This is a genomic window from Mesorhizobium sp. M0077 (assembly GCF_040322955.1).
In the GTDB taxonomy this organism is placed as follows: Bacteria; Pseudomonadota; Alphaproteobacteria; order Rhizobiales; family Rhizobiaceae; genus Mesorhizobium.
Genome location: NZ_JAMYUL010000021.1, coordinates 1 through 88,972 on the forward strand (window position 1 = coordinate 1; position 88,972 = coordinate 88,972).

Below are 88,972 nucleotides of genomic sequence, written 5' to 3' on the forward strand. Positions count from 1 at the left end.
CCTCTCCCTCTTGGTGGGCGGGGGCCGCGTTTTTCCACCCCCCCCCCCCCCGCGGGGGGGGGGGCCGCCCGCCCCCGGCCCCGCGGGGGGGGGGTGGCAGCGCCGGCGCCAGTCACCCCTCCCCGCCGCTTCGCGGCGACCCTCCCCATCCAGGGGAGGGTAAAGCGCGATCGGCCGAAGGCCGCAAGCCCGACCGGGCGTCCGAGCCGTTGCGAGGCGACTCCCGCGACGCCGAAGGCGCGCAAAAAAGAGGGGGCGGAGGGCCCGCGCCGGCAGGCGCGGAACGGCCCGTGAGCGAAAACAAAGTCAACATCTGCTGCGTCGGCGACGACGACCAGTCGATCTATGGCTGGCGCGGCGCCGAGGTCGACAACATCCTGCGCTTCGACAAGGATTTCCCGGGCGCCACCATCATCCGGCTGGAGCGCAACTATCGCTCGACCGCGCACATCCTCGGCACCGCCTCGCACCTCATCGCCCACAATGAGGGCCGCTTCGGCAAGACGCTGTTCACCGAGAAGGTCGCCGAGGACGACGAGAAGGTGCATGTCCACGCCGCTTGGGATTCCGAGGAGGAAGCGCGCGCCGTCGGCGAGACCATCGAGACCTACCAGCGTGCCAAGCACAAGCTCAACGACATGGCCATCCTGGTCCGCGCCTCCTTCCAGATGCGCGAATTCGAAGACCGCTTCGTCACGCTCGGCCTCAATTACCGCGTCATCGGCGGCCCGCGCTTCTACGAGCGCATGGAAATCCGCGATGCGCTGGCCTTCTTCCGCGTCGTCGCGCAGGGCGCCGACGACCTCGCCTTCGAGCGCATCGTCAATGTCCCCAAGCGCGGCCTGGGTGAAGCCACCATCCGCCAGATCCACGACACGGCGCGGAGCTTGCGCATCCCGATGCTGGAGGCAGCCGCCAAGCTCGCAGAAAGCGACGAGCTGAAGCCCAAGCCCCGCGCGGCCTTGCGCGAAGTGGCGGCCAATTTCGAGCGCTGGCAGAAGGCGCTGGAAACCACGCCGCACACCGAACTCGCCGAGACCATTCTGGAGGAGAGCGGCTACACCGACATGTGGAAGAACGACCGCTCGGTCGAGGCGCCGGGCCGGCTGGAAAACCTGAAAGAGCTTATCCGCTCCATGGAGGAGTATGAATCGCTGCGCTCCTTCCTCGAACATGTCGCCCTGGTCATGGACGCCGAGCAGAACGCCGAGCTTGACGCCGTCAACATCATGACGCTGCATTCGGCCAAGGGCCTCGAATTCGAGACCGTGTTCCTCCCCGGCTGGGAGGAAGGCCTGTTCCCGCACCAACGCGCGCTGGACGAAGGCGGCCGCTCCGGCCTGGAGGAAGAGCGCCGTCTCGCCTATGTCGGCCTGACCCGGGCCAAGAAGAACCTGCATCTGTGGTTCGTCTCCAACCGCCGCATCCACGGCCTGTGGCAGTCGACCATCCCGTCGCGCTTTCTGGACGAACTGCCGGAAGCCCATGTCGAGGTCGCCGAAAGCGGCAACTCCTATGGCGGCTACGGCAATTCCTATGGCGGCGGTTCGTTCGCGTCGGGCCGTGGCGGCCAGGGCGCAGGGCGGCAGAACCCCTACGGCGCCTCGCGCTTCGACAATGTCGGCGCGGAAAAATCCGGCGCCTTCTCCAACACCTATGCGACGCCCGGCTGGCAGCGCGCGCAGGCCAACCGCACCGAGGCGACCGACCGCAACTGGGGCTCGCGCTCCGGCCACCAGGTCGAGCGCATCGGCTATGGCGAGACCGACTCCGGCTACGGCGCCGGCCGAACCAGCGTCAAAGGCCGCACCATTGACGGCGAACTGGTCGCCAAATCCGTCGCCGACACGCCGTCGCCCTTCAGCGTCGGCGACCGCGTCTTCCACCAGAAATTCGGCAACGGCAACATCTCCAACATCGAAGGCAACAAGCTGACCATCGACTTCGACAAGGCCGGCCAGAAACGCGTGCTGGACGGGTTTGTGGCGGCGGTGTGAGCGCCCGCTTGTCCTGTTGTCCTACAAGCGACCACATTGTTGTAGTCTGGCGGAGCCCTCCCCGCCTCGTCATCCACGGGCGGAGCAAGGAGCGTAGCGACGCAGCGTAGACCCGAGGATCCATCCCGCGTCTTCAACGCGTTGCCACGGTGCGGAATCCTGCGCAGCTGCACTCCAAGGTCGCGGAATGGATTCCAGGGTCTACGCGACGGAGCTTCGCTCCTGCTCCGCCCTAGAATGACGAAGCGACGGGCGTCTGCCCAGTCGTCGGGGCATGCGGTCCGCAACATGAGCGTCCCCGTCAATTTAGCCCCCCTCACCTGTACCGCGCCTGGTTCCACTTGTGCCCCAGCAGCGACAGGATGATGATCAGCCCGTTGAAGAACTGGACGTAGAAGCCGCTCAGGCCCGCCGCCACGACGCCGGTCTGGATGAACGACACGGTGACCGCGCCGATCGCTCCACCGGCAACCGTACCGATGCCGCCCCAGGTCGGCGTGCCGCCGACGAACACCGAAGCCAGCACCGGCAAGAGATAGCCGTCGCCCGCGGTCGGCCACCAGGTGAAGTTGATCATCACCGAAAACGTGCCGGCGATCGCAGCCCCGATGCCGGTGAAGATGAACACTTTCACCCGCACACGCTTGACGTCGATGCCCATCTGCTGGGCGCTGTCGGGGTTGTCGCCGACCACCCTCACCTGCGCGCCGAAGCGGTGCCGGTTGTAGAGCATTGCCGACAAAATGACGAAGGCGAGTGCCCAGAAGACCTGTACCGGAAAACCCCACACCTGACTGGAGAAGATGGTGTACGCCCAGCTGTCGCTGAGACCGGTCAATGCCGTCGACCTGCCCTCGTTGATGATCTGGATCAGCCCACGCAGCAGGAAATTCATGCCGAGCGTGGCGATCAGCGACGACAGCCCGCCATAAACGACCAGGGATCCGACGAGAAAGCCGAGCAGCGTGCCGGTGAGAATCGCCGCTGCGATGCCGAGAAACGGATCGTAGCCGGCCTGCACCACCAGCGCGAACACCCAGGAGGCAAAGCCCATGGTTGCGGGAAACGACAGGTCGATCTCGCCACAGGTGACGACGAAGACCAGCGGCACCACCACGAACAGCGCAACGGGCAGCGTGGTCAGCACGGATCTGTAGAGATACCAGGTGGTGAACACGGTCGGGTTGGCGATCAGGAACGCCGCCATCATGATGATGAACACGGCGAGCGTGCCGAGCGCTGCGCGGTTGTCGATGACGAAACCGCGCAGCCAATGGTCGGACGGGTGCTTCCACTCAGGTCGGGCCGCCTTGCCGCCAAGAGGGCTCTGCAGATCGGGTTCCATGGTCTTGCTCATCGTGCTGCCCTCTCCGTGTCGCCGGCCTCGTGCAGCCCCGGCAATCCTCCGGGATGCGCAACGTCTTCCATGAAATTGATCAGCTCTTCGGCCGACTTGACCTCGGTGCGATCGGCGGTCAGCGCCACCTTGCCGCGGTCAATCACCACGAAGCGGTCGGCGATGTCGAAGACATGGTGGATGTTGTGGCCGATGAACAGGATCGAACGGCCGCTCGCCCGCACCTGGCGCACGAAATGGAAGACCTTGGCGGTCTCGGTCAGCGACAGCGCCGTCGTCGGCTCGTCAAGGATGATCAGCTCGGCCTGCTTGTAGATGGCGCGCGCGATCGCCACGCCCTGGCGCTCGCCGCCCGAGAGCTGGCCGACGATCGAGTGCGGCGTGAACACCTTCGAGGTGAAGCCGATCTCGCGCATCAGCCGGCTCGCCTCCTCTATCTCTTTATTGACCTTCAGAAAGCCCATGAAGCCGGTGAGTTCGCGGCCCATGAAGATGTTGCGCACAATGGTCTGCTGCACGGCCAGCGCCCGATCCTGGAAGACCGTCTCGATGCCGGCGTCGCGCGAGCGTGCCGCACTCCAGCCGGTCACCGGCTTGCCGCGCACCAGGATCTCGCCGCTGGTCGGCTTGACGACGCCGGACAGGATCTTGATCAGCGTCGATTTGCCGGCGCCATTGTCGCCGATCAGGCCAACCACCTCGCCGCGGTCGACCGAGAGATTGACCCCGCCCAGCGCATAGACCTGGCCATAGGATTTGCTGATGTCGCGCAGTTCGATGATGCGTTCGGCCATGGCGATCCTCGCTCCTGTGGTATCATCCCGGCCTGGTGCCGGCGGTCCTGCCGGCCGGGCTTGCGCCCAGCCGGCAGTTTGGGAGGTCAGCGCAGCGCCTGCTTGGCGAGCTCGGCGACGATCTCGTAATTCTGCGGCGTGACGAAGCCCGCCCCGGTGTCGACATTCATCGGCGCCAGGCCCAGCACCACCTGCTGGCAAAGGCTGAGGATCGGCAGATAGCCTTGCAGAAACGGCTGCTGATCAGCCGTCAGCTGCACCCAGCCGCCCTTGAACGCCTCGACGATCTGCGGGCTGGTATCGAAGCCGAAGTTGAAGATGTCGCCGGGCTTGCGTCCTGCCGCCTGCATGTAGGTGGCGACGTTGCCCAGCATCTGGCCGCCGGGATAGCCGACCGCCTTGACGTCGGGATTGTTGAGCAGGGCCGCGGTGATCACCGGTATCGCCAGATTGGGGTCGGACGCCCATTCGCCGCTCGGCGGCGACGACAGCTGGATGACCTCGACGCCGGCTTCCTTGAGTGCTGCCACCGTGCCGCGCTCGCGCGCGCCGCGGGCCTCGTTCTCGAACGGACCGATCATGATTGCCTTGTCGCCGGACTTGAGCTTCCCGAGCTTGAACGCCTCAGTGCCGAGCGCGCGGCCCTGCTGCTCCTGCTGGGCGCCGACATAGCCGCCGCCGAACGCGTCCACCACCTTCGGCACCGGCACGTTCTGGTACATCATCTTGATGCCGTCCTTATGCGCCTGTTCGGCCAGCGGCATGATCGCGGCGTCGCCCGGATGGCCCATCATGGCAATGCCGTTTGGCTTCACGGCGACGGCCTCACGCAATTGCTGCACCATCTTCTCGACGTCCCACTGCGAGAAGATGTAGTCGACCTTCGGCCCGAGATCGGACGCCGCCTGCTTGGCGCCATTGTAGACGATGGTGCCGAAAGCGTCGCCCTCGGCGCCGCCGACGAAAAAGCGGATGTGGACATCCTTGCACCACTGGGCGTCGAGCGCCTGCGCCGGCAGAGTGGAGATGGCAGCGCACAGCGCCGTGGCGGCGGCCACGACGGTCGAGCGCAGAAGTGTCGTTCTCATTGCGATGCTCATGCACGTTCCTCCCTTTTGTCCTCGGTGAGCCGAGGGGTTTCGTCGTTCGCCTGTCGGCAGTGCTTGTCGGCAGTGCTTGGCAATCTGTCAGGCCGGCTCCTCCCACCGGCCCTCGGTCACGCCGGGTTCGGCAGGTAGGTCGCTCCTCCCCGGCATTGCTTGAGGTATTCCAGCCCGCGCACCTGGCCTGTGATTTCGAGGTCGCCGCGATAGACCGGGTCGTGCCAGCCCTCGATGTCGATGGCGCCCTTGTAACCGGCCAGCCGCAATTCGCTGATCACCCGCGTCCAGTCGCTGTCGCCAAACCCGGGCGTGCGCATCTGCACGAAGGGCAGCTTGCCGAACACGCCGTGCTCGCGGATCACATCCCAGCGCACCGTCGCGTCCTTGCCGTGGACATGGAAAATGCGCGGCGCCCATTTGCGGATCTGCGGCATCGGGTCGATGAGGTAGACAAGCTGGTGGCAGGGCTCCCATTCGAGGCCGAGATTGTCGTCGGGCAATTCGTTGAACATCAACTCCCAGGCATCGGGATTGTGGGCGATGTTCCAGTCGCCGGCCGCCCAGTTGCCATCCATGGCGCAATTTTCGAAGGCAATGCGCACGCCCTTGTCGGCGGCGCGCTTGGCCAGTGGTCCCCAGACCTCACGGAAGCGCGGCAGGCTGTCGGTCAGCTTCTTGCCGCGAAGGCGGCCGGTGAAGCCGCTGACCGTCGAGGCGCCGAACAGATGCGCGTTGTCGATGACGGTTTCCCAGGCCGCGAGCACGCCGCGATCGACCTCGCCATCCTCCAGCGGATTGCCGAACACGCCGATCGACGACACGGCGACATCGGCATCGCCGATCGCCTCGCCAATCTCACCGGCGAGCCGCGCCAAATCCTTGCCGCCCAGCGTCTGCCAGAAGAAGGGCTGGATGCTCTCGAAGCCGAGCGGCAGAATCTCTTTGATGTAGGCGGCCGGGTCTTCGAGATTGGCCCGCACCATGGTGCCGATGCGGATGTCGAGAAGCGGGTTTGGCATCATGATGCTTCCTGTGTGATTGCGACGCGCCGTCCGGTCTCGGCGCTTTCGATGGCGCCGAAAACCATGGCCAGGCTTTTGATGTTGTCGCTGCCACGGGTTTCCGGCTCGCTGCCGGTCTCGATGGCGTGGATGAAATCCTTGATGATGCCGAGATGACCGCCGACGCGGTCGGCGGAATCGAGCGGCGGTACTGTGATGGGCTGGGTCAGGTCGAACAGGCCGTCGCGGACCGACAACACAACCTCGGCCTTCAGCCCGTCCTCGCCGTCCCAGACCAGGCTGCCGTGCTCGGCGACGATGCGCCATGTGCTCTCCCAACTGGTGCGGAAGCCCGCCGCGCACCAAGAGCCTGCATAGGTGAACCGCTTGCCGCCACCGAGATCGAAGATAGCGCTGGCCGACGATCCCTGCCGGTACCAGGAATTGGCCGGCTCCCATTCCTGGCAAAAGACACCGGCGGGATCGCCTGCGACCATGTAGCGGGCGGCGTCGAATGTGTGGATCGCCATGTCGAGCAAGAGCACATGGGCCATCTCCTCGCGAAAGCCGCCGAAATGCGGCGCGACGAAGAAGTCGGCATGGATGCTGGTCGGCTTGCCGATGGCGCCGGAGTCGAGAAAGCGCCTGATGCGCCGGACATTGGCGACGTAGCGGCGGTTCTGCACGACCGCATGGACGCGCCCCGCGTTACGCGCCGCATCGACGATGGCGCGCGCATTTTCCGGAGTATCGGCCAGCGGCTTTTCCGTCAGCAGATGGCAATTATGGGCAAAGGCGGCAAAGGCGACATCACGCCGGGCGGCTGGAACCACGACATCGAACACCGCGTCGGGCCTGGTCTGGTCGAGCACCGCGTCGAGGCTGGTGCCGATGACCGCGCCGTCGAGCCCGTATTCGTGCGCCCTCGCCTTCGCCCGTTCGGCGTCGAGATCGACAAGGCCGACAATGGCCAGCCCGTCGATCTGCCTCGCGGCATCGAGCCAGGCCTTGCTCATCGCACCACAGCCGACGAGGACGGCATTCATCATCCGGCATTCCTCCCGTCCGGTCCCTCCAGACCGAATGTCACGGCATTTCCGGCATCACCGTAAACGTTTCTCCGTAAACGTTTACGAGAACACACCCGATGGCGTAGAATGTCAATCGGCTGCCAGCGAAAATCATCCCGAAGCCTTGGCCTGGGCGGCAGCCGGTGCTAGCCAAGACAGGGGGAGAACTGTCCTTGGCGTCCAGCATCCATGACCTTGCGCGTCACCTGAACATTTCGATCGGCACCGTGTCGCGGGCGCTGAACGGCCGCGCCGACGTCAATGCCGACACCCGCCAGCGCGTGCTCGCCGCCGCCAAGCAATTGAACTATTCGCCCAACCAGTCCGGCCGCAGTCTGCGGCAAGGCACCACCCATTCGATCGCCTTCATGCTGCAGCCGCATCCGGGCGACCAGCAATATGGCGAACCCTTCTTCATCCCGTTCCTGATCGGTCTGCAGGGCCGACTGGCCGAGTATGACCTGGATCTGATGGTCGTCATGGGCGAGCCCGGCCAATATCAGCAGGAGAGGCTGCGCCGCGTGGTTGAGACGCGCCGAGCCGACGCGGTCGTGTTGGCCAATACACGGCGGGAAGACGATCGGATCGACTATCTCAGCAAGGCTGGCTTTCCCTTCGCCACGCTTGGCCGAAGTCAATCCGGCGACGACACCTATCCTTCGCTCGATATCGATTTCGAGAGGGCGGGTGATGAAGCCGTCGACCGGCTGGTCGCGCGCGGCCACCGCCGCATTGCCGCCATCCGCCCTTCGCTGGATCTCAACTTCGGCTACCTGTTCCTCGACGGCTACCGCAAGGCGCTGGGGCGGCATGGCATCGAAGTCGACCCCGGCCTGATCGCCGACGGCTTCATCAACGAGGCCGGAGGCTACCAGGTGACGCCGCGCGTGATGCTCTCCAAGGACCGGCCCACAGCCATCATCTTCAACAATGACGCAATGGCGCTCGGCGGCTGCAAGGCACTGGCCGAGATGGGCATCAGGCCCGGCCACGACATCGCGGTGATCGTCATCGTCGACACGCCGCTCTGCCGTTATTTCTCGCCGGCGCTGACCGCCTTCCGTCCGTCGCTGGAGCCGATGGGCCGGCGGCTGGCCGAAATGCTGCTGGCCTCGCTTCCCGCCTTTGCCGGCCCGGAAGGTCCGCGCATCATCCGCGAAGTCTGGCCGCTGGAGCTGATCGCCCGCGACAGCGATTGATCATTGCGCTCTTCCCTCTCCTACAAGGGAGAAGGAAGAGGCCCTCTCTGTCACGCAAGTATCATGTTCGCGTCCTAGACCGCTTTGCGAGAGGGCGACATCGTCGATGCGATGCGGTGGCCCCTTTGCGCCGCTCAAGGCTTGTCACAAAGAGGATCTCCATGAAAATCTCGCACCGAACCGTGTCGCTCGGCGCCGCGCTGGCGCTGTTTACCGCCCTGACCCCTGCCCTTGCCGACAGCACCGCCACCGTTGGCGGCTTCGTCAACAAGGGGCCTGGTCGGCGTCGGCCGCATCCCGGCCGATCAGAAGGACAAGTTCGGCGAGACCTTCGGCTCCGGCTCCGGCATGTCCATCGACGCCGCAAGCTGGACCCGTGGCGCGGACGGCTACAAGGGCTCGCTCTGGTTGCTGCCGGACCGTGGCTACAATGTCGTCGGCACCACCGATTACCGGCCGCGCCTCAACACTATTCATATCGAATTCACGCCGGTAGCACTAGGCGCCACGCCCACCTCCGGCCAGGAACAGACAGGCGTCAAGGCGACGCTTGCCGATTCCCTGCTCCTCACCGACGACAAGGGCGCTGACGCCACCGGCCTCGATCCGCTCAACGGCGTGCGCGCGGCCAATGGCGACCTGCCGATCCTGCCCGAGGCCAATGGCAAGCTGGCGCTCGACAATGAGGCGATCGCGCGGCTGCCCGACGGCACCATGTTCATCTCTGACGAATACGGCCCCAACATCTACCGCTTCTCGGCCGACGGCCATCTGTTGTCGGCAACGCAGCCGCCCGCCGCTTTGGTGCCGATGCGCAAGGGCGCGCCGAACTTCGCCTCCGACAATCCGGGCCCCGGTGCAGCCGAACCCGATCCGAAGGATCCCGAAACCGGCCGCCAGAACAATCAAGGCCTCGAAGGCATGGCGCTGACGCCGGACGGCAAGTCGCTGATCGCTGTGCTGCAGTCGGCGCCCCGCCAGGATGGCGGCGATTCGCCCGCGACGCGCCAGAACACCCGCGCGCTGGTCTACGACGCCTCCGACCCGGCCCATCTCAAGCTGGTGCATGAATATGCCGTGCCGCTGCCGGTGTTCAAGGACGCCAAGGACAAGACCAAGGTCGCCGCGCAGAGCGAAATCGTGGCGCTGTCCGACAAGACCTTCCTGATGCTGGCGCGCGACAGCGGAAACGGCCAGGGGGTGAAGGGCGATACTTCGCTGCTGCGCCAGATTTTCGTCGTCGACGTCTCTGGCGCCACCGACATTGCCGGCGGCGCCTTCGATGCCGCCGACAAGCCGCTGGCGCCCAAGGGCGTGCTCGACCCCTCGGTGACGCCGGCCAAGCTGACGCCGTTCATCGACATCAACGACAACAAGGAACTCGGCCGTTTCGGCCTGCATGACGGCAAGCCCAACGACAAGAACAATCTGTCGGAGAAGTGGGAAGCGATGTCGGTGGTCAGCGTGCTCGATCCGGCGCTGCCCGACGACTATTTCCTGTTCGTCGGCAACGATAACGACTTTCTCACCCAGGACGGTTTTCAGGTCGGCGCGCCCTACAAGGCCGAAGACGGCGCCGATGTCGATACCATGTTCCTGGTCTATCAGGTCATGCTTCCGGGCCTCGCCAAGAAGTAGCCGTATACGGAAAGGCGGACGCGCCCGGCGCGTCCGCCTCTAGCCGTTTGTCGGCGATCAACGATGCCGTGAAGGCACCTATTTCAAAATCTCCGCATCCCTTGGCACGCCGGCATCGATCGGCTCGGCGGTCCGGCTCGACACAGCCATGATCTTGCCCGCGGCCGACAGGTTCGGGCGCACATAGACCTGGGCTACGCCGTTGACCCGGCTGTAGAGGTCGATGATGTCCTGGTTCATGAAGCGCACGCAGCCCGACGACGCGTTCTTGCCGATGGAATCCCATTCCGGCGTGCCGTGCAGCCGGTACATCGTGTCCTTGCCGTCGCGGAACAGATAGAGCGCACGCGCGCCGAGCGGGCTCTGCGGTCCCGGCGGCATGCCGTCCTTGTATTTCGCCAGTTCCGGCCGGCGCTGGATCATTTCCGGCGGCGGCGTCCACACCGGCCATTTCTTGCGCGCCTGGATCACGGCGCTGCCGGTCCAGCCAAACCCGGCCTTGCCGAGGCTGACGCCATAGCGCATTGCCTTGCCGCCGTCGCGCACCAGATAGAGAAAATGCTCGGATGTATCGACGACGATCGTGCCGGGTTTTTCGCCGGTCGGATCGTCCACGATCTGGCGCACGAACTTCGGATCGAGCTTGGCCACGGGGATTGCCGGCAATGAAAAGCCCTCATCGACGCGCGCCGAATACATGGTGGCGGCATCGCCCAGAGCCGGTTCGGGCGCCGGGGCGGGCGTTGGCGGCACCACGACATCGGTCGTGGTGCAGGCTGAAAGCGCCATGGAAGCGGCACCCAAAGCGGATATTCCAAGAAACGCGCGCCGGTTCAGGCGCTCGGAAAAAAGCGGATTGTCGGACATGATCCCCCCAGCCTATTCATCATATCCAACAGGATATGCGACCCCACGCGGCGACGACCCATATCCCATTCCGGATGTTTTGAGAACTGATTAGCGTGAAGCCGCCAGGTGGCATGTTCCAATGCCGCATCGACCTTGTCCGTCAAATCGGCGATCATTGCCGGGCGGACTTTGAGATGAACCTTCGCCGAACAGCCCATGGACGAAAAAATACCACCGCGCCGGCGCACCGGCGACCTGACCAGCGGCCCGATTCCGCGCACGCTGCTTTTGTTCGCTCTGCCGGTGCTCGGCTCCAACGTGCTGCAATCGCTCAACGGTTCGATCAACGCCGTCTGGGTCGGCCGCTTCCTCGGTGAATCGGCGCTGACCGCCACCTCCAACGCCAATCTGGTGCTGTTCCTGATTCTCGGCACCGTGTTCGGGATCGGCATGGCCGCGACCATCCTGGTGGCGCAATCGGTCGGCGCCCGCGACCTGCCCGAGGCGCGGCGCATCGTCGGCACCAGCGCCAGCTTCTTCTTCCTCGTCTCGGCTATCTTCGCCGTCTGCGGCTGGATCTGGGTCGACGCCATCCTCAACACACTGGGCACCCCGCCCGATGCGCTGCCGCTGGCGCGCTCCTATCTGCGTATCATCTTCGTCGCCGTGCCGATGATGAATCTTCTGTCCTTCGTCATGACGGTGCTGCGCGGTGCGGGTGATTCGCGCACGCCATTCTTCTTCATGGCGCTCGCCGTCGTGCTCGACATCATCCTCAATCCGCTGCTCATTCGCGGCATCGGCCCCTTCCCAGAGCTCGGCATCGCCGGCTCCGCCACCTCGACGCTGATCGGCCAGACGGTGAGCGTGATCGCCATCCTCGTCGTGCTTTATGCCAGAAAGCATCCGCTGCGGCTCGCCGGCGCCAACCTCGCTCTGCTGCGGCCGGATCCGGCGCTGCTCAGGATCGTCGTCTTCAAGGGCGTGCCGATGGGCCTGCAGATGATCGTCATTTCGGCGGCGGCGCTGACCGTCATGGGCATCGTCAACTCCTACGGCTCGCAGGTCGCCGCCGCCTACGGCATCGCGGCGCAGCTGTGGACCTATATCCAGATGCCTGCACTGGCGATCGGAGCCGCAGTCTCGTCGATGGCGGCCCAGAATGTCGGCGCCGGGCGCTGGGACCGCATCGGTCGCATCGCGGCGTCCGGCGTCGGCTTCAACCTGGTGCTCACCGGCGCCCTGGTGGCGCTGCTGTTCCTCTTCGACAGGCCGGTGCTCGGCCTGTTCCTTAGCCGCGACAGCATCGCAATCGACATTGCAGCCCACATCAACAAGGTGGCGTCCTGGTCGTTCATCCTGTTCGGCGTCACCATCGTGCTGTTCGCCACCGTGCGCGCCACCGGTGCCGTGATGCCGCCGCTGATCATTCTGGTGATTTCCGTGCTGGTCGTGCGTACCGGCTTTGCCTACTTCTTCAGGAGCTACATCGGCGAGGAAGCGCTGTGGTGGAGTTTTCCGGCGGGATCGATCACCTCGCTGGTGCTGGCCGCCGCCTATTATCGCTTCGGCCGCTGGCGCACCATGCACATGATCGAGGACCGGCCGGCCGCCGGCGAGCCGCCCGACACCGGCCTCGGCATCCCGCGCGGACGGGCAAACATGGCGCCCGAGACGCCAAACGGGTGAGGCTCAGCGCACGTATTTGACGCCGAACCCCAGCGCTACGACAGAGAACAGCGTGATCATGCCGGCGAAGGCCAGGCTTGCCGTCGTCGGAGTGGCCCAACTCGACAGCAGCCCAATGCCGATCACCGGCAGCGCATTGCCGCAGAAGCAGCAGATGAAGAACGCCGACACCAATTCGGCGCGACGCTCGGCAGGTGCGATCTGGTTCACCACCTGCAGGCCGCCGCGATAGCCGAGCGCCGCCGCCACGCCGCACACAGCGGTGGCGGCAACCATCAGGGACATCGACGCGAAAAACTGAGCCGCAACCATCAGCCCTACGGCCGGGATCATCAGCGCCAGCGCGGCCAGCATGCCGGCGCGGCTGGACAGTCGGGTCGTGGCCAGAATGGTCGCGGCCGCAACGATCGACAGTTCAAAGAACAGCGCGCCGGCCTCGGCATGGTTGGCCACATGCAGTTGCTGCGCCAGGATGCTCGGCGCCAGGGCTGCATAGAAGCCGACCAGCGCCATGGCGCCGAAACCGGTGACCGCCGGCGCCACGAAGGCAGCGCGGATATCGCTCGGCACCGATAGCCGTGGCCGCAACGAAACGTCGGTCAGCCTGCCCGGCCGGGACACGGTTTCGCGGGTACGCCAGATCAGCAGCGTCACCACCACCAGCAAGGCAAGATAGACCGCAAACGTTAGTCTCAACGGCCAGGGCGCATATTCGGCGAGCAGGCCCGATGCCAGCGCGCCCAGGCCAAGGCCAACGAAGTTGGTGCTGGTGGCGATGATTGCCGCGCGCGATTTGTCCTTACCTTCGATCAATTCGGCAAGCCAGGCCGTGCCGGTTCCCGCGCCGACGCCGATGCCAAGGCCGCTCAATATGCGGGCGACATCGAGCCATGCGACATTCTCGGCCAGCAGGAACACCACCGCGCTGACCACCGCTATGGCCATCGACGCCAGCGCCGCAGGACGGCGGCCAATGCCGTCGGACAAGCGCCCGAACATCAGCAATGCGCCGAGATTGCCGACGACATAGACGGCGTAGACCAGCGTCAGCGTGATCTGCGAGAAACCGAAGGCCTGCTTGTAGATGACGTAAAGCGGCGTCAGCACCGTGCTGCCGGCGAACAGCGCGGCGATCATGGCGGCAACCGCGGCCATCGCGGGCCGGCCATCGAGTCCGTTGTCGCGCGTCGTGGTCTCGGCATAGCTGGTCATGGCAACCTCCGGCCAATCGCCCAACGCCCAATTGCGCCCCAACGTCCATGTAAGGATGGCCGTTCCACGCGCCGAACTTCATCCTGACAACCTTGTCAGGATGGTCTTGCCCGAAGTCCTCGCTTAACGTCTTTCCATCGAGAGGGAGAATCCATGGGAAAAGGTAGAGTCGAGGCATTCACCGATGGGGTGGTCGCCATCATCATCACCATCATGGTGCTGGAGCTGAAAGTGCCGCATGGCGAGGATTTTTCAGCGCTTCTGCCGCTGTGGCCGATCTTTTTCAGCTATGTCTTGTCGTTCATCAATGTCGGCATCTACTGGAACAATCTGCACAACATGTTCCACACCGTCCAAAGGGTCGACGGCCGCGTGCTGTGGGCCAACCTCAACCTTCTGTTCTGGTTGTCGCTGATGCCGGCAACGACGGCCTTCATGGGCGAGAACCATTTCGCGCCGGTCCCCGTCGCCGTCTATGGCATCGACCTGGTGCTGTGCGCGGTCGCCTACACCTTTCTCGCCACCAAGCTGCACCATTTGCACGGCAACGACACCGCCTTCGCCAAGGCGCTGGGCAATGACCGCAAGGGCAAGATCTCGGTGGCCCTCTACGCCGCAGCCGTCCCGCTTGCCTTCGTCAACCAATGGATCGGCGTTGCGATCTTCGTGCTGGTGGCCGCCGTCTGGTTCGTGCCGGACACGCGTTTTTCGCGGGTGCTGGAAAAGTAGCGTAGGACGTCTCTACTTGCGCATCGCCTTCAGCTTTTCGGCAACCGACGCCGCAAGGTCGGCATAGCGCTCCTCCAGCCGCTCGGCCGCCTTGATGATCGAAAAATCATGGCCGAATTTTTCCAGCGCCATGCGCAATTTCTCGACGAACTCGGCCTGTTTTTCGAGTGCCGAAAACAAGGTCTTCACCTGCGCTTCGCTTATGTCCGGATTGGCAAGCATCTGTGGCACCTCGCGGCCCATCTGGTCGCCGGTGGCGGTCTGCTCCTTCAGGATCGCAACCCAGTCGGTCAATCGGCAGTCTCCTGTTCAGCCGCAGCATGCACGGCCGCCGTTGATGCGGTCAACCCGAACACGCGGGACGGCCTTGCACGATGCGCGTCCCGCGCTAAGTTCGGCGCCACCCGAACCCTAGGAAAAAGATCATGACCTCCGACGCCGAAATCCAATCCGCTTTGCCCGCCCTCAACCGAGGCAACGTCGCCGTCGTCACCGGGGGCGCCAGCGGCATCGGGCTTGCCGCCGCCAAAAGGCTGGCGGCTATGGGCATGAGACTGGTGCTGGCCGACATTGGCGGCGCGCGCCTCGATGCGGCCCGCCAGGCAGTCGCCGCGATCACCGGCGAGAATGCCGTGCTTGCCGTCGCCACCGACGTGTCGAAGGCCGACGAACTCGGCCGGCTGGCGGAAAAGACGCATGCCGCTTTCGGCGCCGTATCGCTGCTGATGAACAATGCCGGCGTCGGCAACAATCCGGGAAAACCGTGGGAGAACGGCGACGCCTGGAAGCGGCTGATCGACATCAATTTCTGGGGCGTCGTACATGGCGTCGAGGCCTTTGCGCCGGCCATGCTGGCCTCCGGAGAGCCGGGCCTGATCATCAACACCGGCTCCAAGCAAGGCATCACCACGCCACCCGGCAATCTCGCCTACAACGTCTCCAAATCGGCATTGAAGACGTTCACCGAAGGCCTGGCGCACGCATTGCGCAACGAGCCGGGCGCGAAGGTCGCGGCGCATCTTCTCATTCCCGGCTTCACCTTCACCGGCCTCACCGAAGGAGCGGTCGAAAAACCCGCTGGCGCCTGGACCGGCGAGCAGGTGGTCGACTTCATGCTGGCTTCGCTGGCGCGCGGGGACTTCTACATCCTGTGCCCCGACAATGAGGTGATGCGGCCGACCGATGAAAAGCGCATGGCCTGGGCGATCGGCGACATCATCGAGAACCGGCCTGCTCTCTCGCGCTGGCACCCCGACCATAAGGACGCTTTCGCGGCCTTTATGGGAAACTGACCGTCGAACTCAGCCAAAGCCGAGACTCAGGCGGGGGCGCGTTTTTTCGCGGTGCGCTTTTGCGCGACGGCCTTCTTGCCCGCCAGTTCGGCGAGCTCGTGGTCATGGCGTTTTGCCGCCCGCTCGCATTTGTCTCTGATCTCCTCGACCTCGGATTCGGTCAGGTGCTCGATGCCGATGAAATGATTGTGGCCCTCGCTGACGCGGATCAGTTCGTCGAGCTTGGCCTGAACCGCGGCGCCGTCGCGGTTCTGGGTGTTCTGGATCAGGAACACCATCAGGAAGGTGATGATCGTCGTTCCCGTGTTGATGACGAGCTGCCACGTATCGGAAAAGCCGAAGAATGGCCCGCTTACCGCCCAGACGATAACGATGGCGCAGCAGGCGATGAAAGTCGGCGGCAGGCCCGCCAAGTGCGAAACGGTGTTGGCGATTCTGGTAAACAGCTTTTCGATCATTCACATCCTCGACCGTTCAAAGCGCGACGAGCTGACCAAGGCCGCATTCATCGCTCCAACAATAAACAACCGGCAGCCGCTTCCGGTTCCCTGTCGCAGAGGGCATCGCTGATGCAATTGTATGCACGCCAAAGGCGCAGCGCCGTGAAAAGCCGCCTTATCGGTTTGTTGCCATTAGTCACCATGCAGGCAAAAAACCTGTTCCTTCCGCTTCACGCGGATTTGTCTCCAAGCCCCTTCCGCTGGGCCACCCCCGCATGGCGGAAGGGGTTCGTTGCGTTGCCGCAGACCGGCGGAACTCTTCCCGACACGTGCCGTTCAGAATTTTGGCGCCAGGATTTCGGCCAGCCAGTCGATGAAACCGCGCACGCGCGGCGAGCTCTCAGGAATGCTCTTGCTCCCAGCGATGGAGGAAATCCTCAATCGGCAAGGCCTGCATGTCGGGAACCGCTTTGGCGAGTTTCTCCGGCGGCCAGTCCCACCAGGCGAGGCTTTCGATCCGCGCCGCGATCTCGGAGGGAAAGCGCATGCGCAACGGCTTCGCCGGTACGCCGGCGAGGATTGTGTAGGCCGGTACATTCCGCGTCACCACCGCATTGGCGCCGACGATGGCGCCATTGCCGATGCTGATGCCGGGCATGATGACGGCGCCATGGCCGATCCAGACATCGTTGCCGATGCTGACCGCCTTGGCCTGCCGCCGCGCGCGGAACGCCGCGTCGACGCCCAGCCAGCGGAAATACTCGTTCGGCCGGTAGCTGAGCTTGTGCTGCGTGATCCGCTCGATCGGATGCTCTAGCGCATTGATGCGGCTGTTGGCGGCGATCGAGCAGAATTTTCCGATCGTCGTGTAGATCGCCTCGGCGTGGCGCTCGAAATAGGAGAAATCGCCGACATGGACCTCGCGCAGCACCACCCGTTCGCCGATCGAGGCATAGCGGCCAAGCTTGCACGCTTTCAGCTCCGCGGTCGGATGGATGCGCGGCTCCGGATCTTTCAGGACGAGGTTTTCAGTACGGTCCATGCGGCGGATTTACCCCCGCGCAATTGCAGAAGCAATTGTCGCGTCGCGATCGGACCCGCAGGCGGGTGGATCGTGCGTCGGCTCCGACCGGCTATTTCGGCTTGCCGCCGGTCCACACCACGTTCTGGCCGAACAGCGGCACGGTCGTCACCGACATTTTCGCCGAGCCGTCCTGCACCTGGCGCGAATGCGAGAGATAGATCAGCGTCTCGTTCTTCTTGTCGTAGATGCGGTTCACCACCTGCTTCTTCCAGATCAGGCTGATGCCTTGCTTGAACACCTCTTCGCCGCCCTCGCTCATGTCGATGTCGCCGATGGTGATCGGCCCGGTCTGGCGGCAGGAGATCGAGGAATCAGACGGATCCTCGAACCAGTTGCCCTTGTGCAGCCGGTCGATGACGCTGCGGTCGAAATAGGAAACATGCAGGTCACGCCGTCGATCTTGGGGTCCTTGATCGCCTCGACGATGATGTCGTTGCCGACCCAATCGACGCCGACCTTGCCGACCTCCTCTCCCGCGGCGGCACCGGCGCCAAGGGCAATGCATGCGGCCAGCGCGCCGCCGATCAGTTTCTGCCCAATCCGTCTCTGCCCAGTCCGTCTTTGCAAGGGAGCCTCCTCAGGTTCGGTTTGCCGGTCTCAGGTGGGATAAGGGCCAGCTGTTTGCAAGGTAGCGTCCAGCCCGGTTGCGGCAACGCGGCATCTTTGCCTTGCCCCCTGCGACCGGCTAAGACTGCCGGCAGAGAGGCGCCGATCCGGCGCTCGATGATTTCTGCTACGGACAATTACTGATGATGCGTTCAATTCTGGTCGGCATTCTCGTTCTGATGGCGGCGGGCATCGGCTGGCTCACCTTTGACTTCTATCGCGGCCACTATGGTGGCGAACCGTATGGCGCGCCATTCACGCTGGTCGACCAGAAAGGCGCGCCAATCACCGAAGCCGCCTTCCGGGGAAAACCCAGCATCGTCTTCTTCGGCTTCACCCATTGCCCGGAAGTCTGCCCGACCACTTTGTTCGAAATGGCCGGCTGGCTGAAGACGCTGGGCAACGACGGCAAGAACCTCAACGCCTACTTCGTTACAGTCGATCCAGAGCGCGACACGCCGCCGGTGATGAACACTTACGTCAGCAATTTCTCCGACCGCATCGTCGGCATATCGGGCGATCCCGACAAGGTGCACGCCATGGCGAAGTCCTTCAACATCTATTGGAAGAAGGTCGACACCGGCGACGGCGATTACACGATGGACCACACCGCCTCCGCGCTGCTGCTCAACGCCAAGGGCGAGTTTTCGGGCACCATAGCCTATGGCGAAAGCGCCGATACCGCGATCGCCAAGCTGAAGCGGCTGGCGGCAGGCTAGGCATGATCCCGAAACGTGGATTCCGGTTTTCTCGGACAGAAAAGTGTTGTCCAGAGATCATGCTCAAGCAAGAGAACAGCTGATGGGTCAGACCAGGCTCCACTTCATCGCTGGGAAGATCGAGGCCGACCGCATCTTTGCCGCGCTCGAGCCAGCTTTCGAGGATGAAGGCCTGCCGATCGCCGTGCTCGAAGTCGATGAAGACCGCGACATCTACGAGGTTTCGCTCTACACCGACGGCAATGTCGACGCAGTTGAGGCGCGGCTAAGGGACAGCCTTGCCGGACTGTCCCTGTCGAAGCCGATCGAGCGCGAGGTTCTGCCCGACATCGACTGGGTGGCGCGCTCGCTGGAGGGACTGAAACCGGTGCGCGCCGGACGTTTCTTCGTCCATGGCGCGCATGACCGCCGGAAGCGCCACAGCGGCGAACTCGCCATCGAGATCGAGGCCGGCCTTGCCTTCGGCACCGGCCATCACGGGACCACTGCCGGCTGCCTCGAAATGCTGGAACGGGTCGTGCGCCGCGAACGTCCCAGGAATGCCCTCGACCTCGGCACCGGCAGCGCGGTGCTGGCGATCGCCGTCGCCAAACTGGCGCATATTCCGGTGCTGGCGACCGACATCGATCCGATCGCCGTCAGGGTCGCCGCCGCCAATGCCCGCCTCAACCACGTCAAGGCGCTGGTTGAAACGGTGACGGCGCCCGGCTTCCACCACCCGATCTTCGGCAAGCGCGCGCCTTTCGACCTCATCGTCGCCAACATATTGGCGCGGCCGCTGATGCGGCTGGCGCCTGAGATGGCCAGGCACATCAGCCTCGGCGGCTCGATCGTGCTGTCCGGCATCCTCGAGCGCCAATGCAATGCGGTGATCTCGGCCTATGTCGGCCAGAATTTCCGGCATGTCAGGACCTTGCATCGCGAAGGCTGGGTGACGATCCACCTGAAGCACTGAGACGCAAAGCGCTTTGGACCAATCCGAGCCTGTTGCGATTGGCGAAAATCGATTCCGGTTTTCCGGGTCATGCGCTACGGTCGCGCCCGATACAGGAGGCATACCTTGTTCCAGACCTTCGATTCCGCAGGCGACCCCAGCGTCGGCAAGCCGCGCGTGACGTTGCTGCGGCGATGGCTGGCGGATAATGGCCTCGACGGTTTCCTGGTGCCGCGCGCCGACGAGCACCAGGGCGAATATGTCGCCGATCGCTCGGCGCGGCTGAAATGGTTGACTGGCTTCAGCGGCTCGGCCGGCGTAGCACTTGTGCAGCGTGACCGCGCCTTCATGTTCGTCGATGGCCGCTATACCTTGCAAGTGCGCCACGAGGTCGATCTCGACATTTTTGCGATCGAGAGTCTCGTCGACAACCCGCCGGCCTCCTGGATCAAGGACAATCTCGGCAAGGGCGCCAGGCTTGGCTTCGACCCGTGGCTGCACACAATCGCTGAGGTCAAGGCGCTGAAAACCTCGGCCGAGCAATCCGGCGCGACGCTGGTGCCGCTCGACAGGAACCCGATCGACATCATCTGGAAGGATCAGCCGGCGCCGCCCGTGGCGCCGGTCGAAATCCACCCGATCGGCTTTGCCGGGGAACTGGCGAAGGACAAGCTGGCGCGGCTGGTGGCGGCAATCGGCAAGGAGGGCGCGACGCACGCCGTGCTCACCGACCCCTCCTCGATCGCCTGGGCCTTCAACATCCGTGGCGGTGACGTGCCGCACACGCCGCTGGCGCTCGGCTTCGCGATCCCTGCCGCCGACGGCAAGCACCAGCTGTTCATGGACCAGCGCAAGTTTTCGCGCACGGTCGCCGCCTATCTCACCCAACTCGCCGATCTGCACGAGCCCGGCGAATTCGAGGCGGCGGTCGTTACCCTTGCCAAGGGCGGCGCCAAGATCGCGCTCGACCCGGTGCTGGCGGCGGAGAAGCTGAGAATGCTGGTCGAGGACAATGGCGGCGCATTTGTTTCAGCGGCCGATCCCGCCCGCATTCCGCGCGCCACCAAGAACCAGGCGGAAATCGCCGGCAGCCGCGCCGCGCACCGCCGAGACGGGGCGGCGGTGGCGAAACTGCTGTGCTGGCTGGAACGGCAGAAGCCGGGCACGCTCGACGAAATAACCGTTGTCACCAAGCTGGAGGAGGTGCGCCGGCAGACCGGCGAGGAAACGCAGATGCCGCTGCGCGATGTCTCCTTCGACACCATTTCCGGCAGCGGTCCGAACGGCGCCATCATGCACTACCGCGTCTCGCGCGCCACCAACCGCGAGCTGGCAAACGGCGAGCTGTTCCTGCTCGATTCCGGCGCCCAGTATCAGGACGGCACCACCGACATCACCCGCACGGTGCCGATCGGCCAGCCGACCGAGGAGATGCGCGAGCGCTTTACGCTGGTGCTGAAGGGCATGATCGGCATTTCGACGCTGCGCTTTCCCGCCGGCACGCGCGGCTCGGAAATCGACGCGGTGGCGCGCATGGCGCTGTGGAAGCATGGCTGCGACTTTGCCCATGGCACCGGCCATGGTGTCGGCTCGTATCTGGCCGTGCATGAAGGGCCGCAGCGCATCGCCCGCACCGGCACCGAAAAGCTGCTGGCCGGCATGATGCTCTCCAACGAGCCCGGCTATTACAAGGAAGGCTCCTACGGCATCCGCATCGAGAACCTGATCCTGGTGACACCGGCTGAACAGGTGGAGGGCGGCGACATCGCCATGCACGGTTTCGAGACGCTGACACTGGCGCCGATCGATATCAGGCTGATCCGCACCGACCTGCTGACGCGCGAGGAGTTGCACTGGCTGGATACTTACCATGCCTGGGTGCTGGCCGAGATCGGCCCGATGCTCGACGGCGAGACGCTGGCTTGGCTGGAGAAAGCGACAGCGCCGCTGCCGCACGACGCCAAGATCTGAAATGAGCTTCTTTCTCCCCGTCACTATACGGGGAGGTGAGGAGCGGTCCGCGAAGCGGACGAAAAGCCAATGCTTGGCTTTTCGAGTGACGAACGCCCGCCAGGGCAATGAGCGGCGGCGCCGACAGTTCGAAACTGTTCCGCGCGCAGGCGCCCTATGCCACAAACTGCCGCGCTAGGATCAGCACCACCGCCCCGGCCAGAAACATCGCCATCAGGCCGCCGCGCAGCGAGACCACAGCGGCGACGACCAGCGCCGCCCATTCCGCCGGTCCGGCGCTAAGTGCGGCGGGCGCCACCAGCGTCGTCAACACTGCGGCCGGCACGGCATTCAAACCCGCCTCGACGCGTGGATGGATGTGGTCGAAGCGCGAGATCACCAGATGGCCGCCGACGCGGGTGAGATAGGTGGCGATCGCGCCGGCAATGATGATCCACAAGTTCGCGCTCATCGTTTTGCCTCCACACCGCTATGGTGCGGCGGCAGGATGACGGCCAGAAGCACGCCTGCAACGGCGCCGATGGAGACGTGCCATGGCGATCCCACAGTTTTGTAGGCAATGATCGACGCCGCGGCGCTGGCGATCACCACCGGCAGCCACAGTGGCCGGTTGCGAAAGCCCATGACCAGCCCGAGGAAATAGATCGGCAGCAGGAAGTCGATGCCGAGCGCATGCGTGTCCGGGATCAGCTTGCCGAACACCGCGCCCAGCGCGCTCTCGATCCCCCAGAACACATAGACCGGCAGGCCAAGCCCCATGTACCAGGCAAAGCCAACGGTCTCGCCGGCTTCGGCCTTACGCTCGGCCACCGCGAATTGCGGATCGGTGAGCACGAAATAGCCCAGCGCTTGGCTGATAACCGGCCAGTGCGCGATTCGCCGGCCGATGCTGGCGGAGTAAAGCACGTGACGGAAGTTTACGGCGAAGATCGACAGCACGATCAGCCATGGCGCGACATGCTGGCCGAACAATTCGATGCCGACCATCTGGCTGGCGCCGCCGAAGATCAGCGCGCTCATCAAGAAAGCTTCGAGAACGGAAAAGCCGTTGTCGACGGCGATGGCGCCGAACAGCAGCCCAAATGGCGCCGCGGCGACAACCACCGGCATCGACAGCCGCACGCCGTCCCAGAAGTCGCTGGCCACGGAATTTTCGCTTAAGGTCTCTGCCGACATGTCACATTCCCATCTCGCGCTGCTATGTAGGAGCCGGCGTTTGAAAAGTCAGACGAATTCGCTTGAGCCAACAAATCAGCGAAACTGATGTTGTAAAAACAAATGAGGGGGTTCGGATGATCGCTTATGACTTCACCGGCAGGCACGCGGTCGTCACCGGCGCTGGTGGCGGTATGGGCGAGGCGATCTCGCTGGCGCTGCTCGATGCCGGCGCCTCGGTCACCGCCATCGACGTCAAGCCGCGTCCGGCGTCGCTTGCCGCCTATGACGACCGGCTCACCTTTGCCCAGGGCGACCTCACCGACGCCGCCTTCGTCGAGCAGACCATCAATGCCGCGGGCCGCAAACGCGGCGGCATCGATTATCTCGCCAATGTCGCAGGCGTGCTCTGGTTCGGTCGCGACAAATCGGCCCTCGAGATGGACCTCGATGTCTGGGATCAGGTCTTCAACATCAATCTGAAATCCTTCGTCCACACCGCGCGGGCGGTGGTTCCGCATATGCGGGCCGGCGGACGCGGCGGCGCCATGGTGCACTTCTCCACCATCCAGTGGTATCGCGGCGATCCGACCCCGCAGGATGCCTACCAGGCATCGAAGGCCGGCGTCTGTGCGCTGTCGAAGTCGCTCGCCATGCAGTTGGCGGGCGATGGCATCCGCTCCAATTCGATCTGCCCGGGAATGGCGTTGACGCCGCTGCAGGCGCGCTGGGACACCGAAGAGAAACGCGCGGCCGTTGCCAATTATGCGCCGCTCGGCCGCATCGGCACGCCGCAGGACATGGCCAATGCCGCGCTATTCCTGCTTTCCGATGCGGCAAGCTACATCACCGGCATCGAACTGGCAGTCGACGGCGGTCTTTTGATGCGGATGTAGCCGTGCAGTGCGCCGGGCTGATTTAGCTCCGCGGTGCCGTGCCCTGGATCGCCCTGCCCCAGTCAAGCAGCGGCTTGGCGCGCAAGGCGAAATCGACAAGCTCGTCGACCAGCGTCGGCGCGTGAATTCCAGCCAGATCGATCATGTGCTGGACATAGAAGTGCCGGTTGCGGATGGCGTCGACAAGATCGGGTTCGTTGACCTGCTCGAAGCCGCGCGGCGTGCGCTTCATGCGGCCCTCGGTTTCAAGTTCGAAGCCGTTTTTCTTCAGCGTTGAGAGCAGTTTTCGGAACTCGGCCGGCCGGGCGACGATCGCCTTGCGCATCGCCAGCAGCAGGGACGGCTCCGGATTCCACCAGGCGACATCGGCAAAGCAGCGGTCGATCCCGACATAGACGAAGAACACGCCCTGCTCCATCTTGGTGCCATCCGGCGACAGCATGGCCGACAAATGCTGGTTGTAGGGCCGCTTGTCCTTGGCGAAGCGCACGTCGCGGTTGATGCGAAACAGTGACTTCTTGCGGTCTCCGCGCAAGCCCAGACCCGCCGCCGCGAAGCGCTCGGTCAGCGTCTCGACCAGATCGCAGAACGGCTCATGCAACTCGCTGTCGTAAAGCGCGCGGTTTTCCTGGAACCATTCGCGGCTCTGGTGGAAGTCGAGCGCCTTGAGGAACGGTATGGCCTTTTGCCCGAACCCTTTGAACGAACCGGCGGTCATGCCTTGCCGACCCGTTGCAGCCATGTGTCCTCGTCGATGACTTCGACGCCGAGTTCGCTGGCCTGCTTCAGTTTGGAGCCAGCGCCCGGCCCGGCCACCAGCAGATCGGTCTTCGCCGACACCGAACCCGCCACCTTGGCGCCGAGCCGTTCGGCCATCGCCTTGGCTTCGGAGCGTGTCATCTTTTCCAGCGTGCCGGTGAAGACGATGGTCTTGCCGGCAACCTCGCTGTCGGTCGACACGGTGACGACATACGGCTTCGGCTTGACCTGTTCGAGCAGTCTGTCGAGCACGTCGTCATTGCGTTCATTGCCGAAGAAATCGCGCAACGCGTCGATCACCGTGTCGCCAATGCCGTTGATGGAGGGGAAGACGCTGTGCGGATCCTCAGCCGCCGCCGTTTCCTTGCCGACGCGGATCAGCTCCTCGATGGTCGAAAACGTCCGGGCAAGCACGGCCGCCGTCGTTTCGCCGATATGGCGGATGCCGAGTGCGAAGATGAAGCGGTCGAGCTCCGGCTCGCGGCGCGAATCGATGGCCGCGAACAGCTTGTCGAGGCCTTCATAATTGCGGTTCTCGACACCGCGCACATTCTTGCGCGCCTTGCCCGATGCCGCCTCGCGCTGCCTAGCCTGCTCCTCGCGCCGCTCGGCCAGCGCCCTGGTGACGGCCGGGCGGCGATCCCTGAGGGTGAAGATATCGGCGGCGGTCTTGACCAGTCCCGAATTGAAGAACAGGTCGATATTCTCGGCGCCCAGCCCCTCGATGTCGAGCGCGCCGCGCGACACGAAATGACGCAGCCGCTCCACGGCCTGCGCGGCGCAGATCAGCTCGCCGGTGCAGCGCCGGCGCGAATCCTCCTTGCCGGTCTTCTCGTTGATTTCGCGCGTCGCCGGCGAGCCGCAGACCGGACAAATGTGCGGGAATTCGTAAGGCACCGCATCAGCCGGCCGCTTGTCGACGACGACGCTGACGATCTGCGGAATGACATCGCCCGCCCGTTGTATGACAACCGTGTCACCGATGCGGACATCGATGCCGTCGCGAATCGGCAAGCCGTTGCTGTCAAAACCCTTGATGTAGTCCTCATTGTGCAGCGTGACGTTTTCGACCACCACGCCGCCGACCGTGACCGGCGCTAGCCGCGCCACCGGCGCCAGCGTACCGGTACGGCCGACCTGGATGTCGATCTTCTGCACCGTCGTCATCGCCTGTTCGGCCGGGAATTTATGCGCAACCGCCCAGCGCGGCTCGCCGGTGACAAAGCCCCAGCGACGCTGCAATTCCAGCTGGTCGACCTTGTAGACGACACCGTCGATGTCGTAGCCGAGCGACGAACGCAGCTCCTCGATCTTGTGGTAGTGCGCGATCAGCTCCTCGACAGACTTCGCCCGCACCATCAATGGGCTGACCTTGAACCCCCATTCGGCGAATTTCTGCACCGAATCATATTGGGTCGGCGCCGGATCCGCTGTCGTATAGCCCCAGGCATAGGCAAAAAATTTAAGATTGCGGCTGGCGGTGACGGACGCATCCTTCTGTCGCAAGGAGCCCGCTGCCGTATTGCGCGGATTGACATAGTCCTGGCCGCCCACCGCCGCCGAGCGGGCCTTCAGTGCCTCGAATTCCGCATAGGTCATGTAGACCTCGCCGCGGATCTCGATGGTCTCGGGCCAGCCCGATCCTTTCAGCTTGGCGGGCATGTCGGCGATGGTCCTGAGATTGGCGGTGATGTCCTCGCCTACAGTGCCGTCGCCGCGCGTAGCACCCTGCACGAACACACCGCGTTCATAGCGCAGCGACGCCGACAGGCCGTCGATCTTCGGCTCGGCCGTAAACGCGATGTCGAGGTCCTTGTCGCGGTCGAAGAAGCGCCGGCCACGCTCGATGAAATCGGTGACGTCCTCGTCTGTGTAGGCCTTGGCGAGGCTGAGCATCGGCACCGCATGGCGCACCTTGGCAAAGCCTTCCGCCGGCGCGGCGCCGACCCGCAGCGAGGGCGAATCCTCGCGCACCAGACCGGGAAACCGCTCCTCGATGGCAAGGTTGCGCCGCCGCAGCGCGTCATATTCCGCGTCCGTAATCGTCGGCGCGTCCTCGGCATGATAGCGCCTGTCATGACCGGCGATCTCCTCGGCCAGCCGCTGGAGCTCATCCGCGGCTTCGCTTTCGCTCAACGATTCGACTGGCTTTTCAGACATGCAGCGGTCCCTGGACAGTGGCGCGACACCATAAATCAGGATTTCGGAAAAAGCATTCCTGAACAGCGGGATGGAGCCATATCCTGACTCAGTCCGAAAGCCTTGCGACGACTACGCTGCAGCAATATTCTCGCGCAGCAGCCGTTCCGCGGCTGCGCGCGCCTCGTCGGTGATGGTAGCGCCGGCCAACATGCGCGCGATCTCTTCCTGGCGCGCCGCCCGGTCCATTTCGGCGATGCCGGTGGCGACCTTGTCCGAGCCGCCGGATTTGGAGATCAGGAAATGCGTCGCAGCACGTGCCGCCACTTGCGGAGCATGCGTGACCGACAGCACCTGCACGCGTTTCGACAGCCTGGCCAGCCTTTGGCCGATCGCATCGGCCACGGCGCCGCCGACGCCGGTGTCGATCTCGTCGAAGACCAATGTCGGCGCCGAGCCACGGTCGGCCAGCGCCACCTTGAGCGCCAGCAGGAAGCGCGACAGCTCGCCGCCGGAGGCGACCTTCATCATCGGCCCAGGCCTGGTGCCGGGATTGGTGCGCACCCAGAACTCGACCTGGTCGATGCCTTCTTCCATGCGGTTCTCGCCATCGCTGGCCAGTTCGACGATGAACTCAGCCCGTTCCAGCTTCAGCGCCGGCAATTCGGCCATCACAGCCTTGGTCAGGCCGACCGCGGCCGCATGGCGAAGCGCGCAGAGCTGGGTTGCGGAAACATCGTAGGCTTCGCGCGCCGCTGAGGCCTGCTTTTCCAAGAGATGCAGGCGCCCCTCGCCGGCATCGAGATCGGCGAGATCGGCGGACATGGTGTCGCGCAGTTGCGCCAGATCGTCGACGGCCACACTGTGCTTGCGTGAGGCTGCACGCAGCGAAAACAGCCGCTCCTCCGCCTTCTCCAGCCGCTGCGGGTCGTATTCGGTGGCGCGCAGTGCCGCCTCGACGCCCGATTGCGCGGCATCCAGCGACAGCATCGCCTCATCCAGCGACTTCACCACATCCTCGAGCAGGCCCGGCGCTTCGCTGGCCTTGCGCTGCAGGCGCCTGAGCAAACTGGCCAGTTGCGGCAGTGGCGAGGACGGGCCTGACAGCACATCCTGCGCATCGTGTATTTCCGAGGCGATCTTTTCGGCCCGCATCATCGTGGCGCGCAATTCGGCCAGTTGCGTCTCTTCGCCGGGCTGCGGATCGAGCTTTGCCAGTTCCGCCACCGAGGCCCTGAGATAATCGGCCTCGCGCGACGCTGCCTCGACCTTGGCGCGGTGCCTGGCGAACTCCTGCTCGCAGCCGCGCCAGTAGCGCCACGCCTCGCCTGTCGCGCGGGCAGCGCCGAGATGACCGCCAAAACTGTCCAGCAATTCGCGATGCGCGCCCGGGTCGACCAGAGCCCGCTCGTCATGCTGGCCGTGGATCTCGACCAGCGCGTGGCCGATGTCCCGCATCAGGGTGACGCTGGACGGCTGGTCGTTGACGAAGACACGGGTGCGGCCATCCGCGGTCTGCAGCCGGCGCAGGATGATGTCGCCGTCATCCTCGATGGCGTTTTCGGCCAGCAGCGCGCGCACCGGGTGGTTGCGCGGCACATCGAAGACGGCAATGACCTGGCCCTGGGCCGCGCCGTGGCGCACCAGCGAGGCGTCGCCGCGCGCGCCAAGCGCCAGCGACAGCGCGTCGAGCAGGATGGATTTGCCGGCGCCGGTTTCACCGGTCAGCACGGAAAGGCCGGGCTGGAAGTCGATATCCAGCTTCTCGATCAGGACGATATCGCGGATCGACAGTCTGGAAAGCATCAGAACCCGGACCTCAAGCAATTCCAGGAAAAGTGCGTAGCGGTTTTCCGTCCGGAATTGCGTACAACAAAAAGTTAGGACGGTTCAGAGCCTCAATCAAACCACTGAACCGCTGTGTGAAGCGGCATGCGACCGATGGAGTCGCAGCGCCGCACTATCTTTTTGTTTGAGCGTCGGATCAATCCGAAAAGCGCGTTCCGCCTCAGTCGATGCTCGGGCGTCAGGCGCCGGTGATCAGCTTGCCGGCCTTGGATATCCACGATCCGGCATTCTCGCGCGGCTCAAGCCCGTTGCTCTGCAACAGCTTGTAGGTATCCTTGTACCATTGGCTGTCGGGATAATTGGTGCCGAGCACCGCAGCGGCGGTTTGCGCTTCCGAGGTCAAGCCCATCGCGTAGTAGCTTTCGGCCAGACGCGCCAGCGCCTCTTCGACATGGCGGGTGTTGGAATAGTTCTCGACCACGTTGCGGAAGCGCTTGACGGCAGCAATGTATTCGCGCCGCTCGAGATAATAGCGGCCGATCTGCATCTCTTTGCCGGCCAGCTGGTCGTTGGCGAAACGGATCTTTTCCTTGGCGTCGTCGACATATTCCGACGTCGGCCAGCGCGTCACCAGATCCTGCATCGTCTGCACGGTCTGGCGTGCTTCCTTCTGATCCTGGGTGACGTCCTTGATCTGCTTGTAGTAGCTCAGCCCGATAATATACTGGGCGTAAGCCGCGTCGTCGGTCGACGGATAGAGCGTGAGATAGCGCTTGGCCGAGCCGATCGCTTCGTCATAACGGCCGGCGCGATAGTCGGCGAAGGCGCCCATCACCATCGATTTGCGGGCGAATTCCGAATAGGGGTGCTGGCGGTCGACGGCGTCGAACTTCTTGCTCGCCTCATCCAGGCGGCCGGCATTGAGATTGGCAAGGCCTTGATTGTAAAGGACGTCGGCCGGTTCGGTCTGGTCGACATAGGTCGACAGGTCGACGTCTTTCTCGGACGACATGCAGGCCGAGAGGAAGAGCGATGGCACAACCACCGAAAGCGCCAGGAAAACAGCCCGATACGGCGCTTTCGATTGACCAACTCGCTTGAAGAACATGATTGGATTGCGCCCTTTCGGCGTTAGTTCAATGCCTTTCGCATGGCGTTCCCTCAAAACTGATCCCCACTTTTGAGCGACATGCGCCTAACAGACGGCAGCAGCCATAAACCATAACTGCCTTGCCCAGCAACGCTATGTCTAGCCAATCGCACATTTTTGTGGCGGCTTGGTGTTGCCCCGAATGCTACGCACTTTCACTGGCCGGTGATGCTTTCGTGCAACACCGGCCAGCGTTCAGAAAGCCAGAAAATCGTTAAGAATCACATCACCCAGGGCGCAAAGACAGGGCCGGTGACGGCGCTCATCTCGGCGGTGCGGCCGCGCTCGCGGCGCGTGGTCTCGACGACCTCGAAGGCCGAACGGTCGGACAGAAGCCGCCGCAAAGCAGCCGCATTCATCCGGTGACCGCCGCGATAGGAGCGGAAGCAACCGATGAAACGGGCGCCGGCCAGCGCCAGATCGCCCATCGCGTCCATCGTCTTGTGGCGAGCGAACTCATTGGGGTAGCGCAGGCCGCCCATGTTGATCACCCGGTTGTCGTCGCCGATCACCAGCGAGTTCTCCAGCGAGGAGCCCAGCGCATAGCCGGCCGCCCACAGCCGCTCGACATCCTTCATGAAGCCGAAGGTGCGGGCGCGCGCGATATCCTGGCGAAAGATGTCGGGGTTGATGTCGGAGGCGAATAGCTGGCGGCCGATCGCCGGGCTTTCGAAATCGATCTCGACCTCGAAGCGCGTGCCGCTATAGGGCCTGAACTCGGCCCAGGACGCGCCATTCTCGATGCGGACGGGCTTGACCACCCTGATGTAGCGGCGCTTGACCGCCAGCGTCTCGATGCCGGCTTGGTCGATGGCTTCCACGAACGCCACCGCACTGCCATCGAGGATCGGAACCTCATGACCGTCGATCTCGATGACGATGTTGTCGATGCCGAGCCCGAAAAGCGTCGCCATCAGATGTTCGACCGTGGCGATATGCTCGCCTGCCGGATCGCCGAGCATGGTGCAGAGATCGGTCGCGCCGACTTCAGCAACCAGCGCGCGGAACTCGCGGCTCTCGCTTCCGTTCGAAAGGTGGAAGAGCACGCCGGTGTCGGCGTCCGCAGGGAGGAAATTGACGGTGACCGGTTTGCCGCTGTGAACGCCGGTACCGGTCAGCGTTGCACGCGATTTCAGTGTCGTCTGATAGTCTTGCAAGACAAACCCCATAGCCCAAACGCCTAAGTCCGCTTTAACCCAAAAGGCGCGGCTCTTTTTTATCGGCAGGCAGGGCCACTTCCCCGAATCCCAGCACACCGAAAGTGCTGCGGCAAAGATAATGGTCTGTCAGGGAGACTCCAAATCACGGTTTCTTACTCTGTGTAACCGCGACAGACCTTGAGCGTCACATCGTAACGCCTTGTTATTTAAACCACTTTAAACGTTAACAGGCAGACAATCTCTCGTCTGCCTGTTAACAAGTGTTACATACCGTTAACGGCTCAGTTGGCCTGGCGGCGCAGGAAAGCCGGTATCTCCAGCTGGTCGTCTTCCTGGGTCGACCTGGTCTGCGGCGTCAACCGGCCCTGATCGTCGAGCTGGCCGCGGCGCGGCGCGTAAAGCTGCGGATCCTGGCTGGCAAGGCGGCGCATTTCCGGCGCCGCCTGGCGTAGTTTCGGTTCGCGCGGCTGTGCCGGCTGCAACCGGGCCGGCTCTTCTTCGCGGCGCGTCAGCCCGTTGGTCAGCCGCTTGAGCAGCCCCATCGGCCCGCTGTTTTCATGGTCGGCCGGACGGCCCTTGGCTTCCACCTCGGCCCGCACCACCGGCGGAAAATCCTCCACCCGCGGCATGCGCTGCGGTGCGGCAGCCACCGGCTGCGGCATTTCCCGCATCGGCGCCGGTTGCATCACCTGCTGCACGACAGGCTGCGGCTGGGCAGGCGGGGCCTGGAAGATCTTGCTCTGCGGGCGGAAATCTTCCGCCTGGGCCATCGGCGCCGGACGAGCCATTGCCGCCGCATTGGCCTCGGCAAGCTGGATCGCCTCGGCCACCGGATCGGCCGCGCGCTGCTCATAGGTCTGCTGCTGGACCGGTGCCGGACGGCCTTCCGCCCCCGGAGCCGCTGGGCGGCTGACCGGCTTCTGCTGCGGCGGCACGGCCCGGATCGAGATCGGCGCCGCGGCAATTTCAGCTGCCGATTTGTCGATGCCGGTGGCGACCACCGAGACACGGATGACGCCTTCGAGTTCCTCGTCGAAGGTGGCGCCGAGGATGATGTTGGCGTCCTGGTCGACTTCCTCGCGGATGCGGGTCGCGGCCTCGTCGACTTCGAACAGGGTCAGGTCGCGGCCGCCGGTGATCGAGATCAGCAGGCCCTTGGCGCCCCTCATCGAGGTCTCGTCGAGCAACGGATTGGCGATCGCCGCCTCGGCGGCGGCCATCGCGCGGCCCTCGCCCGAAGCTTCGCCGGTGCCCATCATCGCCTTGCCCATTTCGCGCATCACCGAACGCACGTCTGCGAAGTCGAGATTGATCAGACCTTCCTTGACCATCAGGTCGGTGATGCAGGCAACACCGGAGTAGAGCACCTGGTCGGCCATGGCGAAGGCGTCGGCAAAGGTGGTCTTGTCATTGGCCAGCCGGAACAGGTTCTGGTTGGGGATGACGATCAGGGTATCGACACATTTCTGCAGCTCCTCGATGCCGAGATCCGCCGTCTTCATGCGGCGCTGGCCTTCGAAATGGAACGGCTTGGTGACGACGCCGACGGTGAGGATACCCCGTTCGCGCGCCGCGCGGGCAACCACGGGAGCCGCACCGGTTCCGGTGCCGCCACCCATACCGGCGGTGACGAAGCACATATGGGTGTTGGAGAGATGATCGATGATCTCATCGATGCACTCTTCCGCCGCCGCACGGCCCACTTCAGGCTGCGAGCCGGCGCCGAGCCCCTCGGTGACATGCGCGCCGAGCTGGATCAGCCGCTCGGCCTTCGACATGGTCAGCGCCTGTGCATCGGTGTTGGCCACGACGAACTCGACACCGCGCAAGCCCGCGGTGATCATGTTGTTGACGGCATTGCCGCCGCCGCCGCCGACACCGAATACGGTGATCCGCGGCTTGAGCTCGGTGATGTCCGGCTTTTGCAGATTGATCGTCATTGTCTCCGTCCTTTGCCTTTCCCGCCGCTTCGCCGCCGCGGCCGCCTATGGGGCTGTCCCCGTCAATTAGAAACTGTCTCTCAACCACTGACTCATGCGATGCAGTTTTCCGCCCGTCCCGGTCATCCTGAGACCGGAAATTCCTTTCGCCGGATGGCTCTCGAAGCTCGCCATCTGCGGGTAGATCAGCAGCCCGACCGCCGTCGAGAAAGCCGGCCCCTTGGCAGCTTCCGGCAGGCCCGCCACGCCGAGCGGGCGTCCGATGCGCACATTGCGTCCCAGAATGCGGCGCGCCGCCTCGGGGAGACCCGCAAGCTGGCTGGCGCCGCCGGTCAGCACGACGCGTTTTCCCACGGCATTGCCGTAGCCCGACTTGTTCAGCCGGTCGCGCAACAGTTCCAGCGTCTCGTCGATGCGGGCGCGGATGACGCGCGTCATCACCGAGCGCGGGATCTGCAGCGGCATCTCGCCGTCTTCGCCGATCGGCTGGATCGAGACCAGGTCGCGATCGTCGGCACTGCCAGGCAGCGCCGAACCATGCATCACCTTCAGCCGCTCCGCGGCGTCGAGCGAGGTCGACAGGCCCTTGGCCATATCGAGCGTCACATGATTGCCGCCGATGGCAATGGCATCGGCGTGGACGAATTTGCCTTCCGAAAACACCGAGATGGTCGTCGTGCCGCCGCCCATGTCGATGCAGGCCGCACCCATTTCCAGTTCGTCGTCGACCAGGGCCGCAAGCCCGCTGGCATAGGGCGTCGCCACCATGCGCTCGACCGAAAGATGCGAGCGGTTGATGCAGAGCTCCAGATTGCGCAGCGGCGCGGCATCGCCCGTCAGCACATGCATATCGACGCCGAGTTGGTCGCCGACCATGCCGCGCGGATCGCGCACGCCGCGCTCGGCGTCCAGCGAAAAGCCGACGGGCAGCGAATGGATCACGTCGCGTTCGGCCTTGAGCGCCTGCTTGGCGCCGGCGGCAAGCACGCGCTTGATGTCGGCTTCGTCGGCCTGATGGCCACCGAGATTGATGGTGGCCGAATAGGTTTCGCTCTTCAGCCGGCCGGCCGTCATGTTGACGATCAGCGAATCCACGGTCAGTCCCGCCATGCGTTCGGCTGCGTCGACGGACAGGCGAATGGCGTGCTCCGCGCGGTCGAGATCGACGACCACGCCCGACTTCACGCCTTGCGATTTCTGGTGGCCGATGCCGATCACCTGGATGCGGTGCGAGCGGCCGCGCAACAGCTTGCCGTCCTCGCGCGGCTTCAGTTTCGCCACCACGCAGCAAACCTTGCTTGAGCCGACATCCAGCACGGTGAGCGTGCCGGAACGCCGCGAAGAGGCATCGCTGTTGCCGCCAAGCCAGCTCATATCTTCGTCCCCGACTTGCGCTTCAGATTTTGCGGCTTTTCATTGAGCGCGGCCTGGCGCTGCGTCGCCGCTTCCGGCGTCAGCTGCACCACCAGGCGATCGGAGATGCGCATGTCGACGGCGGCGATGTCCCGCGTCAGAAGCCCGTTGTCGTGGTCCATCCGAACCAGATCGGCGATCGCCTGATCCTCGCCATCCTCGGGCAGCTTGATCGTGATGCCGTTTTCCAGCTTAAGGTCCCAGCGCCGTTCGCCGATGCGGATATAGCCTTTGACCCGAGCCGCGAGCTCGGGAAATTTGTTGATCTTGGCCACGAAGTCGGGGGCCTTGGCCGGCGCGCCGGTGCCGATGATCAGCGGCAGCAGCGCCTGCTTGCCGCCGGAGAACGGCGCGATCACCGCGCCGGAGCGTTCGATGACCGAAAGCTCCGCGCCCTGCTGCCAGAGCGCGAAGGGCTCGCGCTCCTCGACACGCACTTCCAGCGTATGTGGATAGACCTTGCGCACCGCCGCCACCTCGACCCAGGGCAAGGTATCAATACGTTCACGCGCGGCCTCGGCATCGAAGCCGATCAGTGACGTCCAGCCGTCGAGCTCGAGCCGGTCCAGTATGTCGATCTCCGAAGTCTGGCGGTTGCCGACCACCTTGATCTGGTCGACGGCAAAGCCGGTCCGGGCGGTGATGCTCTGGACGATGTCGTCGGCATGACCGCCGAGAATGGCGCCGTAGAGGCTGCTCGATGCAATGAGCGAAGCCGAAAGGATGGCCGCGGAAAAGCGCGGCGCGACGAAGTCGCCGCCGCCCAGGCGCGCCAGCACGCGCACCGGCCGGCGCAGCACGCGCGGCAGCACGAAATGGTCAAACGACAACGGCATGCCGAACAGCGCCGGCCCGGCGCCGCCCCTGCCCTTGTCCTGTCCCCATTTCAACGCAGACACGAAGCGTCCTCCACCATCCAACTCAACAATTCGCCAAACGAGTGCCCGGCCTGGGCGGCGATTTCAGGCACCAAAGACGTCGGCGTCATGCCCGGCTGAGTGTTGATCTCGAGCCAAACAATCTCGCCGTTTTCGGAGTGACGGTCGTCATAGCGGAAGTCCGATCGGGAGACGCCCCGGCAGCCGATAGCCAGATGTGCCTTGAGTGCCAGTGTCTGTATTTTTTGGTAAATATTTGATGAAATTTTAGCAGGGATTTCGTGTTTTGATCCGCCGGCGACGTATTTTGAATCATAGTCGTAGAAGGAATGGCCGGTCGGAATGATCTCGCAGACGCCGAGCGCCACGTCGCCCATGACGGCGCAGGTCAGCTCGCGCCCATGGATGTAGCGCTCGACCATGACGGTCTCGCCATATTTCCATTCGGACGAGCCGATGACCTGCGGCGGATGCGACTGGCCTTCATGCACGATGACGACGCCGAAGCTTGAGCCTTCATTGACCGGCTTGACCACGTAGGGCGGCTTCATCGGATGCTTGTTCTGGATGGCAAAGCGGCTGGCAACCTTCGATTCAGCCACCGCGATGCCGGCAGCCTTGGCGACCTTCTTGGCTTGCTCCTTGTTCATGGCGAGCGCCGAGGCGAGCACGCCCGAATGGGTGTAGGGAATGGCCAGATATTCGAGGATGCCCTGGATCGTGCCGTCTTCACCGAACGGGCCGTGCAATGCGTTGAAGACGACATCGGGCTTGAGTTCGGTGAGCACGGCGCCGACATCGCGCGCAACATCGACGCGAGTAACCTGGTAGCCTTCATTCTCAAGCGCATCCGCACACGCCTTTCCCGAAGACAGAGACACGGGCCGCTCGGACGAGAATCCGCCCAGGAGGACAGCCACATGCTTGTTCTTCATATCCCGTCATCCCTCTCACGGCGGGCCCGCAACCACGCATTCAGCGACCAGATTGAGTCCGAGTCTCCCGGCAGGTTGCCCCCCAGACGGAAAACGCGGTCGACGCGTCGAACGACTCAAATCAGGAAACGCTTTAAGGCAGAGAATCAGAGAGTTGATTCGCTGGCAAGTGCTTATGATTCCGACAGATTCACTTTCCGCGAAAACGGCCGGAAAAAGCGTGTTGTGAGTCTTTGGAGCAACGGTGGCGCTGTTGTTTCAGACCGTTTGAAGTTCAAGCATCACATGAACTTCAGCTTGCGCTAAAGAAGCTGTCCGAGGAATTCCTGCACGGCATGGCCGGGGCGGAAATTGCCGAGCCGCTTGATTTCCCACTGCAGGCGGATGCCTGAATTTTCAAGCACGCGGGCGCGCACCGTCTCGCCGAGATATTCGAGATCGTATCCGGTCGCTGTTCCGGTGTTGATCATGAAGTTGCAGTGCATCGGCGACATCTGCGCGCCGCCGATCATCAGCCCGCGGCAGCCGGCCTTGTCGATTTCCTTCCAGGCCGAGGTGCCTTCCGGATTCTTGAAGGTCGAGCCGCCGGTCTTCTCGCGGATCGGCTGCACCGTCTCGCGATGCGTCTGGACGGCATCCATAGCCGCCTTGATCGCCGCCTGGTCTTCCAGAACACCTTCGAAAACGGCGGATGTGAAGATCAGCCCGGCAGGTGCGGCCGAGTGACGATAGGCATAGCCCATGTCTTCATTGCTGAGCGTGTGGTGATTGCCCTTGCGGTCGAGCGCCCGCACCTCGACGACACGTTCCCGCGTCTCGACGCCATTGGCGCCGGCATTCATCCTCAGCGCCCCGCCGATGGCGCCGGGAATGCCGTGATAGAAATGAAAGCCGCCAATGCCGGCCTCATAAGCGACGGCCGCGACGCGCTTGTCGGGCGTCGCCGCACCGGCCTTGATGACGGTCGGCGAAACCACCTCGGCCTCGCCAAAACCCTTGGCCGAAAGCCGGATGACGAAACCCGGAATACCGCCGTCGCGCACCAGGAGGTTGGAGCCGACACCGACGATGGTGAGCGGGATGTCCTCCGGCACGGCGCGCAGGAAGGCAGCCAGATCCTCCTCGTCGGCCGGCTGGAACAGGGCGTCCGCCAGACCGCCGGCGCGGAACCAGGTGATCTTGTCCATCTCGGCATTGGGCGTGATGCGGCCGCGCAGGCCGGCAAGCCGGTCGCCAAGTTTGTCGAGCAGGTCTTGGCCGCGCATCATGAGACGGTACCGCCGAGTTCCCCAGGCAGCGCATAGGCCCATTGGGTGATGTTGCCGGCGCCCAGGAAGATGACGAAGTCGCCCGGTTTCGCCAACGCGCGGATGACGGGCGAAATCGCGGCAGGGCTTTCGACGTAGCGCGCATCGCGATGCCCCCCGGAGCGGATGCGCGACACCAGCGCCTCCGAGGTCACGCCGTCGATCGGCTCCTCGCCCGCCGCATAGACCGGCGCCACCATCACCGTGTCGGCATCGTTGAAACAGACCGAAAATTCGTCGAACAGATCGTGCAGCCGGGTGAAGCGATGCGGCTGCGCAATGGCGATGACGCGGCCCTTGGTGGCACTGCGCGCCGCTTTCAACACCGCCGTGATCTCGACCGGGTGGTGGCCGTAATCGTCGAAGATGTCGACGCCGTTCCACGAGCCGGTGTGGGTGAAGCGCCGCTTGACGCCGGCAAAGGACGACAGCCCTTTCTTGATCGCTTCGGCCGACAGGCCGAGTTCATGCGCGACCGCGATTGCGGCGGTGGCGTTGGAGACGTTGTGGCGGCCGGGCATCGGCAGCCGCAGATCAGATATCGTCGTCTGGCCGCCGGTCTTGCGGTCGCGGATCACCACGTCGAATGCCGAGACGGCACCGGCCATGCGGTGGTTGGTGAAACGCACATCGGCCTGTGCGTTCTCGCCATAGGTGATGACGCGGCGGTCCTCGATGCGGCTGACCAGCGCCTGTACTTCCGGATGGTCGGTGCACATCACGCCAAAACCGTAGAACGGCACGTTCTCGACGAATTGCCGGAACGCCTCGCGCACCTTGTCGAAACTGCCATAATGGTCCAGATGCTCGGGATCGATGTTGGTGACGACGGCGATCTCGGCCGGCAGCTTGAGGAAGGTGCCGTCGCTTTCGTCGGCTTCGACCACCATCCACTCGCCATCGCCCATACGGGCATTGGTGCCATAGGCATTGATGATGCCGCCATTGATCACCGTCGGGTCGAGCCCGCCGGCATCGAGCAGCGTCGCCACCATCGACGTGGTTGTGGTCTTGCCATGGGTGCCGCCGATCGCAACCGCCTGGCGGAAGCGCATCAGTTCCGCCAGCATCTCGGCGCGGCGCACGATCGGCAGCAGCTTTTCGCGCGCGGCCTTCAGCTCGGGATTGGATTTCTTGATCGCGGTGGAGACGACCACCACTTCGGCGGCGCCGATATTCTCGGCCTTGTGGCCGACAAAGCATTCGATGCCCTTGTCGCGCAGCCGCTGCACATTGGCGCTGTCGGACTGGTCGGAGCCCTGCACCTTGTAGCCGAGATTGTGCAGAACCTCGGCGATGCCGCTCATGCCGATGCCGCCAATGCCGATGAAATGCACAAGGCCGATGGTCTGCGGCATCTTCATCAATGCGTCCCTTTCCTGAAATCCGAAACGGTTTTTCTGGACGCAATAGCCTCTGTGAGATCAGCGAGCAACCGTGCCGCGTTCGGCCGGCCAGCCGACTTCGCTCCGGCAGCCATGGCCGTCAGCCGCTCGGGATTGTCCATCAGCCCGCCAATGAGAGCCGCGATGCGGTCCGGCGACAGTGACGATTGCGGATGCACCTCGCCGCCGCCCGCCGCGGCAAGGGCGGCTGCGTTCGCCGCCTGGTCGTGATCCAGAGCATAGGGATAAGGCACCAGCAGCGCCGGCCGGCCGATGACGGCGATCTCCGAAACCGTCGAGGCGCCGGAGCGCGAGATCACCAGATGCGCCGCGCCCATGCGCTGTGCCATGTCGGTGAAGAAGGGCGAGACCTCGACATGGACGCCGAGTGCCGCATAGCCAGCCTTCACCCGCGCCACGTCGTCGGCGCGGGCCTGCTGGGTGATCACCAGCCGCTTGCGCTGCGCCTCCGGCAGAAGTGCGATCGCCGCCGGCATGGCGTCGGAAAAAAACTGTGCGCCCTGGCTGCCGCCGAACACCAGGAGCCTGAACGGATCCGCCCCTTGGGATGCCTTATAGGGCGTCTTTGCCGCCTCCAGGATTGGCGGCCTGACCGGATTGCCTGTCGTCACCGTCTTGGCGCCTGTGGCACTTTCATCTTGCGGCAGGAAGCCGCCGGCAATGGCATCGACGCGCCCGGACAGCGCCCGGTTGGCGCGGCCCATCACTGCGTTCTGCTCATGGATCAGCGTCGGCAGCTTGCGCCGCGTCGCGGCATAGAGCGGTGGCAAGGTCGGATAACCGCCAAAGCCGACGACCGCATCAGGCTTGATCCTGGCGATGACGGCGGAGGCCTGGCGCACGCCGCGCCAGATCTTCCAGAACGCGCCAAGCAGCGCGACAGGGTTTTTCGAGCCCATCGTCGCCGACTGGATCGGATGGATGGCGGCGGCCGGGAAATGGCCGGCAAAGCGCTCGGCGCGGTCGTCCGTCGCCAGATGCACGCCCCAGCCGCGCTCGATCAGCTCATGCGCCAGCGCCTCGGCCGGAAACAGATGTCCACCGGTTCCGCCAGCCGCGAGAAGGATCACACCCCGCGCCATATCACTCCGCCGGCAGGGCGCGCTGCGACAGGGCAAAGCCCATCTGCTTGCGCTTTTCCGGTCGCTTGCGCGTCAGCGCCAGCACCATGCCCATCGAGATGGCAATGGCGATCTGCGAGGAGCCGCCATAGGAGATGAAAGGCAGCGTCATGCCCTTGGCCGGCATCAGTTGCAGGTTGACGCACATGTTGATGACCGACTGCAGGCCGAACACGGTGACGAGACCGCCGACGGCGTAGCGGGTGAAATCATCATGTTCCTTCAATGCCGTGCTCAAGCCGCGCAGCACGATGAAGGCGAAGATCGACATGATGAAGAAGCACATGATCAGCCCGAACTCTTCGCCGGCGACCGAAAACACGAAATCGGCATGCGCGTCGGGAATGACCCGCTTGACGGTGCCCTCGCCCGGGCCGACGCCGAACCAGTGGCCGTTGATCAGCGCCTCGCGGCCCATGTCGACCTGGAACGTGTCGCCTTCGCCGGTTAGGAATTTGTCGATGCGCGCGGCGACGTGCGGGAACACCGTATAGGCGGCAAACAGGCCGCCGGCGCCGGTGGCGCCAAGCGCGATGATCCATAGCCAGGGCAGGCCGGCCATGAAGAACATGACGCCCCAGGTGCCGGTCACCAGCATGGTCTGGCCGAGATCGGGCTGCGCCACCAGAAGCGAGATGACCAGGATCAGCAGCAGCATGGCAAACAAATTGCCCGGAATGTCGGGCTGGCGCTTGTGTTCTGCGAACAGCCAGGCGCAGACGATGACGAAGGCGGGTTTCAGGAATTCCGACGGCTGGATCGACATGCCGACAAACGACACCCAGCGCCGTGCGCCCTTCACCTCGACGCCGATGTAGAGCACGGCCACCATCAGCACCAGCATGATGCCCAGGATGATCAGCGCCATGCGCCGGATCTGCCGCGATTCCAGGAAGGACACCGCCAGCATCACGCCGAGGGCCGGCACGGTGAAGATGATCTGCCTGGTGGCAAAGTGGAAACTGTCGAGGCCGATGCGTTCGGCCACCGCCGGGCTTGCCGCAAAGGACAAGACTATGCCAAGCCCCATCAGCGACAGGAACGCCGCCAGGAACCAGCGATCGATCGTCCACCACCAGGTTGCAACCGGGCTTTTGTCGAGACGGCTTTGCATTATCGTGCCCCTCCGATGGGTTTGACACCCTCGATAGCATTCGCAGCTTGCCTGAAGGCTTCGCCGCGAACTTCGAAATTCTTGAACTGGTCGAAACTGGCGCAGGCCGGCGACAGCAGCACCACCGCCTCGCCGCTGTCATCCTTGGCCGCGTCTTTCGCGGCATGGTCGACCGCGGCGGCCAGGGTGCCCGAGATTTCATAGGGCACGGCTTCGCCGAGCGTCGCCGAGAACGCGGGTGCCGCCTCGCCGATCAGATAGGCCTTGGCGATGCGTGGGAAGAAACCGCGCAGCGGCTCGATGCCGCCTTCCTTGGGCAGTCCGCCGGCGATCCAGTAAATGCGCGAAAAACTCGACAGCGCGGGTGCCGCCGCATCGGCATTGGTCGCCTTGGAATCGTTGACAAACAGCACGTGGTCCTTGCGTCCGACCTGCTCCATGCGATGCGCGAGGCCTGGAAAGCTCTCCAGTCCCGCCTGGATCTCGCCCAGGCTCAAGCCGACCCTGAGGCAGGCGGCAACAGCGGCAAGCGCATTCTGCGCATTGTGCTGGCCGCGCAACGAACCGATGCCTTCGAGGAAGGCGACGCGGCTGTAGCGGCCATGGACGGCTTCCATCAGATCGGAACCGTCTGCGAAATAACCGTCGGTCAGCGGCAGCCGCTTGGAGATGCGGATCACCTCGCGGCCCGCCCTCTCCAGCCGGTCAGCGATCTGCGCGCACCAGGAATCGTCAACGCCGACGATCGCCGTCTCGCTGCCGGCAACCAGCCGCTCCTTGATCGAAGCGTAATGCTGCATGGTGCCGTGGCGGTCGAGATGGTCGGGCGTCAGGTTGAGCAGGATGCCGGCCGTCGGGTTGATCGAGGGCGCGAGATCGATCTGGTAGGACGAACACTCGACGACATAGTCCCGGTCAGCCTGCGGTGGATCGAGCGTCATGATGGCCCGGCCGATATTGCCGCCCATCTGCGTGTCGCGCCCTGCCGATTTGAGGATATGCGCGGTCAGCGCCGTGGTCGTCGACTTGCCGTTGGTGCCGGTGATAGCCATGAACGGCGCATCAGGCGCGCGCGCAATCCGCTCGCGGCAGAACAATTCGATATCGCCGATCACCTCGACGCCGGAGCCACGCGCCAACTCCACCGTCCAGTGCGGCTTGGGATGCGTCAGCGGCACGCCGGGCGAGAGCACGAAGGCCGAGAATTTCGACCAGTCGGCGCCGCGCAGATCGGCGGTCGCAATGCCTTGGTCAGCAGCCTTGGCGACGCTATCGGGATTGTCGTCCCAGGCAAGCACGTCGGCGCCGCCCTGGATCAGCGCGCGCGCCGTGGCGATCCCCGAGCCACCGAGCCCGAAGAGCGAAACGCGTTTGCCCGAAAAGGATGCGGCGGGGATCAAGCGGGTTCCTATCTCAGCTTGAGGGTCGACAGGCCGACCAGCGCCAGGATGACGGCGATGATCCAGAAGCGGATCACCACCTGGCTTTCGGTCCAGCCGAGCTTTTCGAAATGATGATGGATCGGCGCCATCAGGAACACGCGCTTGCCGGTCATCTTGAAGTAGCCGACCTGGATGATGACCGACAGGATTTCCACGACAAACAATCCGCCGACGATGACCAGCACGATCTCGTGCTTGGTGGCGACCGCGACCGTGCCGATCAGGCCGCCCATGGCCAGCGAACCGGTGTCGCCCATGAAGATCGCCGCCGGTGGCGCGTTGAACCAGAGGAAGCCGAGGCCGGCGCCGATGACGGCGCCGAGCACGACGGCCAGCTCGCCGGTGCCGGGCACGAAATGGATCTGCAGGTATTCGGCGAACACCGCGTTGCCGGAGAGGTAGGCGATGACGCCGAAGGATGCCGCCGCAATCATGATCGGCACGATCGCCAGCCCGTCGAGGCCATCGGTCAAATTCACCGCATTGCCGGCGCCGACAATGACGAAGCAGGAGAACGGCACGAAGAACCAGCCGAGATTGATGATGAATTCCTTGGCGAAGGGGAAAGTCAGCGACGATGAGAACGGCGCCTGGCCATTATGCATGATCGCCCAGGCGGCAATGCCGGCGATGACGAATTCCAGCGCCAGCCGCGCCTTGCCGGAAAAGCCGAGATGCGACTGCTTGGTTACCTTGAGATAGTCGTCGTAAAAGCCGATCGAGCCGAAGCCCAGCGTCACTAAGAGCACCACCCAAACATAGATGCTGGACAGGTTCGCCCATAGAAGCGACGAGCCGACGATGCCGCACAGGATCATCAGCCCGCCCATGGTCGGCGTGCCGGCCTTCTTGAAATGCGTCTGCGGGCCGTCGGCACGGATCGGCTGGCCCTTGCCTTGCCGCAGCCTCAGCGAATTGATGATGGTCGGCCCGAAGATGAAGACGATCAGCGCCGAGGTGATCAGCGCACCGCCGGTGCGGAAAGTTATGTAGCGGAAGACATTGAAGACCGAGACCTTGTCCGCAAAATCGACGAGCAATGTAAACATGCGATTCCGTCCCCCGGACTAGTTCTGTTTCGTGCCTGCGGCTTCCGCCGGATATTTGCCGAGCAAGGCCTCGACCAGCTTTGAAAAGCCGATGCCTTTCGACGATTTGATCATCACCACGTCGCCTGCCTCCAGCGTCGACAACAGCAGCGGCTTCAATTCCTCGGCGCCGGCGCGGTATTCCGTTTTGATCTCGTCGGGCAGGATGTCTGCCAGCGCCCGCATTTCCGGGCCGCCGAGAAAGACCGTGTGCGTGCCGGTCCCGACGATCAGTTCGGCCAGGGCTGCATGCAGCTTGGCCGAATGGTCGCCGAGTTCGAGCATGTCGCCGAGCACGGCGATGCGCCGGCCCTCGCCCGTGACAGGCGTCGCGTTGAGCAGTGCCATGGCGGCAGCCATCGAGGCCGGATTGGCGTTGTAGCTCTCGTCGATCAGTGTGATCGGTCCCTTGGGATGGCGAAGCACATGGCGCTTCCCACGGCCACGCTCGGCGGAGAGATCGGCCAGCGCTTCCGCCACCTTTGCGATGTCGGCTTCAACGAGATGCGCCGCGCCAAGAACGGCGAGCACATTCTGCACCATGTGGCGGCCGGGCGCGCCGATCCGGGCAACGACATCCTGCCCGCCGATCCTGGCGGTGATGTCGGAATGATCGGCATGCAGCTCGCATTTGGTCAGCTTGTAGGTCGACCGTGCATTCTCACCGAAGCCAAAGACATGTTCGACGCCGGCGGCCCGCGCCATCTTGTCGAGCAGCTTCCATCGCGCATCGTCGCGGTTGAGCAAGGCCGCACCGCCGGGCTCGATGCCTTCAAAAATCTCGGCCTTGGCCTTGGCGATCTCGTCGAGATTTCTAAAGAAGCCAAGATGCGCCGCGGCGATCATCGTGACGATGGCCACATGTGGCCGGACCATCTTGACTAACGGCCGGATCTCGCCGGGATGGTTCATGCCGATCTCGAACACCGCATAGTCGCAATCGCCGGGCATGCGCGCCAGCGTCAGCGGCACGCCCCAATGATTGTTGAAGGACTGCGCCGAAGCATGCACCGTGCCGACGGCCGACAGCACATGACGCAGCGCCTCCTTCGTGGTGGTCTTGCCGGCCGATCCTGTCACCGCGATGATCTTTGCATTGGACCGGGCGCGGGCGGCAACACCGAGTTTCTCCAGTGCTGCCAGCACATCCTGCACGACGATCATCGGCGCCGTCAGCCGCCCAAGCGACGGCAACTTGCCCTCGGCAACGATCAGCACGCCGGCGCCGGCCTTGATCGCCGCGGTCGCGAAGTCATGGCCGTCCATCGCCTCGCCCTTGATGGCGAAGAAGGCGTCGCCCGGCTGCAGGCTGCGGCTGTCGATCGAGATCCCCGAAATTCCCTCCGGCATCGGCCCGAGCGGCCGACCGCCCATGGCGTCGACCAGCGCCTCGGAAGTCCAGAGCACGCTCATGCGGCCCGCTCCCGCAGCGCCGAGCGGACTTCTTCGTGGTCGGAGAACGGAAATGTCTCGGCGCCGATGGTCTGGCCCTCTTCATGGCCCTTGCCGGCAACGATCAGCGTATCGCCCGCTTTGAGCATGGCGACCGCTTCGTGGATCGCCTTGCGGCGGTCGCCGATTTCAATGGCGCCGGGTGCGGCTGCCAGGATCGCGGCACGGATCGTTTCCGGCACTTCCGAGCGCGGATTGTCGTCGGTGACGATGACGACATCGGCCAGCCGCGTGGCGATCTCGCCCATGATCGGCCGCTTGCCCCGGTCGCGGTCGCCGCCGCAGCCGAACACGACGATGACGCGCCCGGTGGTGAATGGGCGCACGGCGGCCAGCACATTTTCCAGCGCATCCGGCTTGTGGGCATAGTCGACATAGACGGGCGCGCCATTGGCGGTGGCGCCGACCAGGTCGAGCCGTCCTGGCGCCCCCTGAAGTTTCTCCAATGCCATTAAAGCTTTGGCGACCGGCGTTCCAGTGGAAATGGCCAGTCCGGCCGAAACCAGGGCGTTGGCGATCTGGAAGTCGCCGGCGAGCGGCAGGTCGATCTCGTAGAGCACGCCGTCAGCTTCGACCTCGGCGCGCTGGCGGTGGCGCTCGTGCTCGACCCGCTTCAGGCGCAGGAAATCGCCATGGCGGCCGACAGTCAGCACATTGAGCCCCGCGGCCTGCGCAGCCTGGATGGTCGGCGCCGACCACGGATCGTCGGCAAAGATGACCGCCGGCGCGCCTTTCGGCAGCAGCGTGTCGAACAGGCGCAATTTGGCGCGATGGTAGTCCTCGACCGTCGGATGATAGTCCATATGGTCGCGGCCGAGATTGGTGAAACCGCCGGCGGCGAGCTTGACGCCATCGAGGCGGCGCTGGTCGAGACCGTGGCTGGAGGCTTCCATCGAGGCATGGGTGACGCCGGCCTCCGCCAATTCCTTGAGCAACTGGTGCAAAGCCACCGGATCGGGCGTGGTCAGCGAACCGTAGTCGTTGCGGCCCGGCGCCACCACGCCGGTGGTGCCAATGGACGCGGCGGCAAAGCCGGCCTGCTCCCAGATCTGCCTGGTGAAGGCGGCGACCGAGGTCTTGCCTGCGGTGCCGGTAACCGCGACCATGGTCTCCGGCTGGCTGCCGAAGAAACGTGCCGCGCTCAGCGCCAGCGCCAGGCGTGCGTCGTCGACACTGAGCACCGGGACGGACAGACCGGAAACGGCGCTGGCCTTGCCCACGACAACCGCCGCTGCGCCGCGCTTTGCCGCATCGGCGGCATAGGCCGAACCATCCGCCTTGCTGCCGGCGAGCGCGAAAAAGACCACGCCGGTCTTGACCGTGCGGGAATCCGACGAAATCCCGGTTACCTCCACATCGCGGGAAGATGTTCCCTCGACAGGCAGGATACCGGCTAAATCTCTCAGGTGCATCGAACCCCGTTTATCTCAACAAAATAGCGCGCAGTTGCCGGCGCGCCCTAAGAATCACTGATAGGAAACCAGCGTTGCGCCATTTTCATGGCTGAAATCTGGCTTCACGCCAAGCATGGCGGCTGCCCGCCTGATGATGTTTCCGGCCATGACACCCGCATTGTTGGCGGCGACGTCGGTCATCCCGGGCTTTTCCGGGTGCGGAGCGTCAGCGATCGTAAACACCAGATATTGCGGATCGTCCATCGGGAAGGCAGCGACGAAGGTGTTGAAATTCAGTTCCTTCGAGTAGCGGCCATTGATGACCTTCTCGGCGGTTCCGGTCTTGCCGCCAACGCGGTAGCCGGGGGCCCTGGCGTTTCTGGCCGAGCCTTTCTCAGCATTGAGCGTGTAGAGGTAGCGCATGCCCTCCACAGTCTTTTCGCTGACCACTCTCTTGGCCACCGACATGGCATCCTGCTCGCTGCGGACCAGGAAAGTCGGCGGGATCAAATAGCCCTGCATCAGCGCCGCGCAGCCGACGGCGGCCTGCAGCGGCGTCGTCGACACGCCATGGCCGAAGGCGATGGTGAAGGAGTTGACCTGTTTCCAGACCTTCGGTTCGGTCGGGCGCGCGACCTCAGGCAGTTCGGTCTGCATCCTGTCCAGAAGGCCAAGGCGATGCAGGAATTCGCGGTGCCCCTCGATGCCGACCATTTCGGCCTCACGCGCCGATCCGATGTTGGAGGAGTAAAGGAACACCTCCGGCAATGACAGCACGCGGTTCTTGCCGTGGAAATCGTGAATGGCCTGATGGCCGACCCGGATCGGATGCGAGGCGTCGAAACGGCTGTTCATGTTCGCCTTGCCGGAATCGAGCGCCATGGCCGAGGTAAAGCTCTTGAAGGTCGAGCCCATCTCGTAGAGGCCGGCCGACATGCGGTTCAGGCGGTCCTTGTCCTGCGCATTGAAGGGATTGTTCGGATCGAAATCCGGCACCGAGGCCATCGCCACCACTTCGCCGGTCTTGATGTTGAGCACGACGGCGCCGGCGCCCATGGCGCGATAGCGCTCGAGGCCGGCGGCAATCTCGTCGCGCACCACATGCTGGACGCGCAGGTCGATCGACAGCTGAACCGGCTTCAGATCCTTGGCGATCGCCAAGCCTGAGGCCTGCAGGTCGCTCAGGCCCTGCTCGTCAATGTACTTCTCCATGCCGGAGATGCCCTGATTGTCGATGTTGGTGAGGCCGACAATGTAGGACGAGGTCACGCCGGCAGGATAGAAGCGGCGCTTTTCGGTGCGAAAGCCGATTCCGGGAATGCCGAGCTGCATGATGTCGGCCTGCTGCTTGGGCGTCAGCTGCCGCTGCAGCCAGACGAAGCCGGCGCCGCTCTTCAGCTTGTGATAGGTCTGCTCGGGGTCGATATCTGGCAGAATGGTCGACAGCTTTTCGATCGCCTCGTCGGCATCGACGATGCGGCGCGGCTCGGCAAACAGCGATGCCGTCTTGATGTCGGTCGCCAGCACCTCGCCGTTGCGGTCGACGATGTCGGGACGCGACGCCGTCACCCGGCTTTGCGGCCCATTCGACATGTCGGGGGACTGGAAACCGAGATAGACCAGCCGCCCGGCGATGGTCGAATAGATGCCGAAGAACACCGCCATCGTCATCACGATGCGGGTCTTGGCCTTGCCGCCGGTCGCCTTGCGAGCGCCTTCGACCACGATGGAGCCGTCCTCGCCGGTCCGTGCGCGGCGCTTCAGCAATTTGCCGACCGACGGAAGTTTGGCGCGCATTGGAAATCCAGCGATCATTGGACGATGGCTCCGGTGACCACGGGATCCTTGTCGGCTGGTCCTTTGCCGGAATTGTCGGCCATGCCGCCAAGCCGTTGCGACGACAGGTCCTCGATGTTGAGCGGTTTTGCCGGCAGGTCGTCGAGCCCGACGATCTGCCGCGCATTGACCGGCTCGAGTGCGAGCTGCGATTTGTAGATTTCAGCCAGCTTCTGCAGGCGCGACGGCTGGGTCAGCAGGCTCCAGTCGGCCTTGAGCAGGTCGATCGTGTCCTCCTCATAGCGGATCTGCGCCTCGATCTTCTGCACCGAAGCCAGCTGTTCCTCGGCCTCGCGCTTGGCCTTGTAGGTCAGGGCCGCGGCCGAGACCATGACGGCGATCAGGACTATGTCGCTGGTTCGAAACACGTATTCACCTCTCTCGCGGCGCCTGGATGCCGGGAAGCTTTGGAAGGCCGAAAATGGTGAGATCACCGGCGCGCGCCGGCGCCTCGGTGCGGATGGCGGTACGCAGCCTGGCCGAGCGCGCCCGCGGATTGGCAGCGACCTCGGCATCGCCTGCCGTCACGCCGCCACCAGCCTTGCGGAAGGTCGCAGTGCGCGCGTGCGCCTCGGGCAAATGACGTGAGCCGGTGGCGACGTCGGCGCGGTCGGCGATGAAGCGCTTGACGATGCGGTCTTCCAGCGAATGGAACGTCACCACCGCAAGCCGCCCGCCGGGCTTCAATACCCGCTCGGATGCCATTAGGGCTTTGGCCAATTCGCCCAGCTCGTCATTGACGAAAATGCGCAGCGCCTGGAAGACGCGGGTGGCCGGATGAATCTTGTCCTTCGGCGCGCGGCCGATATGCGTTTCGATGGCGTCGGCGAGATCGAGCGTGCGCTCGAACGGACGTTTTTCGCGGCGTGACTCGATCATGCGGGCAATGCGGCCGGCATTCCGCTCTTCGCCGAGGAAGCCGAAGATGCGGGCAAGGTCGCCTATCTTGAACGAATTGACGACGTCGGCAGCACTCAAGCCCGCCTGCGCCATGCGCATGTCGAGCGGCCCGTCGGTGCGGAACGAAAAGCCGCGCTCGGGCTGGTCGACCTGCATGGAGGAAATGCCGATGTCGAGGACAACGCCGTCGGCGCTTTCGACCTGCTCGTCCAGCGTCGAAAATGGCGCCTGCACCAGCCTTAGCCTGCCGCCGGATTGCTGTTCCAGGCCGCGCCCGGCGGCAATCGCATCGGGATCGCGATCGATCGCCACCACCGAGGCGCCGCTCGCCAGGATCGCCTTGGTGTAGCCGCCGGCGCCAAACGTGCCGTCGACGATCACATCGCCGGCTTTGGGTGAGAGCGCCTCCAGCACTTCGGCGAGGAGGACCGGAATGTGGCGGACCGGTCCGCCAACGGCGCTGAGATCATCGCCGTGATCCGCCATCATTCCGGCCGCTCCCCAGCCTTGGCCTCGTGAGCCTTCGTCCCCTGCCGAAGCTGCAAAAGCCGAGCGCGCGCCTGCGCCCCATAGGCGGCCAGCCGTCCAGGCTCCCAAACTTGAAAGAAATTGCCACGGCCGACAAAGGCCACTTCGCTCGTGATGCCCGTATGCTCGCGGATGAAATCGCTCATCGTGATGCGGCCATCCTGATCGAGCTTCAGGAACGTCCCGTCGCCATGGCAGAAGAACGACATATCGTCCGCCGTCTGCAAAAAAGGGTCTTCCAGCGCGATGCGCTGCTCGTAGCGGTCGAGCAGATCGAGCCCGCCGACATCCATCGCAGGCACGTCCAGGCCGCGCAGCGCATAGAGTTCGGAATAGCCGCGCTTCTGCACGACCGCGCGGAAATGCGCCGGAACGGAGACCCGCCCCTTCGCATCGATCCTGTTCACCGCGCTTGACAGAAACCGGTCCATGACACGCTGCAGCCGCTTCCGCCGCCGCACCCCTCTCCATGTTTTCGTCCGCGCCGAAGCGCGTCCCCTGCCGAAAATCCGCTTCGATCCCAGCGGCAAAACCCCGCAAACGCACAGCCGCCGCGGCTGCCCGATTGGCGTACGCTTTACCCTGACGCGGAACGAAGGCTTTGGTATCGAAATGGGATATCATGGGGCACTATGGGCGTCAACGGGAACAGGCTTCACAAACGCGCGCGCCACAACCGGTGAGAGCAGCTCTGACAACACTCCCGTCTTTATCTCCCATTAAGCCTAACGAACCGTTTAGAGCGGGCTGGCCCAAGCGGAAGCGGCTTGCCGCGCATCACTGCCGCGAATAGCGTCGTCAGTCTTTTCGCTGAGCAACAAGGTCAGAAATCCATGTCCGAAACAGCCAGGTCTCGCGCGGCCTCCCTTGCCCATCTGCGTCGCGACGGACTTGTCAAAGGCGACCCCATCCCATTGCCGCTGACCATGGCCGCTATTTTCCACAACCCGGGCGACGGCGCCGGCTACAGTCAGTACGGCCGTTACAGCAACGCCACCTGGGATGCGGTCGAGCACATGCTGGCGCATCTGGAAGACGCGCCATGCGTCGGCTTCCCATCCGGAATGGCGGCAATCTCGGCGGTGTTTTTCGGCCTGTTGAAATCCGGCGATCGCGTGCTTTTGCCTTCGGACGGCTACCATGCCACACGCGCGCTGGCCGACCGTTTCCTCAAGCCCTTCGGCGTCGCCTATGATCTGCGGCCGACATCGACCTTTCTCGATGGCGGCTCTGATGGCTACCGCCTTGTCTACGTTGAAACCCCGTCGAATCCGCGATTGGACATTTGCGACATCACAGCCGTCACCGAGGCCGCGCACCAAGCGGGCGCGATCGTCGTCGTCGACAACACCACGATGACGCCGTTCGGCCAGCGTCCGCTCGATCTCGGCGCCGACATTGTCGTTGCTGCCGACACCAAGGCGGCCAACGGGCATTCCGACGTACTGTTCGGCCATGTCGCCAGCCGCAATCCAGATATTATCGCGGCCGTCACCGGCTGGCGCGAGACCGCGGGCGGCATTCCCGGCCCGTTCGAGGCTTGGCTGGTGCATCGCGGCCTGGAGACGCTGGACGTACGCTTCGACCGCATGTGTTCTTCTGCCGAGGTGATAGTGAAGCGCCTGAAAGACCATCGCGCCGTTAGCGGCTTGCGCTACCCCGGGCTGGAGGGCGACCCGTCGCACAACCTCGCCCGGGCGCAGATGGAGCGCTTCGGCTTCCTCATGTCCTTCGAACTCCTCTCCCAGGAAAAGGCCGAGGATTTCATCAACAACTGCACGCTGATGCAGGCGGCAACGTCGTTCGGGGGTGTCCACACCTCCGCCGAGCGGCGGGCCAAGCGAGGAGATTCGGTTCCGCCCGGCTTCGTGCGCCTGTCGGTGGGCTGCGAGCCGGTGGAAGAACTCTGGCAGGCGATCGAGGCATCGCTGGACAAGATCGGCATCTGAGGCGGCGGTTAGGTCACCAAGTCGTCGGCGCCAATATCGCGCCTGCCGTGCAAAACGCGGACGATCTCGATCGCGTCTTCGCCCATGCGATACAGAGTGACATATTCGCCGACGATCAGATGACGAATGCCGGGCGCGATATCATCGCGCGGCGCACCTGAGAACGGGTGCAAGGTGAGCAGTGTCCAGCGCCTCTCCAAAGCGTCCACAAGGCGCATGGCTCCCTTTGGGCTATGTTCCGCAATGTAGTCACCGATGCCTTCGACATCTGATATCGCCTGAGGAAGCAGCCGATATTTCACTCTTCCGAGCCTGCAGCTTCCGACATCCTCTGATATTTGGCTCGCAGCCGGTCCATGAAGGGCTGGCCGTCCACCGCCGGTCCGCTGTCGATCCCCTCCTGAACCAGCCTGCGCAATTCCTCGACCGTGTAGCCGAGAAGATCGCGGCGGTCTTTCCATTGCCGCAGCGCATCACGGATGACTTCGCTGGCCGAGGCATATTCGCCGGCGGCCACGACATCGTCGACCGCCGCCGCCAGTTCCGGCGAAAGCGTGATGCTGCGTTTGTCGACGTGACCCATGATGCGCTCCTGATCAAACCATGACAATCATGGTACGATTAAATCGTACCAGCTTCAAGGATGCGTTTGTCTCGACCCCAGCATGCGTACTTGATTCAATCGCTCAAGCACCTGAATCGCCAGCTGCGCCCGAAGGCGCAGACTGCTGATCCAAAGGATTAATCGCGATATGGGGGAGAAATTGCCAGCTGGCCTGTAAGCCGGGTTTTGTATGGCCCTCGCCCCTTTCGGGGCGAGAACGTGGCGGCCATTCATCTTGGGCGCATGTTGCCATGCGCCTCACGCAACCTACCCGGACGGTGAGCCGGAAACAGCCCTCGAAGGTTTCCCCTCGCACCGTCCCTATTCGGTTTTGCTCCCGGTGGGGTTTACCGTGCCGCTCCTGTTGCCAGTCGCGCGGTGGGCTCTTACCCCACCCTTTCACCCTTGCCCCGATAAATCGTGGCGGTTTGCTTTCTGTGGCACTTTCCCTGGGGTCGCCCCCGCCGGCCATTAACCGGCACCGTGTTTCCATGGAGCCCGGACTTTCCTCACCCGCAGCCTTTCGGCTTTGCGGGTGCGGCCGCCCGGCCAGCTGGCAGAGCGTATAAAGGGGTTCACGTTCCAAAACGCAAATGAAAAAGCAGACTTATGCCGGCGATCCCAATGCCGCCAACTGCACCTTGACCTTGCCGCAATAGGCCGCCGACACCGGGTTCATCCGCGTCGCGGCATGGCCGGCATTGTATTTCAGGATCGTGCCGCAGGTGGTGCCGCCGCCGAGATTGCGCGCCATGGCAAGGTACTTCATGCCGTATTTGATGTTGGTGTCGGGATCGAACAGACCCTTGGCGGAGCCGCTATACCCCATCATCCGCGCCGTTGCCGGCTTGATCTGCATCAGGCCGATTTCACCCGCGCTGCCGACGATGTTCGGCCGGTAGTTGCTCTCGATCTTGATGACCGCCTGGGCCAGCGACACCGGCACGCCTTCGGCCGCAGCATAGCGGGCAATGATTGCCGAATACTGGCCGCCAAGCGCGGCTGCCGCAGTCGACTCCGCAGCGGTGCTTGGGCGGATCGATGCGGTCGTCGTCAGGTCGACGCTCTTCCTGTTGCGCTTAAAATGCCTCTTGGCCGTGGCTTTTCTGGCCTTCACCACGGCTGCTTTGCGCACTTTCGCGGTGGTTGCCCTTTTTGCTTTCGGGTTTGCCTTCGTCATGGTGGCCTTGGCGGGTGCGGCGATGAAGCCCTGGTCTGCCCTCTGGCTCACTGGTGCGGCATCGGCCGTGCTGAAGGTAAAAGTCATTACGCCGGCAGCAATAGCTGCCGTTACAACGGTCAATTTCTGCATGTGGTCCCGTTCTGTTTGGCCGCGCGAAGATCTTCACGCAGCAACGCCTAATCAATATCGGAGCATCCGGGGGGCTGGAGGTCCGATAACTTGCACGAACCGCCTTTGAGGGCGGAATTTGTGTCGAACAAGGCGAGGCAATTCACTTTCAGTGACAGGCTGTAACTTGAATATCAGAAAAAGATTATTTAGAGGCAACTGACGTAAGGGAAGTCAGCAGGCTTTGCAGCGTGCTAGACGTAGAGCCGTCGGCGACACCATCCACCAGGCGCGGTCGGAAATGCCGCTGAAAAGCTTCGACGACGATTTCGGTCTGGTGGTCGAAGACACCTGATATCTCGACGCCATAGCCATAGAGCGCCAGCATCGACTGCAGTGTCTCGACCTCGGCGCCGGTATCGCCGGCTTTCAGCGCCGCGCCGCGCCGGACCGGCGCCGCAGGCACGAGATGGCCGACCCCGGCCGCAAACAGCGCCTTCCAGGGGAATTTCTCGCCCGGGTCGATCTTGCGCCCCGGCGCGATGTCGGAATGGGCAAGCACCCTTTGCGCCGTAATGGAATGGCGTTCGATGATACCAAGGCAAAGCCCGATCACCGCTTCCACCTGCCGCTTGGGAAAGGCCGAATAGCCGAGCGAATGGCCGGGATTGACGATTTCGATGCCGACCGAACAGGAGTTGATGTCGCGACGACCGAACCAGGAACTTGCACCGGCATGCCAGGCGCGGTCGCTTTCGCGCACCATCTGGATGATGCGGCCATCCTCATGGACGAGGTAGTGCGACGAGACTTCGCTTGCGGGGTCGCACAACCAGGCTTCCGCGGCAGCACCAGTCGCCATGCCGGTATAGTGCAGCACGATCATATCGGGCCTGAGCGTTTCGCGCCGCGGGCCGAAATTCGGCGATACCCTGACCTCCGCGCTTGGCTCGTCGGGCGAGAAGCCGGTCATGCGTGCCTGAGGCCCCGCTCGATCATTTCATAGGCCGCGTTGATAGCCGCGACCCTGGTCGTTGCAATCTTGATGAATTCCTGCGGCAGGCCGCGCGCGATCAGGCGGTCCGGATGATTGTCGGAGACCAGCTTGCGGTACCGCTTCCTGACCTCCTCGAACGGCTTGCCGCGCTCAATGCCGAGCACGATATAGGGATCGCCGGCCCCGAGATTGACGTGCCTGGCCAGGATGGCTTCGTAGTGCACCTCGTCGATGCGAAAAATCTCGGCAATACGGTGCAGGAAAACGCCTTCGCGCTCATGCACCAGCCCGTCCGCCTTGGCGATGTGGAACAGACCGTCGAGTATGTCTTCCAGCATGACGCAGTTCGAATGGCCCGAGCCGCACATCTGCGCCATACTCTCGGCATAGGTCTCGAACCCGGCGACGTCGCGCTTGGCCAGATCGTAAAGCCGCGCCACATTGCGGGTCTGTTCTCGCGGCACCTCAAATATTTCCTGGAACGCGCGAACCTCGTCCTGGGTGACGATGCCATCGGCCTTGGCCATCTTGGCTGACAGCGCAATCATTGCCACAGAGAAGGCGACGCGCCGGCGCAGATCGGCGTCACCGGAGAAAACCGTGCGCACGGCCTCGACCACATCGGCTACACCGGACGTGGCTGAAGATGAAACGCGGTTGATGAAGTCGCCGAGGCGATCCCAAATTGACATGAGCGCTTATTAGGGCCGCCGGCCATCGCTATCAAGCCAAGACAGCGCCGCAGAGTGGATCGATTTACGCAAGCAACGACGCGCCAGATCCCAAACCGTAGGAAAGAGCCGGTTCAAGGCCCTTGAGCCCCGAATCGACCTAAACGCAGGAAGGCCGGCGCGAAGCCGGCCTCCTCTCTCGTCACGTCAAAGTGACCGGGACTGCTGCTACTGCGCGGGGGCAGGAGCAGGTGTTGCCGGAGCCGGTTCTGCAGGCTTCGGTGCATCCGGCGTCGCCGGCTTCATGGGCTCGGCGGCTGGCGGATTGGTGCTCTGGGTGGTGGTGTTATCCGTACCGCTGTCGCTGCAGGCGGCAACGCCGAACAGGGCCAGGGCGGAAACGGAAGCAAGAATGAGCTTTTTCATGACATCTCTCCTTCAACACACGCTCACGTTGCGGTGAACGGTCGAAGGCAAAATGCATCAAACGGCCATGAGTTTCGTAACGTTGCGTTTCCTGATGTAACATCCGCGCACTACCGATTGCGGGCCGGGCGATGCCGAACTAACAGTCTGGACCCAAATGCAATGCCGGAGTTCTGCGTGGACAAGAAATGGGATTTTTGGATCGACCGCGGCGGCACCTTCACCGACGTGATCGGACGTGATCCGCAAGGGGGTTTGCATCCCAGGAAATTCCTGTCGGAAAATCCCGAAGCCTATCCCGACGCGGCCATAGCCGGCATCCGCGAGCTTCTGGGGCTGAAATCCGGCACCGCTATTCCTCCGGGCCTGGTCGGTGACGTCAAGATGGGTACCACCGTTGCCACCAATGCGCTGCTGGAGCGCAAGGGCGACCGTGTGCTTTTGCTCATCACCAAGGGCTTTCGCGACGCGCTGAAGATCGCCTATCAGGCGCGGCCGGACATCTTCGCCAAGGAGATCATCCTTCCGGAACAGCTCTACGAGCGGGTCATCGAGATCGACGAGCGTGTGCGCGCCAATGGCGAGGTCGAGCGCCTGCTCGACATCGCCGCCTGCCGCCCCGCCATCGAACAGGCGAAGGCTGACGGCATCGATGCGGTGGCCATCGTCTTCATGCATGCCTGGAAATATCCCGACCACGAGAAGGCGGTGGCGAAAGTCTGCCGCAAGATCGGGTTCAGCCAAGTCTCGGTCAGCCATGAGGTCTCCCCGCTGATCAAGCTGGTCGGCCGCGGCGACACCACCGTGGTCGATGCCTATCTGTCGCCGATCCTGTCGCGCTATGTGCAAAGGGTGGCGGGAGAACTGGGCGCGACGCCAATCTCCCCATTTGTGGGGGGTGAGGAGCGGTCGGCCAAAGGCCGAGAAAAAGCCAATGATTTGGCTTTTTCAGCGACGAACGCCCGGAGCCATAGCGAAGGGCAGTCCGCAAAGCCGACAGGGGGGGTTCTCTCAGGAGGCACCACCAGAGCGTCGAGCACTGCCGCGGCGACCCCACCCGGCGGCTTCGCCGCCACCCTCCCCTCGAGGGGGAGGGAAAACCCTCGCCTGATGTTCATGATGTCGTCGGGCGGGCTCACCGCCGCCGACATGTTTCAGGGCAAGGACGCGCTGCTGTCCGGCCCGGCCGGCGGTGTCGTCGGCATGGTCGAAACGGCGAAACTCGCCGGTTTCGAGAAAGTCATCGGCTTCGACATGGGCGGCACCTCCACCGATGTCGCCCATTTTGACGGCGAGTATGAGCGCGCCTTCGACACCGAGCTCGCCGGCGTGCGCATCCGTGCGCCGATGATGCGCATCCATACCGTCGCCGCCGGCGGCGGCTCGATCCTGCATTACGAAGCCGGCCGTTTCCGCGCCGGGCCGGATTCCGCCGGCGCCAATCCTGGCCCCGCCGCCTACCGGCGCGGCGGCCCGCTGGCCGTCACCGACGCCAATGTCATGCTGGGCAAGCTGCAGCCCGATTTCTTCCCGGCGATTTTCGGACCCGGCCAGGACCAGCCGCTGGACGTCGCCGCCGTGCATAAAAAATTCGCGGCGCTCGCCGCCGAAATCGGCGATGGCCGCACGCCGGAAGCCGTCGCCGAAGGGTTCGTTACCATCGCGGTGGAAAACATGGCCAATGCTATCAAGAAGATCTCCGTGCAGCGCGGCTACGATGTCACCGAATATCTCTTGAACTGTTTTGGCGGCGCCGGCGGCCAGCATGCCTGCCTGGTTGCCGACGCGCTCGGCATGGAGGCGGTACTGATCCACCCCTTCTCCGGTCTGCTCTCAGCCTATGGTATCGGCCTGTCGTCGGTTTTCGCGTCGCGCCAGCAGGCGCTCCTGAAGCCGCTTGCCGAAGAATCCAGGACCCAGATCGGCAGCCTCATCGGCACGTTGAAAAAAGCCGTCATCGCCGAATTGGCAGCGCAAGGCATCGCCGAGGACAAGATTGCGGCAAAGCCGGTGCTGCACATCCGCTATGACGGCACCGACACCACGCTGCCGGTGAATTTCGAAGGCGACTCGATCTTCCAGGCCAGGCGCGATTTCGAAATCGCCCACAAGGCGCAGTTCGGGTTCGTCTATGATGACAAGCCGATGATCGTCGAGACCGTTGGCGTGGAAGGCGCCGAGATCGTCGAGACCACGGCCGAAGCCGTTGCGCCCGCCGGACCGGCAAGGGTTGAAGCGGGTGCGTCGGGAACGCGGCGCATCTACACCGAGGGCCGCTGGCATGAGGCCGGCATCCATCGCCGCGAAAACCTGCGCCCATCCAACCTGATCGCAGGCCCCGCTTTGATCATCGAGCCGAACCAGACCATCGTCGTCGAGCCGGGCTGGCGGGCCGAAATCACCAACCTCAATCACGTCGTCATCCGCCGCACCGAACGGAAAGTTCGCACGGCTGCCCTCGGTACCGAAGCCGATCCGGTGATGCTGGAGGTCTTCAACAACCTCTTCATGTCGATCGCCGAACAGATGGGCGTTACGCTGCAGAACACCGCCTATTCCGTCAACATCAAGGAAAGGCTGGATTTCTCCTGCGCCGTCTTCGACCGCCACGGCGCGCTGGTCGCCAACGCGCCGCACATGCCGGTGCATCTCGGCTCAATGGACCGCTCGGTCGAAACCATCATCCGGCTGAACTCCGGCGACATCCACCCCGGCGACGTCTTTGCGCTGAACGCACCTTACAATGGCGGCACGCATCTGCCCGACATCACCGTGGTGACGCCGGTCTTTTCCCTCCCCCTTGAGGGGAGGGTGGCCGCGCAGCGGCCGGGTGGGGTCCTCTCAGAAGGCACCGCAAGGGCGTCGAGCACTGCCGCAGCGACCCCCTCCGGCGGCTCCGCCGCCACCTCCCCTTCAAGGGGGGAGGAAATCCTGTTCTGGGCGGCCTCACGCGGCCATCATGCCGACATTGGCGGCACGGCACCTGGCTCGATGACACCACTTGCCACCACGGTCGACGAGGAAGGCGTGCTGTTCGACAATTTCCGCGTCGTCGATCGCGGAAAATTCCGCGAGGCGGAGCTGCAAACGCTGCTCACCGACCACCCCTACCCCGCCCGCAACCCGCACCAGAACATCGCCGACCTAAAGGCGCAGATCGCCGCCAATGAAAAGGGCGTGGCGGAACTGCGCAAAATGGTCTCCCATTTCGGCCTCGATGTCGTCGAGGCCTATATGGGCCATGTCCAGGACAATGCCGCCGAAAGCGTGCGCCGCGTGCTGGAAAGGCTGCCTGACAGCTCGCAGTATGAATACCCGACCGACACCGGCCAGGTGATCAAGGTGAAGATCACGGTCGACCGGCAAAAGAGCGAAGCGACCGTCGACTTCACCGGCACCTCGCCTGTCATGAAGAACAATTTCAACGCGCCCGAGCCCGTCGCCCGCGCCGCCGTGCTCTATGCCTTCCGCGTCATGGTCGAGGACATGATCCCGATGAATGCCGGGTGCCTCAGGCCCATCAACATCATCATCCCCGACGGCTCGATGCTGAAGCCGGCCTACCCCGCAGCAGTCGTCGCCGGCAATGTCGAGACCTCGCAGCATGTCACCAACGCGCTGTTCGGAGCCATGGGCGCCATGGCCAATGCGCAAGGCACGATGAACAACCTGACCTTCGGCAACAAGCAGTACCAGTATTACGAGACGATCTGCTCCGGTTCGCCGGCCGGACAGATGAACTCCGGCCGCGGCTTTGCCGGCACATCCGGCGTCCACACCCACATGACCAATTCGCGCCTGACCGACCCGGAGGTGCTGGAATTGCGCTTTCCCGTGCTGCTCGAGGATTTTCACATTCGCGAAGGCTCCGGCGGCAAAGGCAAATGGGATGCCGGTGACGGCACCAGGCGGACGATCCGTTTCCTCGAAAAGATGGAATGCGCCATCCTGTCCTCGCACCGCAACCGCCCGCCGCAAGGCCTTGATGGCGGCGGTGACGGCGAGGTCGGCTCGACCAAGGTCCGCCGCCAGGACGGCAGCGTCGAGACGCTGAAGGCCTGCGACCAGACCGTGCTCGACGCCGGCGACGCCGTCATCCTGACGACGCCGACACCCGGGGGATTTGGCAAGGCCTGAACTCGCGTCAACAGGCTGTCACCCGCCTGTCATGCCCCTGAGTTACCCGCTTGCGGCAAAGCAAATGGGGAATCACTTTGCCATGACGGACGTCTCCTCGGATCTCGTTTTTCGCCGCGGCAAGGAAGTTGGAAAAGCCGTCTACCAGAACCGCCCGCTGTCGAAGGCCGGCATCTCGGAGCGGCTGTTCGCCCTCTTGTTTTCCGGTCTCGTCTATCCGCAGATCTGGGAAGACCCTGAAGTCGACATGGAGGCCATGCAGCTTGGCCAGGGTCACCGCGTCGTCACCATAGCGTCGGGCGGCTGCAACATCCTCGCCTACCTCACCCGCTCGCCTGAACGCGTCGATGCGGTCGACCTCAACGCCGCCCACATCGCCTTGAACCGGATGAAGCTGGAGGCGGTGCGGCATCTGCCCTCGCAGGGCGATCTGTTCCGTTTCTTCGGCGCCGCCGGCACCAGCCACAATTCGCAAGCCTATGACCGCTTCATCGCGCCGCATCTGGACCCGGTCAGCCGCCACTATTGGGAGCGTCGCAGCTGGCCCGGCCGCCGGCGCATCACCGTCTTCGACCGCAATTTCTACCAGACCGGCCTGCTCGGCCTGTTCATCGCCATGGGCCACCGCATCGCCAAATTCTTCGGCGTCGATCCCGCCGGTATCATGGCGTCGAAGAGCCTCGCCGACCAGCGCCGCTTCTTCAACGAAGAGCTGGCGCCGGTCTTCGACAAGAAGCTGTTGCGCTGGGCTACCTCGCGCAAGGCTTCGCTGTTCGGCCTCGGCATTCCGCCGGCGCAGTACGATTCGCTGATCACCTCGGGCGATGGTTCGATGGCCAGCGTGCTGAAGGCCCGGCTGGAAAAGCTCGCTTGCGATTTTCCACTGAAGAACAACTACTTCGCTTGGCAAGCCTTCGCCCGTCGCTATCCCAATCCGGGTGAGGCCGCCCTGCCCGCCTATCTAGAAGAGGCCAACTACAAGGCGATCCGCAACAATGTCGATCGCGTCGGCATCCACCACGCCAATCTGATCGAATTTCTGGCCGGCAAGGACGCAAGCACCGTCGATCGTTTCGTCCTGCTCGACGCGCAGGACTGGATGACGAACGACCAGCTCAATGCCCTTTGGTCGGAGATCACCCGCACCGCCTCGATCGGCGCCCGAGTCATCTTCCGTACCGCCGCCGAGCCCAGCCTGCTGCCGGGCCGCGTCTCGATCTCGCTGCTCGACCAGTGGACCTACGAGGACGAGGCCTCGCGCGACTGTTCGGCCCGCGACCGCTCGGCCATCTATGGCGGCTTCCACCTCTATGTGAAGCGCGCGGCATGAGCGCGAGCGAGCCGCCGGCCGACCATGCCGAACTGATGGACGGCGTCTACCGCTGGCAGCGCCACATCTACGACCTGACCCGCAAATATTACCTGCTCGGCCGCGACCAGATGATATCCCGGCTGGATGTGCCGGCGAATGGCAGAGTGCTCGAACTTGGCTGCGGCACCGGCCGCAACATCGCGCTTGCCGCCCGCCGCTATCCCGACGCCCGCCTCTACGGCCTCGACATCTCGGCTGAGATGCTGGAGACCGCCGGCAAGGCGATCGGCCGCGACGGCCTGTCCGGCCGCGTCGTGCTGGCGCGCGGCGACGCCACCGATTTCGACGCCAAGACGCTGTTCGGCATCGAGCGCTTCGACCGCATCTTCGTGTCCTATTCGCTGTCGATGATCCCCGGCTGGGAAAAGACGGTTTCAGCAGCCCTTGCGGCACTCGCACCCGGCGGCTCGCTGCATGTCGTCGATTTCGGCCAGCAGGAAGACTTGCCCAACTGGTTCCGGACATTGCTGCGCGGCTGGCTCAAGAAATTCCATGTCACGCCACGTGAATCATTGCGCGAAGTCTTGGAATCGGAATCTCGGCGAACCGGCGCAAGCTTCTGTTTCCGCGCGCTTTATCGCGGCTATGCCTGGCTGGCGGTCGTCAAGATCGCGCACTCTTACCTCCCCCTCGATGGGGGAGGCCGCGCCGAAGGCGCGGGTGGCCAGGCACCCCGCCCCGGCGCTACGCGCCGACCCTCCCCATCAAGGGGAGGGTAAAGGGAGCTAGCGCAGTGCCTTCATCAGCGCGCCGACCATCACCTGCGGCCGGTAGCCGAGCTTGGCCGGCGTCAACCCCAGCCGCACCACCACCAGTTGCTCCGACGGGATGATGGCGACCGTCTGGCCGTCATGGCCCTCCATCCAGTAGGTATCGTTGGGCAGGCCGGCGGCGACGCCGGCGCCGGGATTTCCTTCGTCCCCCGGGGCTTCGATCCAAAGTTGCCCCTTGCCGTAGACTTTCGAGGCCGGTGCCGGTTCGCGCATCCAGTCGACGAAACCGGCCGGCAGGATCTGGTTGCCGTTCCAGACGCCGCCCTGCAGCAGGAATTGGCCGAACCGCGCCCAGTCATGCCCCGTGGCATAGAGGTAGGATGAGCCGACAAAGGTACCCTCCTCGTCGGTTTCGAGCACCGCGCTTTGCATGCCGAGCGGCCCGAACAGCGCTGCCCTTGGCCACATCAGCGCCTTGTCCTTGTCGCCGATAGCATCCTGCCACAGCCGCGACAGCATCACCGCCGTGCCGCTCGAATAGGAAAAGACCTTGCCGACGTCGCCGGTCAGCGGCTTGGCCTCGGCGAAGCCCGCCATATCCGGTTCGAGGTAGAGCATGCGCGTCACATCGGCAACGTCGCCATAATCCTCGTTGAACTCGAGTCCGCTCGACATCGCCATCATATCGGCAAGGCTGATGGCGGCGCGGCCGTCCGCCTTCCATGAGCCGAACAGGCCCTGATTGGTCACCGCCATCTTGCCGTCCTTGACCAGCGTGCCGACGAGCGCGGCGTTGACTGTCTTGGTCATCGACCAGCCCAGCAGCGGCGTTTTCGCCGAAAAGCCGTCGCCATAACGCTCCGCAACAATGCGGCCATTTTTGACCACCACCACGGCGCGCATGCCGATGCCGGTCATCGCCGCACCGTCGAGGATCTTGTTGATTTCGGGATTTTGCGAGGCATCGACTCGATCTCCCTCGGGCCACAGATCGCCCTTGGTGGCCGCCGACGCCTCGGCAGGGATTGACGTGCGCCGTGCCTTGCCGTCGTCGCCATCAGGAACCGAGGCGCAACCCAGGCCGGCGCGCGCAACAGCAACGCTCTTGCCGAGGAAGCCAAGCAGCCCGGCCGAGACGGTCCCCCTGTTCTTGTCGACCGACACCTTCATCAGCCTGAGAAGCGGATGGCCGGGCGCCTGCACGTCGATGGCAAGCACCTCATTGGGATCACGGCCGGCGATAAAAACATTCGAGCAGACAATCTTGGCGGAATAGCCGGAACCGACGCGGATCAGTTCGGGCGGCGCGACGTAGAGCCAGGTAAACAGGGCGGCTATGGCCAACACGACCAGGCCGAGCAGCCATTTGATGATCTTCACGGCGATCCGCATCTTTCCGTCCCTGCTTTTCCGCTGCCCGTGGCTTGCGGCCCGATTTATGTCATCGATTTGCCGCCATTGCTTCCGCAAAATCGGTGTTCTTGTCGAGCGCCGTCAACCTGTTATCAACCATGATCGGCGATCACTGGTGCATGTCGCCCAAAAGTGCGCAGCGGTTTTGGAACAACGACATGCACGAAAATAGCGTATCAGGCGATGCTGTGGGGCGATCGCCTGAGGGGCACCTGCAACGACAACCCAACAGCGACCGGCTGATTCCGGCTCGGGAAATGCGATGCGCCGTTTCGCGGCCCTCATCACGTTGACGCTGCTGGCCGCCTGCTCGACCGCCGGCGATCTCGTGCCCTCGATGTCGCCATCCAGCAGCCCGACGGTTGCCGTGCGCGCACCGCGTTTCGAAGACTCCAAGCCGCATGAATGGGATAGCGGCGCGCCTTGGAACTATGCCGTTCACGGCACCGACGTCTCCAAATACCAGACCTCGGTCGACTGGCCGACGGCCAAGGCCAGCGGCATCTCCTTCGCCTTCATCAAGGCGACCGAGGGCGGCGACCGTTTCGACGAGTATTTCAACGAGCATTGGTCGCGCACCAAGGCCAATGGCATTCCGCGCGCGGCCTACCATTTCTTCTATTTCTGCACGCCTGCCGCCACCCAGGCGCGCTGGTTCATCCAGAACGTGCCCGTCGACCGCTCGGCCATGCCGCCGGTGCTCGACATGGAGTGGAACCCGCAATCGCCGACCTGCCGGCTGCGCCCGGATTCAGCGACGGTGCGGGCCGAAATGACCACCTTTCTCGAGATGATCGAGCGGCACTATGGCAAGAAGCCGATCATCTACACCTCGGTCGACTTCTTCGACGATAACGACCTTGCGACCTTCCGCGGCTATCCCTACTGGCTGCGCTCGGTGGCCGGCCACCCCCGCCAGAAGTACGGCAGCCACCCTTTCACCTTCTGGCAATACACCGGAACCGGTATCGTGCCCGGCATGAACGGCAAGTCCGATATCAACGTCTTCAACGGCACTGAGGCAGCCTGGAAAAAGTGGCTGCGGCAGAACACCCGTTGACACCGGCTCTACCGCCTGCTTTTCGACGTCCCATGCGCACCTACCTGCAGCCACTGGGATATTTACGCCGGAAACAGTCGAAGAGCCGCCTGCGCTCCGGGCTGCTCGCGGCCCTGCTGCTCGGCGCTACGGCGATGCCGGCGGCGGCGCAGGAATGCGGCGGCGACTTCGAAACCTGGAAGCAAGGCGTGGCGGCGGAAGCCAAGGCAGCCGGTGTCGGCGCTGTCGGCCTTAACGCGCTGGAGGCCGCCACCATCGACGACAAGGTGCTCGCGCGTGACCGCGCCCAGGGCGTCTTCGCCCAGACCTTCATTCAGTTCTCCAACCGCATGATCTCGGCCTACCGGCTGAAGCAGGGCGCGGCCAATCTGAAGAAATACGCCGAAATCTTTGCGCGCGCCGACCAGCAGTTCGGTGTCCAGGCGCCGATCATCACCGCCTTCTGGGGGCTGGAGACCGATTTCGGCGCCGTACAGGGCGATTTCCACACGCTGAGCGCCTTGGTGACGCTGTCGCATGACTGCCGCCGCCCGCAGCTGTTTCGGCCGCAACTGCTGCCGCTGTTGACGCTGATCGATCGCGGCGTCGTTCCGGCCGACGTCACCGGCGCCTGGGCCGGCGAGATCGGCCAGACGCAGATCCTGCCTTCCGACTATCTCGCGCGCGGCGTCGACGGCGACGGCGACGGCATCGTCGACCTCAGGCGCAGCGTACCCGACGTGATCATGACCACGGCCAACAAGGTGCTGTCGCGCGGCTGGAAACGCGACCAGCCGTGGATCGAGGAAGTGCGCGTGCCCGAGGACATGCCCTGGGAGCAGACCGGCCGCACCAACAAGCTGCCGCTGTCTCAATGGGCCGCGTGGGGCGTCACCAATCCCGATGGCACGCCGCTGATCGACAATGGCCTGAAGGCCGGCCTGGCGCTGCCGATGGGCCGCAAAGGTCCGGCCTTCCTCGCCTACGACAATTTCGACGTCTATCTCGAATGGAACCAGTCCTTCACCTACGCGCTGACCGCCGCCAACTTCGCCAGCCGGCTGGCCGGGGCAAAGCAGTTCGACCCGCGCAATCCCGAAACCGGGCTCAATGGCGACCAGATGAAGGAATTGCAGACCAAGCTCGAAGCCAGGGGCTATGACGTCGGCACCGTCGACGGCATTCTGGGCACCAACACCCGCGAAGCCATCCGCAAGGAACAGATGCGGCTCGGCATGCCGGTCGACGGCTGGCCGACGCCGGAGCTTTTGGGGAAACTGTGAGTAGAATCTGCCCAAGCTGGGTTCCTTATTCCCTACTCCTTGCCCGGACGAAGTCGATAAATGCCCGCAAAGCCGGGGGGACGTGCCTCGAACTCGGGTGATACAGGAAGAAGCCTGGAAAGCTGGGCGACCAGGGCTCTAGAAATCTCATCAGCCTGCCCGCATCGATCCAGGACTGGACCTGATAGTCGATCATGTAGGCAACGCCTGCTCCACCCAGCGCCGCGTTCAGCATCAGCTCGGTGTCGTTAACAGTCAGGCTGCCCTCGACGGCGATTTCCAGAGACCGTTTGCCGCGCGCGAACTCCCATCGATAGAGGTTGCCGCCACCAGGCCACTGGAATGTTATGCATTGGTGCTGATGCAACTCCTGCGGATGGCGCGGTATGGCCCGATTTTCGAGATAGACGGGAGCGGCCACCGCCGCCATCTGCAAATCCCCGCTCAGTTTCACTGCCACCATGTCCTTCTCCAGCCGCTCGCCAAGCCTGATTCCGGCATCGAACCGTCCTCGAACAATGTCGGTCAGCGTATCGTCGACGATGACGGTCAGCGCGATATCAGGATAGGCGCGTTGGAAGTCGCCAAGGATCGGGCCGATGAACCGCACCGCGGCAACACGCGGCACGTTTATTCGTAGCGAACCCGCCGGCCGATCACGCGCGGCTTGAATGTCCGCTACGGCGCCCTCCAGCTCTTCGAACGCAACGGCAAGGCGCGCAAACAGCGTCTCGCCGGCACCAGTGGGTGAAACACTACGCGTCGTGCGATTCAGCAACCTGATGCCGATGCGAGCCTCCAGTTGCCGAATCGACTGGCTGAGCGCCGGCGGGGAAACACGCAGCCGGGCGGCGGCGCGGACGAAACTACGCTCTTCCACGATTGCGGCGAATGCCTTGAGCTCGGCGAATTCAGAACCGCGCATTGTGTATCCCTAGATTAACAAGCTAGTCAGATAATAGGCCATTATCTGATCAGTTGCATGGCCCTATTTCTCGACTAGCGGACCCGTCGGATGAAACCGGCACGGGCCTGAATGATTGAAGGAAACGTATCATGCCCAAGTCCTTGCAAGGCAAAACCGCACTCGTCACCGGCAGTTCGCGCGGCATTGGGCGAGCCATCGCCGAAGGACTCGCCTCCAAGGGCGCTGCCGTCGTCGTCAACTATGTCGGCAACCACGAAGCCGCTGACGAGGTCGTGGCCGCCATCGCCGGCAGGAGAGGAAAGGCGATCGCCGTCCAGGCCGACATATCAAGCGTCTCGGATATTCATCGCCTGTTTGACGAGGCTGAGAGTGAGTTCGGCGCGATCGACATCGTGGTTGCCAATGTCGGCGTCGCCGTCATCAAGCCTCTGACGGAGGCAACCGAAGCCGATTTCGACCATGTCTTCGGCACCAATGCCAAGGGCACCTTCTTCGTGCTTCAGGAAGCAGCGCGCCGTGTGCGAAACGGTGGCCGCATCATCGCGGTCTCCACCGGCGGCACCAAGATGTTCTTCACGCAAACGGCGCTCTATCTCGGCAGCAAGGGCGCCGTCGAACAATTCGTCCGTGTGCTCTCGCGTGAACTCGGACCGCGCGGCATCACCGTGAATGCGCTGTCGCCTGGCTTCACCGACACGGACCTGCTTCCCGAGCGCGATCGCGCCGTGGCGGCCGGCATGTCTCCATTTGGCAGGATCGGCGCGCCCCGCGACGTTGCCGATGTCGCGGTCTTCCTGGCCAGCGACGAGGCCCGCTGGCTGACCGGCGAGAATATCCAGGCCGGTGGAGGCGTCGCCTAATCCGCCATTGTCTCCAGGCTGGCGAATCCCTGCGGCGCATCGCCTTCATCGAAGGGTGTCGTCACCTCGACGAAGGTATCGGGATAAAAGCCGTTGAAGCGGGTTCTCAGCGACAGCGAATAGGCACCGATATGGCCGATCTCGATCCAGTCGCCGGTGTCGACGGTTTCCGGCAGCCAGAACGGCCGCGACAGGATGTCGACGGAATCGCAGGTCGCGCCGCAGACCTTGAACGGCACGATGTTCTTCTCCTCGCCATTGCGCGAGCGGATCGCCGGATCGGGGATGAAGCGGGCCGGCAGTGTGATCTTGCCGGTCCAAGAATCCGACAGCGACGCCCAGATGCCGTCATTGATGTAGAGCCGCTTGCCCTTGCGCAGCAGCACCCGCACGATCAGCGACAGGCAGCGCGCCACGATCACCCGGCCGGGCTCGGCCACCAACGGGATCTGGTCGAACTGGTATTCCCTGAGGTCGCCCGACAGCCGCGACATGATCTGGCCGAGCGACGGCATCTCGATCTGCTTGCGATTGGGGTCATGGCCGTACTCGGCGGGAAAGCCGCCGCCGACATCGAGCCCCGCAATGTCGAAGGTCAGCCGGTTGCGCACCCAATCGGCGGAGGCCAGCGCCCGTTCATAGGTGTCGGGATCCTCGATCTGGCTGCCGACATGGAAGCACAGGCCGACCTTGTAGCCGGTGCGGTTGAGCCGCTCGGCGAGTTCCACCGCATAGGCCGGCCCGGCGCCGAATTTCTTCGACAGTTCATAGGCCGCCGAACCCTTGGTCTGGATTCGCACGAACACGCTGATGGAGCCCGGATCGATGTCAAGCGCCCGCACCACCCGCGTCAGCTTGGTGATCTCGTCCTCATGGTCGAGCGAAATGACGCGGATGGCGTATTTTTCCAGCGCAAGCTTGATGTCCGACTGCGCCTTGACCGGATGCATGTAGAGCATCTCGGCGTCGGGTGAGACGGCGCGCACTGCGGCGAACTCGCCGGGCGAGGCCACATCGAAGGCGGTGACGCCGGCTTCGACCAGCGCCTTCAGCACGATCTGCTCGCCATTGGTCTTGACTGCGTAGGCTGTCTTGCCGGGAAACATGCCCATGAACTGTTTGGCATCCGCCTTCAGCACCTGCGGGCGAAAGCAGTAGACCGGATCGTCCGGCCGAAGCGCCAGCGCCGCCTCGCGGGCATTCTCGAATCGCTGCATGGACGAATCCCCTGACTTCTCGGCTGCGCACAATTAATCCAAGCTAGCGGCCAAAGAAAACAATTCTGTGTCTGGCGGGCACTGACCCAGCGGCGCACCCTCTGGCAGCACTGTTGCCAGCAATCAGGTTTCGGGTGGCTCTTGTCGCCGGACCCGATATGCCTTCTGCCTGAGTGGCTGGCATTGATGCCGCGGGGAAGGACGTTCACGATGGCAATAGCCACGACAGCCGTGCAGCGCGGACCGATGACGCTGAGGGACTGGGGACAGCTTCTGCTGCTCGGCGCCATCTGGGGCGGCTCGTTCTTCTTTGCCCGCATCGCCGTTGCCGAAATGCACCCGCTGGTGCTGGTGCTGTTTCGCGTTGCCATTGCGGCCATTGCACTGCAGCTCTATCTCGGCATTCGCGGTCCGTCCTTCCGCCTCGCCTTCCCGCATGCCGGCCTGTTTTTCCTTTTGGCGCTCGCCAACAATGTCGTCCCGTTCTCGCTGATCTTTGCCGGCCAGACCGCGCTTGGCGCCGGCGTCGCCTCGGTGCTCAATGCGACGACGCCGTTCTGGACGCTGATCCTCGCCAACGCGCTGACAGCGGACGAAAAGCTCTCCTGGAACAAGCTTGCCGGCATCGGGCTCGGCATCGCCGGCACCGCTGTCATGATCGGCCCCGGCCTGCTGGCCGGGCTCGGCGGCCCGGTCTGGGCGAAATTCGCGCTGATCGGCGCCTCGCTGTCATACGCCGTCGCGCTGATGATTGCCCGCCGCTTCAAGGGCGTGCCCTCGCCGGTCATCGCCACCGGACAATTGACGGCGTCGACCATCATCATGATCCCGGTGGTGCTGCTCACCTATGGCCCGGCCGGCCTGTTCTCGGCCTCGCCGCCGGTCTGGACGGCGGTGCTGGCGCTGGCGCTGCTCTCCACCGCCTTCGCCTACATCCTCTATTTCAACCTCGTCGCCTCGGCCGGCGCCACCAACGCCTCGCTGGTCACGCTCATCGTCCCGGCCAGCGCCATCCTGCTCGGCCTCCTGTTCCTCGGCGAGCGGCTCGCTCTGTTCGAGTTCTGCGGCATGGCACTGATCGCGCTTGGCCTGTTGACGATCGACGGGCGGTTGTTTGGTCGGCGCTAATGCCTGTCGACCAAAAGTGCGCAGCGGTTTTGGGACAACGACGCGCTTTAGGTCTGGTAGCGCTGCCATGCCTCGCTTTCGCCACGGCCGCGTCACAATTTATTCACAGGCTGCCAGCGGCTTTTGCCGAAGAGTTTCAACGCTTAACGACAGGTGGCAGGTCGCAAATTCCACAATCGCGTCGCATTGCAGCATATTTTCCGCTTGCCTGTGGCACAAATGCCCCTAGACTCCACCCATAGCTCTTGAAGAGGAGACTATGACATGGGACTTACGAGGCCAATCAACGCATTGATGATCTGTGCTGCATTTGCCTTCATTGGCGCCCTTATCATAGGTGTTCTTCCGTAACCGCCGGAGCGGAAGAACAGCAGCAATAGCCCACAAATTCGAAAGGCCGGGTGTTTCGCCCGGCCTTTGCATTTCAGATTTCATACCACGATGAAGCTCAGGCGGCGGCGGATCCAGCTGCCTCTGTTTCGTGGGAGCGGATGCCGATCATATGGCAGATGGCAAACACCAGGTCGGCCCGGTTCATGGTGTAGAAATGGAAGTCGCTGACGCCGCGCTCGACGAGATCGAGCACCTGCTCGGCCGCCACGGCAGACGCCACGAGCGCATGCGTCTGCGGATCGTTGTGCAGCCCTTCGAAACGCTCGACCAGCCATGCCGGCACCAGCGCGCCGCAGCGCGCCGAGAAATTGGCGACCTGGGTGAAATTGTGCACCGGCAGGATGCCAGGCACGATCGGGATGTAGATGCCGGCACGGCGCGCCTTCTCGACATAACGCTCGTAGAGATCGTTGTCGAAGAAGAACTGGGTGATCGCCCGCGTCGCGCCATTGTCGGCCTTGCGCTTCAGCATGTCGAAGTCGGTGGCGAAGTCGGGGCTTTCCGGATGCTTTTCGGGATAGGCCGAGACCGAGATGTCGAAATCGCCGGCGTCCTTCAGCGCTCCGACAAGTTCGGCGCCATTGGCATAGCCATCGGGATGCGGCCGGTAGGCCGTACCGACACCCGCCGCCGGATCGCCGCGCAACGCAACGAAGCGCTTCACGCCCATATCGGCGAATTCGCGGACCACGGCATCGACCTCATGGCGGGCGGCGTCGACGCAGGTCATGTGCGCCGCCGGCGTCAGCGCCGTCTCGTTCAGGATGCGCTTGACCGTGCGCGCCGTGCGCTCCCGCGTCGAGCCGCCGGCGCCATAGGTCACCGAGACGAATCTCGGCTTCAGCGGCTCCAGCCTGGTGACGGTGTCCCAGAGCCTGGCTTCCATCTCGTCGGTCTTCGGCGGGAAGAACTCGAAGGAGACGCGGACCTTGTCGCCAATGTCGGGACGGCGGGAAAAGCGGAACTGGTTCATCAGGCGATTTCCCCCATAGGGTACGCTTTGGTGGGTTGGGTGTCATTTGAAGGCTCGGCGATCAGCATGCGGCGGTCGCGGCCGAGCCACAGCTTGACGGTGAGCCTGGCTTCGTTGCCGCCGCGCGGCTCGAATTCCTGGGCATCCTCGAGATCGAGCCCGGCATCGGCAAACCATTCGGAGATCTGGCGGTCGGAAAAGCCCAGCCTGACATGCGCATGCTGGTCGCGCAGGAATTCCAGTGCATGCGGCGCGAAATCGACGATCACCAGCCGGCCCGACGGGCGCAGCAGCCTTGCCGCCTCGCGGATGGCGCGGGCGGGATCGTCCAGATAGTGCAGCACCTGATGGATGGTGACGAGGTCGAAGGCGTCGCGCTCGACCGGCGGCGCGAAAATGTCGCCTTGGCGGACCTGGGCATTGGCGATGCCTGCCTTGTCGAGATTGGCCCGCGCCACCGTCAGCATTTCGCGCGACATGTCGATGCCGACACCGCGCCGGTAGAGCGGCGAAAATATCTCCAGCAGCCGCCCGGTACCGGTGCCGAGGTCTAGCATCGACTGGAATGGCCGCTTGCCGACCAGCTTGAGGAGTGCGGCTTCCACCGCGCGGTCCGGCACATGCAGCGAGCGGATGTGATCCCAACTGGCGGCGTTCTCGGAGAAATACTCGGCGGCACGGTCCTGGCGCTTGCGCTTGACCGATGCCAACCGCTCGAGATCGCGCTCGACCTGTGGATCGGCGCCGCGAATGCCAGAGACCAGCCCCATGACGAAGTCGCGCGCGGAATCCGTATCCGACAGCCGGAAGAAGGCCCACGAGCCCTCCTGGTAGCGGCCGATCAACCCGGCCTCCAGCAGCAGCTTCAAATGCCGCGACACCCGCGGTTGCGACTGGCTGAGGATCTCGGTGAGGTCGGACACGGTGAGATCGCCGCGCGACAGCAGCGCCAGGATGCGGAGCCGGCTCGATTCGGCCGCAGCCTTCAACGTATCAACCATCGTATCGAGCGAAACATGCATCGGCGCGCTCTCGTTGAAAAAGATATAAACATATGTTTATGTCAGCTTTGACGACATGGCAAGGCCTATGTCGCTTCCTGACAAGAAAATGCCGCACACATGATCCCCGCCTGAGAGAACCGCTTTTCCCTGACGATCGGCTGGAAACTTGTGCTAGGGCGAAAGCCATGTTCGAGAAGCGCGACGGCGAAAAGCTCCTGCAAACTGACCCGGCTGACATGCCGGCGGATGGCCATATCGTGTTCATCGGCCGCATCGCCTCGCCATGGACATCCAGGCAAACCTGCCCAAAGAACATGCGCGCGGCGCGCGAGACCGGACAGGCGGCCACGGTTCTCATCGACCCTGCCTATCGCGACGGCCTGCTTGCGCTGGAGCGGGCCAGCCACATCGTCATCCTGTCCTGGCTGCATCACGCGCCGCGGGCACTGATTGTCCAGAGACCCCGCCATGCGGCTGAGCCGAAAGGCGTTTTCTCGCTGCGCTCCCCTGCCCGGCCGAACCCAGTCGGGCTGCATATCGCCGGCCTGATCGCCGTCGACATCGACCACGGCCGCATCGCCATCGACGCCATCGATGTGCTCGACGGCACCCCGGTGATCGACATCAAGCCCTATTTCGCCTCGACCGACGCCTTTCCCGAGGCGACCATTGCCGGGCGTGACGAAAAATGAGCGCGCCCACCGGCCGCCGCCGCGCCATCGCCAAGGCGCTGACCGCACTGCTGCCCCTGGCGCCCTATGCCGATATGGAGAAAATCCGCACCGAGGCCGGCGCCGTGCACATGAAGACGCTGCCGCCGGGCATCGCGGTCTGGCTGGCGACGATCGCCCATATCAGGCACGGCCATACCGACTATGAAAAGCTGCTGGCCGAGGGCTATGACCGCGACTCGGCGCGGTTCTTCGTCATCGAGCAAACAAACATGGTGCTGACCCGTTGGCGCGCCACGCGCCTGCTCGATGCAGAGGACCAAGAGGAATAACTTCAGCTACCGTCGCTTCAATACGGCAACCGCATTGTAGGGCTGGCCGTCCGCCTGGCCAACTCAGGTCCAGGACAGGTTCCCTTTGAAGAACCGCACTGTGACGCTTCCGCCGTCGATGCACTTGTCCTGGCCGTAGCTGATGTTTTCTCGGTATTCCGCCGAACTGTCGTCCCGGGAAATCTGGGTCAGGGATCCGCCACAGCCGAGCGACGGATAGTCGATCGACGCGGCGCCATCGCCGACGGTCATGGCGATCGCCCAATCGGCACCGGCAGCACCGGCCGGACTTTGATGACCGCTGCCGGTCCAGACGCCGTTGAGCCCCGCCGCGTTGACCACGCAAGGCACGTTCTGAAAGATCGGCGTCAGTTCGCTGCCCGTCTTCTCGCAACGATAGGTCTGGCCGTTCTGGCACAGCGCCTCGCCCTCGCGAGCGCATTGCGCGAAGGCATCGCCAGTGACGAAGACGAGGAAAATTGCAAAGCTGATGGTCCGAAAAGATCTGCCCATTTTGCCCCTCCCGGCCGGATATTTTCAAGCCGGACCATAGGGCATATCGAATGTGCTACCTAGGACAAACAGCGATGGTTGGGTGGCCCTATGCCGTCTGCAGGGGACCATTAGCTTGACTCTGCCGTATCAAGCCGAAGGGACCAATCGCCATGAACCGAAGCTCAGCAGCGGGTAGCATCGTGCCATTGCCTTCCATGTCCGACCGCCACATCGATCCGCATTCCTATCCCGACGGCATCGCCTTCCTCGACGGCCAGTATCTGCCGATGTCGCAGGCCAAGATCTCGGTGCTGGATTGGGGCTTTCTGCATTCCGACGCCACCTACGACACCGTGCATGTCTGGGACGGGAGCTTCTTCCGACTCGACCTGCATCTCGACCGCTTCTTCGCCGGCTTGCAAAAACTGCGCATGACGATCCCGTCCGACCGCGATGGTGTGGCCGAGATTCTGCACAATTGCGTGGCGCTGTCAGGCCATCGCGCCGCCTATGTCGAAATGCTGTGCACACGCGGCGCCTCGCCGACCTTCAGCCGCGATCCGCGCCAGGCGGTCAACCGCTTCATGGCCTTCGCAGTTCCCTTCGGCTCGGTCGCCAATGCCGAGCAGTTGCGGCGCGGCCTGCATGTCGCCATTAGCGACAAGGTGCGCATTCCGCCGGTCTCGATCGATCCGGCGATCAAGAACTACCACTGGCTCGACCTCGTGCGCGGCCTCTACGACGCTTATGACCGTGGGGCCGAAACCGCATTGATTCTCGACTTCAACGGCAATGTCGCCGAAGGCCCCGGCTTCAACGTGTTCTGCGTCAAGGACGGCAGGCTGTCGACGCCAGCCACCGGCGTGCTGCCCGGCATCACCAGGCGCACCGTCTTCGACCTCTGCGCCGAGGCAGCGCTTCCCACCACGGCCGTCGACGTCAGCGTTGCCGCGCTGAAGGCTGCCGACGAAGTCTTCATCACTTCCACCGCCGGCGGCATCATGCCGGTGACAGTGATCGACGGCGCTGCTGTCGCCGACGGCAAGATAGGCGGGATCACAAAGCGCTTGATGGCGCTCTACTGGCAAAAGCATGACGACCCGGCCTGGTCGAGCCCGGTGCGCTATCCCTGACCGGCGAAGGTCCTGCTCCACACGATGTCGTGACCAAAAGATTCCCCCTCGCCTCTGGAAAATCGCTCGACGCACCGTATATCGCGGAAGCGGAGAAGCCTCCGCTTCCCAGTTCACGGCCCGCATGGGCAAGGATTCCACGTCATGACAAGCAAGGTTTGGTTCATCACCGGATCGTCGAAAGGCTTTGGCCGAGTCTGGGCCGAGGCCGCACTCGCTCGCGGCGACCGTGTCGCCGCAACCGCGCGCGATGCCGGCACGCTCGCCGATCTCGTCGCGAAATACGGCGATAATGTCGCCGCGATCAAGCTCGACGTCACCGACAAGAAGGCTGTCGAAGCGGCCATCGCCGAGGCGCACAAGCGCTTTGGCCGGCTCGACGTCGTCATCAACAATGCGGGCTATGGCCATTTCGGCGCCATCGAGGAAGTCAGCGAACAGGAAGCCCGCGACCAGATCGAAACCAATGTGTTCGGCGCGCTCTGGGTCACCCAGGCCGCTTTGCCGATCATGCGGGCGCAGGGCTCCGGCCACATCATCCAGATCTCGTCGATCGGCGGCGTCAACGCCTTTGCGTCGCTCGGCCTTTACCATGCCTCGAAATGGGCGCTCGAAGCCTTCAGCCAGTCGCTCAGCATCGAGGTCGCCGAATTCGGCATCCATGTGACGCTTGTCGAACCGGGCGGCTTCTCCACCGATTGGTCCGGCGCCTCGGCAAGGTCTCCAAAGCGATCGAGGCTTACGCGCCGGCCCGCGCCAAGATGGCGGAACGCCGCGCCAACTCGGTCGCCGGCGACCCCGAGGCCACCGGACCGGCGATGCTTGAAATCGTCGACGCGGCCGAGCCGCCGCTGCGCGTCTTCTTCGGCGATGGCGGCCTGCCGATGATCAAGCAGGAATACGCCAACCGCATCGCGCTGTGGGAAAAGTGGGACCACGTTTCCGTCGAGGCGCAGGGCGCCAAGAAGAACCGCAAGGCGGCCTGAGCGCGTCTTGAAATCCGGCTGCGTCGCCCCGGCGGCGCAGCCCGTGCCCTAGCCCGGTACTAGGATCGATAAATCCACTGCTCGGGCACGCGCACCGAGATCTCTTCCCCTGTTGTCATACGACCCGGTTTCTCGACCCAGGCAACGAGGCCGCGCAGCCGTTTCGCCGCCTTCGGGAAGGCCAGCGCGCCGGCCTCCCGATCGGCCATCCCGGCGTTTTCGGCGATCGAACGTCCAGCAAGCCGGCAAGGCCCGTTCTGCGCATCGACCTTGATCGTCACGCCACCTCTAAAGAACAGCAGCGTGCCTGACGGCAGCATCGAGAGATGCGGCACGCCTTCGATCAGCAGATTGGCGCCGATCCATTCCGGCTTGATCTCGGCCAGCCCCATCCGCTCGGCAATGACGGCGATTTCATCCGCTGCTACGATTGATATCTGCCGCTCGTTGCGGATTTCGGTGCCGCGCGGATACCAGGGTTCGCGACCGCCCGAACGACGGGTGGCGCCGGCGTGGAAGTCGCCGTCGATGCCTTCGAAACCGAGCTGCAATGCTTCCACCGGGCGCGTCTGGAAGTGATTCGACGGGGCGACGTACAAATCGGCCACTTTGGCGGACAGCTTCCTGGCGGGGATGATGTCGACCGGCTTCTCAGACTCCGGGAAGAGGTCCAGCATGGCTTCGTTCCTTCTGCAGGATGACGTCGCAAATAGCCGTAGCCGTGGGCTCGGGTCCAGTCGAAAGCGATGATGATTCGATCAAACCGGCTGATGGCGTCCATCGGCATCGTCATGAAGGCAAGGCTGGAGGAACGCTTTCTGCGCGGAAAACTCGGCAACGCCTATGACGATTATGCCCGCAGCGTACCGATGCTGGTGCCGTTCATGCCGGCCTGATTACAGCATCCGCAAAAGCGCGCCGCCGATCGAATAGCCGGCGCCGAAGGCGCACAGCACGCCGAAATCGCCGGGCTTCATGTCGGCGTGGTTTTCCGACAGCGCGATGATGGCGCCGGCGCCGGCGGTGTTGCCGAGCCGCTCCAGCACCATCGGCGCGCGGTCGTGGTCAACCTCGTGGCCGAAGGCCAGTTTCAGGATCATGGCGTTCATGCGCGCATTGGCCTGATGCAGCCAGAAGCGCCTGATGGCTTGCGGCGTCAGCCCGTGTTCGGCGAGGAATTCGACAATGAATTTGTGGCCGGCGACGGTGACTTCCTTGAACACCTTGTTGCCGACCTGTTTGATCAGATTGCCTTCGAGGTTGATCATGTAAGGATCGTCCTGGGCGGTGCGGGTGTGATAGCCCAGATTGGTGCGGATATTGTTCGACATCTGCGTCCAGGTGCGCGTGTCCAGCACCTCGAAACGCCCCGGCCGCCTCTCGCCCTCGCCCACCCCCTCGACCACCATCGCCACCGATGCATCGCCGAAGATGAAATGCGTCTGCCGATCGCGGAAATTGAGATGGCCGGTGATGATCTCCGGCGTGACCACCAGCACGCGCTTGTGCGCACCCGCCCGCACGAGATTGGCCGCAATGTGCAAGGCGGCCGCGGCCGATGAACAACCAAGCCCCATGTCGAAGCCGGCGCCTTTGGTGCCCAGCGCCTCCTGCATTTCGATGGCGATCGCCGGATAGGGCCGTTGCTGGTGCGAGGCCGAGCAGATCACCAGGTCGATGTCGGACGGCTTCAGGCCGGCATGGTCGAGCGCCTTCCGGGCCGCGGCCACTCCAAACTCGGCCTGCAGCGACAGTGCATCATCGGGCCGCGCCGGAATGCGCGGCGCCATGCGGGTCGGATCGAGAATGCCTTCGCGCTCGATCACATGCCGGGTCTGGACGCCCGAGGCATGGACGATGAAGGCGCTGTCGGATTTCTGCAGCAGCGTCTCATCCGTGCCTTGCCGGCGCGCATTCTCCGTGTCGACCCAGGCGTTGAAACTGGCGACCAGTTCTTCATTGGTGATCTTGGCTTCAGGGATTTCAACGCCGATGCCGCTGATGATGACGCGATGCATATCCAGTCCGTCCATGCGCAGGCATTGTCGTTCTCATGTGAACGACGAAGGGGCGCGACACAACACTTTTCTCACCCCGCCGGTTTACGCCGGCTTAAGCCACAGGCTGTGGGCGGATATCCTCGGGTGCAGAGTGCTAGCCGGCCCGCTTGGCGACGATGAAGATACGCGGAAAGCGCAGCAGCACCTTGCCGTTTGCGGTCTTCGGATAGGCCTCGGTGATCTTGGCGGTGTAATTGTCGAGGAATATCTTGCGCTCGCCGGCGTCGAGCGGATCGAGAAACGGCTTCAGCCCCGTCGACTTCACCCATTCGACGATCGCCTCGGCGTCGGTCAGCGGATGATTGTAGGCCGTATGCCAGATATCCACCCGGATGGAGAGCGGCGACAAGAGATCATAATAGAACGACACCGCCGGCAGCGGTCCGCGCGCAGCACCAGCCATCTTGGCGGCGAACGGCATTTCGGCGGCCGTCTCGCGCATCAGCCGATGCGACGGCTCAAGCAGATTGTCGGGCATCTGGACGGCGAGCGCGCCACCCGGCGCAAGAAAGCCCATCAGCCGCTGGAAGACTGCCGGATGGGTCGGCAGCCACTGGAACACCGCATTGGCGAAGATGACATTGACCGGCTCGGCCGGCCGCCATGTCGAGGCATCGGCGAGGTCGAAATTGACGCTGGGCAGGCGCGCCCTCGCCTTCTCGATCATGTCGGGCGAGGTGTCGAAACCGCTCACCTCGGCATCCGGCCAGCGCTCGACCAGCAGCTCGGTCGAATTACCCGGCCCACAGCCGATGTCGACGACCCGGCGCGGGAAATCCACCGGCACCTGCGCAACAAGATCGCGCGCCGGCCGTGTGCGCTCATCCTCGAATTTCAGATATTGGGCGGCTGACCAGTCGGTCATTCAAGCTTTCCTCGTATCAGTTGAGAAATTCGCCGCCCCGGTTGCTCCCCTACCGTGTCAGCCTCTTATACGTCATCCTGTGCGGGTTGACGGCCTCGGGGCCGAGCCGGCGGATCTTGTCCTGCTCGTAGTCCTCGAAATTGCCCTCGAACCATTCGACATGGCTGTCGCCCTCGAAGGCGAGGATGTGGGTGGCCAGGCGGTCGAGGAACATACGATCGTGCGAGATGATGACCGCGCAGCCACCAAAATTTTCCAGCGCGTCTTCGAGCGCCGCCAGCGTTTCGGTGTCGAGATCGTTGGTCGGTTCGTCGAGCAGCAGCACATTGCCGCCGGTCTTCAGCATTTTTGCCAGATGCACGCGGTTGCGCTGGCCGCCGGAGAGGTTGCCGACCTTCTGCTGCTGGTCGCCGCCACGGAAGTTGAACGATGCGCAATAGGCGCGGGTGTTGGCTTCGAACTTGCCGAGCTTGACCACTTCGGCGCCGCCCGAGATTTCTTCCCAGACGGTCTTCGACGGATCGAGCGCATCGCGGCTCTGATCGACATAGCCGAGCTTCACCGTTTCGCCGATGCGGACAGAGCCGGCATCCGGCGTTTCCTGGCCGGTGATCATACGGAACAGCGTCGTCTTGCCGGCGCCGTTCGGGCCGATGACACCGACAATGCCGCCTGGCGGCAGCTTGAATTCCAGACCCTCGATCAACAGCGTGTCGCCAAAGCCCTTAGACAGGCCTTCCGCCTCGATCACCACATTGCCGAGCCGTTCGCCATGCGGAATGACGATCTGCGTATCGCTCGGACGCCGCTTGTCGGCTGCATCCAGCAGGTCCTGGAACGCCTGGATACGCGCCTTGGACTTGGTCTGGCGGGCCTTCGGGCTAGACTGGATCCACTCGCGTTCGCGGCCGATGGCGCGCTGGCGGGCGTCGTCCTCGCGGCCTTCCTGCTTGAGGCGCTTGGCCTTGGCTTCGAGGTATTTGGTGTAGTTGCCCTCATAGGGAATGCCGCGGCCGCGATCGAGCTCGAGGATCCATCCCGTGACATTGTCGAGGAAGTAGCGATCGTGGGTGATGATCATCACGGCGCCCGGATAGGCGCGCAGATGCTTTTCGAGCCACGCCGTGGTTTCGGCGTCGAGATGGTTGGTCGGTTCGTCGAGCAGCAAGAGGTCGGGCTGACGCAGCAGCAGCTGGCAGAGCGCGACGCGGCGGCGCTCACCGCCCGAAAGCTTGGTGACCTCGGAATCCTTGGGCGGGCAGCCCAGCGCTTCCATCGCCATCTCGACCTGCTGTTCGAGATCCCACAAATTGAGCCGGTCCATCTCGTCCTGGAGCTTGGCGGACTCATCGGCCGTCTCGTCGGAGTAGTTCATCATCAATTCGTTGTAGCGCTCGATGATGGCGGTCTTGGCGGCGACACCTTCCATGATGTTCTCGAACACGGTCTTGTCCGGGTCGAGTGCCGGCTCCTGCGCCAGGTAGCCGACGGTGGCGCCTTCGGCGAGCCAGGCTTCGCCGTTCCACTCCTTGTCGAGCCCGGCCATGATCTTGAGAATCGTCGACTTGCCCGAGCCGTTGGGGCCGAGGATGCCGATCTTGGCGTCGGGATAGAAGGAGAGATGGACATTCTCAAGCACCTTCTTGGTGCCATAGGCCTTGTTGAGGCCGGCCATGTGATAGATGAACTGGCGTGCCACGCGCGCTTTCCTTGATGATTGACCGAAATGTCGGATTGAATGGAGGTTGGCCGCTATGTAGGCGATGCCGGGCCGAACGGCAATCGCTTTTGCCATTTCAAGCCGGGTGTACACCGCACGTTAAGTTTTCCGCCGGTTGTAGGGAGCGTTGAAATCCCCGGTTAACCCTTCAGCGTCAAAACAGGATCGATCGCTGGCCTGTCGCGATCGAAAGTAAAGATCGGACCGAAGGTAGTGCTGAACAGTTTCCTGCTCCTTGCCGAAGCGGTCGTCTACTTCAGCGTGATGGTCACGCTGTTCCGCTTCAGGGATCGCATCGGCCTCGGCGTCTTCGTCTGCGCGCTGGGCGCCATGCATTTCCTCGAAACCTATCTCGCCAGCGTCTTCTATGTCGCCCTGCCCTTCGGCATGGTCTCGCCAGGCTCGGCGGTGCTGTTTTCCGGCAAGCTGGTGATGCTGCTTCTGCTCTACATGAAGGAAGATGCGGCCACGGTGCGCCAGCCGATCTATGGCCTTTTGCTCGGCAACGCCTTGATGATCGGGCTGGTCCTGATCCTGCGCCTGCACGATATTTCAGCCCTTTCCGACGGCAAGCTTCCCGATATCGGTTTCATCGACCAGTTGGGCTGGCTGATGGTGTGGGGCACGACGCTGCTCTTCATCGACGCCATCCTGATCATCCTGCTTTACGAAAAGCTCGGGCGTTATCTGCGCAAGGCGCCGTTCTCCCGCATCCTGATTTGCGTCGCCTGCGTGCTCACCTTCGACCAGGCCGGATTTTTCACCGCCCTGCATTTCGTCGCAGGCGCACCGATCGCCGTCTTCTTCGGCGGCTGGTTCGCCAAGATGGGTGCCGCTTTTGCTTACAGCGCCATGCTTGTCGCCTACCTCAGATGGTTCGAAACGCGGCGGGTTACCGCACCGCGCGGATTGTCCGACGTCTTCGATACCTTGACCTACCGCGAGCGCTACGAAGCCCTGGTCGAACATGTCGGCCGCGACGGCCTCACCGGCCTGTTGCACAGGGGACGCTTTGACAGCGACGGCGAACGTCTGGTTGCTGTCAGCCTGCGCACGGCCCAGCCGCTCAGCCTGCTGATCGTCGACGTCGACCATTTCAAGTCGATCAACGATCGCTTCGGCCATGCCGAGGGCGACAGGGTGCTGAGATCGATCGCCCAGGTACTGACCCAGGCGGCCGGCGCGCACGATCAGGTTTTCAGGATCGGCGGCGAGGAGTTCGCCATCCTTTGCTCGCAGCCGCATGCGGTCGCCAGGTTGCTCGGAGAAAACCTCCGCCAGGCCGTCAAGGCGTGCGTAAACCGGTTCGACATCAGCGTCAGCGCCGGCATCGCCACTGTCGACGAGACCGTAGCCTCGCTTGCCGATCTCTTCGCCCTTGCCGACGAGCGTCTCTACAGGGCCAAATCCACCGGGCGTGACCGCGTCGTCGGCGAAGCGCATGACGATGCCGAAGACCTCAGTGCCTGGACATTGTCCACACGTGGCGTCAGCGGATAAGGTTGTCAGCTCCGCTTGCGCTGCTGCAACGCGCCGACCGCAACTGAAACGGCTATCAGCGCGATGGCCAGCCATTTCAGCGTGGTGATGATCGGACTGGCGTCGATGTCATAAGCGATGAACAACAGAATCCCGGGCACCAGCAGGCCGCACATGACCAGCATGATGCGGTTGATCTGCCAAGACACTTTTGCTGCCAGCGCTTCGTCACCGGCTTCGCCGACAAGACCGGCGCGCATCTCCCGGGAGATGGCCAACGCGCTCGACAGGCGCATGGAGATCGGCAAGCCGAGCCCGATTATGAGGAAGGCACACGCCGCCAGCAGAGCCGAGAATTTGAGCGCGCTGGTCTCGGCCGGCACCGGAAACAAAAGTGTCGCCAGCGGCAGGAAGACACAGACGATGCCGAGCGCGGCAATGGCGATGAAGATCGCGGCATTGACCCAAGTGAACAGCTGGTAGCGGCCTGCCCCGATCGGCGCGGCAAGCACGCGCATGCGCGCCCACTCGGCATCGGTATAGGAAAAGCCCGGCCATTCCATGCGGCCGTCTTTTATGGCTGTCATTCCCCTGGCCCAGAAAGCCAGCCGCGCCAGCCCGCCTGATGTCATGCCACTCATCGCCACCCCCGCCGAATGAATCACAGCCAAACCATATCACCGCGTCACTGCCAAGCGACAGACGGATATCCTACTGGAACCCGGCCGCATCGACCGAACCCTTCGGACAGCCCGCCTTGGTCGTCGGCGCCGAGGCGAGCATGAGAGTGCCCAGCGAACTGTCCGGACCGATCGGGCCGGTCAGGCCGAGCGTCAGCTCGCCGATCAGCCGCCTGCCGCTCGACGGATCGACCAGGCAGGAGACACGCACCCGCGCGCCCGCCCCGGCGCCGAAGGCGCTGTCGAAGGTGCTGCGGATCTGGTCCGAAGTCAGCTGCTTGCCGACGTTCCTGGTGAAGAGCTCGCGCACCGGCGAGGCATTCACCGCCCGCATCAGGTTCAGCGCCTCGGCAAAATACTCCTGCTGGCTCTTGCCGTAGCAGGTGCCGTGCTTGATCCATTCATGCCGTTCGAGCTTGGAGGCGGTGCCAGGCATCACCTGGTCGAGTTCGGCGCGCGTATTGGCATCGAGGTTGACCGGCGGCAGGTCGGCCCAATGGGCCGGATTATCATTGGCCTTGTCGCTCGCCGGCACCTGGCAATAGAAATTGCCGTTCGGTTGCGGCCACAGACCATGCAAAGTGAAATGCGACGCGTCGAAACCGCCCGCCGTCTGCGCCTGGCATTCGGGCTTGCTTGCCTTGGTTTCGCAGAAGGCCGGCTGCCAGCTCAGCGCAAAGACATATTCGGGTTTTCCCGAAGCCGCAGGCTTGCCCTGATCGGCGGGCGCGGCCGGCAGGGCGGCTGCGCTGCCGCCGGTGACATGACCGCAGCTGATCTTGACCCAGCGACGCTCAGGATCGGCGCCCGGCACGCGGATGAGGTAATGCGTCGGCGCATCCTTGTTGCCGGCCAGGAGGTCGTAGCTCTGTCCAGCCGTTGTCGCGATATTGCCGGGGTTCTTGCCGCTCTTGATTGCCTGCGTTGCTGGACAGGCAGCATCGGCCACGAAGGAGCCGCTCATCTTCACATCGGCGCGCGCTAGGCCGACACCGGCCAGCGCCACCAACACCGCACCCCATATCGCCGATATCCGCATTCCAGCACTCCTAGCGTTTCATAGCGCAAGCTAGAAACGTGTGACATGTCAGAATTACGATTTCTTTCGTCCGCCGCAAAAAACAATCGCTCGGTCGATCAGACCCCGCCCTCCTCGACCCGCTTCGTCAACATACGCAGCAGATCAAGCGCGGTCTCAAGCACGCGAGGCTCGATGCCCTCGCTGATGCGGTTGGCCCAGACATGCTGGCGCGTGCCGATATCCCTGATCGCGGCCCGGCCGGCATCGGTCATCGCCAGGAGCTTGGCGCGGCGGTGCGCCGGGTTGTCCGCATAGGCGGCGAGCCCTTCGGCGGCCAGAATGTCGGCAAGGCGCTGCACGCTCTGGCGGGCAAGCCCCATGTCGCGGGCAATGTCGGCCACCGATTTCGGCTCCTTCAGCACCGCGCCCAGAACCTGCCAGCGCGCCGCCGTCAACCCGGCAGGCTCCGCCAGCCGGTCGGCCGCGTCGAGAAACCCGCCATTCAGCCGGAACACGGCAAGCACCAGTTCGGTGAGCACATCTCCGGCTTCGGTCCTGCTTGTCATTTCTGGCCGGCCTCGATGGTGGAAACGAAAGTGTTGACGGCTTCAGCCACCGCCTCCGGCTTGTCAAGCATCACCCAATGGCCGGAACCGGCGACGGTTCTGTGGCCAATTCCGCTGCGCAGCCGAAACAGGGCCGCCGCATTGTCATTGGCCTCCGTGGCCAGCACGAAGATCGGCCCATGATAGACGTCGAGCGTCGGCTCGGGATTCCATTCCGCCAGCGCCTTGCCGACGCCTGCCCGAGCCGCCGGATCGACCACCGCCGCATCGGCGATGACCTGTTTGCGGACATCTTCATTGGAGCCGGCGATCGAGGTGTAATAAGCGCTTAGCACATCGCCGCCGTTTGGCCCTGCCAGATCGCGCACGAACCCGTCGCGGATCTCTTTGGGCAGGGCGCGCGGATCGGTCGCCGGATCGACCAGCAGGATGCCGGCAACACGGTCGGCATTGCCGGCGGCATAGGCGAGCGCGGCCCCACTGCCGCCGCTATGTGCAACGAGGACAAACCGCTTCAGGCCGAACGCATCGGCCACCGCACCAATATCGTCGGCACGGCCGTCATAGCCGTAGTCGGCATCAGTTGCAGGCGCCGATGCGCCGTGGCCGCGAAAATCGAAGGCGACCGCCTCACGGCCACCTGCGGTGAGCTGCATCACCCGGTTCCACTGTGTGGCGCGGCTGCAATCGCCATGCGCGAACAGGATCGGCAGGCCGCCGCCGGATTTGATGTCGTAGCCGGCAAGCTGGCCCTGCGGGCCGGCAATGGTTGAGGTCTTCATGGTCATCTCCCTGGTTTTGCTGGATGCAATGCCGGGCAGGAGCATTGCGGATGACAGGCTCGCCAGCAGAAACGCGCGGCGCGAAACGGTCGAAAAGGTTTTCATGCTCATGCTCGCTATCTTGACAGTATGCTGTCATGTAATCAAATTGACAGCATACTGTCAATAGCCCTCCCCTTGACGCCGGTCACGCCGTCGCCCAACAGTCGCGACGGGAGCGAGAGATGGCATTTGACGAGCAGACGACGCTGGCCTCACCGACCGGAGCCACGCTCAACCTCTATGTGAAGCACGCGGGGGGCTCTCCACGCGCGGTAGTCCAGGTCAATCACGGCCTGGCCGAACATGCGGCGCGCTATGCCCGCTTCGCCGATTACCTCAGCACCGGCGGCTTTCATGTCTACGTCCACGACCATCGCGGCCATGGCGCGACCAAGGCGCCCGATGCCCCGCTCGGCAGGTTCGCCGGCACAAGCGGCCCGGCCAAGGTGATCTCCGATGTCGACGCAGTCCACGATTTGATTGCGAAGGAGCAGCCCGGCCTGCCGGTCATCCTGTTCGGCCATTCGATGGGTGCGTCGGTGGCGCTCAACTACCTGCTGGCGCACTCGCCGCGCGTCCACGCCGCGGCGATCTGGAACGGCAATTTCTCACAAGGCCTGCTTGGTCAGCTTGCACTCGCCATCCTCGCTTATGAGCGCTTCAGGCTCGGCTCCGATGTTCCCTCACGCGTCTTGCCCAAACTGACCTTCCAGGCCTGGGGCAAGGCGGTGCCCAACCACAAGACGCCGTTCGACTGGCTGTCGCGCGACGAGGCTGAAGTGGCCAAGTACATTGCCGACCCGCTGTGCGGCTGGGATGCCTCGATCTCGATGTGGCGCGATGTCGTGGAGATGGCGCAGAAAGGCGGCAAGGATGCGGGCTTTGCCGGCATCAGGCGCGACCTGCCCGTCAGCATCGTCGGCGGCGAGAAGGATCCGGCCTCCGACTATGGCAAAGGCATCGATCATCTCACCAAGCGGATGCGCGCGATGGGCTTTTCGAATCTGGTTTCAAAGGTTTACGCCGACACCCGCCACGAAAGCCTGAACGAGGTGAACCGCGACACCGTTATGGACGATTTCGCTGCCTGGGCCGATAGCGTGCTCAAACAGTGACATCGCTGGCCCACTGCAAGCCTCGTGACAGCGGCATCCCGGATTGATAGAGGCTGCGGTTCCCACCCGTTTTTGGTGATTTATGGCTGAACCTCCGCTGAAAGGCGTCCGCGTCGTCGAACTCGCCCGCATCCTGGCCGGCCCGTGGGCAGGACAATTGCTGGCCGATCTCGGCGCCGATGTCATCAAGGTCGAGAGCCCCGATGGCGGCGACGATACCCGCAAATGGGGTCCGCCCTTCGTCATGAGCCATGATGGCGAGAACCTGTCGGCCGCCTATTACCACTCCTGCAATCGCGGCAAGCGCTCCATCGCGGTCGATTTCTCGACGCCCGAAGGGGCCGAGACGGTGCGCCGGCTGGTTGCCACGGCCGACGTTCTGATCGAGAACTTCAAGCTCGGCGGCCTGAAGAAATACGGGCTCGATTACGAGAGCCTGAAGGCGATCAATCCAAAGCTCGTCTACTGCTCGATCACCGGCTTCGGCCAGGACGGGCCTTACGCCCCACGCGCCGGCTATGATTTCATCATCCAGGCCATGGCCGGCATGATGTCGATCACCGGCGAGGTCGGGCGCGAGCCGCAAAAAGCTGGCGTCGCCATATCGGACATCTTCACCGGCCTCTATTCGGTGATCGCCATCCAGGCAGCGCTTCGCCATGCCGAAAAGACCGGCGAAGGCCAGCATATCGACATGGCCCTGTTCGACACCCAGATCTCGGCGCTCGGCAACCAGAACCTCAACTATCTCGTCTCCGGCAAGGCGCCGGTACAGATGGGCAATGCGCATATGAACATTGCGCCCTATGAGGTTGTCCCGGTCAGGGACGGCCATATCATCCTGGCGGTCGGCAATGACGGCCAGTTCGCCAAATTCTGCGCCGCCGTCGGTCTCGACCATCTCTCAGCGAATCCCGATTTCGCCACCAATCCGGCCCGCGTCGCCAACCGGGTGAAATTGCGCGAGCACATGATCGAGACGCTGAAGAACTGGGACCGAGACCCGTTGCTGGCCAAGCTCGAAGCGGCAAGCGTGCCGGCGAGCCCGATCAACAATATCGGCCAGATGTTTGCCGACCCGCAGACGATCGCACGCGGCATGCGCCTCGACCTGGACGATGGCCATGGCAATCGTCTGCCCTCGGTGCGCGCGCCGATGGTGATGTCGGGCACGCCGCTCGTCTATGAGCGTCCCTCGCCGCGCCTTGGCGAACACACGCAAGAAATCCTTGCCGAACTGGAGAAGTCTGGACGATGAAGACCGGTGGACAACTGATTGTCGACGCACTCGAGGCGAACGGCACCGACCGCATCTTCTGCGTGCCCGGCGAATCCTATCTCGCGGTGCTCGACGCATTGCATGACTCGCCCATCCGCACCATTGTCTGCCGACAGGAAGGCGGCGCCGCCATGATGGCCGACTGCCAGGGGCGGCTGACCGGCAAGCCCGGCATCTGCTTCGTCACCCGCGGCCCCGGCGCCACCAATGCGTCGGCCGGCATTCACATTGCCATGCAGGATTCGATACCCGTCATCCTGTTCATCGGCCAGGTCGCCAGCCACGCCAAGGAGCGGGAGGCTTTCCAGGAGGTCGACTACAAGCGCTTCTTCGGCGACATCGCCAAATGGGTGGTGGAGATCGACGATGCCGCGCGCATCCCCGAACTCGTCACCCGCGCCTTTGCTCTCGCGACATCGGGCCGCCCCGGCCCCGTCGTCGTCTCGCTGCCGGAGGACATGCTGACCAGTCTTGTCGACGCGCCCGCGGCCTTGCCGCACACGCCGGTCGAAACCCGGCCCGGCGAAGCCGAACTCGATGCTTTGGAAAAGCTTCTGGCCAAGGCCAAGCGTCCCTTCGTCATCCTCGGCGGCACACGCTGGGACGAGGAAGCGGTGGCTCGCATGCGCACCATTGCCGAGGCCTGGTCGCTGCCGGTCGGCTGCTCCTTCCGCCGCCAGATGCTGTTCGACCATCTGCACCCGAACTATGCCGGTGATGTCGGCATCGGCATCAACCCGAAGCTGGCCACCGCCATCAAGCAGGCCGACCTGGTGCTGCTGATCGGCGGCCGCATGGGCGAGATGCCGTCCTCCGACTACACGTTGCTGAAAAGCCCCTATCCCGACCAGACGCTGGTCCATGTCCATGCCGACGCCGGTGAACTCGGCCGCGTCTACCGGCCGACGCTGGCGATCAACGCCTCGCCATCGGCCTTCGTCGAAGCCTTCGCCAAGCGCAAGCCAGCCTCCGCGCCAGCCTGGGCGGATGAGACGCCAAAGCACCATGCCGCCTACCTCGACTGGTCGACGCCGCCTGAGACCGGCCCCGGCCCGGTCCAGATGGGACCGATCATGAATTACCTGGAAAAGGTTCTGCCCGAGGACGCCATTTTCACCAACGGCGCCGGCAATTACGCCACCTGGGTGCACCGCTTCCACCGCTTTCGCCGCTTCGCCACGCAGGGCGCGCCGACCTCCGGTTCGATGGGTTATGGCACGCCGGCCGCGGTCGCCGCCAAGGCGCTCCATCCCGACCGCACCGTGATCGCCTTTGCCGGCGACGGCTGCTTCCTGATGAACGGACAGGAATTCGCCACCGCCGTGCAATACGACCTGCCGATCATCGTCATCGTCGTCAACAACGGCATCTACGGCACCATCCGCATGCACCAGGAGCGCGACTATCCCGGCCGCGTCGTCGCCACCGATCTGAAGAACCCTGACTTTGCCGCTCTTGCCCGCGCCTATGGCGGCCACGGCGAGACGGTCGAGAACACGGCAGATTTTGCCCCTGCCTTCGAGCGTGCCCGCGCCAGCGGCAAGCCGGCGATCGTCGAAATCAGGCTCGACCCCGAGGCGATCACGCCGACGCGGACGATGACGCAGATCCGCGACAAGGCCTAAGAACTTCGTAGCGAAAGCCGAGTTCGTCACACCCCTCTGTCCTGCCGGACATCTCCCCCGCAAGGGGGGAGATCAGAAGTCACATCGGCCTTTGCCAATCACCACGTTGAAGATGAGGGCCGGCGGTCAAGCTGTGTAGTGTGCTGAGAGTTCTGCAAATTCGCTGAGAGAGGGCGGTCATGGCAGGCTGGTGATGTTCAACGTCACCGATTCCCTGGAAGGAACGCCACCATGACCA

Annotated in this window: 78 protein-coding genes, 1 other RNA gene and 3 pseudogenes; 27 read left to right on the top strand and 55 right to left on the bottom strand. The window is 63.7% G+C overall.

The genetic code is table 11. The features are described from left to right. Positions 1–156: 156 nt before the first annotated feature. A pseudogene (locus tag NKJ57_RS27805) lies at positions 157–1,997 on the top strand (ATP-dependent helicase); the annotation flags it as partial. A 316-nt stretch (positions 1,998–2,313) separates the two neighbouring features. On the opposite strand, the gene NKJ57_RS27810 reads toward NKJ57_RS27805, so the two are convergent. From NKJ57_RS27810 to NKJ57_RS27830, 5 genes are all read right to left on the bottom strand, one after another. Further along, positions 2,314–3,354, bottom strand: a complete 1,041-nt coding sequence (locus tag NKJ57_RS27810; RefSeq protein ID WP_352513492.1) for an ABC transporter permease — start codon at positions 3,352–3,354, stop codon at positions 2,314–2,316. After that, on the bottom strand, positions 3,351–4,148 hold the full coding sequence (locus NKJ57_RS27815) for an ATP-binding cassette domain-containing protein (RefSeq protein WP_023705531.1): 798 nt from the start codon (positions 4,146–4,148) through the stop codon (positions 3,351–3,353). The genes NKJ57_RS27810 and NKJ57_RS27815 overlap by 4 nt, the downstream gene beginning before the upstream one ends. An 86-nt stretch (positions 4,149–4,234) precedes the next feature. Further along, positions 4,235–5,248, bottom strand: a complete 1,014-nt coding sequence (locus tag NKJ57_RS27820; protein WP_023699592.1) for a substrate-binding domain-containing protein — start codon at positions 5,246–5,248, stop codon at positions 4,235–4,237. A gap of 116 nt (positions 5,249–5,364) precedes the next feature. Further along, positions 5,365–6,273, bottom strand: coding sequence for a sugar phosphate isomerase/epimerase family protein (locus NKJ57_RS27825; protein ID WP_023750934.1), 909 nt, complete (start codon positions 6,271–6,273; stop codon positions 5,365–5,367). Next, positions 6,270–7,301, bottom strand: a complete 1,032-nt coding sequence (locus NKJ57_RS27830) for a Gfo/Idh/MocA family protein (RefSeq protein ID WP_352513491.1) — start codon at positions 7,299–7,301, stop codon at positions 6,270–6,272. The genes NKJ57_RS27825 and NKJ57_RS27830 overlap by 4 nt, the downstream gene beginning before the upstream one ends. A 194-nt stretch (positions 7,302–7,495) precedes the next feature. Here NKJ57_RS27830 and NKJ57_RS27835 point away from each other — a divergent pair, with 194 nt between their 5' ends. Together NKJ57_RS27835 and NKJ57_RS27840 are read left to right on the top strand one after the other, a co-directional pair. Next, positions 7,496–8,521, top strand: coding sequence for a LacI family DNA-binding transcriptional regulator (locus tag NKJ57_RS27835; protein WP_352513490.1), 1,026 nt, complete (start codon positions 7,496–7,498; stop codon positions 8,519–8,521). A 161-nt stretch (positions 8,522–8,682) separates the two neighbouring features. Further along, positions 8,683–10,159: pseudogene (locus tag NKJ57_RS27840) on the top strand (esterase-like activity of phytase family protein). A gap of 78 nt (positions 10,160–10,237) precedes the next feature. On the opposite strand, the gene NKJ57_RS27845 reads toward NKJ57_RS27840, so the two are convergent. Beyond that, on the bottom strand, positions 10,238–11,026 hold the full coding sequence (locus tag NKJ57_RS27845) for a L,D-transpeptidase (RefSeq protein ID WP_023668302.1): 789 nt from the start codon (positions 11,024–11,026) through the stop codon (positions 10,238–10,240). 198 nt (positions 11,027–11,224) lie between these two features. On the opposite strand from NKJ57_RS27845, the gene NKJ57_RS27850 reads away from it, so the two are divergent. Next, positions 11,225–12,697 (top strand): MATE family efflux transporter, encoded by a 1,473-nt coding sequence (locus NKJ57_RS27850; protein WP_023746911.1) that lies wholly within the window; start codon positions 11,225–11,227, stop codon positions 12,695–12,697. 3 nt (positions 12,698–12,700) lie between these two features. Here NKJ57_RS27850 and NKJ57_RS27855 read toward each other — a convergent pair whose 3' ends face one another. Continuing rightward, complete coding sequence (locus NKJ57_RS27855) at positions 12,701–13,909, bottom strand: MFS transporter (RefSeq protein ID WP_352513489.1); 1,209 nt, start codon at positions 13,907–13,909, stop codon at positions 12,701–12,703. Positions 13,910–14,062: 153 nt separating this feature from the next. Between NKJ57_RS27855 and NKJ57_RS27860 the strand changes: the two genes are divergently transcribed. Next, the gene (locus NKJ57_RS27860; RefSeq protein WP_023682120.1) at positions 14,063–14,638 is read left to right on the top strand and encodes a TMEM175 family protein; all 576 of its coding nucleotides are present in this window, start codon (positions 14,063–14,065) and stop codon (positions 14,636–14,638) included. A 12-nt stretch (positions 14,639–14,650) separates the two neighbouring features. On the opposite strand, the gene NKJ57_RS27865 is transcribed toward NKJ57_RS27860, so the two are convergent. Next, positions 14,651–14,932: a hypothetical protein gene (locus tag NKJ57_RS27865; protein ID WP_023668298.1), complete on the bottom strand. Its 282-nt coding sequence runs from the start codon at positions 14,930–14,932 to the stop codon at positions 14,651–14,653. A 131-nt stretch (positions 14,933–15,063) separates the two neighbouring features. On the opposite strand from NKJ57_RS27865, the gene NKJ57_RS27870 reads away from it, so the two are divergent. Next, complete coding sequence (locus tag NKJ57_RS27870; protein WP_023815565.1) at positions 15,064–15,930, top strand: SDR family NAD(P)-dependent oxidoreductase; 867 nt, start codon at positions 15,064–15,066, stop codon at positions 15,928–15,930. Between the two features lie 26 nt (positions 15,931–15,956). Here NKJ57_RS27870 and NKJ57_RS27875 read toward each other — a convergent pair whose 3' ends face one another. From NKJ57_RS27875 to NKJ57_RS27885, 3 genes and pseudogenes are all read right to left on the bottom strand, one after another. Next, positions 15,957–16,388 carry a low affinity iron permease family protein gene (locus NKJ57_RS27875; protein WP_023750938.1) on the bottom strand — a complete coding sequence of 144 codons (432 nt, stop codon included), beginning with the start codon at positions 16,386–16,388 and terminating at the stop codon, positions 15,957–15,959. 382 nt (positions 16,389–16,770) lie between these two features. Then, a complete protein-coding gene (locus NKJ57_RS27880; protein WP_352513488.1) occupies positions 16,771–17,412 on the bottom strand; it encodes a DapH/DapD/GlmU-related protein in 642 nt (213 codons plus the stop codon). A gap of 91 nt (positions 17,413–17,503) precedes the next feature. Further along, positions 17,504–18,021 (bottom strand): annotated as a pseudogene (locus NKJ57_RS27885) (CreA family protein). Positions 18,022–18,203: 182 nt separating this feature from the next. Between NKJ57_RS27885 and NKJ57_RS27890 the strand changes: the two are divergent. From NKJ57_RS27890 to NKJ57_RS27900, 3 genes are all read left to right on the top strand, one after another. Continuing rightward, positions 18,204–18,779 carry an SCO family protein gene (locus NKJ57_RS27890; protein WP_023712445.1) on the top strand — a complete coding sequence of 192 codons (576 nt, stop codon included), beginning with the start codon at positions 18,204–18,206 and terminating at the stop codon, positions 18,777–18,779. Between the two features lie 82 nt (positions 18,780–18,861). Beyond that, positions 18,862–19,734, top strand: coding sequence for a 50S ribosomal protein L11 methyltransferase (locus NKJ57_RS27895; RefSeq protein ID WP_023682125.1), 873 nt, complete (start codon positions 18,862–18,864; stop codon positions 19,732–19,734). A 105-nt stretch (positions 19,735–19,839) separates the two neighbouring features. Beyond that, the gene (locus NKJ57_RS27900; RefSeq protein ID WP_023823162.1) at positions 19,840–21,684 is read left to right on the top strand and encodes an aminopeptidase P family protein; all 1,845 of its coding nucleotides are present in this window, start codon (positions 19,840–19,842) and stop codon (positions 21,682–21,684) included. 154 nt (positions 21,685–21,838) lie between these two features. Here NKJ57_RS27900 and NKJ57_RS27905 read toward each other — a convergent pair whose 3' ends face one another. Next, positions 21,839–22,135 carry an AzlD family protein gene (locus tag NKJ57_RS27905; RefSeq protein ID WP_352513487.1) on the bottom strand — a complete coding sequence of 99 codons (297 nt, stop codon included), beginning with the start codon at positions 22,133–22,135 and terminating at the stop codon, positions 21,839–21,841. Beyond that, positions 22,132–22,860 carry an AzlC family ABC transporter permease gene (locus NKJ57_RS27910; RefSeq protein ID WP_023668289.1) on the bottom strand — a complete coding sequence of 243 codons (729 nt, stop codon included), beginning with the start codon at positions 22,858–22,860 and terminating at the stop codon, positions 22,132–22,134. The genes NKJ57_RS27905 and NKJ57_RS27910 overlap by 4 nt, the downstream gene beginning before the upstream one ends. A 116-nt stretch (positions 22,861–22,976) precedes the next feature. Here NKJ57_RS27910 and NKJ57_RS27915 point away from each other — a divergent pair, with 116 nt between their 5' ends. Continuing rightward, entirely contained in the window at positions 22,977–23,735 is a 759-nt protein-coding gene (locus NKJ57_RS27915) for an SDR family NAD(P)-dependent oxidoreductase (protein WP_352513486.1), read from the top strand. Between the two features lie 22 nt (positions 23,736–23,757). Here the strand turns inward: NKJ57_RS27915 and NKJ57_RS27920 are convergent, their stop codons facing one another. The 21 genes from NKJ57_RS27920 to mraZ all read right to left on the bottom strand — a co-directional run bounded on the left by NKJ57_RS27920 (position 23,758) and on the right by mraZ (position 49,916). Continuing rightward, positions 23,758–24,453, bottom strand: coding sequence for a DUF2461 domain-containing protein (locus tag NKJ57_RS27920; RefSeq protein ID WP_352513494.1), 696 nt, complete (start codon positions 24,451–24,453; stop codon positions 23,758–23,760). After that, positions 24,450–26,654 (bottom strand): NAD-dependent DNA ligase LigA, encoded by a 2,205-nt coding sequence (gene ligA, locus NKJ57_RS27925; RefSeq protein ID WP_352513485.1) that lies wholly within the window; start codon positions 26,652–26,654, stop codon positions 24,450–24,452. Before ligA ends, NKJ57_RS27920 begins: the two co-directional genes overlap by 4 nt. Positions 26,655–26,765: 111 nt before the next feature. Continuing rightward, on the bottom strand, positions 26,766–28,439 hold the full coding sequence (recN, locus tag NKJ57_RS27930; RefSeq protein WP_352513484.1) for a DNA repair protein RecN: 1,674 nt from the start codon (positions 28,437–28,439) through the stop codon (positions 26,766–26,768). Positions 28,440–28,659: 220 nt separating this feature from the next. Further along, positions 28,660–29,529, bottom strand: a complete 870-nt coding sequence (locus tag NKJ57_RS27935) for an outer membrane protein assembly factor BamD (protein WP_023668284.1) — start codon at positions 29,527–29,529, stop codon at positions 28,660–28,662. A 263-nt stretch (positions 29,530–29,792) separates the two neighbouring features. Beyond that, positions 29,793–30,740: a UDP-3-O-acyl-N-acetylglucosamine deacetylase gene (gene lpxC / locus NKJ57_RS27940; protein ID WP_352513483.1), complete on the bottom strand. Its 948-nt coding sequence runs from the start codon at positions 30,738–30,740 to the stop codon at positions 29,793–29,795. 272 nt (positions 30,741–31,012) lie between these two features. Continuing rightward, positions 31,013–32,671, bottom strand: a complete 1,659-nt coding sequence (gene ftsZ, locus NKJ57_RS27945) for a cell division protein FtsZ (RefSeq protein WP_023705548.1) — start codon at positions 32,669–32,671, stop codon at positions 31,013–31,015. Between the two features lie 66 nt (positions 32,672–32,737). Next, the gene (ftsA, locus tag NKJ57_RS27950) at positions 32,738–34,045 is read right to left on the bottom strand and encodes a cell division protein FtsA (protein ID WP_023688034.1); all 1,308 of its coding nucleotides are present in this window, start codon (positions 34,043–34,045) and stop codon (positions 32,738–32,740) included. Continuing rightward, the gene (locus NKJ57_RS27955) at positions 34,042–34,983 is read right to left on the bottom strand and encodes a cell division protein FtsQ/DivIB (RefSeq protein WP_023688033.1); all 942 of its coding nucleotides are present in this window, start codon (positions 34,981–34,983) and stop codon (positions 34,042–34,044) included. Before NKJ57_RS27955 ends, ftsA begins: the two co-directional genes overlap by 4 nt. Beyond that, positions 34,971–35,897: a D-alanine--D-alanine ligase gene (locus NKJ57_RS27960; protein ID WP_023668279.1), complete on the bottom strand. Its 927-nt coding sequence runs from the start codon at positions 35,895–35,897 to the stop codon at positions 34,971–34,973. The genes NKJ57_RS27955 and NKJ57_RS27960 overlap by 13 nt, the downstream gene beginning before the upstream one ends. Positions 35,898–36,199: 302 nt before the next feature. After that, positions 36,200–37,165 carry a UDP-N-acetylmuramate dehydrogenase gene (gene murB, locus NKJ57_RS27965; protein ID WP_352513482.1) on the bottom strand — a complete coding sequence of 322 codons (966 nt, stop codon included), beginning with the start codon at positions 37,163–37,165 and terminating at the stop codon, positions 36,200–36,202. Next, positions 37,162–38,568 (bottom strand): UDP-N-acetylmuramate--L-alanine ligase, encoded by a 1,407-nt coding sequence (murC, locus tag NKJ57_RS27970; protein WP_352513481.1) that lies wholly within the window; start codon positions 38,566–38,568, stop codon positions 37,162–37,164. The genes murB and murC overlap by 4 nt, the downstream gene beginning before the upstream one ends. Further along, positions 38,568–39,692 (bottom strand): undecaprenyldiphospho-muramoylpentapeptide beta-N-acetylglucosaminyltransferase, encoded by a 1,125-nt coding sequence (gene murG, locus NKJ57_RS27975; RefSeq protein ID WP_352513480.1) that lies wholly within the window; start codon positions 39,690–39,692, stop codon positions 38,568–38,570. Before murG ends, murC begins: the two co-directional genes overlap by 1 nt. Position 39,693: 1 nt before the next feature. Then, positions 39,694–40,845, bottom strand: a complete 1,152-nt coding sequence (gene ftsW, locus NKJ57_RS27980; protein WP_023668275.1) for a putative lipid II flippase FtsW — start codon at positions 40,843–40,845, stop codon at positions 39,694–39,696. Further along, positions 40,845–42,245 carry a UDP-N-acetylmuramoyl-L-alanine--D-glutamate ligase gene (gene murD / locus NKJ57_RS27985; protein WP_352513479.1) on the bottom strand — a complete coding sequence of 467 codons (1,401 nt, stop codon included), beginning with the start codon at positions 42,243–42,245 and terminating at the stop codon, positions 40,845–40,847. The genes ftsW and murD overlap by 1 nt, the downstream gene beginning before the upstream one ends. Before the next feature lie 8 nt (positions 42,246–42,253). Continuing rightward, a complete protein-coding gene (gene mraY / locus NKJ57_RS27990) occupies positions 42,254–43,336 on the bottom strand; it encodes a phospho-N-acetylmuramoyl-pentapeptide-transferase (protein WP_023668273.1) in 1,083 nt (360 codons plus the stop codon). A gap of 18 nt (positions 43,337–43,354) precedes the next feature. Continuing rightward, complete coding sequence (locus tag NKJ57_RS27995) at positions 43,355–44,788, bottom strand: UDP-N-acetylmuramoylalanyl-D-glutamyl-2,6-diaminopimelate--D-alanyl-D-alanine ligase (protein ID WP_352513478.1); 1,434 nt, start codon at positions 44,786–44,788, stop codon at positions 43,355–43,357. Beyond that, on the bottom strand, positions 44,785–46,239 hold the full coding sequence (locus NKJ57_RS28000; protein ID WP_352513477.1) for a UDP-N-acetylmuramoyl-L-alanyl-D-glutamate--2,6-diaminopimelate ligase: 1,455 nt from the start codon (positions 46,237–46,239) through the stop codon (positions 44,785–44,787). Before NKJ57_RS28000 ends, NKJ57_RS27995 begins: the two co-directional genes overlap by 4 nt. Before the next feature lie 54 nt (positions 46,240–46,293). Then, positions 46,294–48,018, bottom strand: a complete 1,725-nt coding sequence (locus NKJ57_RS28005; protein ID WP_023741698.1) for a peptidoglycan D,D-transpeptidase FtsI family protein — start codon at positions 48,016–48,018, stop codon at positions 46,294–46,296. A gap of 14 nt (positions 48,019–48,032) precedes the next feature. Next, the gene (ftsL, locus tag NKJ57_RS28010; protein WP_023682142.1) at positions 48,033–48,425 is read right to left on the bottom strand and encodes a cell division protein FtsL; all 393 of its coding nucleotides are present in this window, start codon (positions 48,423–48,425) and stop codon (positions 48,033–48,035) included. A gap of 4 nt (positions 48,426–48,429) precedes the next feature. After that, positions 48,430–49,446, bottom strand: a complete 1,017-nt coding sequence (gene rsmH, locus NKJ57_RS28015) for a 16S rRNA (cytosine(1402)-N(4))-methyltransferase RsmH (protein ID WP_023714771.1) — start codon at positions 49,444–49,446, stop codon at positions 48,430–48,432. Then, positions 49,443–49,916 carry a division/cell wall cluster transcriptional repressor MraZ gene (mraZ, locus tag NKJ57_RS28020; protein ID WP_023682144.1) on the bottom strand — a complete coding sequence of 158 codons (474 nt, stop codon included), beginning with the start codon at positions 49,914–49,916 and terminating at the stop codon, positions 49,443–49,445. Before mraZ ends, rsmH begins: the two co-directional genes overlap by 4 nt. 402 nt (positions 49,917–50,318) lie before the next feature. Here mraZ and NKJ57_RS28025 point away from each other — a divergent pair, with 402 nt between their 5' ends. Next, complete coding sequence (locus NKJ57_RS28025) at positions 50,319–51,434, top strand: cystathionine gamma-lyase (RefSeq protein WP_352513476.1); 1,116 nt, start codon at positions 50,319–50,321, stop codon at positions 51,432–51,434. 8 nt (positions 51,435–51,442) lie between these two features. On the opposite strand, the gene NKJ57_RS28030 is transcribed toward NKJ57_RS28025, so the two are convergent. The 7 genes from NKJ57_RS28030 to NKJ57_RS28060 form a co-directional block, all read right to left on the bottom strand. Next, positions 51,443–51,736, bottom strand: coding sequence for a type II toxin-antitoxin system RelE/ParE family toxin (locus NKJ57_RS28030; RefSeq protein WP_023668265.1), 294 nt, complete (start codon positions 51,734–51,736; stop codon positions 51,443–51,445). Beyond that, positions 51,733–52,017, bottom strand: coding sequence for a type II toxin-antitoxin system ParD family antitoxin (locus NKJ57_RS28035; RefSeq protein ID WP_023688026.1), 285 nt, complete (start codon positions 52,015–52,017; stop codon positions 51,733–51,735). The genes NKJ57_RS28030 and NKJ57_RS28035 overlap by 4 nt, the downstream gene beginning before the upstream one ends. A gap of 180 nt (positions 52,018–52,197) precedes the next feature. Further along, an RNA gene (gene rnpB, locus NKJ57_RS28040) (RNase P RNA component class A) lies at positions 52,198–52,595 on the bottom strand. Positions 52,596–52,645: 50 nt separating this feature from the next. Further along, entirely contained in the window at positions 52,646–53,350 is a 705-nt protein-coding gene (locus NKJ57_RS28045) for a lytic transglycosylase domain-containing protein (RefSeq protein ID WP_352513475.1), read from the bottom strand. A gap of 184 nt (positions 53,351–53,534) precedes the next feature. Then, positions 53,535–54,302, bottom strand: a complete 768-nt coding sequence (locus NKJ57_RS28050; protein ID WP_352513474.1) for an N-acetylmuramoyl-L-alanine amidase — start codon at positions 54,300–54,302, stop codon at positions 53,535–53,537. Further along, on the bottom strand, positions 54,299–55,018 hold the full coding sequence (locus tag NKJ57_RS28055; RefSeq protein WP_023739868.1) for a J domain-containing protein: 720 nt from the start codon (positions 55,016–55,018) through the stop codon (positions 54,299–54,301). The genes NKJ57_RS28050 and NKJ57_RS28055 overlap by 4 nt, the downstream gene beginning before the upstream one ends. Positions 55,019–55,225: 207 nt before the next feature. Next, entirely contained in the window at positions 55,226–55,423 is a 198-nt protein-coding gene (locus tag NKJ57_RS28060) for a hypothetical protein (RefSeq protein ID WP_023668260.1), read from the bottom strand. 177 nt (positions 55,424–55,600) lie between these two features. Here NKJ57_RS28060 and NKJ57_RS28065 point away from each other — a divergent pair, with 177 nt between their 5' ends. From NKJ57_RS28065 to NKJ57_RS28075, 3 genes are read left to right on the top strand one after another with little or no spacing between them, the layout of a single operon-like run. After that, entirely contained in the window at positions 55,601–59,560 is a 3,960-nt protein-coding gene (locus tag NKJ57_RS28065) for a hydantoinase B/oxoprolinase family protein (RefSeq protein WP_352513473.1), read from the top strand. A gap of 31 nt (positions 59,561–59,591) precedes the next feature. Beyond that, on the top strand, positions 59,592–60,890 hold the full coding sequence (locus tag NKJ57_RS28070) for a BtaA family protein (RefSeq protein ID WP_352513472.1): 1,299 nt from the start codon (positions 59,592–59,594) through the stop codon (positions 60,888–60,890). Further along, the gene (locus NKJ57_RS28075; RefSeq protein WP_352513471.1) at positions 60,887–61,651 is read left to right on the top strand and encodes a class I SAM-dependent methyltransferase; all 765 of its coding nucleotides are present in this window, start codon (positions 60,887–60,889) and stop codon (positions 61,649–61,651) included. The genes NKJ57_RS28070 and NKJ57_RS28075 overlap by 4 nt, the downstream gene beginning before the upstream one ends. A 6-nt stretch (positions 61,652–61,657) precedes the next feature. Here NKJ57_RS28075 and NKJ57_RS28080 read toward each other — a convergent pair whose 3' ends face one another. After that, entirely contained in the window at positions 61,658–63,037 is a 1,380-nt protein-coding gene (locus NKJ57_RS28080) for a serine hydrolase domain-containing protein (RefSeq protein ID WP_352513470.1), read from the bottom strand. 283 nt (positions 63,038–63,320) lie between these two features. On the opposite strand from NKJ57_RS28080, the gene NKJ57_RS28085 reads away from it, so the two are divergent. Both NKJ57_RS28085 and NKJ57_RS28090 read left to right on the top strand, forming a co-directional pair. Continuing rightward, positions 63,321–64,118, top strand: a complete 798-nt coding sequence (locus tag NKJ57_RS28085; protein WP_023682151.1) for a glycoside hydrolase family 25 protein — start codon at positions 63,321–63,323, stop codon at positions 64,116–64,118. Positions 64,119–64,150: 32 nt separating this feature from the next. Next, positions 64,151–65,380: a lytic murein transglycosylase gene (locus NKJ57_RS28090; RefSeq protein ID WP_023682152.1), complete on the top strand. Its 1,230-nt coding sequence runs from the start codon at positions 64,151–64,153 to the stop codon at positions 65,378–65,380. A 25-nt stretch (positions 65,381–65,405) separates the two neighbouring features. Here the strand turns inward: NKJ57_RS28090 and NKJ57_RS28095 are convergent, their stop codons facing one another. Next, on the bottom strand, positions 65,406–66,305 hold the full coding sequence (locus NKJ57_RS28095) for a LysR family transcriptional regulator (protein ID WP_023826591.1): 900 nt from the start codon (positions 66,303–66,305) through the stop codon (positions 65,406–65,408). Positions 66,306–66,436: 131 nt separating this feature from the next. Here NKJ57_RS28095 and NKJ57_RS28100 point away from each other — a divergent pair, with 131 nt between their 5' ends. After that, on the top strand, positions 66,437–67,168 hold the full coding sequence (locus tag NKJ57_RS28100) for an SDR family oxidoreductase (protein ID WP_023682154.1): 732 nt from the start codon (positions 66,437–66,439) through the stop codon (positions 67,166–67,168). Here NKJ57_RS28100 and NKJ57_RS28105 read toward each other — a convergent pair. Continuing rightward, positions 67,165–68,385, bottom strand: coding sequence for an alanine racemase (locus NKJ57_RS28105; protein ID WP_023668250.1), 1,221 nt, complete (start codon positions 68,383–68,385; stop codon positions 67,165–67,167). The genes NKJ57_RS28100 and NKJ57_RS28105 overlap by 4 nt on opposite strands. A 210-nt stretch (positions 68,386–68,595) precedes the next feature. Between NKJ57_RS28105 and NKJ57_RS28110 the strand changes: the two genes are divergently transcribed. Next, positions 68,596–69,513: a DMT family transporter gene (locus NKJ57_RS28110; protein WP_023699616.1), complete on the top strand. Its 918-nt coding sequence runs from the start codon at positions 68,596–68,598 to the stop codon at positions 69,511–69,513. A 448-nt stretch (positions 69,514–69,961) separates the two neighbouring features. Here the strand turns inward: NKJ57_RS28110 and metF are convergent, their stop codons facing one another. Then, on the bottom strand, positions 69,962–70,879 hold the full coding sequence (gene metF, locus NKJ57_RS28115) for a methylenetetrahydrofolate reductase [NAD(P)H] (protein WP_352513469.1): 918 nt from the start codon (positions 70,877–70,879) through the stop codon (positions 69,962–69,964). Beyond that, on the bottom strand, positions 70,879–71,901 hold the full coding sequence (locus tag NKJ57_RS28120; protein WP_023682157.1) for an ArsR/SmtB family transcription factor: 1,023 nt from the start codon (positions 71,899–71,901) through the stop codon (positions 70,879–70,881). The genes metF and NKJ57_RS28120 overlap by 1 nt, the downstream gene beginning before the upstream one ends. Positions 71,902–72,068: 167 nt before the next feature. On the opposite strand from NKJ57_RS28120, the gene tsaA reads away from it, so the two are divergent. Further along, complete coding sequence (gene tsaA, locus NKJ57_RS28125; protein ID WP_352513468.1) at positions 72,069–72,575, top strand: tRNA (N6-threonylcarbamoyladenosine(37)-N6)-methyltransferase TrmO; 507 nt, start codon at positions 72,069–72,071, stop codon at positions 72,573–72,575. Further along, positions 72,572–72,886, top strand: coding sequence for a DUF2293 domain-containing protein (locus NKJ57_RS28130; RefSeq protein WP_352513467.1), 315 nt, complete (start codon positions 72,572–72,574; stop codon positions 72,884–72,886). Before tsaA ends, NKJ57_RS28130 begins: the two co-directional genes overlap by 4 nt. A 63-nt stretch (positions 72,887–72,949) precedes the next feature. On the opposite strand, the gene NKJ57_RS28135 is transcribed toward NKJ57_RS28130, so the two are convergent. Beyond that, entirely contained in the window at positions 72,950–73,399 is a 450-nt protein-coding gene (locus NKJ57_RS28135) for a hypothetical protein (protein ID WP_352513466.1), read from the bottom strand. 197 nt (positions 73,400–73,596) lie between these two features. On the opposite strand from NKJ57_RS28135, the gene NKJ57_RS28140 reads away from it, so the two are divergent. Continuing rightward, positions 73,597–74,514, top strand: coding sequence for a D-amino acid aminotransferase (locus NKJ57_RS28140; RefSeq protein ID WP_502902071.1), 918 nt, complete (start codon positions 73,597–73,599; stop codon positions 74,512–74,514). 144 nt (positions 74,515–74,658) lie between these two features. After that, positions 74,659–75,402: an SDR family NAD(P)-dependent oxidoreductase gene (locus NKJ57_RS28145; protein WP_352513464.1), complete on the top strand. Its 744-nt coding sequence runs from the start codon at positions 74,659–74,661 to the stop codon at positions 75,400–75,402. A 157-nt stretch (positions 75,403–75,559) separates the two neighbouring features. Here the strand turns inward: NKJ57_RS28145 and NKJ57_RS28150 are convergent, their stop codons facing one another. Further along, entirely contained in the window at positions 75,560–76,177 is a 618-nt protein-coding gene (locus NKJ57_RS28150) for an MOSC domain-containing protein (protein WP_352513463.1), read from the bottom strand. Positions 76,178–76,246: 69 nt separating this feature from the next. Here NKJ57_RS28150 and NKJ57_RS28155 point away from each other — a divergent pair, with 69 nt between their 5' ends. Then, positions 76,247–76,396, top strand: a complete 150-nt coding sequence (locus NKJ57_RS28155) for a hypothetical protein (protein WP_352513462.1) — start codon at positions 76,247–76,249, stop codon at positions 76,394–76,396. Here NKJ57_RS28155 and NKJ57_RS28160 read toward each other — a convergent pair whose 3' ends face one another. From NKJ57_RS28160 to ettA, 3 genes are all read right to left on the bottom strand, one after another. Then, positions 76,397–77,518, bottom strand: coding sequence for a beta-ketoacyl-ACP synthase III (locus NKJ57_RS28160; RefSeq protein WP_352513493.1), 1,122 nt, complete (start codon positions 77,516–77,518; stop codon positions 76,397–76,399). It lies immediately after the preceding gene. Between the two features lie 136 nt (positions 77,519–77,654). Continuing rightward, positions 77,655–78,425, bottom strand: coding sequence for a trans-aconitate 2-methyltransferase (tam, locus tag NKJ57_RS28165; RefSeq protein ID WP_352513461.1), 771 nt, complete (start codon positions 78,423–78,425; stop codon positions 77,655–77,657). A 49-nt stretch (positions 78,426–78,474) separates the two neighbouring features. Next, the gene (gene ettA / locus NKJ57_RS28170) at positions 78,475–80,124 is read right to left on the bottom strand and encodes an energy-dependent translational throttle protein EttA (RefSeq protein ID WP_023826587.1); all 1,650 of its coding nucleotides are present in this window, start codon (positions 80,122–80,124) and stop codon (positions 78,475–78,477) included. A gap of 234 nt (positions 80,125–80,358) precedes the next feature. Here ettA and NKJ57_RS28175 point away from each other — a divergent pair, with 234 nt between their 5' ends. Continuing rightward, entirely contained in the window at positions 80,359–81,645 is a 1,287-nt protein-coding gene (locus NKJ57_RS28175; RefSeq protein ID WP_023821786.1) for a GGDEF domain-containing protein, read from the top strand. A 5-nt stretch (positions 81,646–81,650) separates the two neighbouring features. Here the strand turns inward: NKJ57_RS28175 and NKJ57_RS28180 are convergent, their stop codons facing one another. From NKJ57_RS28180 to NKJ57_RS28195, 4 genes are all read right to left on the bottom strand, one after another. Then, complete coding sequence (locus NKJ57_RS28180; protein WP_156933926.1) at positions 81,651–82,265, bottom strand: hypothetical protein; 615 nt, start codon at positions 82,263–82,265, stop codon at positions 81,651–81,653. A gap of 70 nt (positions 82,266–82,335) precedes the next feature. Continuing rightward, positions 82,336–83,343, bottom strand: a complete 1,008-nt coding sequence (locus NKJ57_RS28185; protein WP_352513460.1) for a ribonuclease T2 family protein — start codon at positions 83,341–83,343, stop codon at positions 82,336–82,338. Between the two features lie 98 nt (positions 83,344–83,441). Next, complete coding sequence (locus tag NKJ57_RS28190; RefSeq protein ID WP_023705574.1) at positions 83,442–83,891, bottom strand: MarR family winged helix-turn-helix transcriptional regulator; 450 nt, start codon at positions 83,889–83,891, stop codon at positions 83,442–83,444. Further along, entirely contained in the window at positions 83,888–84,673 is a 786-nt protein-coding gene (locus tag NKJ57_RS28195) for an alpha/beta fold hydrolase (protein WP_352513459.1), read from the bottom strand. The genes NKJ57_RS28190 and NKJ57_RS28195 overlap by 4 nt, the downstream gene beginning before the upstream one ends. Before the next feature lie 224 nt (positions 84,674–84,897). Between NKJ57_RS28195 and NKJ57_RS28200 the strand changes: the two genes are divergently transcribed. The 3 genes from NKJ57_RS28200 (at position 84,898) to NKJ57_RS28210 (ending at position 88,734) form a co-directional block, all read left to right on the top strand. After that, positions 84,898–85,830, top strand: coding sequence for an alpha/beta fold hydrolase (locus NKJ57_RS28200; protein WP_352513458.1), 933 nt, complete (start codon positions 84,898–84,900; stop codon positions 85,828–85,830). Positions 85,831–85,912: 82 nt separating this feature from the next. Next, a complete protein-coding gene (locus NKJ57_RS28205; protein ID WP_352513457.1) occupies positions 85,913–87,088 on the top strand; it encodes a CaiB/BaiF CoA transferase family protein in 1,176 nt (391 codons plus the stop codon). Beyond that, positions 87,085–88,734 (top strand): thiamine pyrophosphate-binding protein, encoded by a 1,650-nt coding sequence (locus tag NKJ57_RS28210; protein WP_352513456.1) that lies wholly within the window; start codon positions 87,085–87,087, stop codon positions 88,732–88,734. Before NKJ57_RS28205 ends, NKJ57_RS28210 begins: the two co-directional genes overlap by 4 nt. Positions 88,735–88,972 lie beyond the last annotated feature (238 nt).

Excerpts from the sequence above, each read along its gene's own strand:
- NKJ57_RS27895 (WP_023682125.1), top strand. The coding sequence starts at position 18,862 with ATGGGTCAGACCAGGCTCCACTTCATCGCTGGGAAGATCGAGGCCGAC.
- mraY (WP_023668273.1), bottom strand. The coding sequence starts at position 43,336 with ATGTTTACATTGCTCGTCGATTTTGCGGACAAGGTCTCGGTCTTCAAT.
- NKJ57_RS28130 (WP_352513467.1), top strand. The coding sequence starts at position 72,572 with ATGAGCGCGCCCACCGGCCGCCGCCGCGCCATCGCCAAGGCGCTGACC.
- NKJ57_RS28100 (WP_023682154.1), top strand. The coding sequence starts at position 66,437 with ATGCCCAAGTCCTTGCAAGGCAAAACCGCACTCGTCACCGGCAGTTCG.
- lpxC (WP_352513483.1), bottom strand. The coding sequence starts at position 30,740 with ATGGGGTTTGTCTTGCAAGACTATCAGACGACACTGAAATCGCGTGCA.
- murC (WP_352513481.1), bottom strand. The coding sequence starts at position 38,568 with ATGAAGATGCCGCAGACCATCGGCCTTGTGCATTTCATCGGCATTGGC.
- NKJ57_RS27855 (WP_352513489.1), bottom strand. The coding sequence starts at position 13,909 with ATGACCAGCTATGCCGAGACCACGACGCGCGACAACGGACTCGATGGC.
- NKJ57_RS27935 (WP_023668284.1), bottom strand. The coding sequence starts at position 29,529 with ATGTTCTTCAAGCGAGTTGGTCAATCGAAAGCGCCGTATCGGGCTGTT.
- NKJ57_RS28070 (WP_352513472.1), top strand. The coding sequence starts at position 59,592 with ATGCCCCTGAGTTACCCGCTTGCGGCAAAGCAAATGGGGAATCACTTT.
- ftsA (WP_023688034.1), bottom strand. The coding sequence starts at position 34,045 with ATGAGCTGGCTTGGCGGCAACAGCGATGCCTCTTCGCGGCGTTCCGGC.
- NKJ57_RS28090 (WP_023682152.1), top strand. The coding sequence starts at position 64,151 with ATGCGCACCTACCTGCAGCCACTGGGATATTTACGCCGGAAACAGTCG.
- tam (WP_352513461.1), bottom strand. The coding sequence starts at position 78,425 with ATGACCGACTGGTCAGCCGCCCAATATCTGAAATTCGAGGATGAGCGC.
- ligA (WP_352513485.1), bottom strand. The coding sequence starts at position 26,654 with ATGTCTGAAAAGCCAGTCGAATCGTTGAGCGAAAGCGAAGCCGCGGAT.
- ftsW (WP_023668275.1), bottom strand. The coding sequence starts at position 40,845 with ATGCAAAGCCGTCTCGACAAAAGCCCGGTTGCAACCTGGTGGTGGACG.
- NKJ57_RS28200 (WP_352513458.1), top strand. The coding sequence starts at position 84,898 with ATGGCATTTGACGAGCAGACGACGCTGGCCTCACCGACCGGAGCCACG.
- NKJ57_RS27815 (WP_023705531.1), bottom strand. The coding sequence starts at position 4,148 with ATGGCCGAACGCATCATCGAACTGCGCGACATCAGCAAATCCTATGGC.
- ftsZ (WP_023705548.1), bottom strand. The coding sequence starts at position 32,671 with ATGACGATCAATCTGCAAAAGCCGGACATCACCGAGCTCAAGCCGCGG.
- NKJ57_RS28045 (WP_352513475.1), bottom strand. The coding sequence starts at position 53,350 with ATGCAGAAATTGACCGTTGTAACGGCAGCTATTGCTGCCGGCGTAATG.
- NKJ57_RS28035 (WP_023688026.1), bottom strand. The coding sequence starts at position 52,017 with ATGGGTCACGTCGACAAACGCAGCATCACGCTTTCGCCGGAACTGGCG.
- NKJ57_RS27850 (WP_023746911.1), top strand. The coding sequence starts at position 11,225 with ATGGACGAAAAAATACCACCGCGCCGGCGCACCGGCGACCTGACCAGC.
- NKJ57_RS28210 (WP_352513456.1), top strand. The coding sequence starts at position 87,085 with ATGAAGACCGGTGGACAACTGATTGTCGACGCACTCGAGGCGAACGGC.
- NKJ57_RS28135 (WP_352513466.1), bottom strand. The coding sequence starts at position 73,399 with ATGGGCAGATCTTTTCGGACCATCAGCTTTGCAATTTTCCTCGTCTTC.
- NKJ57_RS27845 (WP_023668302.1), bottom strand. The coding sequence starts at position 11,026 with ATGTCCGACAATCCGCTTTTTTCCGAGCGCCTGAACCGGCGCGCGTTT.
- NKJ57_RS27915 (WP_352513486.1), top strand. The coding sequence starts at position 22,977 with ATGATCGCTTATGACTTCACCGGCAGGCACGCGGTCGTCACCGGCGCT.
- NKJ57_RS28190 (WP_023705574.1), bottom strand. The coding sequence starts at position 83,891 with ATGACAAGCAGGACCGAAGCCGGAGATGTGCTCACCGAACTGGTGCTT.
- NKJ57_RS28025 (WP_352513476.1), top strand. The coding sequence starts at position 50,319 with ATGTCCGAAACAGCCAGGTCTCGCGCGGCCTCCCTTGCCCATCTGCGT.
- NKJ57_RS27920 (WP_352513494.1), bottom strand. The coding sequence starts at position 24,453 with ATGACCGCCGGTTCGTTCAAAGGGTTCGGGCAAAAGGCCATACCGTTC.
- NKJ57_RS28105 (WP_023668250.1), bottom strand. The coding sequence starts at position 68,385 with ATGCAGCGATTCGAGAATGCCCGCGAGGCGGCGCTGGCGCTTCGGCCG.
- recN (WP_352513484.1), bottom strand. The coding sequence starts at position 28,439 with ATGCTTTCCAGACTGTCGATCCGCGATATCGTCCTGATCGAGAAGCTG.
- NKJ57_RS27830 (WP_352513491.1), bottom strand. The coding sequence starts at position 7,301 with ATGATGAATGCCGTCCTCGTCGGCTGTGGTGCGATGAGCAAGGCCTGG.
- metF (WP_352513469.1), bottom strand. The coding sequence starts at position 70,879 with ATGAACCAGTTCCGCTTTTCCCGCCGTCCCGACATTGGCGACAAGGTC.
- mraZ (WP_023682144.1), bottom strand. The coding sequence starts at position 49,916 with ATGGACCGGTTTCTGTCAAGCGCGGTGAACAGGATCGATGCGAAGGGG.
- murG (WP_352513480.1), bottom strand. The coding sequence starts at position 39,692 with ATGGCGCGGGGTGTGATCCTTCTCGCGGCTGGCGGAACCGGTGGACAT.
- NKJ57_RS27960 (WP_023668279.1), bottom strand. The coding sequence starts at position 35,897 with ATGAAGAACAAGCATGTGGCTGTCCTCCTGGGCGGATTCTCGTCCGAG.
- NKJ57_RS28185 (WP_352513460.1), bottom strand. The coding sequence starts at position 83,343 with ATGCGGATATCGGCGATATGGGGTGCGGTGTTGGTGGCGCTGGCCGGT.
- NKJ57_RS27905 (WP_352513487.1), bottom strand. The coding sequence starts at position 22,135 with ATGAGCGCGAACTTGTGGATCATCATTGCCGGCGCGATCGCCACCTAT.
- NKJ57_RS28160 (WP_352513493.1), bottom strand. The coding sequence starts at position 77,518 with ATGCATCGCGTCATCATCAGCGGCATCGGCGTTGAAATCCCTGAAGCC.
- NKJ57_RS28055 (WP_023739868.1), bottom strand. The coding sequence starts at position 55,018 with ATGTCAATTTGGGATCGCCTCGGCGACTTCATCAACCGCGTTTCATCT.
- NKJ57_RS27820 (WP_023699592.1), bottom strand. The coding sequence starts at position 5,248 with ATGAGCATCGCAATGAGAACGACACTTCTGCGCTCGACCGTCGTGGCC.
- NKJ57_RS28155 (WP_352513462.1), top strand. The coding sequence starts at position 76,247 with ATGATGATTCGATCAAACCGGCTGATGGCGTCCATCGGCATCGTCATG.
- NKJ57_RS28150 (WP_352513463.1), bottom strand. The coding sequence starts at position 76,177 with ATGCTGGACCTCTTCCCGGAGTCTGAGAAGCCGGTCGACATCATCCCC.
- NKJ57_RS27810 (WP_352513492.1), bottom strand. The coding sequence starts at position 3,354 with ATGAGCAAGACCATGGAACCCGATCTGCAGAGCCCTCTTGGCGGCAAG.
- NKJ57_RS27880 (WP_352513488.1), bottom strand. The coding sequence starts at position 17,412 with ATGGACCGTACTGAAAACCTCGTCCTGAAAGATCCGGAGCCGCGCATC.
- NKJ57_RS27995 (WP_352513478.1), bottom strand. The coding sequence starts at position 44,788 with ATGAGCGTGCTCTGGACTTCCGAGGCGCTGGTCGACGCCATGGGCGGT.
- NKJ57_RS27825 (WP_023750934.1), bottom strand. The coding sequence starts at position 6,273 with ATGATGCCAAACCCGCTTCTCGACATCCGCATCGGCACCATGGTGCGG.
- NKJ57_RS27875 (WP_023750938.1), bottom strand. The coding sequence starts at position 16,388 with ATGATCGAAAAGCTGTTTACCAGAATCGCCAACACCGTTTCGCACTTG.
- NKJ57_RS27870 (WP_023815565.1), top strand. The coding sequence starts at position 15,064 with ATGACCTCCGACGCCGAAATCCAATCCGCTTTGCCCGCCCTCAACCGA.
- NKJ57_RS28005 (WP_023741698.1), bottom strand. The coding sequence starts at position 48,018 with ATGCGCGCCAAACTTCCGTCGGTCGGCAAATTGCTGAAGCGCCGCGCA.
- NKJ57_RS28075 (WP_352513471.1), top strand. The coding sequence starts at position 60,887 with ATGAGCGCGAGCGAGCCGCCGGCCGACCATGCCGAACTGATGGACGGC.
- NKJ57_RS28145 (WP_352513464.1), top strand. The coding sequence starts at position 74,659 with ATGACAAGCAAGGTTTGGTTCATCACCGGATCGTCGAAAGGCTTTGGC.
- NKJ57_RS27910 (WP_023668289.1), bottom strand. The coding sequence starts at position 22,860 with ATGTCGGCAGAGACCTTAAGCGAAAATTCCGTGGCCAGCGACTTCTGG.
- murB (WP_352513482.1), bottom strand. The coding sequence starts at position 37,165 with ATGATGCGCGGCCAAGACCTGCTCGACAAACTTGGCGACCGGCTTGCC.
- NKJ57_RS28120 (WP_023682157.1), bottom strand. The coding sequence starts at position 71,901 with ATGCATGTTTCGCTCGATACGATGGTTGATACGTTGAAGGCTGCGGCC.
- NKJ57_RS27890 (WP_023712445.1), top strand. The coding sequence starts at position 18,204 with ATGATGCGTTCAATTCTGGTCGGCATTCTCGTTCTGATGGCGGCGGGC.
- NKJ57_RS28180 (WP_156933926.1), bottom strand. The coding sequence starts at position 82,265 with ATGAGTGGCATGACATCAGGCGGGCTGGCGCGGCTGGCTTTCTGGGCC.
- NKJ57_RS28085 (WP_023682151.1), top strand. The coding sequence starts at position 63,321 with ATGCGCCGTTTCGCGGCCCTCATCACGTTGACGCTGCTGGCCGCCTGC.
- NKJ57_RS28140 (WP_502902071.1), top strand. The coding sequence starts at position 73,597 with ATGTCCGACCGCCACATCGATCCGCATTCCTATCCCGACGGCATCGCC.
- NKJ57_RS27860 (WP_023682120.1), top strand. The coding sequence starts at position 14,063 with ATGGGAAAAGGTAGAGTCGAGGCATTCACCGATGGGGTGGTCGCCATC.
- rsmH (WP_023714771.1), bottom strand. The coding sequence starts at position 49,446 with ATGATGGCGGATCACGGCGATGATCTCAGCGCCGTTGGCGGACCGGTC.
- NKJ57_RS28095 (WP_023826591.1), bottom strand. The coding sequence starts at position 66,305 with ATGCGCGGTTCTGAATTCGCCGAGCTCAAGGCATTCGCCGCAATCGTG.
- NKJ57_RS28080 (WP_352513470.1), bottom strand. The coding sequence starts at position 63,037 with ATGCGGATCGCCGTGAAGATCATCAAATGGCTGCTCGGCCTGGTCGTG.
- NKJ57_RS28195 (WP_352513459.1), bottom strand. The coding sequence starts at position 84,673 with ATGAAGACCTCAACCATTGCCGGCCCGCAGGGCCAGCTTGCCGGCTAC.
- NKJ57_RS28050 (WP_352513474.1), bottom strand. The coding sequence starts at position 54,302 with ATGACCGGCTTCTCGCCCGACGAGCCAAGCGCGGAGGTCAGGGTATCG.
- NKJ57_RS28110 (WP_023699616.1), top strand. The coding sequence starts at position 68,596 with ATGGCAATAGCCACGACAGCCGTGCAGCGCGGACCGATGACGCTGAGG.
- NKJ57_RS28205 (WP_352513457.1), top strand. The coding sequence starts at position 85,913 with ATGGCTGAACCTCCGCTGAAAGGCGTCCGCGTCGTCGAACTCGCCCGC.
- tsaA (WP_352513468.1), top strand. The coding sequence starts at position 72,069 with ATGTTCGAGAAGCGCGACGGCGAAAAGCTCCTGCAAACTGACCCGGCT.
- NKJ57_RS28000 (WP_352513477.1), bottom strand. The coding sequence starts at position 46,239 with ATGCACCTGAGAGATTTAGCCGGTATCCTGCCTGTCGAGGGAACATCT.
- NKJ57_RS28060 (WP_023668260.1), bottom strand. The coding sequence starts at position 55,423 with ATGAAAAAGCTCATTCTTGCTTCCGTTTCCGCCCTGGCCCTGTTCGGC.